Source organism: Deinococcus aestuarii, assembly GCF_018863415.1.
GTDB lineage: Bacteria > Deinococcota > Deinococci > Deinococcales > Deinococcaceae > Deinococcus > Deinococcus aestuarii.
Genome location: NZ_JAHKSN010000008.1, coordinates 1 through 111785 on the forward strand (window position 1 = coordinate 1; position 111785 = coordinate 111785).

General features: G+C 71.1%; 117 protein-coding genes and 1 riboswitch (1 of these 118 running past the window's edge). Of the genes, 49 read left to right on the top strand and 68 right to left on the bottom strand.

The window, feature by feature from the left end:
• Window positions 1-221 precede the first annotated feature (221 nt).
• A complete protein-coding gene (locus IC605_RS11330) occupies window positions 222-689 on the bottom strand; it encodes an S-ribosylhomocysteine lyase (protein ID WP_216323559.1) in 468 nt (155 codons plus the stop codon).
• Window positions 690-762: 73 nt separating this feature from the next.
• Between IC605_RS11330 and lspA the strand changes: the two genes are divergently transcribed.
• Window positions 763-1284 (top strand): signal peptidase II, encoded by a 522-nt coding sequence (gene lspA, locus IC605_RS11335; protein WP_216323562.1) that lies wholly within the window; start codon window positions 763-765, stop codon window positions 1282-1284.
• An 85-nt stretch (window positions 1285-1369) separates the two neighbouring features.
• On the opposite strand, the gene rpmB is transcribed toward lspA, so the two are convergent.
• Window positions 1370-1585 carry a 50S ribosomal protein L28 gene (rpmB, locus tag IC605_RS11340; RefSeq protein WP_216323566.1) on the bottom strand — a complete coding sequence of 72 codons (216 nt, stop codon included), beginning with the start codon at window positions 1583-1585 and terminating at the stop codon, window positions 1370-1372.
• 220 nt (window positions 1586-1805) lie between these two features.
• A complete protein-coding gene (locus IC605_RS11345; protein ID WP_216323569.1) occupies window positions 1806-2075 on the bottom strand; it encodes a GlsB/YeaQ/YmgE family stress response membrane protein in 270 nt (89 codons plus the stop codon).
• 306 nt (window positions 2076-2381) lie between these two features.
• Between IC605_RS11345 and thrC the strand changes: the two genes are divergently transcribed.
• Together thrC and thrB are read left to right on the top strand one after the other, a co-directional pair.
• The gene (thrC, locus tag IC605_RS11350) at window positions 2382-3419 is read left to right on the top strand and encodes a threonine synthase (protein WP_216323572.1); all 1038 of its coding nucleotides are present in this window, start codon (window positions 2382-2384) and stop codon (window positions 3417-3419) included.
• Window positions 3420-3459: 40 nt separating this feature from the next.
• Window positions 3460-4392, top strand: coding sequence for a homoserine kinase (gene thrB, locus IC605_RS11355; protein WP_216323576.1), 933 nt, complete (start codon window positions 3460-3462; stop codon window positions 4390-4392).
• Window positions 4393-4394: 2 nt separating this feature from the next.
• Here thrB and IC605_RS11360 read toward each other — a convergent pair whose 3' ends face one another.
• Together IC605_RS11360 and IC605_RS11365 are read right to left on the bottom strand one after the other, a co-directional pair.
• Window positions 4395-6707 (bottom strand): MMPL family transporter, encoded by a 2313-nt coding sequence (locus tag IC605_RS11360; RefSeq protein WP_216323578.1) that lies wholly within the window; start codon window positions 6705-6707, stop codon window positions 4395-4397.
• 78 nt (window positions 6708-6785) lie between these two features.
• Window positions 6786-7556 (bottom strand): APH(3') family aminoglycoside O-phosphotransferase, encoded by a 771-nt coding sequence (locus tag IC605_RS11365; RefSeq protein WP_216323582.1) that lies wholly within the window; start codon window positions 7554-7556, stop codon window positions 6786-6788.
• 67 nt (window positions 7557-7623) lie between these two features.
• On the opposite strand from IC605_RS11365, the gene IC605_RS11370 reads away from it, so the two are divergent.
• The 3 genes from IC605_RS11370 to IC605_RS11380 are packed head-to-tail and all read left to right on the top strand — an operon-like array spanning window position 7624 to window position 9744.
• A complete protein-coding gene (locus IC605_RS11370) occupies window positions 7624-8517 on the top strand; it encodes a hypothetical protein (protein WP_216323585.1) in 894 nt (297 codons plus the stop codon).
• The gene (locus IC605_RS11375) at window positions 8514-8879 is read left to right on the top strand and encodes a hypothetical protein (RefSeq protein WP_216323588.1); all 366 of its coding nucleotides are present in this window, start codon (window positions 8514-8516) and stop codon (window positions 8877-8879) included. Before IC605_RS11370 ends, IC605_RS11375 begins: the two co-directional genes overlap by 4 nt.
• Window positions 8880-8898: 19 nt before the next feature.
• A complete protein-coding gene (locus IC605_RS11380) occupies window positions 8899-9744 on the top strand; it encodes a CDP-alcohol phosphatidyltransferase family protein (RefSeq protein WP_216323591.1) in 846 nt (281 codons plus the stop codon).
• Here the strand turns inward: IC605_RS11380 and IC605_RS11385 are convergent.
• From IC605_RS11385 to IC605_RS11395, 3 genes are all read right to left on the bottom strand, one after another.
• Entirely contained in the window at window positions 9723-10397 is a 675-nt protein-coding gene (locus IC605_RS11385) for a DUF2270 domain-containing protein (protein WP_216323594.1), read from the bottom strand. The genes IC605_RS11380 and IC605_RS11385 overlap by 22 nt on opposite strands.
• A 117-nt stretch (window positions 10398-10514) precedes the next feature.
• Window positions 10515-11702, bottom strand: coding sequence for a low temperature requirement protein A (locus IC605_RS11390; RefSeq protein WP_216323597.1), 1188 nt, complete (start codon window positions 11700-11702; stop codon window positions 10515-10517).
• Between the two features lie 66 nt (window positions 11703-11768).
• Window positions 11769-12413: an MBL fold metallo-hydrolase gene (locus IC605_RS11395; RefSeq protein ID WP_216323599.1), complete on the bottom strand. Its 645-nt coding sequence runs from the start codon at window positions 12411-12413 to the stop codon at window positions 11769-11771.
• 161 nt (window positions 12414-12574) lie between these two features.
• On the opposite strand from IC605_RS11395, the gene IC605_RS24625 reads away from it, so the two are divergent.
• Window positions 12575-12994 (top strand): hypothetical protein, encoded by a 420-nt coding sequence (locus IC605_RS24625; RefSeq protein WP_343216600.1) that lies wholly within the window; start codon window positions 12575-12577, stop codon window positions 12992-12994.
• Between the two features lie 506 nt (window positions 12995-13500).
• On the opposite strand, the gene IC605_RS11405 is transcribed toward IC605_RS24625, so the two are convergent.
• The 8 genes from IC605_RS11405 to IC605_RS11435 form a co-directional block, all read right to left on the bottom strand.
• Window positions 13501-13938 (bottom strand): putative toxin-antitoxin system toxin component, PIN family, encoded by a 438-nt coding sequence (locus IC605_RS11405; RefSeq protein WP_216323602.1) that lies wholly within the window; start codon window positions 13936-13938, stop codon window positions 13501-13503.
• Window positions 13935-14369 (bottom strand): helix-turn-helix domain-containing protein, encoded by a 435-nt coding sequence (locus tag IC605_RS11410; RefSeq protein WP_216323605.1) that lies wholly within the window; start codon window positions 14367-14369, stop codon window positions 13935-13937. Before IC605_RS11410 ends, IC605_RS11405 begins: the two co-directional genes overlap by 4 nt.
• A gap of 133 nt (window positions 14370-14502) precedes the next feature.
• Window positions 14503-15438, bottom strand: coding sequence for a DNA polymerase III subunit delta' (locus IC605_RS11415; protein ID WP_216323608.1), 936 nt, complete (start codon window positions 15436-15438; stop codon window positions 14503-14505).
• Between the two features lie 61 nt (window positions 15439-15499).
• Window positions 15500-16252 carry a metallophosphoesterase family protein gene (locus tag IC605_RS11420; RefSeq protein WP_216323611.1) on the bottom strand — a complete coding sequence of 251 codons (753 nt, stop codon included), beginning with the start codon at window positions 16250-16252 and terminating at the stop codon, window positions 15500-15502.
• 56 nt (window positions 16253-16308) lie between these two features.
• Window positions 16309-16620: a S66 peptidase family protein gene (locus IC605_RS24630; protein WP_343216585.1), complete on the bottom strand. Its 312-nt coding sequence runs from the start codon at window positions 16618-16620 to the stop codon at window positions 16309-16311.
• Window positions 16621-16629: 9 nt separating this feature from the next.
• Complete coding sequence (locus tag IC605_RS24635; protein WP_343216586.1) at window positions 16630-17340, bottom strand: LD-carboxypeptidase; 711 nt, start codon at window positions 17338-17340, stop codon at window positions 16630-16632.
• 155 nt (window positions 17341-17495) lie between these two features.
• The gene (locus tag IC605_RS11430; protein ID WP_343216587.1) at window positions 17496-18020 is read right to left on the bottom strand and encodes a GNAT family N-acetyltransferase; all 525 of its coding nucleotides are present in this window, start codon (window positions 18018-18020) and stop codon (window positions 17496-17498) included.
• Window positions 18013-18933 carry a carbon-nitrogen hydrolase family protein gene (locus IC605_RS11435; RefSeq protein ID WP_216323614.1) on the bottom strand — a complete coding sequence of 307 codons (921 nt, stop codon included), beginning with the start codon at window positions 18931-18933 and terminating at the stop codon, window positions 18013-18015. Before IC605_RS11435 ends, IC605_RS11430 begins: the two co-directional genes overlap by 8 nt.
• A 105-nt stretch (window positions 18934-19038) precedes the next feature.
• Between IC605_RS11435 and IC605_RS11440 the strand changes: the two genes are divergently transcribed.
• Both IC605_RS11440 and IC605_RS11445 read left to right on the top strand, forming a co-directional pair.
• Window positions 19039-19317: a hypothetical protein gene (locus IC605_RS11440; RefSeq protein ID WP_216323617.1), complete on the top strand. Its 279-nt coding sequence runs from the start codon at window positions 19039-19041 to the stop codon at window positions 19315-19317.
• A gap of 23 nt (window positions 19318-19340) precedes the next feature.
• Window positions 19341-20219, top strand: a complete 879-nt coding sequence (locus IC605_RS11445; protein WP_216323621.1) for an alkaline phosphatase family protein — start codon at window positions 19341-19343, stop codon at window positions 20217-20219.
• Window positions 20220-20397: 178 nt separating this feature from the next.
• Here the strand turns inward: IC605_RS11445 and IC605_RS11450 are convergent, their stop codons facing one another.
• From IC605_RS11450 to IC605_RS11545, 20 genes are all read right to left on the bottom strand, one after another.
• Window positions 20398-21039 carry a phosphoribosylanthranilate isomerase gene (locus IC605_RS11450; RefSeq protein WP_216323624.1) on the bottom strand — a complete coding sequence of 214 codons (642 nt, stop codon included), beginning with the start codon at window positions 21037-21039 and terminating at the stop codon, window positions 20398-20400.
• Window positions 21036-21272 carry a hypothetical protein gene (locus tag IC605_RS11455; RefSeq protein ID WP_216323627.1) on the bottom strand — a complete coding sequence of 79 codons (237 nt, stop codon included), beginning with the start codon at window positions 21270-21272 and terminating at the stop codon, window positions 21036-21038. Before IC605_RS11455 ends, IC605_RS11450 begins: the two co-directional genes overlap by 4 nt.
• 46 nt (window positions 21273-21318) lie before the next feature.
• On the bottom strand, window positions 21319-22407 hold the full coding sequence (cobT, locus tag IC605_RS11460) for a nicotinate-nucleotide--dimethylbenzimidazole phosphoribosyltransferase (RefSeq protein ID WP_216323630.1): 1089 nt from the start codon (window positions 22405-22407) through the stop codon (window positions 21319-21321).
• A gap of 25 nt (window positions 22408-22432) precedes the next feature.
• Complete coding sequence (cobU, locus tag IC605_RS11465; RefSeq protein WP_216323632.1) at window positions 22433-22957, bottom strand: bifunctional adenosylcobinamide kinase/adenosylcobinamide-phosphate guanylyltransferase; 525 nt, start codon at window positions 22955-22957, stop codon at window positions 22433-22435.
• On the bottom strand, window positions 22954-24339 hold the full coding sequence (locus IC605_RS11470; protein WP_216324082.1) for a cobyric acid synthase: 1386 nt from the start codon (window positions 24337-24339) through the stop codon (window positions 22954-22956). The genes cobU and IC605_RS11470 overlap by 4 nt, the downstream gene beginning before the upstream one ends.
• Window positions 24340-24346: 7 nt before the next feature.
• The gene (locus IC605_RS11475; protein WP_216323635.1) at window positions 24347-25129 is read right to left on the bottom strand and encodes an SDR family oxidoreductase; all 783 of its coding nucleotides are present in this window, start codon (window positions 25127-25129) and stop codon (window positions 24347-24349) included.
• Window positions 25122-26147, bottom strand: coding sequence for a pyridoxal phosphate-dependent aminotransferase (locus IC605_RS11480; protein WP_216323637.1), 1026 nt, complete (start codon window positions 26145-26147; stop codon window positions 25122-25124). Before IC605_RS11480 ends, IC605_RS11475 begins: the two co-directional genes overlap by 8 nt.
• Window positions 26144-27076, bottom strand: coding sequence for an adenosylcobinamide-phosphate synthase CbiB (cbiB, locus tag IC605_RS11485; protein ID WP_216323652.1), 933 nt, complete (start codon window positions 27074-27076; stop codon window positions 26144-26146). The genes IC605_RS11480 and cbiB overlap by 4 nt, the downstream gene beginning before the upstream one ends.
• The gene (locus IC605_RS11490; protein ID WP_216323655.1) at window positions 27073-28413 is read right to left on the bottom strand and encodes a cobyrinic acid a,c-diamide synthase CobB; all 1341 of its coding nucleotides are present in this window, start codon (window positions 28411-28413) and stop codon (window positions 27073-27075) included. The genes cbiB and IC605_RS11490 overlap by 4 nt, the downstream gene beginning before the upstream one ends.
• 117 nt (window positions 28414-28530) lie before the next feature.
• Window positions 28531-29145, bottom strand: a complete 615-nt coding sequence (cobO, locus tag IC605_RS11495) for a cob(I)yrinic acid a,c-diamide adenosyltransferase (protein WP_216323660.1) — start codon at window positions 29143-29145, stop codon at window positions 28531-28533.
• The gene (locus IC605_RS11500; protein ID WP_216323663.1) at window positions 29142-30017 is read right to left on the bottom strand and encodes an ABC transporter substrate-binding protein; all 876 of its coding nucleotides are present in this window, start codon (window positions 30015-30017) and stop codon (window positions 29142-29144) included. Before IC605_RS11500 ends, cobO begins: the two co-directional genes overlap by 4 nt.
• A 194-nt stretch (window positions 30018-30211) precedes the next feature.
• A riboswitch (cobalamin riboswitch) is annotated at window positions 30212-30283 on the bottom strand.
• A 69-nt stretch (window positions 30284-30352) separates the two neighbouring features.
• Window positions 30353-30919 carry a histidine phosphatase family protein gene (locus tag IC605_RS11505; protein WP_216323667.1) on the bottom strand — a complete coding sequence of 189 codons (567 nt, stop codon included), beginning with the start codon at window positions 30917-30919 and terminating at the stop codon, window positions 30353-30355.
• A 4-nt stretch (window positions 30920-30923) separates the two neighbouring features.
• Window positions 30924-31664 carry an adenosylcobinamide-GDP ribazoletransferase gene (locus IC605_RS11510; RefSeq protein ID WP_216323670.1) on the bottom strand — a complete coding sequence of 247 codons (741 nt, stop codon included), beginning with the start codon at window positions 31662-31664 and terminating at the stop codon, window positions 30924-30926.
• Window positions 31665-31861: 197 nt separating this feature from the next.
• Window positions 31862-32746 carry a metal ABC transporter permease gene (locus tag IC605_RS11515; RefSeq protein ID WP_246580730.1) on the bottom strand — a complete coding sequence of 295 codons (885 nt, stop codon included), beginning with the start codon at window positions 32744-32746 and terminating at the stop codon, window positions 31862-31864.
• Window positions 32743-33669 carry a metal ABC transporter permease gene (locus IC605_RS11520; RefSeq protein WP_216323673.1) on the bottom strand — a complete coding sequence of 309 codons (927 nt, stop codon included), beginning with the start codon at window positions 33667-33669 and terminating at the stop codon, window positions 32743-32745. The genes IC605_RS11515 and IC605_RS11520 overlap by 4 nt, the downstream gene beginning before the upstream one ends.
• Window positions 33666-34484, bottom strand: a complete 819-nt coding sequence (locus IC605_RS11525; protein WP_216323676.1) for a metal ABC transporter ATP-binding protein — start codon at window positions 34482-34484, stop codon at window positions 33666-33668. The genes IC605_RS11520 and IC605_RS11525 overlap by 4 nt, the downstream gene beginning before the upstream one ends.
• Entirely contained in the window at window positions 34481-35389 is a 909-nt protein-coding gene (locus IC605_RS11530; protein ID WP_216323679.1) for a metal ABC transporter solute-binding protein, Zn/Mn family, read from the bottom strand. The genes IC605_RS11525 and IC605_RS11530 overlap by 4 nt, the downstream gene beginning before the upstream one ends.
• Window positions 35386-36063, bottom strand: coding sequence for a metal-dependent transcriptional regulator (locus IC605_RS11535; RefSeq protein WP_216323682.1), 678 nt, complete (start codon window positions 36061-36063; stop codon window positions 35386-35388). Before IC605_RS11535 ends, IC605_RS11530 begins: the two co-directional genes overlap by 4 nt.
• 198 nt (window positions 36064-36261) lie before the next feature.
• Window positions 36262-36462 carry a hypothetical protein gene (locus IC605_RS11540; protein ID WP_216323686.1) on the bottom strand — a complete coding sequence of 67 codons (201 nt, stop codon included), beginning with the start codon at window positions 36460-36462 and terminating at the stop codon, window positions 36262-36264.
• A 101-nt stretch (window positions 36463-36563) separates the two neighbouring features.
• Window positions 36564-37502 (bottom strand): GNAT family N-acetyltransferase, encoded by a 939-nt coding sequence (locus IC605_RS11545; RefSeq protein WP_216323690.1) that lies wholly within the window; start codon window positions 37500-37502, stop codon window positions 36564-36566.
• 385 nt (window positions 37503-37887) lie between these two features.
• Between IC605_RS11545 and tkt the strand changes: the two genes are divergently transcribed.
• Window positions 37888-39870, top strand: a complete 1983-nt coding sequence (gene tkt / locus IC605_RS11550) for a transketolase (protein ID WP_216323693.1) — start codon at window positions 37888-37890, stop codon at window positions 39868-39870.
• Between the two features lie 225 nt (window positions 39871-40095).
• Here tkt and ahbA read toward each other — a convergent pair whose 3' ends face one another.
• The gene (gene ahbA / locus IC605_RS11555; RefSeq protein WP_216323696.1) at window positions 40096-41151 is read right to left on the bottom strand and encodes a siroheme decarboxylase subunit alpha; all 1056 of its coding nucleotides are present in this window, start codon (window positions 41149-41151) and stop codon (window positions 40096-40098) included.
• A 120-nt stretch (window positions 41152-41271) separates the two neighbouring features.
• On the opposite strand from ahbA, the gene IC605_RS11560 reads away from it, so the two are divergent.
• The 3 genes from IC605_RS11560 (at window position 41272) to IC605_RS11565 (ending at window position 42362) form a co-directional block, all read left to right on the top strand.
• Window positions 41272-41571: an Lrp/AsnC family transcriptional regulator gene (locus tag IC605_RS11560; RefSeq protein ID WP_216323699.1), complete on the top strand. Its 300-nt coding sequence runs from the start codon at window positions 41272-41274 to the stop codon at window positions 41569-41571.
• A gap of 78 nt (window positions 41572-41649) precedes the next feature.
• The gene (locus IC605_RS25115; RefSeq protein WP_281416271.1) at window positions 41650-41778 is read left to right on the top strand and encodes a hypothetical protein; all 129 of its coding nucleotides are present in this window, start codon (window positions 41650-41652) and stop codon (window positions 41776-41778) included.
• Between the two features lie 71 nt (window positions 41779-41849).
• Window positions 41850-42362 carry a hypothetical protein gene (locus tag IC605_RS11565; RefSeq protein ID WP_216323702.1) on the top strand — a complete coding sequence of 171 codons (513 nt, stop codon included), beginning with the start codon at window positions 41850-41852 and terminating at the stop codon, window positions 42360-42362.
• A 7-nt stretch (window positions 42363-42369) separates the two neighbouring features.
• Here the strand turns inward: IC605_RS11565 and IC605_RS11570 are convergent, their stop codons facing one another.
• From IC605_RS11570 to ddrC, 3 genes are all read right to left on the bottom strand, one after another.
• Window positions 42370-43488: an LptF/LptG family permease gene (locus IC605_RS11570; RefSeq protein WP_343216588.1), complete on the bottom strand. Its 1119-nt coding sequence runs from the start codon at window positions 43486-43488 to the stop codon at window positions 42370-42372.
• Entirely contained in the window at window positions 43485-44540 is a 1056-nt protein-coding gene (locus IC605_RS11575) for an LptF/LptG family permease (RefSeq protein ID WP_216323708.1), read from the bottom strand. Before IC605_RS11575 ends, IC605_RS11570 begins: the two co-directional genes overlap by 4 nt.
• 104 nt (window positions 44541-44644) lie before the next feature.
• Complete coding sequence (ddrC, locus tag IC605_RS11580; RefSeq protein ID WP_216323711.1) at window positions 44645-45343, bottom strand: DNA damage response protein DdrC; 699 nt, start codon at window positions 45341-45343, stop codon at window positions 44645-44647.
• A 267-nt stretch (window positions 45344-45610) separates the two neighbouring features.
• Between ddrC and IC605_RS11585 the strand changes: the two genes are divergently transcribed.
• From IC605_RS11585 to IC605_RS11595, 3 genes are all read left to right on the top strand, one after another.
• Window positions 45611-47479: an acetate--CoA ligase gene (locus tag IC605_RS11585; protein ID WP_216323714.1), complete on the top strand. Its 1869-nt coding sequence runs from the start codon at window positions 45611-45613 to the stop codon at window positions 47477-47479.
• Window positions 47480-47619: 140 nt separating this feature from the next.
• On the top strand, window positions 47620-47826 hold the full coding sequence (locus IC605_RS11590; RefSeq protein WP_102127191.1) for a hypothetical protein: 207 nt from the start codon (window positions 47620-47622) through the stop codon (window positions 47824-47826).
• Window positions 47827-47937: 111 nt separating this feature from the next.
• Complete coding sequence (locus tag IC605_RS11595) at window positions 47938-48546, top strand: uracil-DNA glycosylase (RefSeq protein ID WP_216323717.1); 609 nt, start codon at window positions 47938-47940, stop codon at window positions 48544-48546.
• Window positions 48547-48750: 204 nt separating this feature from the next.
• Here the strand turns inward: IC605_RS11595 and fumC are convergent, their stop codons facing one another.
• Window positions 48751-50160: a class II fumarate hydratase gene (gene fumC, locus IC605_RS11600; RefSeq protein WP_216323720.1), complete on the bottom strand. Its 1410-nt coding sequence runs from the start codon at window positions 50158-50160 to the stop codon at window positions 48751-48753.
• A gap of 128 nt (window positions 50161-50288) precedes the next feature.
• Between fumC and IC605_RS11605 the strand changes: the two genes are divergently transcribed.
• Window positions 50289-51155 (top strand): AraC family transcriptional regulator, encoded by an 867-nt coding sequence (locus IC605_RS11605; RefSeq protein ID WP_216323723.1) that lies wholly within the window; start codon window positions 50289-50291, stop codon window positions 51153-51155.
• A 53-nt stretch (window positions 51156-51208) separates the two neighbouring features.
• Window positions 51209-52441: an MFS transporter gene (locus tag IC605_RS11610; protein ID WP_216323726.1), complete on the top strand. Its 1233-nt coding sequence runs from the start codon at window positions 51209-51211 to the stop codon at window positions 52439-52441.
• Between the two features lie 53 nt (window positions 52442-52494).
• Here the strand turns inward: IC605_RS11610 and IC605_RS11615 are convergent, their stop codons facing one another.
• A complete protein-coding gene (locus tag IC605_RS11615) occupies window positions 52495-53736 on the bottom strand; it encodes an MFS transporter (RefSeq protein WP_216323729.1) in 1242 nt (413 codons plus the stop codon).
• A gap of 73 nt (window positions 53737-53809) precedes the next feature.
• Here IC605_RS11615 and IC605_RS11620 point away from each other — a divergent pair, with 73 nt between their 5' ends.
• From IC605_RS11620 to IC605_RS11630, 3 genes are all read left to right on the top strand, one after another.
• Window positions 53810-54442 (top strand): winged helix-turn-helix domain-containing protein, encoded by a 633-nt coding sequence (locus tag IC605_RS11620; protein ID WP_216323732.1) that lies wholly within the window; start codon window positions 53810-53812, stop codon window positions 54440-54442.
• Between the two features lie 58 nt (window positions 54443-54500).
• Window positions 54501-55511 carry a YpdA family putative bacillithiol disulfide reductase gene (locus tag IC605_RS11625; protein ID WP_216323735.1) on the top strand — a complete coding sequence of 337 codons (1011 nt, stop codon included), beginning with the start codon at window positions 54501-54503 and terminating at the stop codon, window positions 55509-55511.
• Between the two features lie 74 nt (window positions 55512-55585).
• The gene (locus IC605_RS11630) at window positions 55586-56959 is read left to right on the top strand and encodes a VanW family protein (protein ID WP_216323738.1); all 1374 of its coding nucleotides are present in this window, start codon (window positions 55586-55588) and stop codon (window positions 56957-56959) included.
• A gap of 60 nt (window positions 56960-57019) precedes the next feature.
• Here the strand turns inward: IC605_RS11630 and IC605_RS11635 are convergent, their stop codons facing one another.
• The 4 genes from IC605_RS11635 to mnmG form a co-directional block, all read right to left on the bottom strand.
• Complete coding sequence (locus IC605_RS11635; RefSeq protein ID WP_216323741.1) at window positions 57020-57865, bottom strand: ParB/RepB/Spo0J family partition protein; 846 nt, start codon at window positions 57863-57865, stop codon at window positions 57020-57022.
• On the bottom strand, window positions 57849-58598 hold the full coding sequence (locus IC605_RS11640) for a ParA family protein (RefSeq protein WP_216323744.1): 750 nt from the start codon (window positions 58596-58598) through the stop codon (window positions 57849-57851). Before IC605_RS11640 ends, IC605_RS11635 begins: the two co-directional genes overlap by 17 nt.
• Entirely contained in the window at window positions 58595-59329 is a 735-nt protein-coding gene (rsmG, locus tag IC605_RS11645) for a 16S rRNA (guanine(527)-N(7))-methyltransferase RsmG (RefSeq protein WP_216323747.1), read from the bottom strand. The genes IC605_RS11640 and rsmG overlap by 4 nt, the downstream gene beginning before the upstream one ends.
• A 412-nt stretch (window positions 59330-59741) precedes the next feature.
• The gene (gene mnmG / locus IC605_RS11655) at window positions 59742-61547 is read right to left on the bottom strand and encodes a tRNA uridine-5-carboxymethylaminomethyl(34) synthesis enzyme MnmG (protein WP_216323751.1); all 1806 of its coding nucleotides are present in this window, start codon (window positions 61545-61547) and stop codon (window positions 59742-59744) included.
• A 193-nt stretch (window positions 61548-61740) separates the two neighbouring features.
• On the opposite strand from mnmG, the gene IC605_RS11660 reads away from it, so the two are divergent.
• From IC605_RS11660 to dprA, 9 genes are all read left to right on the top strand, one after another.
• Window positions 61741-62850: a thiamine pyrophosphate-dependent dehydrogenase E1 component subunit alpha gene (locus IC605_RS11660; protein WP_216323754.1), complete on the top strand. Its 1110-nt coding sequence runs from the start codon at window positions 61741-61743 to the stop codon at window positions 62848-62850.
• Complete coding sequence (locus tag IC605_RS11665) at window positions 62847-63872, top strand: alpha-ketoacid dehydrogenase subunit beta (protein WP_216323757.1); 1026 nt, start codon at window positions 62847-62849, stop codon at window positions 63870-63872. The genes IC605_RS11660 and IC605_RS11665 overlap by 4 nt, the downstream gene beginning before the upstream one ends.
• 15 nt (window positions 63873-63887) lie before the next feature.
• Window positions 63888-64121: a hypothetical protein gene (locus IC605_RS11670; protein WP_216323760.1), complete on the top strand. Its 234-nt coding sequence runs from the start codon at window positions 63888-63890 to the stop codon at window positions 64119-64121.
• A gap of 33 nt (window positions 64122-64154) precedes the next feature.
• Window positions 64155-65663, top strand: coding sequence for a dihydrolipoamide acetyltransferase family protein (locus IC605_RS11675; RefSeq protein WP_216323764.1), 1509 nt, complete (start codon window positions 64155-64157; stop codon window positions 65661-65663).
• 170 nt (window positions 65664-65833) lie between these two features.
• Window positions 65834-66301 (top strand): hypothetical protein, encoded by a 468-nt coding sequence (locus IC605_RS11680; RefSeq protein WP_216323767.1) that lies wholly within the window; start codon window positions 65834-65836, stop codon window positions 66299-66301.
• Window positions 66302-66961 carry a response regulator transcription factor gene (locus IC605_RS11685; protein WP_216323771.1) on the top strand — a complete coding sequence of 220 codons (660 nt, stop codon included), beginning with the start codon at window positions 66302-66304 and terminating at the stop codon, window positions 66959-66961. It begins immediately after the preceding gene.
• Between the two features lie 90 nt (window positions 66962-67051).
• Window positions 67052-68446: a sensor histidine kinase gene (locus IC605_RS11690; protein ID WP_216323774.1), complete on the top strand. Its 1395-nt coding sequence runs from the start codon at window positions 67052-67054 to the stop codon at window positions 68444-68446.
• Window positions 68447-68457: 11 nt separating this feature from the next.
• Complete coding sequence (locus tag IC605_RS11695; protein ID WP_216323777.1) at window positions 68458-68886, top strand: hypothetical protein; 429 nt, start codon at window positions 68458-68460, stop codon at window positions 68884-68886.
• Entirely contained in the window at window positions 68883-69968 is a 1086-nt protein-coding gene (gene dprA / locus IC605_RS11700; RefSeq protein WP_216323780.1) for a DNA-processing protein DprA, read from the top strand. The genes IC605_RS11695 and dprA overlap by 4 nt, the downstream gene beginning before the upstream one ends.
• Before the next feature lie 773 nt (window positions 69969-70741).
• On the opposite strand, the gene IC605_RS11705 is transcribed toward dprA, so the two are convergent.
• The 3 genes from IC605_RS11705 to IC605_RS11715 all read right to left on the bottom strand — a co-directional run bounded on the left by IC605_RS11705 (window position 70742) and on the right by IC605_RS11715 (window position 71959).
• A complete protein-coding gene (locus IC605_RS11705; protein WP_216323783.1) occupies window positions 70742-71029 on the bottom strand; it encodes a hypothetical protein in 288 nt (95 codons plus the stop codon).
• A gap of 97 nt (window positions 71030-71126) precedes the next feature.
• Complete coding sequence (locus tag IC605_RS11710; RefSeq protein WP_216323785.1) at window positions 71127-71621, bottom strand: peroxiredoxin; 495 nt, start codon at window positions 71619-71621, stop codon at window positions 71127-71129.
• A 50-nt stretch (window positions 71622-71671) separates the two neighbouring features.
• Window positions 71672-71959 carry a hypothetical protein gene (locus IC605_RS11715; protein ID WP_216323787.1) on the bottom strand — a complete coding sequence of 96 codons (288 nt, stop codon included), beginning with the start codon at window positions 71957-71959 and terminating at the stop codon, window positions 71672-71674.
• Window positions 71960-72020: 61 nt separating this feature from the next.
• On the opposite strand from IC605_RS11715, the gene IC605_RS11720 reads away from it, so the two are divergent.
• The 8 genes from IC605_RS11720 to pyk all read left to right on the top strand — a co-directional run bounded on the left by IC605_RS11720 (window position 72021) and on the right by pyk (window position 81943).
• Complete coding sequence (locus IC605_RS11720; RefSeq protein WP_246580731.1) at window positions 72021-73013, top strand: SDR family oxidoreductase; 993 nt, start codon at window positions 72021-72023, stop codon at window positions 73011-73013.
• Window positions 73014-73017: 4 nt separating this feature from the next.
• Window positions 73018-73959: a mechanosensitive ion channel family protein gene (locus IC605_RS11725; protein ID WP_216323790.1), complete on the top strand. Its 942-nt coding sequence runs from the start codon at window positions 73018-73020 to the stop codon at window positions 73957-73959.
• Complete coding sequence (locus tag IC605_RS11730) at window positions 73956-75311, top strand: DUF2254 domain-containing protein (RefSeq protein ID WP_216323793.1); 1356 nt, start codon at window positions 73956-73958, stop codon at window positions 75309-75311. Before IC605_RS11725 ends, IC605_RS11730 begins: the two co-directional genes overlap by 4 nt.
• Window positions 75312-75466: 155 nt before the next feature.
• Window positions 75467-75931 carry a hypothetical protein gene (locus IC605_RS11735; RefSeq protein WP_216323796.1) on the top strand — a complete coding sequence of 155 codons (465 nt, stop codon included), beginning with the start codon at window positions 75467-75469 and terminating at the stop codon, window positions 75929-75931.
• Window positions 75932-76024: 93 nt separating this feature from the next.
• Window positions 76025-77452 (top strand): chromosomal replication initiator protein DnaA, encoded by a 1428-nt coding sequence (gene dnaA, locus IC605_RS11740; RefSeq protein ID WP_216323799.1) that lies wholly within the window; start codon window positions 76025-76027, stop codon window positions 77450-77452.
• A 380-nt stretch (window positions 77453-77832) separates the two neighbouring features.
• Entirely contained in the window at window positions 77833-78915 is a 1083-nt protein-coding gene (gene dnaN, locus IC605_RS11745; RefSeq protein ID WP_216323802.1) for a DNA polymerase III subunit beta, read from the top strand.
• A gap of 201 nt (window positions 78916-79116) precedes the next feature.
• Window positions 79117-80385 (top strand): phosphopyruvate hydratase, encoded by a 1269-nt coding sequence (eno, locus tag IC605_RS11750; RefSeq protein ID WP_216323805.1) that lies wholly within the window; start codon window positions 79117-79119, stop codon window positions 80383-80385.
• Between the two features lie 109 nt (window positions 80386-80494).
• Window positions 80495-81943: a pyruvate kinase gene (gene pyk / locus IC605_RS11755; protein ID WP_216323808.1), complete on the top strand. Its 1449-nt coding sequence runs from the start codon at window positions 80495-80497 to the stop codon at window positions 81941-81943.
• Between the two features lie 285 nt (window positions 81944-82228).
• Here the strand turns inward: pyk and tyrS are convergent, their stop codons facing one another.
• Window positions 82229-83464, bottom strand: a complete 1236-nt coding sequence (tyrS, locus tag IC605_RS11760; RefSeq protein ID WP_216323811.1) for a tyrosine--tRNA ligase — start codon at window positions 83462-83464, stop codon at window positions 82229-82231.
• 193 nt (window positions 83465-83657) lie between these two features.
• Here tyrS and IC605_RS11765 point away from each other — a divergent pair, with 193 nt between their 5' ends.
• Genes IC605_RS11765 through IC605_RS11775 form a run of 3 tightly spaced genes read left to right on the top strand, consistent with a single transcriptional unit; the run spans window position 83658 to window position 85454 of the window.
• Entirely contained in the window at window positions 83658-84218 is a 561-nt protein-coding gene (locus IC605_RS11765; protein ID WP_216323814.1) for an MOSC domain-containing protein, read from the top strand.
• Window positions 84219-84235: 17 nt separating this feature from the next.
• On the top strand, window positions 84236-84796 hold the full coding sequence (locus IC605_RS11770; RefSeq protein WP_216323818.1) for a YqhA family protein: 561 nt from the start codon (window positions 84236-84238) through the stop codon (window positions 84794-84796).
• On the top strand, window positions 84777-85454 hold the full coding sequence (locus IC605_RS11775; protein ID WP_216323821.1) for a tRNA (adenine(22)-N(1))-methyltransferase TrmK: 678 nt from the start codon (window positions 84777-84779) through the stop codon (window positions 85452-85454). Before IC605_RS11770 ends, IC605_RS11775 begins: the two co-directional genes overlap by 20 nt.
• Window positions 85455-85567: 113 nt before the next feature.
• Here the strand turns inward: IC605_RS11775 and IC605_RS11780 are convergent, their stop codons facing one another.
• The 9 genes from IC605_RS11780 to IC605_RS11820 form a co-directional block, all read right to left on the bottom strand.
• Window positions 85568-86110: a macro domain-containing protein gene (locus IC605_RS11780; RefSeq protein WP_216323824.1), complete on the bottom strand. Its 543-nt coding sequence runs from the start codon at window positions 86108-86110 to the stop codon at window positions 85568-85570.
• Window positions 86111-86124: 14 nt separating this feature from the next.
• Window positions 86125-86850: a guanylate kinase gene (gmk, locus tag IC605_RS11785; protein WP_246580732.1), complete on the bottom strand. Its 726-nt coding sequence runs from the start codon at window positions 86848-86850 to the stop codon at window positions 86125-86127.
• An 84-nt stretch (window positions 86851-86934) separates the two neighbouring features.
• Window positions 86935-87396, bottom strand: a complete 462-nt coding sequence (locus IC605_RS11790; protein WP_216323830.1) for a hypothetical protein — start codon at window positions 87394-87396, stop codon at window positions 86935-86937.
• Between the two features lie 411 nt (window positions 87397-87807).
• Entirely contained in the window at window positions 87808-89919 is a 2112-nt protein-coding gene (gene pta / locus IC605_RS11795) for a phosphate acetyltransferase (RefSeq protein WP_216323833.1), read from the bottom strand.
• Window positions 89916-91106 (bottom strand): acetate kinase, encoded by a 1191-nt coding sequence (locus IC605_RS11800; protein WP_216323836.1) that lies wholly within the window; start codon window positions 91104-91106, stop codon window positions 89916-89918. Before IC605_RS11800 ends, pta begins: the two co-directional genes overlap by 4 nt.
• Window positions 91107-91195: 89 nt before the next feature.
• Window positions 91196-91642, bottom strand: a complete 447-nt coding sequence (gene tsaE / locus IC605_RS11805; RefSeq protein WP_343216589.1) for a tRNA (adenosine(37)-N6)-threonylcarbamoyltransferase complex ATPase subunit type 1 TsaE — start codon at window positions 91640-91642, stop codon at window positions 91196-91198.
• 34 nt (window positions 91643-91676) lie between these two features.
• Window positions 91677-93581, bottom strand: coding sequence for a coiled-coil domain-containing protein (locus IC605_RS11810; RefSeq protein WP_343216590.1), 1905 nt, complete (start codon window positions 93579-93581; stop codon window positions 91677-91679).
• 31 nt (window positions 93582-93612) lie between these two features.
• Window positions 93613-95205 carry a hypothetical protein gene (locus IC605_RS11815; protein WP_216323839.1) on the bottom strand — a complete coding sequence of 531 codons (1593 nt, stop codon included), beginning with the start codon at window positions 95203-95205 and terminating at the stop codon, window positions 93613-93615.
• Entirely contained in the window at window positions 95202-95900 is a 699-nt protein-coding gene (locus IC605_RS11820; RefSeq protein ID WP_343216591.1) for a roadblock/LC7 domain-containing protein, read from the bottom strand. The genes IC605_RS11815 and IC605_RS11820 overlap by 4 nt, the downstream gene beginning before the upstream one ends.
• 259 nt (window positions 95901-96159) lie before the next feature.
• On the opposite strand from IC605_RS11820, the gene IC605_RS11825 reads away from it, so the two are divergent.
• The 6 genes from IC605_RS11825 (at window position 96160) to IC605_RS11850 (ending at window position 100610) form a co-directional block, all read left to right on the top strand.
• A complete protein-coding gene (locus IC605_RS11825; RefSeq protein ID WP_216323847.1) occupies window positions 96160-96555 on the top strand; it encodes a GNAT family N-acetyltransferase in 396 nt (131 codons plus the stop codon).
• Between the two features lie 34 nt (window positions 96556-96589).
• Window positions 96590-97330: a bifunctional demethylmenaquinone methyltransferase/2-methoxy-6-polyprenyl-1,4-benzoquinol methylase UbiE gene (gene ubiE, locus IC605_RS11830; RefSeq protein ID WP_216323850.1), complete on the top strand. Its 741-nt coding sequence runs from the start codon at window positions 96590-96592 to the stop codon at window positions 97328-97330.
• 277 nt (window positions 97331-97607) lie between these two features.
• Entirely contained in the window at window positions 97608-98729 is a 1122-nt protein-coding gene (locus IC605_RS11835) for a serine hydrolase (RefSeq protein ID WP_216323852.1), read from the top strand.
• 10 nt (window positions 98730-98739) lie between these two features.
• A complete protein-coding gene (locus IC605_RS11840) occupies window positions 98740-99270 on the top strand; it encodes a helix-turn-helix domain-containing protein (RefSeq protein WP_216323854.1) in 531 nt (176 codons plus the stop codon).
• A 400-nt stretch (window positions 99271-99670) separates the two neighbouring features.
• Window positions 99671-99850, top strand: a complete 180-nt coding sequence (locus tag IC605_RS11845; RefSeq protein WP_216323857.1) for a hypothetical protein — start codon at window positions 99671-99673, stop codon at window positions 99848-99850.
• Window positions 99851-99932: 82 nt separating this feature from the next.
• Window positions 99933-100610, top strand: a complete 678-nt coding sequence (locus IC605_RS11850; RefSeq protein WP_216324108.1) for a monofunctional DNA glycosylase — start codon at window positions 99933-99935, stop codon at window positions 100608-100610.
• 258 nt (window positions 100611-100868) lie between these two features.
• On the opposite strand, the gene IC605_RS11855 is transcribed toward IC605_RS11850, so the two are convergent.
• The 4 genes from IC605_RS11855 to def are packed head-to-tail and all read right to left on the bottom strand — an operon-like array spanning window position 100869 to window position 103699.
• On the bottom strand, window positions 100869-101483 hold the full coding sequence (locus IC605_RS11855) for an LURP-one-related/scramblase family protein (RefSeq protein WP_216323861.1): 615 nt from the start codon (window positions 101481-101483) through the stop codon (window positions 100869-100871).
• Between the two features lie 16 nt (window positions 101484-101499).
• On the bottom strand, window positions 101500-102447 hold the full coding sequence (gene fmt, locus IC605_RS11860) for a methionyl-tRNA formyltransferase (protein ID WP_216323865.1): 948 nt from the start codon (window positions 102445-102447) through the stop codon (window positions 101500-101502).
• Window positions 102444-103061 (bottom strand): peptide deformylase, encoded by a 618-nt coding sequence (locus tag IC605_RS11865; protein ID WP_343216593.1) that lies wholly within the window; start codon window positions 103059-103061, stop codon window positions 102444-102446. The genes fmt and IC605_RS11865 overlap by 4 nt, the downstream gene beginning before the upstream one ends.
• Window positions 103058-103699 carry a peptide deformylase gene (def, locus tag IC605_RS11870; RefSeq protein WP_216323867.1) on the bottom strand — a complete coding sequence of 214 codons (642 nt, stop codon included), beginning with the start codon at window positions 103697-103699 and terminating at the stop codon, window positions 103058-103060. The genes IC605_RS11865 and def overlap by 4 nt, the downstream gene beginning before the upstream one ends.
• 192 nt (window positions 103700-103891) lie before the next feature.
• On the opposite strand from def, the gene IC605_RS11875 reads away from it, so the two are divergent.
• Window positions 103892-105055, top strand: a complete 1164-nt coding sequence (locus IC605_RS11875; protein WP_216323870.1) for a tetratricopeptide repeat protein — start codon at window positions 103892-103894, stop codon at window positions 105053-105055.
• 101 nt (window positions 105056-105156) lie between these two features.
• Window positions 105157-105699 (top strand): hypothetical protein, encoded by a 543-nt coding sequence (locus IC605_RS11880; protein ID WP_216323872.1) that lies wholly within the window; start codon window positions 105157-105159, stop codon window positions 105697-105699.
• Window positions 105700-105754: 55 nt separating this feature from the next.
• On the opposite strand, the gene IC605_RS11885 is transcribed toward IC605_RS11880, so the two are convergent.
• From IC605_RS11885 to IC605_RS11905, 5 genes are all read right to left on the bottom strand, one after another.
• The gene (locus IC605_RS11885; RefSeq protein ID WP_216323874.1) at window positions 105755-106801 is read right to left on the bottom strand and encodes an alpha/beta hydrolase family protein; all 1047 of its coding nucleotides are present in this window, start codon (window positions 106799-106801) and stop codon (window positions 105755-105757) included.
• Window positions 106802-106865: 64 nt separating this feature from the next.
• On the bottom strand, window positions 106866-107843 hold the full coding sequence (locus IC605_RS11890; RefSeq protein WP_216323877.1) for an alpha/beta hydrolase family protein: 978 nt from the start codon (window positions 107841-107843) through the stop codon (window positions 106866-106868).
• 99 nt (window positions 107844-107942) lie between these two features.
• On the bottom strand, window positions 107943-110450 hold the full coding sequence (locus tag IC605_RS11895; protein ID WP_216323880.1) for a polynucleotide kinase-phosphatase: 2508 nt from the start codon (window positions 110448-110450) through the stop codon (window positions 107943-107945).
• Window positions 110451-110525: 75 nt separating this feature from the next.
• Window positions 110526-111296, bottom strand: coding sequence for a nucleotidyltransferase domain-containing protein (locus IC605_RS11900; RefSeq protein ID WP_246580733.1), 771 nt, complete (start codon window positions 111294-111296; stop codon window positions 110526-110528).
• A protein-coding gene (locus tag IC605_RS11905; protein ID WP_216323883.1) for a nucleotidyltransferase domain-containing protein crosses the window boundary here: on the bottom strand, window positions 111293-111785 show its 3' portion. 395 nt of this gene lie beyond the right edge of the window; only the last 493 of its 888 coding nucleotides appear in the window; its start codon lies off the right edge, out of view — the gene reads right to left on this strand; its stop codon occupies window positions 111293-111295. The genes IC605_RS11900 and IC605_RS11905 overlap by 4 nt, the downstream gene beginning before the upstream one ends.

Genomic DNA, 111785 nt, shown 5'->3' on the forward strand with positions numbered 1-111785 from the left:
GTTCTCTTGACCGTCTCGTCTCTCAGCGCTGGCCTCTCGGCCCGCACCGGACGTTGCATTCTCGCTCACACCTTCGCTTGTCATGCGGCTCGCCTCAACCGAGGCTCAGAAAAGATACAGGCCATCTCCCCACCTGTCAACCCCCGGGCCTTGGTCTTCCCGGTAGACGGCCCGACCGCCGCTCCATGCAACCTTCCTGGCCTGGAGACCGAGAATGAGCCTCACCGTTGCAGCAACACCGTCTCCTGCACCTTCAGGCCACCGGCAAGCGCGTCGCGGGCGTGCTGGCGGGCGCCCGGAAGGTCGTGATCGCGGTAGTTGCCGCATTCGAGTTCGCTGACCCCCGGGATGGGGCGGTCGTGGGCCTCGGTGTCGCGCAGGGCCGCCTCGAAGGCGCGGAGCACGCCCTGCTCGTCGGGCTCGCCAATGACGGCCATATACATGCCTGTGCGGCAGCCCATCGGGGAAACGTCCACCACATGGTCGAGGTGGTCGCGCAGATACCCGGCGAGGAGGTGTTCGAGCGTGTGGATGGCCGCCGGCTCGATGGCTCCCCGGTTGGGTTGCAGCAGGCGCAGGTCGTACTTGCTGATGCTGTCGCCCCGGGGGGTTCTCTTCACCCCGGCCAGCCGGACGTAGGGGGCCTGAACTTTGCTGTGGTCGAGGTCGAAAGATTCCACGTTCGCCATGCCTCCATTGTCGGCAGACCGCTGCGGGACAATGTGAGGGTGACGGGGGGCGGCAGCTACCTATACTGCCCGGGTGCCGACCCTGCTCGACCGCACGCGCGCCCTGCCCGTCTGGGTGCCGCTGCTGATTGCCGCCCTCCTCGTCGCCGCCGACCAGGCCCTCAAGGCGTGGGCGCTTGCCAACCTGACTTACGGGGCGGCGCCGATTCCCTTCCTGCCGGGGGTGCTGGATTGGCAGCTCACCTTCAACACGGGGGCGGCGTGGAGCCTGTTTTCCGGCTCGGCCGTGCCGTTGGCCCTGGCTCGTCTGGCCGTGGGCGTGGGTCTGCTCGTGTATGTGATCGTGCGTCCACAAAGCCGCTTCCTGACGGTCGTGCTCAGCATGATCGCCGCCGGGGCCATCGGCAACACCATCGACGGGCTGCGGCAGGGCAAGGTCACCGACATGCTGCACGCGCCGCCGCTGAGCGCCGTCACCCGCGCCCTGGGCGCCGGGGACTTCCCGATTTTCAATATTGCGGACTCGTGCGTGGTGGTCGGCACGCTGCTCCTCCTGATCGTCAGCCTCGTGCAAGGCCGGGAGCAGAAGATCTGAGGGCGGATCGGTCAGACGCAGCCACAGAAAGGCGGCGCCCCCATCCACTCGGGACAGGGGCGCTTGAGCAGGTGGGACCCGGCTCTCAGATCAGGCTCTTGCGGCACTTCGTGCAGACGCGCATCCGCACGGAAACGCCCGCCCGGGTGACGGTGAGGGGTTGGAGATTGGGCTTTTGAAACCGCTTGGTCACGCCGGTCACCTTGCGGCCGACGCCGCCCGCCGCGCGGGCCTTACCACGGCGAATGACCGAGTTCACCACAATCGGCCCCTTACCGCACACTTCGCACACTCTGGACATCTTCGCACTCCTTCTTGAGCCTGGCCCAGTGTTCTGCCGGGGGCGGGTTCGTCCGGCACATTCGTTCGGCACGGAGGCCGGGAAGCGCCGCCGCGCCGGGCGGGGTCAGACAAGCCTTCCGATGGTAGCACACGCCCGCGACACCTGAACAGCCGTCCCGGGGCAGAACCACGAAAAAGACCGGACCCCACGTGGAGATCCGGCCGGAGACAACCTGAGGTTATCGCAGAACCTTGAGCGCCTTGAGAACGGCGATCAGGATCACGCTGCCGATCACGCCCCAGATGATGCTCCAGAAGGAGAAGCCGCCGCCGGCCGCCGCCGCGCCGCCGATGCCGAGGAGGTTGGCGAAAAGGAACTGCGCCAGAAACGCGCCCACGATGCCGATCAGAATGTTGGCGACCGCACCCTGCTGGGCGTCCGTCTTCATGATCAAGCTCGCGAGCCAGCCGCACAGCGCACCCACCAGAATAGTGATGATCCAACCCATGATTTGACCTCCAGGACGTTGAGTTTCAACGATCAACCACTCGTTGTGATGGCACAATGAGACTCGGCCCCGGCTGTTAGTGTGTGATCGGATACCTTCTCAAGGCTGACCCAAGGCGGGGTGGAGGTCCGGCGAATCTCGGCTAAGGAAGAGCTGGGAACACGTTCGCAGGCGCCTCATCTCTGACGGCGAGCTGACGCCACGGCGCCGCCGCCTCCCCTGTCTTGATCCCTGGAAGCTGACCCGGGCCGTCGCCGCTAGCATGGTCGGACTTGGCCGCCCGCGCGCGGCACGGAGGAACGCCCCATGCCCGGACTCATCGAACGTTACCGCGAGTACCTGCCCGTCACCGACCGGACGCCCGCCCTGACCCTACACGAGGGGGACACACCGCTGATCCCCGCGCCGAGGCTGAGCGCCCACCTGGGGGTGGACCTTTACCTGAAGTACGAGGGGTTGAATCCCACCGGGAGCTTCAAGGACCGCGGCATGGTGATGGCCGTCGCCAAGGCGGTCGAGGCCGGAGCCGACACCATCATCTGCGCGAGCACCGGGAATACCAGCGCCGCCGCCGCCGCGTATGCCGCCCGGTCGGGACTGAAGTGCATCGTGCTGATCCCGGACGGCAACATCGCGCTGGGCAAGCTCGCGCAGGCGATGGCCTACGGGGCGCGGATCGTGGCGATCAACGGCAACTTCGACGTGGCGCTGAAACTCGTGCGGCAGATCAGCGACGAGCACCCCATCGCGCTGGTGAACTCGGTGAACCCCTACCGCCTGCAAGGGCAGAAGACGGGCGCCTTCGAGGTCGTGGACGTGCTGGGCCGCGCGCCCGACATCCTCGCCATCCCGGTGGGGAACGCGGGCAACATCAGCGCGTACTGGATGGGCTTCCGGGAGTACCACGGGGCGGGCAGGAGTGACGCCCTGCCGAAGATGTGGGGCTTTCAGGCGGAGGGGGCGGCTCCCTTCGTGCGCAACGCCATCGTGGACGAGCCGCAGACCATCGCCACGGCGATCCGGATCGGGAACCCGGCGAGCGCCCACCTCGCGCGGGCGGCGGTGCGGGAGAGCGGCGGGCTCTTCGACATGGCGTCCGACGACGAGATCATGCACGCCTACAACCTCGTGGCGCAGGAGGGCGTGTTCTGCGAGCCCGCCAGCGCGACCCCGGTCGCTGGGCTGCTGAAGATGCACGCCGCCGGAAAGCTCACGCCCGGTCAGACGGTCGTCGCCGTGTTGACGGGCAACGGCCTGAAGGACCCCAACGCCGCGATGCGCGCGGTCGAGGCGCCGAAGGGCATCGAGGCGAACATGGAGCGGGTGCTGGAGAGCATTCTTTGAGGAGCTTCCAGCGGCCAGCGGCCAGCGACCGGCGGACGGCGTGACCCCCTTCATCGTCCGCGCCCCGGCGTCGAGCGCGAACCTCGGCCCCGGCTTCGACAGCCTAGGGCTGAGCGTGCCCCTCTTCACGACCGTGCGGGTCACAGGGCAGGACGTGACGGAAGTCGTGCCGCTGGGGCCCGAGTTGGAAGGCACACCCGCCGACGAGACGAATTACGTCTACCGAGCGATGCTCCTCGCGGCGAAGCGGGTGGGACGGAGCCTGCCGCCCGCCCGGGTGGAAATCGAGACCGAGGTGCCGCTGGCGCGCGGGCTGGGGAGCAGCGCGGCCGCCCTCGTCGCCGGGATCGTCGCTGGGAACGAGTTGCTGGGGCGGCCCCTGGACGACGAGGCGGTGCTCGACGTGGCGGCACGCGAGGAGGGGCACCCCGACAACGTGGCCCCGGCGCTCTTCGGCGGAATCGTGGTCGCCACGCTCGACAAATTGGGCACCCACTACGTTCGGCTGGAGCCACCCGCACACCTCGGCGTCACCGTCCTGATCCCCGAATTCGAGCTGTCCACGAGCAAGGCCCGCGCCGTGCTGCCCAAGGAGTACAGCCGGGCGGACGCGGTGCACGCCCTCTCGCACGCCGCGCTCCTCGCCGCCGCGCTCTCGCAGGGCCGCCTTGACCTGCTGCGGCACGCGATGCAGGATTACATCCACCAGATCTGGCGCGCGCCCCTGGTGCCCGGGCTGAGCGACATCCTGGAGGAGGCGCACCGTCACGGCGCTCTGGGAGCCGCCCTCAGCGGCGCGGGGCCCACGGTGCTGTGCTTCCACGACACGCGGGAGGAGACGGTGAGACTACACGCCTACCTGCACGGCGTCATGCGGAAGAACGGGCTGACGGGGCGGGTGGAGGACTTTCCCATCGACACCGCGGGCACGGTGGTCAGTCGGGAACCGGGCGCGGCGTCGGAGAGGCGTTGACCTCAGCCCCCCTTCGCCCGCCGCTCGCTGCTCCGCACAGGGAGGGGCGCGTCCGCCACAACTCCGGCAGGTTGCCCGTGGTGTTCGATCTGCACCCTCGGCAACAGCCTGTCCAGCCACCCCGGCAGCCACCAGTTCCACCTTCCCGCGATCTTGAGGAAGGCGGGCACGAGCACGAGGCGCACGAGCGTCGCGTCGAGGGCCACGGCGACCGCCAGCCCCAGCCCGATGCTCTTGTTGGCGACGACGCGCCCGGCGATGAAGGCGCAGAAGACGATGAACATGATCACCGCCGCCGAGGTGATGATCCGGGCGGTGCGGCCCACGGCGAGCACGACGGCCTCGTCGTTGGGATGGCCGCGTAACACCTCCTCCTGCACGCGGGAGAGCAGGAAAATCTCGTAGTCCATGCTCAGGCCGAAGAGGACCGCGAAGAGCAGCAGCGGCAGGCTGGAGTCGAGCACCCCCACGTCCTGCGGGATGCCCAGGGGCGCGGCGAGGAAGCCCCCCTGCACGACGAGGGTGACGACCCCGTAGGCCGCGCCGACTGTCAGCGCGTTCATCACGATGCTCTTGAGCGGCACGAGCAGGCTGCGGAAGGCGACCATCAGCAGCACGAAGGTCGCCGCGAAGACGGTCAGGACGGCGGCGGGAAAGGCGTCCGTGATGGCGTGGCTGAACTCCCGCTCCCCGATGGGCGCCCCGCCGAGCAGGAAGGGAAAGCCGCTTTCCCGCAGCGTCCCCCGCAGCCGGGTCTCGAAGGGGTCGATTCTACCGGCGCGCAGGTACGTCTCGGGGATCACCGTCACGCGCAAGAGGGAGCGGTCGGCGCTGAAGGAGCGGCGGGTGAGGAGACTCAGGGCGCCGAGGGAATCCGTCCCCACGCCCGTCACATTCCCTCCCGCGAGGTCGGCGGGCGTCAGGAAGGGGCTGATGACGGTCCGCACGCCGGGCAGGGCGCGGAGGTCTTCCACCACCTCCCGGAAACGGGCGCGTTCCTCCGGGCCGTACCGCCGCCCCTGAAGATCGAGGACGACCTCGAACTGGCTGAGGAGGCCGCCCGAGCCCAGGTCGCGCACGTCGGCGAGGGCGTCGCGGCTCTCCACACCGGAAGTCAGGCCCCACGCCCCCGCGTACCCCGTCCGCATGTCGCGTGCCGGGAGGGCGAGTACGAGCAGGAAGAGGGTGCTGAGAACGACGGCGAGCCAGGGCCGGGCCGTCACCCGCCGGGCGAAGGCGGTCCAGGCGCCCGAGGCCGCCGCGTTCTGGCTCCAGGTGAAGCGGAGAACACGGGGACTGTTCACCCGCTCCCCCAGCAGGGCGAGCAGGGCAGGCAAGACGGTCACGCTGGCGAGCACGGTGAGCAGGACGGCGAGCACCCCCCCCAGCCCCATCGAGCGCACGAAGGCGATGGGTGGAAGGATCAGCGCGGCCATCGCGATGGCGACGGTCAGGCCGCTGAAGAGGACGCTGCGCCCCGCCGTGAGGACCGTGCGGGAGGCGGCGGCCCGCGAGTCCCCGTCCCGGACCAGCTCTTCCCGGAAGCGGTTGACCATCAACAGGGCGTAGTCGATCCCCGCGCCGAGGCCGAGCAGGGTGACGACGCTCTGGGCGAAGGTGGAGACCTCCGTCACCCGCGTCAGGCCGTACACGCCCGCCATCGCCACGGTGATGCTCAGGACGCCGATCACGAGGGGCAGGCCCGTGGCGACGAGCGCGCCGAAGACGAGCAGGAGCACGAGCCCCGTCAGCGGCAGGGCGGCGAACTCGCTGCGTTTGGTGTCGCCCTCGGCGAACTCGGTGAAGTCGTCCGCGATGGCCTGCCCGCCCGTCACGCGCACGTCCAGACGGCCCGCGCCCGCCTCCCGCTCGGCCCGGTCGGCGTAGGCGCGCACGCGGGCCAGCGTCTCGGTCGCGCCCTCCAGCAGCGGAATCTGGGCGACGGTCAGGGCCAGGGCGCCGTCCGCGCTCACGGTGGGCACGGCCCCCTGCGCCCCTCCCGGCAGGACGCGCGTGACGCCGGGCACCTCCTCCAGCCCCCGGACGAAGCGGTCGTGGGTGGCGCGTCCCTCCGGCGTGGTCAGGGGCGGATCGAGGCGGGTCACGAGCAGCGCGGTGTTCGTGTCCGTCTCGCCGAACCGCTCGCGGAGCAGGGTGGTGACGCGGGTGCTCTCGGCGTCTTTCAGGGCGCCGGGGTTGGCGCTCAGGGCGCGGGGGGCAAGGGAGGCGGGGTAGGCGCTCAGCAGCGCGAGCAGCACCCAGCAGGCGACGACCGGCCAGGGGTGACGGGCCACGAACCGCGACAGGAGGCGCACGGGGGGCAGTAGAGCATGAGGGCGGAGAGCGGACAGGGCGGGAGGATGCAAGCCTGGCGCCCGCCCTGTCCCGACCTCTCAGAAGAACTCGTCCACCAGCCGGTAATACGCCAGCTTCCGCTCGTCCACCAGCGCGCGCCCGTACGTGTTGAGGAAACGTTCGGCGTGCTCGGGGCCGAGGTTGCGGGTCAGGCTGCGGTGGGCCAGGGCGAGGTCGGCGTGGCGGTCGGCGATTCCGGCGCGGCCCACGTCCACGAAGCCCTCGACGTACTCGCCGTTCACGATCAGGTTAGGAAGGCAGGCGTCCCCGTGCGTTACGACGAGGTCTTCGCTTTCCGGGCGGGTGCGGACGAGTTCGTTGAAGACCTCGGCGGCGCTCCTGCCCAGCCGCTCGTCGTCGAAATCTTCCTCGTCCACCTCACCCGCCGCCACCCGCTCGCGGGCGAGGCGCAGCATGACGGGCAGGGTCATGGTGAAGGGGCACTCGCGCACCGGGAGGGCGTGCAGCTCCCGCAGGGCGCGGGCGAGGAGGCTGACCACCCGCTCGGGGTGGAGCAGGGCGTCCGGGTCGCTCATGGGGAGGCCGGGCAGGCGGGTCATGGCGAGGTACTCGTGGGTCTCCGTCGTCTCGTAGCCCACGACCGCCGGAACGGGCACCCGGCCCGTGAGCCAGCGCAGGCGTTCGCGCTCCTGAAGGAGACTGCTCGACGAAAGGCCGCCCCGCGCCTGCACCTTCACCACGTACCGCTGGCCGCGCCACACGCCCGCGCCGCTCTCGCCGTGGGTGACGGGCTCCCAGCGGGCGGCGGGCAGCACGCGGCGCAGGGGGTCGGGGAGGGTGCGGGTCATGGAGGCAGGATAGGGGAAGGTCGCCCCGTTCCCCATCGTCCCGGCCCACCCCTGTAGACTGCCCCCAATGAAAGTCGGTCTGTTGAACTCGCTGGGCACGCGACATGCCCGCTACTGGACCGCGTTCCTCAAGGAACTCGGGGTGGAGACGGTGACGCCCGCCCTGCCCGCCGGGGAGGCCCTCGCCCTCGGTCGGGAGAGCCTGCCGGGCGAGCCGGTGCAGGTGCAGCTCGCGCTGGGGCGAATTCTGGAACTCGGGCGGGTGGACGCGGTGCTCGTGCCGCAGACGGCGCCCGTGGCGAACGACGCCTGGGGCGAGGCCCTCACCGAACTGCTGCCCCGGCGGATCAGCGGGCTGCCGCAGCTCATTTCCCTGCCCGAGGGCGGCGACGAGATGCCTGCGGCGGCGCTGGACCTCGGGCAACGCTTCACGCGCAATCCGGGGCGGGTGCGGCTGGCGCTGGAGCGCGTCAAACCGCTGGCCTCGGGGGGGCGCGAGGAGATGCCGCCCCTCAGCCGCGCCTCGCAGGCCACCGTCGCCGTGATCGGCCCGCGCGCCCTGCTCGGCGACCCGGACCTGGGCGGGGGGCTGCGCTCGGCGCTGGAGGCGCTGGGGCTGCACGCCGTCTTCTCCCCCGAGTTGCCCGCCTCGCAGGTCGCGGCGCGGGGCGAGCGGATGGAGCGGGCGACGGCCCCCGCCGGGGAGCGCGAACTCTTCGGGGCGCTGAAGTTGTTGGAGGGCAAGAGCGCGGTGCGGGGGGTCCTCTTCGCCTCCCCCGCGCGGGACGGCGCGCACCGGACGGCGCTGGACCGCCTCTCGGGGCAGACGCACAAGCCTGCCCTGGTGATCGACGTGGACGCCGCACAGACCGAGTGGCCTGAACTCGTGGGCTTCCGCGACCGGGTGACGCTGGGCGCCTCGGCGCGGGCGGCCACGGGGGCGGACGGGGGGGACGCGTGAACTTCTGGCGCTGGCTGACCACCCCCGACCCCCAGCCGGGCTTCACGCGGCGCAAGCTCGGCAGGCTCTTCCTGCGGGTGCTGCTCTTCACGGTGCTGGCGACGGTGCTCTCGGCGCTGCTGCGGGTGGTCGGGCTGGGGCCGTACCTCGACACGTGGTGGGGAACCCTGCTCTTCGTGCTGGCGCTGTACATTCCGCTCGCGCGCTTCCTGAACGTGGACACCTTCGCGCCGCGCCGGACGGTGGGGACGGCCACGCGGACGGGCACACAGGGCAAGACGACGAGCGCCGAGCGCCGCAAGGAGCGCAACCGCTACGCGGGCGTCCGCAAGGGACCGCCCCACAGTGGCCGCAGGCGCTGAGGAGCGCCCGCCTGCCGGGGTGGAGCCTTCCGGCCACCCGCCCGCCCCGCCGACCCACACCAAGGCCCGCCCCGCCCGCGAGTGGGTCTGCGAGGGCCTGTTCCGCCCCCTCGCCGCCCGGCTGGTGCCCCCGCTGGCGCGGCGCGGCGTGAATCCCCTCCACGTCGTGCTGACCCACACGGCGCTCGGAGTCGGCGCGGGTGTGCTCCTGCGGCGCGGCCACCGGGTCACGCCCGCCGTGCTCCTTCAGGTCAAGACCCTGCTCGACAACCTCGACGGGCAGCTCGCCCGCGCGACCGGGCAGACGACCGAGACGGGCCGTTACCTCGACACCGAGGGCGACCTCCTCGTCAACGCCGCCGTCCTCGTGGGCCTCACCGGGTGGTGGGGGCTGCCGCTCACGGTGCTCCAGAGCCTGATCCTGAGCGTGGACTACCTGTGGGAGCGCGACCACCGGGCGGCCCGGGGCGAGGTCTTCCGCGAGCCGCCCGCGCAGGCCGGAGACGACCCGCGCGTCCTCGCGGCCCTGAAACGCGGGTACGCCCTGTACTTCACCCCGCAGGAGCGCGTGCTCGGGGCCCTCTTCGAGAATCGGCTGCGCGCGGCGGCGGGCGGGCCTCCCACCCCCGACGACCGCCTGGCCTACACCCCGCGCGAGATCAACGTCGTCGCCGTCAACCTGGGCTTGAGCACCCAGCTCCTCGCCCTGGGGCTGTGCCTGTGGGCGCGGCGGCCCGGCGTGTACCTCTGGAGCCTGCCCGCCCAGACGCTGTTGCTCGCGGGGGTGCAGGGGTGGCGGGAGGGGCGGGTCCGGGGCGGGGCGGTGAGGAAGGCCGCGCGACCTCAGCCCTCCTCCAGCGGATAGGTCCGCGCCGCGCGCACCGCCAGCACGATCAGGTAGGCATAGAACACGGAAACCCCCGCGAACACCAGCCAGCCGGGGAAGTTGCCGATGTCGGCGAGCGCGAGCGCTTCCGGGAATTCGAGCACCCAGCCCTTGGGCTGCGACAGGTCGAGCTTGGCGAACCACGCGAAGAGCACCGCCGCGTAGATCCACAGGTAGTTGCGGTTGAGCCGCCAGCCCAGGGCGTCGGCGCGGCTCATCGGGCTGCGCGGCTTGCCGAGTTCGGCCAGCAGCAGTTGGTGCCAGTCGGGGTCCACCGCGTCGCCGAGCATCGCCGGGTAGAAAAAGCGCTCCATGATCCTGACCCGGTGGTGGGCGATCTCGAAGGTGCGAAAGCGCCGGGCCTCCAGCCGCAGGAAGTAGTAGTTCAGGAACATGGCGAAGAGGAAGGTGACGTGGCTGTTGCCCGCATTTCCGAGCGCGAAGGAGGCCAGACCGGCGGTGGTGACGACCGCCCAGTTCGTCGTCGTGTCGAGGCGCTGGCGGTAGGCGGTCATCTTGCCGACCTCGGCGCGGTAGAGGTGGATCAGGGCGTTGGCGGTGTTCGTGCTGTAGCTCAGCTCGGTGAGCGCGCGGCCGGGCACGGCGCCCTGACCACGCCCTACGCCGGGCACGGGCGGCACCTGGGGCACGTGGACAGGGGCGGGAGGCGGGGGGGCGTCACCCCTCCAGGGTAAGCTCCCCGTGGGGCGGGCAGCAGGGGCGCGCGTCCTTGTGCCCGGACGTCCCCGTCAGTGCAGGTCGGTGCGTCCGACATTCCCGCTGGCAAACCACACCCGGATTCCCAGCCCGGCGTGCAAGGCATGGAGCACGATCAGCCCCAGCACCAGCCCCGAGAGCGTGCTCAGGACGAGGGGAAGGGCCAGCGCGACCGCCGCCGTGAGCAGACGCAGCGGGGCGAGCTGACGGGGCGTGAGCAGGGTCTCCTGCTCGGGCTCCAGCGTGAATTCCAGCCCCGTGCAGGCGAGGTAAAACAGCGCGAAGCCCCCCGCCAGCAGCCAGCGCACACCTGCCGAGGCGGGCCCCTCGGTGGCGACGGCGTGCTCGACCATCGCGCCGATCACGGTGATCCCGACGACGAGGGGCAGGTGGAGGTAGGACCACGCCAGGAAGCGCCAGCGGTTGTGCGCGTCCGGCTCCCGGCGCCCGATGTAATCGAAGTAGACCCACCACAGCCCGAAGCCCAGCAGCAACCCCAGCACGAAGCGCAACAGGGTGACCGCCCCCAGGCGCTCCGTCTCGGCGAGGCCGTTCACCACGCCCACCAGACTCTCGCCGAGCACGATGATCACGAACAGGCCGAAGCGTTCGGGCAGCTTGCGCGCGGGTGCGGGAAAGACGCGCGGCTGGTCGCCGAGGGTCAGCAGCGGCGTCACGAGGTCGATCAGGAGTCCCACCCCCTTGAGGATCAGCGCCAGCGGGCCGGTCAGAAAGGCCGCCACGGTCCAGAGGACCACCGAGACGCTGAAGTTGCGCACGTAGCGGTCGGTGACCGGGCGCACCCCGGGGTTATGGCGCCCCGCCCGCCACCACATCAGCGTGATCAGCCCCCGCGCAAAGGCGTAGGCCAGAGCGAAGCCAGTGGCCGTCTTGCCCAGCCCGTACTCGGCGGTCGCGGCCATGCCCGCCACGGCGAGCATCTGGAAGAAGGTGGCGACGCGGAAGCTCAGGTCGTACGTCTCGAAGCGCTCGTTGTAGTACGCGACGCTCAGCCACACCCACCACACGGGGATGAACAGCAGCAAAAACTCGCCCAGGCTGCGCGCGTCGGGATGATCCGCGAGGTGGTGTGCCAGCCGTGAGATCACGACCACGAAGACGAGATCGTAGAAGAGTTCGAGCCAGGTGACCCGCCGGGCGTCCTCCCCGGGGGCGTGGAGTCGCGGGGCCTGCCACCAGAGCCGGGAGCTACGCCACATGCCCGACCTTACTCCTGCCGCCCACCGGGTGTCCCCTGGCCGAATGGGGAGGGGACCCGCGACGACTCAGCGCAGGAAGGGATTCGTGCGCCGCTCGGCCCCGAGGGTCGTGGCCGGTCCGTGCCCGGGGTACACGACGGTCTCGTCGGGCAGCGACAGCAGCTCGCGCGCGATCCCCGCGATCAGTTGGGGATGATTCCCGCCCGGCAGGTCGGTGCGCCCGATCCCGCCCTGAAAGAGCGTGTCGCCCGCCACCACGAACCCGTCTCCCAAGAAGACGACGTGCCCCGGCGCGTGCCCCGGCAACTCCCGCGCGGTGAGGGTCAGGGCGCCCGCCTGGAAGGTCTGCCCCTGGGTGATCTCGTGATCCGGCGCCTGGGGCTGGACGAAGGGCAGGTTCCAGCGGGCCGCCGACGCCGCCCCCAGACGGTAGAGCGGCAGGTCGGCGGGGTGGAGGGAGACGGGTACCCCCAGCGCCTCCCGGACGGGCTGCACCGCGCCGATATGGTCGAAGTGCGCGTGGGTGAGGAGGATGCCGCGCACCGTCACGCCCGCGTCCCGCACGAGGGCCAGCACCCGCTCGGCCTCGTCGCCGGGGTCGAAGAGGAAGCCTTCGCCGCCCTCGCCCGCCACCAGCACCACGTTCTCCTGAAGCGGGCCGGTGGGAAGGGTCCACACCCGCGCCGTACCGTGTTGCCTCGCTCTCGTCATGGGGAGGAGTGTAGGGTGAGAGGAAGTGGTGGGGTGGCTTAGGCTCAACACTCCTACTCCGTCAAGGAGTGGTCTGACGGCGGGGAAAGGCCCAAGCCCCAGGGCACGAAGACCTGGGCAAGAACTGGGTCGGTGCTGGGCACCTCAAGATTGGGGATAAGATCAAGCAGGCAGACGGCACCACGGGGGTCGTCGCCAACGTCCTCACCCTCCAGCAGACGCGGGAGATGTTCAATCTCACCGTTGACGAGGCCCACACCTTCTACGTCGGTACTCAGGGTTGGTTGGTCCATAACTGCACACCCTACACAGTTGGCAAGTATGAGGGTATTAAGGGTACACTCCCAGGCTACAATGCCCATCACGTTGGGCAGAAAGCTGCTATGAAACAGTTGGTGCCTGGATACGATCCTAAGACAGGTCCATCCATACTAGTGCCTAAGGTTGGGCACACAACCGCTGCTCCCAGTGGTATGGGTGTGGTAAGCCGAAGCACAAGTGACCTGACGACACCGCGTGATTTGGTGGCACGCGATGTCGCAGAATTGCGGAGAGCATGTTCAAATATTCCCACCAATTAATTGATCCGAATGAGTATATGTACCCTGGAGCCTTTAGGAAATAGTATGAACGATAGAGAGTTTGTGAGGGTCATCAGGCGAGACGTCATCGAGGAAAATCTAAAATACTACACTGGACTGATGGAATCCAATAGGTCCACCAGTGGAGGATTGGACGACCTAACAATTCTTTATAGAGTCCTTCCATTAGAAATGAGAGAGATTCTTGTACGAGTGGTGAAAAGGATTGAGGTCGATACAGTATCGAACGTGTTGGGAATTCTAGATGGCTCAAGCGCCCGGCCCGATTACAGAGGTGACTTCAGTCTTCGCTACGAAGACGGACAGAACATGACCGGAGACTTACAGGACACCTTTCTATCTAGTGAGTAATCTTTATGAAACTGACTATGCTGCAACTGCTGTCCAACTACCCCGCTGACCTTCACTAACGCTACCTGACGGAGAAGCCGCCCTACTCTCCTTGGGAACTTGGGGCGGCTTTGGTCTGGCAGTTAGCACTGCCCTCAAATCACCCCCAGCCGCACCAGCTCTTTTGGCTCAAACACGGGAATGTTCAACCTGTCCCGCAGGCGCAACAGGTGTTTATCTTTCGTCACGATGCCATTTGCCCCAGAAGCCACCATCAGGTCCAGCAAATACCAGTCCTTCGGGTCCGGACACGACGGCCAGTCCAACCGCTCCACCTGCTCGTAATACTCCCCGATTCGGTGCAATTCCGCCGCTGTGCGAAACGCGAACGACGGTGTGATGACACCTTCACCCATCCCCAACACGGCGGGATACGTCAGCACCTCGGCCAGCTCGGTGAAATGCGTCTCGCTCAGCACGAATACCACCTCGAAGCGCCGTGCCGCCTGATAGAGGTCCACCGCCGGGCCACGCAGGCTGGTCAATCCACTCAGCAGGACGTTCACATCGGGAACAAGGCGAAGCGTGTTCAATGCTCGTCCTGCCCGTCTTTCCGCAAGGCTTCCAGAAGAGAGTTCCCCGCGAACCGCTCGCGCAACACCTCCTCCGACAGGGCGGGTGCACGCTTGACCTGTTCGACTGGTCGGCGTTCCCTGGCCCACTGCACAGCCTGGTCGATCAAGTCCTCGCGCTCCTCGTCCGAGAGATGTGCGAAGGCTTGGCGAAGCGGCTCGAAGGGGTCGGCCTCTTCCTGAAGTTGCAAGGCAGTGTTGCCGAGGACCCGGTCGATGGCCGCGGTGGGGATGCGGTACTGCGCCCGCCCAGTGGGCGTGGTCCGCACCCGGACGGCTTCCAGAGCGCCTTCCTTGATCTGACGGCGCACGGTGTCGTCGCTGACATGGAGAAGCTTGGCAGCTTCTTGCACGGTCAACAGGCGGCGCGGCTCGTGTTTGCGTCCAGTCATCCTCTCACCCGGTCCCACTTTACCGCATCAAGCGCAGGAGGCGCAGGAGCCGCAAACCGTACGATGCTCATCCTGCCGCTTGGGCGAAGGAACTGACTGAGGCTCCCCTTCTACGTCAAGGACTGGTTATCCCCTACCCCAGCGCCTCCCGCAGCGCCAGCGCGAAGACCTGGAAGCTCAACCCCGGGTTGGCGTAGGCCTCCAGCGCCGACTGCAAGGCCTCCAGGGCGGTGTCGGCGCGGGCGCGGGCGTGGGGCGACTGGGTGCGCCAGACGAAGCGCAGGGCCTCGGGGTGCCACGCCGGGTCCCAGCGTTTTTCCAGGGCCGCGGCGCCCTCCAGGGCCTGCCACATGCCCTCGCCGACCGCCCGGGTGAACTCGGCGGCGCCCTCCAGCGCCGCGCGCACGGCCTCCCGCTCGGTCAGCACCCCGGCCCGCCCGGCGGCAAAGGCCACGAGGTCGGGGTCGGGCGCCTCTCCACCCAGCGCGAGCCCGCGTTCGACGGCCCGGTCGGAGACAGGTGTGACGCCCAGGCGGGCGCTGCGGCTCACGATGGTGGGGATCACCGCGCGCACGTCCTCGGCGAGGAAGACGAAGAGGGCGCCGTGCGGCGGCTCCTCCACGAGCTTGAGGAGCGCGTTCGCCGCCTCCTGCCCGAGGTGTTCGGCCCCGTCCACGACGACCACCCGGCGGCGGAAGGTAGGCCGGACCTCCAGAAATTCGAAGACGTGTGTCTCGTACTCGCGGCCCGCGTCCCGCCCCTCCAGAATGGCACCGATGGGGATGAGCTTGCGCCGCGCCGTCTTCCCCGTCGCCGTGGTGGTGCGCGGCTCGACGACGAGGAGGTCGGGGTGTGCCCTCGCCGCGAAGGCGAGGCACGAGGGACAGGCCCCGCAACCTTCCCCGTACATGCCGCGCGTGCCCGTGCAGTTGTGCTGGGCGGCGACCGCCAGGGCCACGTCCCGCTTGCCCACCCGCGCGGGCCCGGTGAGCAGCAGGGCATTGCCCCCGAACACGCCCGTCTGTTCGAGAAGTGGGCCGTGGAGGAGGGCGGCGGAGGGGAGGGTCATGGGTGGGACGCGGGGGGACGAAGCCTGTCCCGCCCACCGCGCACCGCGTCCCGCCCCCCCATCACTTGCCTATCGCCAGCCGCGCCGCGAGGACCTGGGGCAGCCCGGCCTCCAGCGCCGCCTCCTGGGTGCGAGCCACGTCGTAGGGGACGCGGAAGACCTCGAAATACGCCCGCTCGGTGTCGAAGACGGCGTAGCTCGCGCGGGGGTTGCCGTCACGCGGCTGCCCGACGCTGCCGGGATTGAGGATCACGCGGGCGCCGGGCGGGACGAGGTAGCCGCCGCCCTCCGGGAAGCCCTGGAACTTGACCCACTCGCCGACCGGGGCGTTGAGGGTGGCATACACCCCGGGGATATGGGTGTGGCCCACGAAGCCGAGGCGCCCGGGCCACCCCGCAAAGGCCTCGCGGGCGGCGGTCACGGAGTCGACGTACTCGTCGCGGCTCAGGGGCGAGCCGTGGCGGTAGCGGGCGCCGACCTCCGGGTCGTCGATGCCGTCGCGCCAGGTGCGGATCATGTTGAGGTCGCGCCCCGAGAGGCGTTCGAGCTGCCAGCGCAGGGCGACCGAGACGACGCTCTCGCGGGGCAGGCGGCGCCCGTCCGCGTAGTCGAGGAGCATCCCGTCGTGGTTGCCGAGCACGCACACGGCCCCCAGGTCGCGCAGGGTCTGGAGCACCTCTGCCGGGTGCGGTCCGTAGCCCACCGCGTCGCCGAGGTGGACGACCCGCTCGAAGCGCCGGGGGGCGGCGTCGCGCAAGACCGCCTCCAGCGCGGCGTGGTTGGCGTGGGTGTCGGAGAGCAGCAGGAGCCGCACCGCGCCATCATAGCGGCTCGGCACGCGCCCAGACGGTCGGGAGGGGCGCAAAGTTCTCAGGGCGCGACCGTCACCCGCCCCGCCAGGGGGTCGAGCCGGGCGAGGCCACCCAGGGGCAGGGTGAGCTGCGGGCTGGTGTGCCCGAAATCCACGTTCGCCACGACGGGAAGGTCGGATCGGCCCGCCTCGGCGAGCACGCGGCGCACCCAGCGGGAAAGGTCCTCCACCCTCTCCGGCGTGTAGCCGCGCGGGCGGGCGAGCATCAGCCCGGCGGCCCCGGCGAGGATGCCCTGCGCCGCGTAGTTCCGCAGCCAGTAACCGACCTGCGCGGGCGGGGGCACGTCCTCGCTCGTCTCCAGCGCGAGCACTGCGCCGTTCTAGAGGTCGGAGGAGGGCCAGCCGGAAGTGCCGTTGAGCATGTCCAGCACCTCCAGGCATCCACCCATCAGGTGTCCCTCGGCGGGCATCTCCCCCTGAAGCCACACCCAACCGTCGCCGGGCTGGAAGGGGCGGCGGACCTCCTGCAAGGTCTCGTCCTCCCACTCCACCCGGAACTCCGTCCACTCGGGCGCGGGCGCGAGGTCGAAGGGGCGCGGTTCCTCCACCAGCGCCCGCCGCAGGCCGTCCAGGGCGAAGGGGTGCATCCCGCCGTTCTCCGCGAGGTCGGTGAGGAGGGACGGGCCGTAGTACGCCCTCACGCCCGCGCGCAGGAACTGGGTCAGGGTGATCGTCGTGTCGCTGTAGCCGAGCAATGCCTTGGGGTGGGCGCGGATCAGCTCCGGGTCGAGGAAGGGGAGCAGCCGCACGGAGTCGTCCCCGCCGATGAGGCTGACCATGCCGTGAATGTCGGGGTTTTGCAGCGCCCAGTGCAGGTCGTCGGTGCGGGCCCGGGGATTCTCGTACAGAAATTCCGGGCCGCGCAGGGCGTTCGGGGCGGGCACGACCTCCCAGCCGAGAGCGTCGGCGACCTGCCGCACGCCCGCGTGGTAGCGGCCCATCACCTCCGTGACGAAGCCGCTGCTCAGGCTGAGCGCCGCGACGCGGGAACCGGGGGGCAGGCGCGGGGGGCGGACGAAGTGGGGCCTCACGCGGTCAGGGTACGCAAGGAGCCGGGGGCCGGGATGCGCCGGGTGGCGTATGCCTCCGGGTGGGACATAAAAAAAGCCGCCTCTCGGGCGGTGATGACATGAAAGATAGCGTCCTATGCATCCGGCGTCAACCTATGCACGCGACTTTCTTGCCGTCACTCGTTCAGGCTGAGCCACAGGTGATGCTGAGCGTACACCCGCCCCCCGTGGCGCACCGCATCGGGCTCGGTACCCCACAGCCGGAAGCCGTGGCGCCCGTACAGGCGGCGGGCGGCGCCCTGCGTCTCGGTCACGGCGAGGTGCAGGGAGGTCACATCCGGCCACGCGCGGGCCTGGGCGATGCCCGCCGCCACCAGCGCCGCGCCCACTCCCCGGCCCCGCGCCTCGGTGAGAACGGACACGCCCACGATCTCCGCCCGGTGTGCGAGGGCCGGGCGCGTCTCCCGCAGGACGGTCAGGATGCCGACGAGCGAACCCTCCAGAAAGGCGCCGAAGTTCACGACCCCGGACGTGGAATCGAGCCGCGCGGCGACCTCGGCGAGGGGTCGGGCCCCGTACTCCCCGGCGGTCGTGATGAAGGCAAGGGGATCGTTCCGCAGACCGGCGAGCCGGACATCCCGGTAGGCGGGGGCGTCGGCGGCGGTCAGGACCCGGACGGTCAGGCCTGAAGCCTCAAGCACGGGTGGGGACGGCGAGGCGGACGACCTCTGCTTCGCCTGCGCGTTCCCCGGCGGCGTGGCGGTCGCGCCAGTTCAGGACGTGGCCGGACTCGCGCACCCGGCGGGTGAGCCCCAGGTCGAGGTCGGCGACGAGCCAGCCGGGACGGTTCCACTCCCCCTCGGCGACGAGGCCGTCTTCGGGGAGATCGAGGTCGGCGGGGGCGTAGAGGGCGGCCCGGCCGCTGGCCTGCTCGACGGCGTAGGTCCAGTCGGCGTCGGCGATCAGCGGGGCGTGGAGGGCGTACATCTGGTTTTCGAGGGCGCGGGCCATGCCCCCCACCCGGACGCGGGTGTAGCCGGACCGTGCCGCCGTGAAGGAGGGCACGACGAGGAGTTCGGCACCCCCCTCGGCGAGACGGCGGGCGAGCGCCGGGAACTCGCTGTCGTAGCAGATGGCGACGCCGAAGCACGTCACTGTCCCGTCCCCCAGCCCCAGCTCGAAGACGCGCACGCCCGCGCCAGGGCTGATGAACCATTCCTCCGCCTCGAAGCGGGTCATCAGCAGCTTGTCCTGATGGGCGTGCGAGCCGTCCGGCCCGAAGACGAAGGCGCGGTTGACGAAGCCCTCACCCTGGGCGACCGGGTAGCTCCCGGCCACGATGGTGACCCCATGCGCCCGCGCCAGGCCGGAGTGCAGCGCCAGGAAGTCGGACAGCAGGGTCCCCAGCGCGGGCCGCATCCCCAGGATGTCGTGGTGCAGTTCGGGCGGCAGCAGGCTGACGAGTTCGAGGGCGGCGTACTCGGGGAAGACGAGGAGCCGCGCCCCCTGCCCCGCCGCGTCCTCCACCCAGGCCGTCACCTTCGCGGCGTAGGCCTCCCAGCCGGGGTGGAAGTCCACCGGGTACGCCGCCGCCGCCACTCGCAGGACACTCATGGGGAGGAGTCTACGCGCCGGGCGAGGTGGTGAAGGGGGGCGGGCGCCGTCCTTCGGCAAGGACAGATGAAGCGCGGCCCCGGGAGCGGCGGGATACCTTTGGGCATGGCGACGGGCGGCGGATTCGAGGACCTGACCGACGGCGAGGTCGAGCGGCAGGCTGACATGGAACGGCACTGGGCCGAGCGGTTGGAGGACGAGGGGCGGGCCACCGCCGAGCGCCTTCAGGCCTCCGGACTCACGGGCACCCTCCAGATCGGCGACGGCTTCAAATTCCGCTGGCTGCGCGGCGACGACGTGCTTGCCGAGTCGGACTTCCACCCGCGCTTCCCTGAGGCGTTCGAGGAGGCCGTGGCTCGGCTCCCGGCCTCCGAACAGTCCTGACCCCTCCCTCTAGACTGCCCCGCATGGGCGGACTCGTGTGGCTGGCCCTCGACGGTGTGGGGCACCCAGGTGACGCGCCGCCGGGCTCGGTGTGGGAACAGGACCTCTCCACGCTGCGCCCGTTCGTGGAGGCCGGGCGCGCGCTCGACGCCACGCTCGGCGTGCCGGGGCTGCCGCAGTCGGGCACCGGGCAGACCTGCTGGCTCACGGGCCGGGACGCGGTGCGGCACATGGGCGAGCATTTCGGGCCGCACCCGGGGCCGACCCTGCAACGCCTGTTGTGCGCCCATGCCCTCCCCGTGCGGCTTGTCCAGGCGGGCGCGCGGGTGGCGCTGGCGAACCACTACCCACCCGGCTACTTCGCGGCGCAGGCCCGCAGGCCCCGGCAGGGCTGCTTCCCCTTCGCCTTCGGGGCGGCGGGGGCGGGGCTCAACCCCCCCGGCGTGCCCCCCGTCCCCGCGACTCTGGGCTTGGGCTACGCCGAGCCCTGGCCGGAGATGACGCCCCCGGACGACCTGACCCGGCTGGGCGAGCGGCTGGCGCGCACCTCGGCGGAGCATGACCTGCTCGCCTGTGACCTGTGGTTCGGCGACTTCCTGGGGCACCGGGGCCGCGCGCCGACGCCGCCGGACGTGGAACGGGCCGGGCGGGCCTACCTCGCGCGGGTGGAAGCCCTCCTCGCCGGGCTGCTGGGATCGGGTGCCCGGGTGCTCCTCACGAGCGACCACGGCAACCTGGAGGACCTGACGGTCAAGGCCCACACCCTCGCGCGGGTGCCCTTCGCGGCCTCGGGCGGGCTGCCGGACGGGCCGGAGTCCCCCCTCGACATCGTGGACGGGGGGCAGATTCTCGCCGGGTGGTTCGGCCTGAAAGACGACCTCTCCGGCGACGGGGGACTTTAACCGCGCCACATCGGCATCCAAAAGTTATCCACAGACTTATCCACAGGCCCTGTGGACAACCTGGAACTGCCTGAAGCCGTCATCCCCTGGAAAGAGACTGGAAAGCCCGACTGGGACGGTGTTCTCAGGACCCTGGGACCCCGTGGAAAAGTTCCACGGAGTTATCCACAGGCGGGCGTCAACCTGTGGATAACTCGGGGGGCCACGCGCCTTTCGCCGCCCGGACGAAGGCGCGGACGCGCTCCGGGTCCTTGACACCCGGACCCGCCTCCAGGCGGCTCACGGCGTCCACTCCGGCGGGGCGCAGGGTGTGGATGGCCTCGGCGACGTTCTCCGGCCCCAGCCCTCCCGCGAGCCACGCGCCGGGGGGAAACACGTCCCGCAGGGCCGCCCAGTCGAGGGGCACCCCACCGCCGGGCTCCGGGGCGTCGAGCATGGGGGTGACGCCGGGGAAGGTCTGCCCGCCCGCGCCCGCCAGCAGGTCGGCGGGGCGCAGGACGCGCAGCACGGGATAATACCGGGCGACCTCGCCCACGTAAAGGTCGGGGAGGTCACCGTGGAGCTGCACCGCGCTCAGCCGCGCCCCGTCCGCCGTCCGCAGCACCTCGTCGAGGCCCCAGCCCAGGAAGACGCCAACGCGGGCGACCACCGGCCCCACGGCGAGCCCCGCCCCCCGTGCCACCTGCGCCGTCACCCGGCGCCTGCTGCCGGGCGCGAAGATGAACCCCAGGGCGTCGGCCCCGGCCTCGGCGGCGAGCAGGGCGTCCCCCACGCTGGTGGTGCCGCAGACCTTGACGCGGACGGGTGCGGGGAGGGTCACGCGCGCTCCTCCAGCGCCGCCACGCGGGCCTCCAGCTCGCGGGTGCGGCGGACGAGGGCGACCAGGAGCAGGGCGTAGTGGTCGTAGAGCTTGGGGCGCTCCAGCCGCGCCTCGCCGGACATCCAGTCGGTCAGGAGCCGCTCGGCCTCGCGCAGCACCTCCTCGTCGGGCACGTCGCGGAAGGGGCGCTCGCCGAGGATGCTGCGGGCGAAGTTGAGTTCGCGGTCGGTCATGCCGCCCATTCTGGCGCGCGGGTCGGCACCCGGCCAGCCTCGGCCCTCACCCCCCGCCCGGCACCCCCGCCTCCGCGAAGGTCCGCATCTCCCGGAGCGTGGCGGCGGCGGCGAGCAGCAGCGGCGCGGCCAGCACCCCGCCCGTCCCCTCACCCAGCCGCAGGCCGAGGTTGAACATCGGCTTCAGGCCCAGGTGCGCGAGCTGGGGAACGTGCCCGACCTCCGCGCACTCGCCCGCCGGGAAGAGGAAGTCGCGCAGGTGGGGGGCGAGCGCCACCCCGACGAGGGCGGCCGAGCCCTCCACGAAGCCGTCGAGAATGACCGCCCGCCTCAGCGCCGCCGCCTGAAGCATCGCCCCCAGCATCGCCGCGATCTCGAACCCGCCGAGGTCGGCCAGCACCCCCAGGGGGTCGGCGGGGTCGCTGCCGCCCCGGGCCAGCGCCCCCCGCACCGCCTCCACCTTGCGGACCAGGGTGGCGTCGTCCACCCCCGTGCCCCGGCCCGTCACGAGCGCGGGGTCAAGGCTGAGCAGCCGGGCCGTCATCGCGGCGGCGGGGGTGGTGTTCCCGATGCCCATCTCGCCGGGAACGATCAGGTCGGCGCCCTCCTCCACCGCCCGGCGGGTGAGGGCCGCGCCCACCAGGATCAGGGCGGTCGCCTCCTCGCGGGTCATGGCGGGTTCCACGCGCAGGTCGCCGGTGCCCCGCCGCACCGCCGCGCGCACGAGGGCCGGGTGCCCCGGCAACTCGGCGTTCACCCCCGCGTCCATCACGTACACGCGCGCGCCCACCGTCCGGGCTATGGCGTTCACGGCGGCGCCGCCCGGCCCGGCGGGCGTGTCGGCCAGGAAGTTCGCCACCATCGCGGGCGTGACCTCGGGGGGGTAGGCGCTCACCCCGCCCGCCGCGACCCCGTGGTCCCCCGCCGCGACGATCACCGCCACGCCGCGCGGCCACGGCCGGTCCGTCCCAAAGACTCCGGCGAGGCGCACCCCCAGCTCCTCCAGGTCGCCGAGCGCCCCGGCGGGCTTGGTGAGCTGCGCCTGCCGGGCGCGGGCCGCCTCCATCGCGGCAGGGTCAGCGGGTTGAACGGCCTGGACGAGGGCGGCGAGTGCGGGGGGGAGGGGAGTGGGCATGGGGCTCCTTGGGAGGGGTCAGGAATCAGGGGTGAGTGGGAAGTGGTTTGAGCCGCACGGGCAGGCCGCTCACGAGGAGCCAGGCCTCGTCGCTCTCCGCTGCCGACCGCTGGTTGACCCAGCCCAGCACGTCCCGGAAGCGGCGGGCGAGGGCGTTGTCGGGGACGATGCCGAGCCCGACCTCGTTCGTCACGAGGACGGTGAGGCCGGGCCGGGCGCGGGCGGCGGCGAGCAGCAGGTCGGCGCGGGCGAGGATCACGTCGTCGGATTCGCCCGCGAGGAGCAGGTTGCTCACCCACAGGCTCAGGCAGTCGAGGAGGACGGTCGGGGTGGAGGCGGCCCGGAGGGCACCGGGAACGCCCAGCGGTTCTTCCACCGTCACCCAGCCGCCGGGACGGTCCGCGCGGTGGCGGGCGATGCGGCCCTGCATCTCGGCGTCGAAGGCCTGGGCGGTGGCGAGGTAAGTGACGGCCTCCCCCGTGGCGGCGGCGCGGCGCTCGGCAAAGGTGCTCTTGCCGCTGCGCGCCCCCCCGGTGACGAGGACAATCACAGCAGCCCCCTCACGAAGTCCCAGTCCAAACTCGCCTTCACCCGGGCCGCGATGGCGTCCAACCGGGCGTCGAGGCTGTCGAGGGCGGCAGGAGGCGTCAGGCCAGCCCAGCCCAGGAACCGTTCGAGGTAGGCGGGGTGTTCGAGCAGGCCGTGGAGGTAGGTGCCGCGCACGTTGCCCTGCCGCCACAGCAGGCCCGGCGCGAGGTTCTGCACGCCCGGCCCCGGGGCCGTCCGCCCGTGGTGAATCTCGTAGCCCTCCAGCCTCAGCCCCGTCTCCGCGTCGGTGAAGGTGGTCAGCCGGGTGGTCTTCTCGGGGGCGAACTCGGTTTCAAGGTCGAGCAGGCCCAGGCCGGGCACCTCCCCCCCGCCCTCCACCCCGTGCGGATCGCCGACCGTGCGCCCGAGCATCTGGAGCCCGCCGCAGACGCCGAGAACCGGAACACCGGACAGAGCGGCGCGGGTGACGGCCCCGGCGAGCCCCACCCCACGCAGCCACGCGAGGTCGTCGGCGGTGCTCTTGCTGCCCGGCAGGATGACCGCCCGGGCGCCCTCCAGTTCGGCGGGCGTGGACACCCAGCGGGCGAGCGGGCCGAGCGGGGCGAACTCGTCGAGGTTCGACACACGCGGCAGCCGGGCAATGGCGACGAAGCCGCCCTCCTCCCACGCCTGCGGGCCCTCCAGCGCCACCCCGTCCTCCTCGGGCAGGGGGAGGTCGAGCATGGGCACGACGCCGACGGTGGGCACGCCGGTCTGTTCCCGCAGCCACTCGGGGGCGGGAGCGAGCAGGCGGGGATCACCCCGAAAGCGGTTGAGGATGAAGCCGCGCAGCAGGGCGCGTTCCCCCGGCGTCAGGCAGTGCCAGGTGCCGAGGAGGTGGGCGAACGCGCCGCCCCGGTCGATGTCGCAGGCGAGGAGCACCGCCGCCTGAGCCTCCAACGCCACCCGCATATTCACGATGTCGCTGGCGCGGAGGTTGACCTCGGCGGGGCTGCCCGCGCCCTCGATCACCACCACGTCGTACTCGGCGAGGAGGCTGTGGAGGGCCCCTTGCACGTGCGGCCACAGGTGCGCCTTGCGCTCGCGCCAGCCCAGGGCGGTGAGGTCGGGATTCGCGCGGCCCAGCAGGACGACCTGCGAGCGGGTGTTGGCCTCGGGCTTGAGGAGGACCGGATTCATCCGCACGTCGGGCACGACCCGCGCCGCCCGCGCCTGGACGATCTGGGCGCGGCCCATCTCCAGCCCGGCGGGGGTGACGCCCGCGTTGTTGCTCATGTTCTGGGCCTTGAAGGGGGCGACCCGGTACCCCTCACCCACGAGGGCGCGGCAGAGCGCGGCGGCGAGGTAACTCTTGCCCGCATTGCTCGTGCAGCCCTGAATCATGATCGCGCTACCCACGCGCGGCCTTCTTGCTCAGGAAGTCCGCCCAGGTCACCGTGCCGCGCGGCGCCTCCGGCTCCACGAGGTCGCCCCGCTGCATGGCGCGCAGAACCGGGTGCGGGAGCGGCAGGCGGAGGGGGAGCACCCGCCCCGCCCGCCCGCGCGCCGCAAGCCAGGCCCGCGCCATGTCCGGAATTCGCAGCACCTCCGGCCCGGCAAAGTCGAGGGTGCCCCGCTCTCCAGCGAGCACCCGCCGCGCGAGTTCGCGGGCCACGTCCTCCACCGCGACGGATTGGAGCACACCGTCCGGGACGAGGAGCCGGGGCAGGCGGCTCGCCTGGGTCAGCAGCCCGTCGGCGAAGTGGTGAAACTGCGTTGCCCGGAGGATCAGGTGGGGCAGACCGCTCGCCTCCACCAGCTCCTCGCCGCGCACCTTGCCCGCGTAGGAGCCGAAGCCCCGGACCCGCCGCGCGCCGACGATGGAGACGTAGGCGAAGTGGGGACGCCCGGCGGCGCGAGCCACTTCGAGCAGGTTCAGCGTGCCCTGCACGTCGCGCAGAGGATCACTCAGGTCGTGGGCGACGTGGACGACTCCGCTCACCCCCACCAGGGCCCGCGCGAGTCCAGACCCGGCGATGTAATTCGCGACGGCGTACTCGGCCCCCTCCACACGTCGCCCGGGTAGTTGCCGGGTCAGCACCCGGACCCGCGCTCCACCTTCCAGGAGCGACCGGACGAGCGGGCGTCCCAGGGGACCCGTGCCGCCCGTCACCAGGATCAGACGGTCAGCCATCTTCGCCTCCTTTCAGAATTTCGGCGAGGGTCCGCACCAGCACCCCGTTTTCCTCCGGCAGGCGGGTGGACACGCGCAGACGGTCGGGCAAACCGTAGCTCGCACAGTCGCGGACCCTCACGCCCCGCTCCAGCAAGGCCGCCGCCACGCGGGAAGCGTCCCCCACCTCCAGGGTGAGGTAGGGGGTGCCGTGGTGCTCGACCGGGCCGAAGGTCGAGAGGGCCGCCGCGAGGTCACGCGCCCCCCCGGCAACCTGTGGCAACGTCTGCGCGAGGAAGCTCCCCCCCTCCGGCAGCGCGGCGAGGACGGCGGCGGTCGAGGCGGGGAGGTGCCACGCGGGGGCGAGGTTGTCGAGGCGGGCCGTCACCTCCGGGGAGGCGAGCGCATAGGCGGGCCGCGCGCCGACCAGCCCGTGCGCCTTGCCGGGCGAGAGCACCCGGACGACGGCAGGGTGGGCAGGGGGAATGGGCGCGGCGGTGAAGGGCGCGTACGCCTCGTCCACGATCAGCAGCGCCCCGGCGGCGAGACAGGCGTCGGCGAGGGTCAGCAGCTCCTGCGCCGTGTGGGCGTGTCCGGTGGGATTGTGGGGGTGCCCGACGTACACGAGCACGACTCCGGGCGTGATCTTCGAAACGACCCGCCCAGGCGTCGTCACCTCCACCCCCGCCCGGACGAGGGCGGCGGCGCGGGCGAGTTCGCCGAAGGGGGCGTGGACGCTCAGCAGCGTCCTGCCGGGGGGCAGGCAGGCGCGGGCGAGGCGGTGGAGCAGGTCCGAGGCCCCGACCGAAAGGGTCACCCCGTCCGCATCCCAGCCGTGCCACGCGGCGAGGCGGGCGCGCACGTCCGCGTAGCCCGGGTCGGGGTAGTGGGCGTGGTCGGCATCCCGGAGAGCTTCCACCAGCCTCGGATTCGGGCCGTACGGGTTGGCGTTCACGCTGAAGTCGAGCCCGGCGAAGGTCCGGGAGGTCGGGCCTCCGTGTGGGGCGCGGGGCAAAAGGGGCGGGAGAAGGTCGGTCACGCGGCCCCCCGGCGGGGAGTGGGAAGCAGCAGCGCCACGGTCGCGAGCGCCACCGTCCAGCGGGCGAGGCGCAGGGCGCGGGGCACGTCCGCCGCCCCCGGCGCCCGCCCCCCCGCGTTCAACACGTACACCCCCCGCTTGTCGAGCCGCACCCCGAGGGCCCCCGCGAAGGCGCTCATGGGGTGCCCGGCGTTCGGGCTGGGGGTGGCCGGGGCGTCCCGGCGCCACATCCGCCACGCGCCGGGGGCGTCGAGCCCCGCCGGGGGGGCCGCGAGCACCGCGCACAGGGCCGTCAGCCGGGCGGGCGCGAGATTGAGAAGGTCGTCGGCGCGGGCGGCCAGCTTCCCCGAGTGTTCGAGGTCGGGCGTACGGTACCCCCACATCGCGTCGGCGGTGTTCGCGTAGCGGTAGAGGGCGGCGAGGGGCAGCCCGCCCGCGCGGAACATCAGCAGCGGCGCGACCACGCTGTCCGAGAGGTTTTCCGCGAGGCTTTCGATACACACGCCCGCGACTTCCGCCGCGCTCAGTTCCCCCGTCTCCCGGCTGACGAGGTGCCACGCCAGGAGCCGCCGCGCCCCCGGCAGGTCCCCGGCGGCGAGGGCGGCGTGGACCTCCCCCACCGCCCCGAACAGCGCCCGGCGGGCGAGGAGCGGCTTGAGGAAGGCGCCGCGCGTGATCCAGCCCCCCGGAAGGTGGCCCGCGAGGAGCCCGGCTCCGGTCGAGAGGGCCGCCCCGAGCCCCCACCACGCCCCCCCCTCGGCGAACCGTCCCGCCGGGGTGGTCGCCCGCCAGCGGCCCCGCGCCCCGTTCAGGAAGCTTCCCATCCAGACCACCGGATGCACGCCCGCGGGCGGCTCCCCCAGCGCGTCCAGCGCCAGGGCGAGGAGGAGCGACGACCGCGCACCGCGTCCCGCGTCCCGCCCCCTCATGAGCACGCTTCCACCAGCCGCCGGGCCAGCGCCTCGTCCGCCCCGTGGTGGAGGTGCAGGTAGCTGGCGAGGACGTTGCCGTGCGCGTAGCCTTCCTCCACCCGCCCCCCGGCGCCGTCCGTCCAGGCGTAGGCGGGCCGGGTGGGCGGGTGGGTCAGGACGCTGTGGTGAAACTCGTGCCCGCGCAGCGCCTGGCCCGCCGGGGCGAGCGGCGAGGGGGCCAGCGTGGTGGCGTCCCGGTAGCCCAGGGTGAGCCGGGGCGCCATCCGGGTGCGGTAGGGGATCACCCCGCACATCTCGAAGACCCGCCCCCCCGCGTCCTCCAGCGTCTCACCGAGGTACATCAACCCGCCGCACTCGCCGATCACCGGGCGCCCGTCCGCCGCGAAGTCGCGCAGGGCCGCCCGCAGGGAGACGTTCGCCGCCAGCTCCGCCGCGTGGGCCTCCGGGTAACCGCCGCCGAGCAGCACGCCGCCCGCACCGGGGGGCAGCCCCGCGTCCCGCAGCGGGCTGAAGGGCACCAGCCGGGCCCCCGCCTCGCGCAGGGCGTCGAGCGCGTCCGGGTAGTAGAAGTGAAACGCCTCGTCGTGGGCGTAGGCGATCACGGCGCGGTGTGCCGGGACGGGCGCGGGCGCCCCCTGAGCGGGCAGGGCGGGAGCCTCGGCCGCCTCCAGCAGGGCGTCCAGCCGGAGGTTCGCGGCGGCGCGCAGGGCGCTTTCCTCCTCCCAGCTCGCCTGCTCGGCGCTCAGCAGGCCGAGGTGCCGGGCGGGGAGATGCAGGGCCTCGTCGCGCGGGACGAACCCCAGCACGGGCAGGCCGATCTGGGTCAGGGCCACCTCGCACAGCCGCGCGTGCCGCTCCCCCGCCACCCGGTTGAGGATCACGCCGACGACCCTGAGGCCAGGGCCGCCCTGTTCCCCTCCAAACGTCCGCAGGCCGTGGGCCACCGCCGCGACCGTCCTCGCGCTGCCGCCCGCGTCGATCACGAGCACGACCGGGGCTTCAAGCAACCGGGCGAGGTCGGCGGTCGAGTGCGCGTCGCTCGCCGGGTCGCGCCCGTCGTACAGACCCATCACCCCCTCCAGCACGCAGATGTCCGCCCCCGACGCCGCCCGGGTGAACAGGGTCCGCAGCCGCTCCGGGGCGAGCAGGAAGGAGTCGAGGTTGCGCGCGGGCACCCCCGCCGCCCGCGTCAGGTGGGTGGGGTCGAGGTAGTCCGGCCCCAGCTTGAAGGGCCGCACCCGCAGGCCCCGGTGCCGCAGGGCCAGGCACAGGAGCGAGGCGACCGTCGTCTTCCCGCTGCCCGAGTGCGGCGCGGCGAGAACGAGCCGCCTCAAGACGGGCCCCTGGCGAGCGGCGCGGCCCGGCGCAGGAGGCCGAAGGTTCCCGTGACCGGCCTCCTGCCTTCTGCTCTCAGCCTTCGGCCTGTCCCCACGCCCACCCTCGCCGGAGGTCTAATGTTCGATCCCCGCCTGGGCGCCGATGCCCGCCTCGTAGGCGTGCTTGACGGGCTGCATCTCGGTCACGGTGTCGGCCAGCTCGATCAGCTCCGGCAGCGCGTCGCGCCCGGTGATCACGACGTGGAGCCCCGCGCCCCGCGCTCTCAGGGTCGCCTCCACGTCGGGCCAGGCGACCCAGCCGTACTTGAGGGGGTAGGTGAACTCGTCGAGGACCACGAGGTCGTGCTCGCCGGAGAGGATCGCCTCTTTCGCCAGCTCCCAGCCGTGCGCCGCGAGGGCCGCCGAAGTTTCCAGGTCGCGCGAGCGCCAGGTGAACCCGTCGCCCAGCCCCTCGTAGGGCAACCCCAGCGCGTCGAGGGTGCGGTGCTCGCCGAATTTCGCGTTCTCGTGCTTGAGAAACTGGAAGAGCCGCACCCGCAGCCCGCGCCCGTGCGCCCGCAGCATCAGCCCGAGCGCGGCGGTCGTCTTGCCCTTGCCCTTGCCGGTGTTGACGATCAGCAGGCCCCGGCGCCCCTTCGAGAGGTCCTCACGCTTGCGGTAGGTGTCCCGCGCCTCTTGCAGCTCGCGCATGGCGGCCTCGCGGCGGGCGGCGGTGTCGGGGTCGGTCATTTCAATGCCTCCGGGTGCAGCCAGCGGATCAGGGCGCGCAGGGCCACGGGCAGGCGGGGGCCGGGGCGAGAGAGGGCGTCCCGTTCCTCGGGGCTGGGGGTGTACACGCGCCCACTCCTCACGGCCTGGAGATTCGACCAGCCGGGTCGCGTCCGGGCCTCCGTCAGGGGCACGCCGATCATCACCTGCGGGTTGGCCTGCACGATGAGTTCGGGGTCGATCTTCGGGAAGTCGCCCAGCCGCGCGGGCACGATGGTCCGCCCGCCCGCCTTGTCGATCAAGGTGCCGATGAAGGAATTGGGGCCGACCGAGTACGGGGTCGGGTCCACCTCGTAGTAGGTGCTCACCTTGGGCAAGCGGGCCACGCTCGCCTGGAGCGTATTCAGCTCGCGCCGCATCCGCGTGATGAGGTTCAGCGCCCCCGTCTCCCGGTTCGTCAGCCGGCCCAGCACCCCGATCTTCTCGAAGACGTCGTTGTACGTCTGGGCGCTGCCGCCGTACACGGTCAGGCCCGCCTGCGCCAGCTTCTCGGTCAGCCTGGAGCCGCTCGACTCGTCCGCGAGCACGAGGTCGGGCTTCAGGGCCAGGATCGCCTCGATGTCGGGCTGGAAGGCGCTGCCGACCTTGGGCAGCCGGTCCGTCACCGCCTTGGGGAAGTTGCTGAAGCGGTCCACCGCCACGAGCTTGCCCCCCGCGCCGATGGCGGCGAGCGTCTCGGTGTGGCTGGGCAGCATGGAGACGATGCGCCGGGGCTCGCCCCTCAGGGTCACGGTGCGGCCCAGGTCGTCCCGGACGGTCAGGGGGTAGGAGGTGGCGAGCGCGGCGCCGGTGAGCAGCGCGGCGAGGGGGAGCAGGCGGGCAGGGTGACGCATGGGGGCAGGAGACTCCGGCGTGCGGGGCGGGGAGCGGAAGCGGTCGCACGGCAAAAGCCCGCTCCAGCCGGGGCCGGAGCGGGCATCACGGCCCGGGAAGCCGGGGGGGATGCGCGGTCTCGAAACGGGCCCTCTGACGGCGAGAGGTGCCCCGTGTTCACCCTGTTCATAGGGGGCACGGGGCGTCCCTGGGCGGCATTCGGGCTGACAGGACGGGACGCCTGCTTACCGCTGCGCGACAGCGCCGGACTCTCACCGGACTTCCCCGACACCAGGTGCGGGCAGGGTAACAGAGGCGGGGGGGTGGAAGGCAACCCGGCGGACAATCCGGGCCCTTATTCCGGCGGGCGCAGGGCCGTCAACCACCAGTGCCCGTCCGAGCGCCGCAGCGTGGCGGCCGTGCCGGGCGGTGTGGCGACGGCCCGCAGCCCGACCGTGAGGCGCAACGCCGCCTGCATGGGTCCGGCGTGCGTGAAGGCGACGACCTCGCCGGATTCGGGGAGGCCAGCGAGCCAGTCCCGAACGCGGGCATGAAAGCCCCGGCCCGTCTCCCCTCCCGGCGGCCCGCCGTCCGAGTCGGGATCGGCCAGGGCGTCGATCCAGGCCCGCGGCGCCTCCCCGAATGCTGCCTCCAGCTCCGCCCAGGTCCGCCCCGCCATCACCCCGAAGCGGGCCTCCAGCAGGGCCGGGGTGGGCACGGGCTGATGGAAGCCGGCGAGCGCAGCGGTCTCGCGGGCCCGGCGGCTGGGGGAGGTGAAGGCCGCCGCGTCCGTCGGCAGCCGTAGCGTGCGGGCGAGGGCACGTCCTTCGGGGGAGAGGGGCGCGTCTTCATCCTCTCCCGGATAACGGCGCTGGGCGTTCGGCACGGTGGGCGCGTGGCGGACGAGGTGGAGCGTCAACACCCGCTCACCCCCGGCCCCATGCGAAAGCGCACAGGGCCGCGAGTTCCGCCGTCACGACGACGAGCCCGTAGGTGTCGCCGTTGAGCCCCCCGCCCAGCCGGGAGGCGGCGAACCGGGCGACGAGCAGCGCGGCGGCGAGCGCGGCGAGCGCAGCCCCCCACGCGCCGGGGAGGATCAGGGCGGGCAGGGCGAGGAGCAGCGCGGCCCCCCAGCGACCTTCCCGCGAGCGCGCACCCAGCGACTCCTGCCGCGCCGCCGGGTAGAGGTTCATGGGGAAGAGCAAGACCGTCCGTGCCACGACCGCCGCGACGACCGGGGCGAAGGCCGGAATCGGCGCCGAGAGCAGGCTCCACAGGGTCAGCAAGGCAAGGACGCCCACGGCGAGGCCGAACGCCCCCACGTGCACGTCGCGCAGGATTTCCAGCCGCCGCTCGGGGCTCTTCAGGGCGAACAGGGCGTCGGCGCTGTCCACCAGCCCGTCGAAGTGCAGCATCCCCGTCACCGCCAGCCACGCCCCCACCGCGAGGGCCGCCCGCACCCCGTCCGGCAGGGGCAGGGGGAGCCACAGCAGCAGGGCCACCACACCGCCCACCGCGTACCCGGCGAGCGGATAGTAGGCGCTCGCCCGCGCGAAGTCCCCCTCCCTCACCTCGCGGACATGCGGAAGGGGCAGCGTGGTCAGGAAGGTCAGCGCCAGGTGGGCCGCGTCGAGCTGTCGCCGCCAGGAGGAGCGGGAATCGGTCATGGACGAATCACGAGGGGGATGGTGGCACAGGTGAACGGCGAGCAGACTGGTTGTTCTTGCTCCTCCCCCTTGAGGGGAGAGGCCCGGACTCGCAGAGCTGCGGAGCAGGGGGTGAACGGGCAGGGCATCCGAGAAAAAGTGTCGTTGATCCCCTCGATCAGCCGCCGACCTTGGCTCCGCTAGGCGCGCTTCCCCCTCTACCCCCCCAACGTCGCCCGCCCCCGCACCCGCTTCGCCCTGACCGCCTGCCCCGCGAGCGCCACCGTGAACTGCACCCCCAGCACCCCCGCGATCACCCCCGTGATGCTCGCGTCGAGGGCCAGGGCGACGGCGTACCCGACCACGCTGGCCGTCAGCCCCGCCAGCAGGGTCAGCCCCAGGGCCTGCCGCAGACGGCGGGTGAGCAGCAGGGCGGTCGCGGGCGGCACGATCATGAAGGCGACGACGAGCACCGCCCCCACCGCGTCGAAGGCGGCGACGGTCGTCAGCGCGACGAGGGTCAGCAGCGCCCCGCCGATCAACGCGGGCGAGAAGCCCAGGGTGCGGCTCAGGCCCGGGTCGAAGGTGCTCAGCCGCAGTTCCTTGAACAGCAGCCCGACGAAGAGGGCGTTGACAAGGAGCATCCCGCCCATCAGCAGCCACGCGACCGGCAGGCCGAGCCAACCGGTCCGAAAGGGCGTGTACGCGATCTCCCCGTACAGCACGGCATCGAGGTCGAGGTGGACGTTGCTGTAGTTCAGGCTCACCGCAATGACCCCGGCGGCGAAGAGGGCCGGAAAGACCAGCCCCAGCGCCGCGTCCGCCTTCACCCGACCGCTGCGCGTGAGGAGGGCGGTGAGCGCCACGGTCACGAGCCCGAAGAGCGCCGCCCCCACAAGCGCGGGCAGGGTGGCGAGGCTCCCGCCCGTCACCCAGTACCCCGCCACGATCCCGGGCAGCGCCGAGTGGCTGATCGCGTCGCTCAGCAGCGCCTCGCGCCGCAGCACCAGGAACAGGCCCAACAGCCCGCACGCCCACGCCACGAACACGGCGGTCACCACGATCACGAGGTCGAAGTCCAGGGGCAGCGGCGCCGGGGTCATGCCTGTCCCCCCGAGTTCAGCTCCCGCAGGAGCCGGGCACGCACCCGCCGCTGCCGCACGAGTTCGGCCAGGACTCCCCGGCGCGGCGCGACGAGGAGGGACAGCACCGCGAGGGCGGTCGCGGCGAGCACCGTCACGGCCCCGGTCGGCAGGCTGCCCGCGCCGGAGGAGACGCCCAGGCTCAACCCCGCTCCCAGCGCCCCGCTCAGCGCCCCGAAGGCCCCGGCGAGCCCCAGCATCCCCGAGAGGCTGCGCATCCACTGCCGCGCGGCGACGGCGGGCGCGATCAACATGGCGGCCATCAGCACCACCCCGACCGTCTGGAGGCCGATCATCACCGCGAGGACGGTGAGGGCCGTGGAGAGCGCGGTGAGCCCCGGCACGGGCCAGCCCTGCACCCGCGCGAAGTCGGGGTCGAAGAGGCTGATCTTCAGCTCCTTGTGGAGCAGGGCGGCGGTCCCCAGCGCCAGCGCCCCGAGGAGGGCGAAGCGGATCACGTCCCCCTGCGTCAGCGCGGCGGCCTGCCCGAAGAGGAACTTGTCGAGCCCCGCCTGCGCGGCGTTCCCGCTCTGGCCGATGGCGGTCAGCATGGCGATCCCGATGCCGAAAAAGGCGCTGAAGGTGACCCCCAGGGCGGCATCCTCCTTCAGGCGGCTGTACCGGAGGATGGCGAGCGCGAGGAGGGAGGCGGCGAGCCCGCTGACCCCCCCGCCCAGGAGCAGGCCCAGCGTGTCGCGCGTGCCTGTGAGCAGGAAGGCCGCGCAGATGCCCGGCAGCGCGGCGTGCGCCACGGTGTCCCCGATCAGGCTCTGGCGTCGCAAGACGGAGAAGGTGCCCAGCGTGCCCGCCACGAGGCCCAGCAATGCCGAGCCGAGCAGGATGCTGCGCAGGGTGTAGTCGGTCAGGAGGTCGAGGGGATTCACGGCCTCGCCCCCCCGGTCCCTGGCGACAGGTCCCCGGCGAGGGCGGCGGCCAGAGCCCCGTGCCGTTCCCCGTAGGCGGTCCGCAGGTTCGCCGGGGTGAAGGCCACCTCCGTCGGCCCGCTGGCGACGAGTTCGACGTTCAGGAGCGCCACGTGGTCGAAGTAGTCCCGCACCGTGTCGAGGTCGTGGTGGACGGCGACGACGGTCCGCCCCTCGCGTCGCAGCTCGCGCAGCACGTCCACGATGGCCCGCTCGGTCACCGCGTCCACCCCCGCGAAGGGCTCGTCCATGAAGGTGAGGTCGGCCCCCTGCGCCAGCGAACGGGCCAGGAACACCCGCTGCTGCTGCCCGCCCGACAGCTCGCTGATCTGCCGCCCGGCGAGGTCGGCCATCCCGACCCGTTCCAGGCAGCCCAGGGCCGCCTCCCGCTCGCGGCGACCGGCGCGGCGCAGCCACCCGAGCCGCCCGTACAGGCCCATCGTCACCACGTCGAGGGCGCTCGCCGGGAAGTCCCAGTCCACGCTCGTCCGCTGGGGCACGTAGGCCACCCGGGACCGCACCCGCGCGAGGGGCTGCCCGAAGAAGAGGGCCTCCCCCGAGAGGCGGGGCACCAGCCCGAGCGCCGCCTTGAGCAGGGTGCTCTTCCCCGCCCCGTTCGGCCCGATGATCGCGGTGAGGGACGCGGCGGGCACATCAAAGGAGACGTTCCACACGGCGGGCCGCTCGCGGTAGGCGACGCTCAGGCCGCGCAGGGCGAGGGGGGGAGCAGGGTGGGTCGCGGTCAGGGGCGCGGCGGCCCCGAGGGTGACGGTCATTTCAAGGCCTCCACGATGCTTGCGATGTTGTGGCGCACCATGCCGACGTAGGTGCCCTCGGGCGTGCCGTGCTCCCCGGCGGCGTCGGCGTACAGCTCGCCGCCGATCTCCACCGCGTGCCCGCGTGCCCGCGCCGCCTCGCGCACGGCCTGCACCGCGCGGGGCGAGACGGTGGACTCCACGAAGACGGCCTTCACGTTCCGCTCGGCGAGGAAGGCCGCCAGGGAGCGGACGTTCTGCCCGCCCGCCTCCGCCACGGTGCTGATGCCCTGGAGGCCGCGCACCTCCACCCCGTAGCGGCGCGAGAGGTAGCCGAAGGCGTCGTGCGCGGTCACGAGGACCCGCTGCCGTTCGGGCACGGTGCGGAACTGCGCGGCGGTCCAGGCGTCCAGATCGCGCAGCTCGCCCAGGTAGCGGCCCAGATTGGCCTCGTACACGGCTTTCCCCTCGGGGTCCACCCGGCTCAGCGCCTCCCCCGTCGCGCGGGCGGCGTAGGCCCACAGGGTCGGGTCGAACCAGACGTGGGGGTCGTGCGCGCCGCTCAGGGTGAGCAGGCGGTCCTCCGGAATCGCCTCCGAGACGGCCACGCTGGGCACGCGGGCATTGAGCGCGTGGAGGATGTCCACCATCTTGCCCTCCAAGTGCAGCCCGCCGTACAGCACGAGGTCGGCGCCCGCCAGCCGCCGCACGTCCCCGGCGGACGCCTTGTAGAGGTGGGGATCGACCCCCGGCCCCATCAGCCCGGTCACCCGCACCCGGTCCCCCCCGATCTGCGAGGCGAGGTCGGTGATCATGTTGACGGTGGTGACGACGTGGACGCGCCCGTCGGCCGCCTCGCCCTCCCCCGGCGTAGTCGCGCAGGCGGTGAGGGCGACGGCCAGCAGCGCGGCGGGAAGAGCTTTCAACGCTCCGCCTCCCCCGCGTGGACCTGGACCTGCGCGGCCACGCCGAGGGCGAGGGGGAGGGCCACCCCGCCCGGCAGGACGAGGGTCAGGGTGCCGAGCGCGGCGTCCACCCGGTCCACCCGCACGGCAACGCCCGGCGTCAGGCCCGCCGTGACGAGTGCCCGGAGCTGCGACGGGTCCGCGTCGGGCACGCGGGCGACAGTGCCCGCCTCTCCCGGCGCCAGTTGGGTCAGGCGGCGCTCCTCGCGCTCGGGCAGCTCCCCCGTCAGGGTGGGGATGGGGTCGCCGTGCGGGTCGTGGGTGGGGTCGCCCAGCCAAGCCGCGATGCGCGCCTCCAGCCGCTCGGAGAGGACGTGTTCCAGCCGCTCGGCCTCCTCGTGCACCTCGTCGAGCGGCACGCCCAGCGCGCGGTGGAGGAAGAGTTCGAGCAGGCGGTGGTGGCGCAGCACCTCCAGCGCCACCCGCTGCCCCTCGCCCGTGAGCTGCGCCCCCTGGTACAGCGTGTGCGCCACCAGCCCCTGCTCGCCGAGCTTGCGCAGCATCCCGGTCGCGCTGGCGGGCGCCACCCCCAGCGCCTCCGCCAGGGCCTGCGTGTTCACCTTGCCGTGCTGCCCGAGGAGATACAGGTGCTTGAGGTAATCCTCGGCGGAGGGCGAGAGGATGAGGGCCGTCATGACTCTATTTTAGGCGTGCCTAAAATCATGTCAAGAGTCGGGCACGGGGCGGTGGGACTTTTGACCGCCTTCCCGCTGCTCCTCTGTGAGGTGACTTTGACCCACTCCACCCCCGACGCCCTGGGCGATGAAAAACCCCGCCGGAGCGGGGCGCTGAACTGGGGTTCGGGTCGCGCAGGGGGTCCGGGAAAGCCGCGCTCAGGCGGCGAGTTCGGCCTGGATCACCTGGAGGCGGCGACCGCCCGCGAGCTGGGCGACGATCTCGTGCCGAAGGGCGTTGGCGCTCTCCAGGCCCAGTTCATCGATCAGCCGCACGAAGTCGATCTCACGGTACGCCCGGTCATCGGCTTGGGCGTGGGCGAAGTAGGCCACCAGCTCTTCGAGGGTCAGGGGAGACACACCTTCAGCTTGCACCCCGGGGATTAAGCTTTCCTTATAAAACCTCTCAAACTGCTGAGGTTGAGCGTCGAAGGAACGGAAGAGGGCCGGGGCAACGCCCCTCAGTGGGGGCCCGTCATCCCTCCCTCCCAGGTCACCCACATCGGCTCGGCCACGTAGCCCAGGCGGACGTTGACCCGCAGCATGGGGAGGTTGAGGACCGTTCCACCCGTTCCGGCCCGTACGTACCCTTCCGCCCGCGCCCACGCAAGGGCCGAGGACTTGACCAGGGTGGCGAGGCCGCGCGAGCGGTGGTCGGGGTGGGTCACGGTCTGCTCGCTCTCCACGGCCCGGCCCCCCGGGGTCAGGCGGGTGACGGCGACGACCGCGCCCCGGAAGCGGACGACGAAGGCAGCTTCTTCCCGCAGGACGGTCGCGCGCAGTTCCTCCCGGGTCAGCAGCTCGGGGGTCGTCGTGGGGTTGCGCGGCGCGTCCCGGATGCCCAGCTCGTGCAGGGTGTGCAGGGCCGCCCAGTCCGTCTCCGACGTATCCGGACCCAGCCGCCCGACCTCGTAGCCCCGCAGGAACAGCCGCTCCTCCAGCGGGCGGAGGCGCCCGGGGTCGAACCCTCCCAGCTCCAGGTGCGCCCCCCACGACTGCCACGCGTTGCGGAAGCCCGCCGCGTGGAAAAAGCCCATCGTCTCGGGCCAGTCCTCGCGCGTCACGCCGAGCAGGCGGGTGAAACCGTCCGGCAGCCCGGCGAGGGCCGTCAGGTACAGCGCCGTGAAGGCCGACCCGTCCCCCGCGAGGTCGAGCCGCAGCGCATCCGGTGTGCCCGGGCCGAAGGGGCCGAGCCGCAGGGTCGCCACCACCTCACCGCCACGCTCCGCCACCAGGCGCAGCTCGTCCGGGTCGTCGCTCTCGCGGAACTGCTCCGGCGCAGACGTCCAGTGTCCCCGCACGCCCCCCGTGACAAGCCGGGCGACGGCGGGAGCGTCGGCGTTCTGGAAGGGGCGTACCGTGGGAGGCGTCTCCATCGCGGTCGGGGCAGGAACGTTCATACGCTTAGGGTGTGGCCGCGAGGTCCCACGGCGCGAATCCGGGGCATAGGCGAAATGGCGGAGGCGTGCATATGCGCCCCTCCCTTTAGGGGACATACCTGTGACAGCCGCTGCCTCCACCCATACAGGTCAACTCATACTCAGGTTACATTCACGTATTGACTTGACAGGATTACGCCACCGCCGTATTCTGCTCTCACCGGAATGGAAGCGCCGTCGGTGTGCTTGTTCCCCGGACCGGAGGGAGCCGAGCGCCCCCAACCTTTCTTCAGACCGTGCCCCTGCCTGTCTCCGGCGGGGGCATGTGCTTCCCGCGAGATTTCTCTGGTCTCCGGGTGAAGACAGACCGAGCCGGCCCCTCTTACAGGCCGATTACACTGGCCGCATGACTGTCACCCAGCAGCAGAGTGTGGACCAGCTCAGCGTGAACACCATCCGCACGCTGTCCATCGATGCCGTCCAGCAGGCCAACAGTGGGCACCCGGGAGCGCCGCTCGGGGCGGCCCCGATAGGGTACGTGGTGTGGCAGCGCTTCCTGCGCCACAACCCCAAAAACCCCGAGTGGGCCGGGCGCGACCGCTTCGTGCTGTCGGCGGGGCACGCCTCCATGCTGATCTACTCGCTGCTGCACCTCACCGGGTACGACATGCCCCTGGAGGACCTCAAGAACTTCCGCCAGTGGGGCAGCAAGACGCCGGGGCACCCCGAGTTCTTCCACACCAAGGGCCTCGACGCGACCACCGGCCCGCTCGGCCAGGGCGCGGCGATGACGGTCGGCATGGCGATGGCGGAAGCCCACCTCGCCGCCCGCTACAACCGCGAGGGTTTCCCGGTCTTCGACAACTACGTGTACTCCATCCTGGGCGACGGCGACCTTCAGGAGGGCGTGAACCACGAGTCGGCGGCGCTGGCCGGGCACCTCAGACTCGGCAAGCTGATCTGGCTGCACGACGACAACTCGGTGCAGCTCGACACCGCGACCGACAAGGCCGAATCCGAGGACACCGCCGAGCGGTACCGCGCCTACGGCTGGGAGGTGCTGCGCGTCGAGGACGGCAACAACCTGGGCGAGATCGAGTCGGCGATCCGGCAGGCGCAGGGGAACAAGGACCAGCCCACCCTGATCCAGGTCCGCACCATCATCGGCTTCGGCAGCCCCCGCGCGGGCACGAGCAAGGCGCACGGCGAGCCCCTGGGCGCGGAGGGTGTGGCGGAGACGAAGGCCGCCCTGGGCTGGAGCTACCCGCCCTTCACGGTGCCGGGCGAGGTGCGCGCCCACATGGACGCCACCGAGCGCGGGGCGCGGCTGGAGGCCGAGTGGCAGGCGATGTTCGACCGCTACCGGGAGGCGCACCCCGACCTCGCCGCCGAGGTGATGGCCCTCCTCAAGCGCGAGCTGCCCGAGAACCTGGAGGGCGCCCTGCCGAACTTCGAGGTCGGGGGCAAGGGCGTCGCCACCCGCAACGCGAGCGGGGAGGTCATCAACGCATTGGCGAAGGTCGTGCCCGGCCTGATGGGCGGCAGCGCGGACCTCAGCGGCAGCACGAAGACGACGATCAAGGACGGCGGCGAACTCCTGCCCGGCCACTACGGGGGCCGCAACGTCTACTTCGGCGTGCGCGAGTTCGGCATGGCCGCCGCCGCGAACGGGCTGGCGCTGTACGGCGGCCCGCGTCCCCTCGTGGGCACCTTCCTTGTGTTCGCGGACTACCTCAAGCCCGCCTTCCGCCTCTCGGCGATCCAGATGCAGCCCGTCACCTACGTCCTGACGCACGACTCCATCGGCCTGGGCGAGGACGGGCCCACCCACCAGCCCATCGAGCAGCTCGCCATGCTGCGCGCCGTGCCGAACGCCCGGGTGATCCGCCCCGCCGACGCGAACGAGACCGCCGCCGCGTGGCTGATGGCGCTGGAGCACGGCACCGGCCCCACGGCGCTGGCGCTGTCCCGCCAGGACCTCCCCGTCCTGCCGCGCAACCACGCGGGCGTGAGAAAGGGCGCCTACGTGGTGCGCGACGCCGAGGGGGCGCAGGTCATCCTGGTCGCCTCGGGGTCGGAGGTCAGCCTGGCGCTGGACGCCGCCGAGGCCCTGAGCGGGGAAGGCATTCCCGCCCGCGTCGTCTCGATGCCCTGCATGGAGGTCTTCCGCGAGCAGGACGCCAGCTACCGTGACTCGGTGCTCACCCCCGGCGTGAAGCGCGTCGCCATCGAGGCCGCCGCCAAGCAGCCCTGGTACGAGTGGGTGGGCTCTGACGGTGCCGTGGTCGGTATGGAGGGCTTCGGCGCCTCCGCCCCCGCCAAGGTGCTGTTCGAGAAGTTCGGCTTCAGCGTGCCGAACGTGGTGAAGGTGGTGAAGGGGATTTTGTAGGCGGTCAGCTTTCAGCCGTCAGCGGTCAGCCGAAGAGGGGCGTTCATCTCCCGGTGCGGGGATGAACGCTTCCTCTTTAGTTGAGTGCCCGAGTTTTTTACTCCTCCCCCCTTGTGGGGGAGGTTGGGAGGGGGGAAAACGCCAACGCCCTCCCTGCGCCCTCCACCTTCAAAGAAAAAGGCGCCAAAGCCTCCGCCCCAGCGCCCTCCTTCCTCTTCTCGGCCTTTACGACTCGGTCCCCAGATTATCCTTCGCCCACTGATAGAACTCCGGCTTATAGAACTCCAGCCGAATCTTCTTGTACTCCTTCGTCGAGTACAGGATGGCGTGGTCGAGGCCGGGAGCGACCTCGCGCTCGATGGCGGCGATCTTGCCGAACGCCTCCTCCTTGCTGCGCCCGTGGACCATCGTGAAGATCGTGTAGGGCCACTCGGGGTAGGTCGGGCGCAGGTAGCAGTGGCTCACCGCCTTGAACTCGGCCATGCGGCGCCCCGTCTCGGCGACCTGCTCCTGCGGCACGGCCCAGACGCCCATCGCGTTGAAGGTGAAGCCCGCCTTCTGGTGCCGGAAGACGGCGGACACCCGGCGCAGGGCTCCGGCCTCCTTCATCTTCTGAGCGTGCACGGCCACCTCGTCGATGCTCAACCCCAGGGCGGCGCAGGCGTCGGCGTAGGGCTCCTCGGTGACCGACAGGTCCTTCTGGAACTCCAGCACAAAGGCGCGGTCGAGGTCCGTCACCCCATAGCCGATGTTGCGGTCGGCGTTCGTGTACTGCGGGGCGGCCTTGGCGTTCCAGTCCTCCTTGCCGCTCATGTCGAACTCGACCCCGATCTTGAAGAGGTGCAGGGTGGGCATGAGGCGGGTGACGCGGGCGCCGCTCAGCTCGTGGAGCTTCTGGACGTGCGCCTCCAGGTCGCTCTCGGGCGGCACGGCGATGGTGTACCAGAGGTTGAAGGCGTGGTTGCGTTTGTAGTTGTGGCTGACCCCGGGGTGCCCGTTCACGATCTCCGCCCCCGCGTCCAGATGATCCTCGTCGTACACGGCGGCGACCAGGCTCGACTTGTAGCCCAGGGTGCGGGTGTCGAAGATGGCGCTGACCTGCCGCAGCACCCCCTCGGCCTTCACCTCGCGCAGGATGCCCAGGGCCTCCGCCTCCGTCAACCCCACCTCCTCGGCAATGACGCGGTAGGGGCGCTGCACGATGGGGATGTCGCGCTGGATGCGGTTCAGCAGTTGCTCGCGCGGGGTCACCTGCGCGGGCGTGGGGGCGGGGGCCGTCATGAGCCCAGGATACGTCTCCCCCACGCGGCAGAACGTCCCCGAACGAACGGTCAGCAGAAGCCGCGTCCCTGAGAGCTGACCGCTGAAAGCTGACGGCTCCCGATGGTCCACAATGCGCTTATGGTCACCGCAATCGTGATGGTCCAGGCCGAGCGCCAGCGTATTCAGGAAACCGCCGAGGCTCTGGCGGGCGTGCCCAGCGTGCGCGAGGTCTACTCGGTGACGGGCGAGTGGGACATCGTGGCCCTGTTGCGCCTCGACCGCTACGAGGACCTCGACGACGTGGTGACGGGGCACCTCCGGAAGGTGGACGGCATCACCCGCACCCAGACGATGCTCGCCTTCCGCACCTACAGCGAGGCGCTGCTCGACCAGGGCTTCGGCGTGGGGCTGGACGAGGGGGAGGGCGGGGGGGCGTAAGGGCGGCACAGAAAGCCGTCCGAGTGGGCGGACACGTTCAGGACAGGACCGGCGAGACCGCCAGGCATGGGAGGCAGGGTGACGGCAGCATGGCAGATGGCGGGAACGGAAGACGAGGTTGTGACCCTCGATCTGGTGAGTCCGGTGGGGGCCATTCAGCGGGCACTGGTCCTGGAGAGTGAGGCCCTCCGGCTGTCCTCGCGGTGAAGGAGGCGGCACCCGCCCTTCGGGAGCTTGGTCTTCGGCACCTCACGATCTCCGTCGGGCCGGGTGGCGGCTTGATTCTGACCTGCCGGATCGATCCGAGCATGGAGGACGAGTATCTCCCCAAGCGTGATTTGGGGGCGGCCCTGATGGACGCCGCCCGCACCGCCGGGGGCTGGGTGGACGAACTCATCTCCAGACGGCAGATGCCCAGTAAGGCCAGGCACGAAGCGCAGGCCCAGCACAACAGGGGCATCCTCGACGGTCTTCCCGAGAATGCGCTCGACTGGCGAGCCACCCTGATGATGTACCCCGCCCTGCACGTGATCCGGGCGTCCATCAGCGACGTTCGACCCGGTGACCAGAACACCGGCTTCAACGACGAGAGTATTCCTCGCATCCTCCAACGCGAAGTCCCCACGCCGCTTGTTGAGGTTGCCAGCGCCTTTGTGATCCTGAAAAGGCTCAGCCAAGCCGCCCGCTACGAGTGCAGGGACGAGCGGTGGCCGGAGCGGAAATTGCCAGAGGCACAGGCTGCCTACGACGACATTCTGGAAAGGTTACGCGGCCTGGGCATCTCCATCTGACTGTCCCTCACCGACGCCCCGCCCGCCACAACAGCAGCAGGCCCGCCAGCACCGCGATCAGGTCGGGCGCGTAGGCGGCCACGGGCGGCGGCAAGGCCCCGTTCTCACCCATCACCCGGAAGACGCTCCAGGTGGCGTAGTAGGCGAAGCTCAGGAGCAGCGCCCACACCAGCCCCAGGTTGAGCCCGCTGCGGAAGGTGTACACGGCGAGGCTGACCGCGAAAAAGGCCAGCGCCAGCGCGGCGAGCGGTTCGGCGAAACGGCGGTGCAGGGCGGTGAAGTCCTTGGGCGCGCGGACGTTTTGCTCGCGGTAGGTGTTCGTGCGCTGGACGAGTTGTGAGATCGGCAGGTAGACGGGGTCGAGCGCCGCGCTCCCGCCCTCGAAGCTCGCCTGCACGTCCTGCACGGGGAGGGTGCCCCGCGCGAAGGTCATGACCGTGACGGGTCGCGCGTCCTGGAAGGTCTCCCGCCGCCCGTCCTCCAGCTCCAGGACATTGCTGCCGGGCCTCAGGCGCCCACGCCGCGCCGTGATGACCTCGCGGGGGGGGAGGCCGGTCTGCATGGTCACGATCCGCAGGTCGCGCAGCTCACCACCCGGGAGCGCCTGCCCCACGCTGATCGCCCGGCCCAGCGCGTCACGCAGCACCAGGCCACTCCCGCCCGGCCCCGTCTCGCCCAGCCCGATCACCCGGGGGTTGTCGAGCACGATCTCGCGCTGGACCCCCTGTACGCGCACCTTGGCGCGGGTGACGAAGACCTCGCTGAGGGCGAAGGACAGCACCGTCACCCCCGCCGCGAGGAGCAGCACGGGGCGGAAGAGCCGTGAGGCCGGGACCCCGCCCGCCAGCGCGGCCTTGATCTCCGAGTCTGCGGCGAGGCGTGACAGGGCGAGCAGGGCGGCGAACATCAGGGCGATGGGCAGGGCGGTAGCGAGGGCCTCAGGAATGTTCAGAGCGACGAGCCGCGCGACGAGGACGGGATTGGCCCCCTTGGCGAGCAGGGGCGCGATGGCGTCTTCGAGCAGGCTCAGCAGCACGAGCACGATCACGGCGGCCAGCGCCCCGACGAGCGTGGGCCCGATCTCCGTGAGGACGTAGCGCTCGAACCGCTTGGGAGCGAGCGTCACCGCAGCCTCCAGGCAAGGGAGCTCGCGAACAGCAGGAACAGCAGGTTGGGCAGCCATGCCCCAAGCGTTGGGGCCAGCGCCCCCGCCCGCGCGAGTTGCGGCACGGTCGTCCACACGACGTAGAACACCACGATAAACACGAGCACCGCCGCGAAGGCCGCCGCCCGGTTGCGGATCAGCAGCCCCAGCGCCCCCGCCGCGAGCGCGAACACCACGGGTGTCAGGGGATCGGCCACCCGGGCGGCGAGCTGGAAGGTGTAATCGCGTCGTTCTCCCAAGGTGAGCCGTGCCGCGCCCAGCCTCTTGCGCAGTTCCGGCGTGCTCACCTTGTTCGCGGGGGGCTGCGGCGGGCTGAGGGTATCCCCCTGCGGGAAGACGAGCGGCCCCTTCACCTGCCGGGGGTCTTGCCTGGGACGGGTGACCCAGGCGTCCGTCACCGTCCAGATGCGCTTGCCCGTGTCCCAGGTGCCCGACTGGGCGGTGACCGTCTCCTCGCCGCGCTGCACCAGCACGCCGTCGAGCCTGGCGACCGTGCCGCCGGAGTCGTTGCGGACCCGGCCCGCGTAGAAGAGCGCCCCGGGCGGCGCGTAGGTGTAGTTGTCCTGGGTGGGGGGCGGCGGCACCTGCCCGAAGATGCGGTACCACGCCTTGTCCCAACGGGCTTGCCCGGCAGGCACCACGTACCCAGCGTTCACGAACGCGACCGCGCTGACAAGGACGAAGGGCAGCGCGAGGGGCCACACCAGACCCAGGGGCCGCACGCCCGCCGCGAACATCGCCTTGAGTTCGCTGTCGCCCTGGAGCCGCCCGAAAGCGAGCAGCACCGCGAAGGGTACCGCCAGCACCAGCGAGCGGTTGAGGATGTTCGGCGCGAGGGCCCCTACTGCAGCCATGGCCTCCCCGAGGGCCGCGTCATAAGACAGCAGCAGGCCCGCCACCGTGCTTAGGAGGTCCGCCAATTGCAGGATTAGAAACAGCGCCAGACCTGCCGCGTACCACCGCAGCACCTCGCGCAGTACGGAGCGAATCAGGATGGCGGGCACGGGCGGCATTCTAGGGGAAGTTCCCCAAAGGCAACTGAGGAGTTGACCACGGGGCGGGGCGACGAAAAAGAGGCCCCACCATGAGGACGGTGGGGCCTCTTCTTAGCGGAACCTCAGCCCGCCTTGGGAGTCAGGGGGTGGTCCCACAGGTGCCGCTCGCGGCGGGCGACTTCCTCGTGCAGGCGGAGGATCGCCTCGTTGCCCTGGGCGCCGCGCCCCGCGATGGCGCGGGCGGTGGCGGTGTCGAGGTAGGCGAGCCGCAACAGTTCCTCGCTGCGCAGGCCGTCGCGGGTCTGCTTGACGCCCCGCTCCCGGCGGATGGTGGCGGAGTCGGTACCCAGGACGCTGCGGTTGCTGATCGAGCCGAGCTGGCCGTACACGCGCCCCTCGCCGCCGTGACGCGCGACCGTGCTCATCAGGGTGCGGCGGGCTTCCGTGCTCTCCAGCCGGGCGGTGAGCCAGCGCCGCGCCTCGGGGTTGGCGTTGCGCTCGGCGATCTCGGCGGCCAGCCGCACGTCGCCCGTCAGCGCGCGCGCGAGCAGGACCTGGGCCCGCCTGCGCCAGCGCCGCGCCTCGGGGGTACTCAGGGCGAAGGAGAGTCCGGCGAACTCGGCGGCGCTGAGGGTCGCCTCGGGCCCCACCCCGAAGTCGCGCTCGGGGCTCGTGAGGTCGTGCTCTTCCGAGAAGGCCGTCCAGTCGGCGGGCATGGGCACGCCCAGGGTCGAGAGGGCCGACGCGGCGTGCAGCAGCCCGTCCGCGCTGGCGGGCAGGCGCTGCGTGCCGAATTCCAGGGTGATGGGAGCTGACTTCATGCGTATATCTTAGCACAGATTATGTTTTTGACGTAACAAACTTGGCCTTGACCGGGATGAGGTCGAAAGCTTTGAGTCGTGTGGGACAGAGTTTTTAAGACCGTCTCGTCATTTGGGACACCGCATTTTGCAGGCGAATTCTGTGTGGAGCCTCCTGCAGAGAGACCGTTTCTCCGTTGGGAACACGGCTGCCGGGAGGGCCGGGCCCGCCTTACACTGCGCCTCAAGCCACAACCCACGCCCCGGCTCCCACAGGAGGACGCGCCCATGACCGACCGCATCCCCACCCCGCCCAGCGTCCTTTCCCGCCTGCGCTCCGACCCCCAGGCGGACATCGACCGCGCCCGCCTCGACCCCGACGGCTTCTGGCTGATTGAAGCGCGGGGCTACGAGTGGACGCGCGAGCCCACCACGGGCCTGACCTGGGACCGCCCCGAGCACGGGTGGTTCGCGGACGGCGAGACGAACATCACCCTCAGCGCCCTCGACCGCCACGCGCGGGGGGAGGAGCGGACGCGGGCGGCTTTCATCTGGCTCTCCGAGTCCGAGGAGGCGCAGGTCCTCACCTACGGGATGCTCCACGAGCGGGTCGAGCGGGCGGCGGCGGGGCTGCGTTCGCTCGGCGTCGGGGTGGGCGATAGGGTCGTCATCTATATGCCGCTCACGCCCGAGGGGTGCGTCGCCATGCTCGCCTGCGCGCGGATCGGGGCCGTCCACAGCGTCGTGTACGCGGGGCTGGGCGTGAGTGCGCTGCGGGACCGCATCACGGACGCCGGGGCGCGGGTCGTCATCACCGCCGACGTGGGCCACCGCCGGGGCAAGCTGGTGGACCTCTATGCCATCGCCGCCGAGGCGGTCGCCGAGCTGGCGGAGGTCGAGCACCTCGTCCTGTGGGAGCGCATCAAGACCTTCTCGCGGGAACACGACGTGCGGACGGTGGCGTGGGAATCGCTCTTCACCCACGGTCGCGCACCCGCCGTTCCCGTGCCCGCCGAGCATCCCCTCTTCGTGTTGTACACGAGCGGCAGCACCGGCAAGCCCAAGGGCGTCGTCCACGCGCACGGCGGGTACATGGTGGGGACGGCGTACCACCTGCGGGCCCTCTTCGACGTGCATCCCGGCGACGTGTTCATGTGCACGAGCGACATCGGCTGGGTGGTCGGGCACAGCTACATCGTCTACGGGCCGCTCGTGGCGGGGGCGACGGTCCTCTTCCGCGAGGGGGCGCCCGACTTCCCCGACCCCGGCGTGCTGTGGCGCACGGTCGAGCGCTACGGGGTGGACGTGCTCTTCACCGCGCCGACCGCCCTGCGTCTGTTCATGAAGCTTGGAGAGGGAGTCTTGAAGCCCTGCGACCTCTCCTCCCTGCGGGTGATCGCCTGCGCGGGCGAGCCGCTGAACCCGGAGGCGTGGCGCTGGGCGCAGGAGCACATCGGCGGCGGGCTGGGAGAGGGCGCGCACGGGGTCGTCATCGACAACTGGTGGCAGACCGAACTCGGCGCCCCGACGCTCGGCACCCACCCGCGCTGGCCCGCCCGCCCCGGTTACGCGGGAAGGCCCCTGGCGGGCGTGGAGGCCGACGTGGTGGACGAGGACGGGCAGCCCGTACCGGACGGCACGCAGGGCCATCTGGTGATTCGCCGACCCTTTCCCTCCATGCTGCGCGGGCTGCACGGCAACCCGGAGAAGTACGCCTCGCTGTGGAACGCCAACCCCGCCGGGTACCTCAGCGGCGACCTCGCCCTGCGGGACGAGCACGGGTACATCAGCATCCTGGGGCGGGCCGACGACGTGCTCAGCGTGGCGGGGCACCGCATCGGCTCGGCGGACGTGGAGGACGCGCTGGTGTCCCACCCCGCCGTGGCGGAGGCGGCGGTGATCGGCGTTCCCGACGACCTCAAGGGCGAGAGCATCGTCGCGCACGTCATCCTGCGGGCGGGTCACGAGGACAGCCCGGGGCTGTGCGCGAGCATCACCGAGCATGTGCGGCGCGAACTCGGACCCATCGCCGCGCCGGGGGCGGTGTATGTCGTTCCCAGCCTCCCCAAGACCCGCAGCGGCAAGATCATGCGCCGCCTGCTGCGGGCCCAGGCCCTCGGGCAAGACCCCGGCGACCTGACGACGCTGGAGGGCTAGGGCCGCACTGGCGCGAGGGGCCCCGGTCACCCGGGCAAGGTGCCTCCCTCTGCCCAGGCCGACCCCATCGCCCCGTCTCGCAGGAAGACCGCAAGCCAGGGCTCACCGCCGGGCGCGGGGCGGCCCCTACACTCGCCCCTATGCCCGCCGAACCCCACAGGCAGCGAGAGAAAGCGTGTGCTCGCTGCGGCCAGCCCTCGCCCGTCATGTACCGCGTGGTGCGCCGCGAGGAGGAGGGCTGGGTCTTCCTGTGCCCGCCCTGCCGCCGCACCGAGGCCGAGGACAATCCCGAGTACCGCTACGGTGGCACCTGGAAGGCCGCCAAGGGGCGCGGCGGGTCGGCATGACCTTGGGCGACGAGGGCAATAAAAAAGCCGCCTCTCGGGCGGTGATGGGGAGAAGATAGCGCGGTATGCAGGCGGTGTCAAATCTTGCAGCCCGGTGGTAGAAGGAAACCCGTGCAGACCCGCAGCCTTGGCCTTCCCGACGTATTGCAGGCCCGCAAGGCCCAGCGCCTTGCCCCCCACGTCGCGCCGCTGAACGCCTGGGTAGACGTCCTCAGCGCCGGGCGGTGGACCCCCTCCTTCGACCCGGCGGACGGGGGCGTGGGGGCGCGGGTCCTCCTGCTCCTCGAATCGCCCGGCCCCACGGCGAGCCTCACGGGCTTCGTCTCGCTCGACAACCCCAACGCGACCGCCGAGAACCTGACGTGTCTCCTCCATCTGGCGGGCTTACCCCGTCGGCAGGTTGCCGTCTGGAACGCCGTGCCCTGGCAGATGAGCGCGGGTGGGGTCGTCGCCCCGGTGCGCGCCCAGTACGCCGAGGCCGCGCCGCTGACCCGGCACCTGCTCTCCCTGCTGCCGGAGCTGCGGGCCGTGGTGCTCGTCGGACGGCACGCACAGGCGGCGTGGGGGCACGTGGGCTCTGGCCTGCCCACCTTCGCCTGCCCGCACCCCAGCCCGCAGAACTTCCACACCCGGCGGGAAGAGGCGGGGACCGCCCTGCTCGCGCTGCTGGACGCCCGACGCGTCACTCGGAGCAACGGAGGCAGACCAGATGGACAATAAAAAATCCGCCTCTTTGGCGGTGATAGAAAGAAGATAGCGTCATATTCGCCGGAAGTCAAATCTATGCATCTCAATCCAAGGTGAGCAGCCGTAGAGTCCGGCTGGAACGCTGTTTTTCGCCCTCTTCCCTCAGCCCCTCATTCACTCGAACGAGAGAGGAGCCGCCTCCACTACAACTCGGCAGGCAGCTCGCCTCTCGTTCCTTTAGCTGTGCGTCATCTCCAGCGGCACGACCCACTCGTCGAACTGCTCCTCCGTCACGTGCCCCAGCGCGAGCGCCGCCGCCTTCAGGCTGGTGCCCTCCTTGTGGGCCTTCTTGGCGATGGCGGCGGCCTTGTCATAGCCGATGTGCTTGTTCAGGGCCGTCACCTGCATCAGGTTGATGGAGAGGTTGTGCCCGATCTTCTCATAGGCAGGCTCGATGCCCAACGCGCAGTTGTCGTTGAAGGCGAGGCAGGCGTCCGAGATCAGGCGGATGCTCTCCAGCACGGCGTGGACCATCACCGGCTTGAACACGTTGAGCTGGAAGTTGCCCTGCGAGCCCGCGAAGGCGACCGTCGCGTCGTTGCCGAAGACGCGGGTGGTCACCATCGTCATCGCCTCGGACTGGGTGGGGTTGACCTTGCCGGGCATGATGCTGGAGCCGGGCTCGTTCTCGGGAATGACGATCTCGCCGATCCCGTTGCGGGGCCCCGACGCCAGCCAGCGCACGTCGTTCGCCATCTTCATCAGGGCGCCCGCGAGGGTTCGCAGCGCCGCCGAGGTCTGCACCAGGGCGTCGTGGGCCGAGAGGGCGGCGAACTTGTTCTCGGCGGAGCGGAAGGGAAAGCCCGTCTCGGCCTCGTACTTCTTCGCGGCGAGGTCGCCGAAGCTGGGGTGCGCGTTCAGCCCCGTCCCGACCGCCGTCCCCCCGATGGCGAGGTCGTAGAGCCCCCCCTCGGCGTGCCGAACCTCGGCCAGCGCGTAGTCGAGCTGCGCCACCCAGCCGCCGATCTCCTGACCCAGGGTGATGGGCGTGGCGTCCTGAAGGTGCGTGCGCCCGACCTTGACCAGATCCCGGTACTCCTCGGCCTTCCGCGCCAGCGTGTCGCGCAGCCTGCCCACGCTGCCGTAGAGCCGCTCGTTCAGCTCCAGCACGACGGCGATGTGCATGGCGGTCGGGAAGGTGTCGTTGCTGCTCTGGCCCCGGTTCACATGGTCGTTGGGGTGGACGGGCCTCTTGCTCCCCAGTTCGCCGCCCGCGAGTTCGATGGCGCGATTTGAAATGACCTCGTTCGCGTTCATGTTGCTCTGGGTGCCCGAGCCGGTCTGGAAGACGACGAGGGGGAAGTGGTCGTCGAGCTTGCCCGCGATCACCTCGTCGGCGGCGCGGACGATCAGGTCGGCCACGTCCCCCGGCAGCTCGCCCAGTTCGGCGTTGGCCTGCGCGGCACCCTTTTTCAGGATGCCGAGGGCGCGGACGACCGGGCGGCCCCAGACGAAGGTGTCGCGTCCGATGGGGAAGTTGTGGATGGAGCGCTCGGTCTGCGCGCCCCAGAGGCGGCTGGCGTCCACGTCCAGCGTGCCCATCGTGTCGGATTCCTGGCGGGTCTGGGGTCGGGTCGGGGAGGACATGACTCAAGTTTACGGGCGTCTGGAACGGATGGGGAAGTCTGGCGCGGCCCTGTCTTGAACAAAGGCGACACGTTCCATCTGCCCCAACGGCGGATGCGCCCCCGGGCCACTTCTGCCACAGTGAGGCGGTGGCCTACCAGGAGTTCTTGCCCGACGCCCGCCTGAGACATCTGGTGCGGGACTACTGGCAGGTGGACGAGGACCACGGCGCCGGGCAGAAGGAACACCGCTTCATGCCGGAGCGGCTGGTGCGCCTGACCTTTTACGCCGGGTCGACCTGGCGCGGGTCGCTCACGGGCGGCGAGCTGGAGCGGATGCCCGCCGCCTCGCTGGAAGGGCTGACGTTGACTCCTCTGCGGGCGGTGTCTATCGGTTCCACCAAGGCGCTGGGCGTGGAGATGTACCCCTGGGCGGCCCGGCAACTGTTCGGCTGGGAGTTCGGCCTGTCCACGCTGGACCTGAGCCGCGCCCATCCGCTCATGACCTGCGCGGTGGGCGCCCTGCTGCGGCTGGACGCCTGGGACGAGGCGCGACACCTCCTGGAAGACTGGCTGCTGGGCCTGCTCTCGGAGCGGGGCAGCGAACCGGGGGTCGGCGTCCGGGCGGCGGGCAAGCTTTACAACAGTCTGGGACAGGCACGGATCGGGACGCTGGCCGAGGAGTTGAATCTCAGTCAGCGGCAACTGGAGCGGCACTTCGTGGCGGAAGTCGGCGTGAACGCCAAAACGCTCTCGCGCCTGATCCGCTTCGAGGAGCTTCACAACCGCCTGTGGCTCGACCCGAACGTCTCGCTGGCCCAACTCGCCTACGAACTCGGGTTTGCCGATCAGGCGCACCTGACCCGGGAATTCAAGGCCCTGTCGCAGATGACGCCGCGCACCTTCGGACGATTCGTGCAGCTCGACCCCAACCGCTGGACCACCCATCTGTTGACGCCGGAGCAGCTCGCCGAGCTGGGCGTGTTCCGTGGCAAAGGGGCCGACGCGCCCAAGTGAGCGTGTCGCGTTTCTTCAAGATGGCGCCCCACCCGCGTCTCTAGCCTGGGTGCATGACGGCATCTTCCCCCGACAAGGCGCCCATCCTCTTCCTGCTGATCACCGCTTTTCTCTTCGCCACCGGGATCAGCCTGGTGTTTCCGGTGCTGCCGTACATCGTCGCCCGGTACGTGCCGCAAGTCTCCCAGCAAGCGGCCATGGTCGGGCTGCTGGGCGCGGCCTACGCCTTCGTTTCCTTCTTCTCGGCCCCGGTGCTGGGTGCGCTCAGCGACGCTTACGGGCGGCGTCCGGTGCTGATCCTGAGCCTCGTGGGTTCGGCCATCGGCTACGTCATCTTCGGCATCGGCGGCAGCCTGGGGATGCTGTTCGTGGGCCGCGTCATCGACGGGCTGTGCGCGGGCGGCCTGGGGGCGCTGTTCGGCTCCGTGGCCGATACCACCCCCGGGGAGGAGCGCGGCAGGGTTTTCGGGCAGATCGGCGCGACGGTGGGGGCGGGGTTCATCATCGGTCCGGCGATGGGCGGTCTGGCCTCGCAGCTCAGCCTCAGCGCGCCGATGTTCCTGGCGGCGGGCGTGTCGCTCCTGAACGTCCTGTGGGGCCTGTTCGTGCTGCCGGAAAGCCTGCCCGCCCACCGGCGCAGCAGGCACTTCGGCGCCCCGCACCTCAACCCCCTGAGGCAACTCTCCGGCGCCCTGGCCTACCCGGTGGTGCGGCGGCTGGTCACGGTCAGCGTGCTGTTCGCCCTGCCGCTGTCCATCATGCAGGTGACGGTGGCGCTGCTGGGCCGCGACACGCTCGGTTGGGGGCCGTCCCAGGCCAGCACGCTGTTTATCCTGGTGGGCCTCAGCGACATCGTGGCGCAGGGGTTCTTGTTGCCGCATCTGATTCGGCTGCTCGGGGAACGCGGCGTGGCCGTGCTGGGCCTCTCGCTGGGCTGCGCCGGGATGATCGGCCTGGCGCTGCTGCCCGCCCTCCCACACGCCGCCCTGATGTACGGCAGCACCCTGGCCTTTGCCGTGGGCGAGGGGATTTTCACGGCCTCGCAAAACGCCCTGATCTCCATCGCCACCCCCGCCGACGCCCAGGGCCAGGTGCAGGGCGGGGCCGAGGCGTTCGGGTCACTGGCCCAGGTGGTGGGGCCGCTGGGCGGCGGGCAGCTCTACTCGCGCCTCGGCCCCGGCGCGACCTACGGCACGGTGGCCGCGTTGGGGCTGGCGGCGCTGGGGCTGCTGATTGGGCAAAGGCCGCTGGCCGGGCGCCCTTCCTCGGAGATTCCCGGCGTCTAGCAGCCTGCCCTGACCTCCGGCCTCTGCTTCTCTCCCGAATCGCAAGCCGGAGGTCAGGAGGGGACGGAGGTCACTTCCGGGGACACGTCCGGGCCCGCCGTCCCCCGCTCGGCACGGACCACCGCCACCCAGGCCAGCGTTCCCAGGGCCATCATCCCGGCACAGAGGGCGAACCACAGGGTCACGGGCAGCCGGTCCACCAGCGGCGACACGGCGGCCAGCGCCAGCGGCATTCCCAGCGACGACGCGGCCCCCAGCACCGCGAACACCCGGCCCAGGTAGGCGGCGGGGACCAGTTGCTGCATCAGCGTGGTCAGCGGCGTGTTGAGCAGGCTGATCCCGAAGCCCAGGACCAGGGCGCAGGCGAGCAAGGCGGGAAAGACGGGCGCCCACCACATCCCCGCGTAGGCCACGGTCACGACGACGAATCCGGCGGCGGTGCCCGTGCGTGGGGGCAACCTCCGCCCCAGCACGGCGATCAGGGCCCCGGCCAGCAGCATCCCCGCACTTTCCAGGGCGAGGTAGACGCCGTAGCCCCGCGCGCCCGTCCCCAGCGTCTCCATCAGCTTGGGCAGGATCACCGTCACCGGGGCCAGCGCCGCGTTCAGCACGAAGCCGATGACGGGCACGAAGCTCAGCACCTTCGAGCGCCGCATCAGCCGCAGGCCCGCCCGCACCTCGGCCAGCACGCCCGCACCCGGCCCGGCGGCGGGACGCGGCGGCAGGCGCACCCCGGTCAGCAGCGCCGCGAAGGCCAGAAAGCCCACGCCGTCCAGCAGGATCGCCAGCGCCGGGGACCAGCGCGAGACGACCCAGCCGCCCGCCAGCGTGCCCAGCAACCACAGGCCCTGATTCACGCTGCCCAGCAGGCCGTTCGCCCGCGCCAGTTCGCCCCCCGGCACCAGGCCCGGCACCGCCGCGCTGCTGGCAGGCTGGGCAAAGACGGTCGCCAGCCCGGCGAGGAGCGCCGCCCCGTTCACCACCCACAACGGCACCTCGCCCCAGGCCAGACTCAACCCGCCGACCGTGAGTTGCAGCAGACCGCGCACGACGTTGGCGGCGATCAGGGGCACCTTCAGGTTCACCCGGTCCACCAGCGCCCCCGCGAAGGGCATCAACACGAAGGGCGCGAGGCTCAGGGCCAGCGTCTGCGCCATGCGGCCCGCCGAGCCGGTCTGGTGCAACACCAGAAAACTCAGCGCGATGGACGCCAGCGCCGCGCCGAGCTGCGACCCCGCCGAGCCGAGCAGCCACAGGATGAAGTTGCGGTTCCAGAGCGTCTGCGGCGGGTGCATGGGACCGAGTATGGGGAGGCGCTACTCGAAGGGATATAAGCCCTTTGGAGTAGGAAGCTCCTAAGCTGAAACCATGACGGGGGAGTCCGTGAGGGTGGCGAACGGGGTGCAGGCCGCCCTCCTGCTCGATGTGGGGTTGCGCCCGCTGCTGGACCTGCTGATCCGGAGCCCGCGCTCGGTGGGCGAGGTGGCGTCGGAGTTGAGGTTGAAGGTGCAGCGCGCCCACTACCTCGTCGGCAAGCTGGAAAGGGCGGGTGTGGCGGAAGTGGTCGAAGTTTGCCCCCGGACCGGGCGGCCAGTCAAACGGTATGCCGTCCCACCGCGCTGGTTCATCCCCTACGAGGCGACGGGCGCGGAAACGCTGGAAGCTTTTCTCGACGGACAGATTCTGCCCCGGGTGGAGCGGTTCACCCACCTGGGCGTGGGGCTGCTGCGCGAGCTGGACGACTGCTGGGGCTTCTGGCTGGAACAGGGGGAGGAGGGAAGCAACCTCAGCATGGGCACGCCCACCCGGAAGGGCTACGAACTGTTCGGCGGGGACGAGCCCTTCCTCCTGAACATCGGGGGCCTGCGCCTCACCCGCGAGCAGGCGGGCGAATTCAAGCGCAGGCTCCTGGCCGTGATGGAGGAATTCCAGACCCAGGATGACCCGGACGCGCCCACCCACACCGTCGCCCTGATGCTCGTGCGCGGCGACGTGGGATGAAGTGGCGTCACGAATAGGCTCACCGTCTTATTTGCGTCCCTCTGACACAATATCCGGCATGAGTGAACTCCTCGACGTTGCCATCGTGGGGGCCGGGCCGGTGGGCCTCGCCGCCGCCATCGCCTGCAAGCGGGCAGGTTTGAGCTATGTGGTCCTCGAAAAGGGCTGCGTGGTGAACGCCATCTTCGAGTACCCGACCTACATGACCTTTTTCACCACGGCGCCGGAACTGGAGATCGGCAATCACCCGATGGTGACGGGCCACGACAAGCCCGACCGCCGCGACGCCCTGATGTACTACCGCCTCGTCACCCAGCGCGAGGAGTTGAACGTCCGGCAGTACACGGAGGTGGGGCGGGTCCACGCGGCCCCGGCGGGCTTCACCCTGGAGATCGAGGCGCAGGACGGCACGCCGGGGGTGGTGGAGGCGCGGCGGGTGGTCGTGGCGACTGGCTACTACGACAACCCCGTCCACCTCGGCATCCCCGGCGAGGACAGCGAGAACGTCAGCCACTACTACACGGAGGCGCACCCCTTCATGGGCCTGAACGTCACCGTGATCGGGGCGGGCAACTCCGCCGCCGACGCGGCCCTCGACCTGTGGCGCGGGGGGGCGAACGTGACGATGGTGGTGCGGGCGCCCGAACTCAAGAGCACGATCAAGTATTGGGTGCGCCCCGACCTCGAAAACCGCATCAAGGAAGGCAGCATCGCCGCGCACTTCAACTCGCGGGTCGTCGAGATTCACCCCGATCACGTCCTCGTGCAGTGGCAGGACGGCACGACCTTCCGGCTGCCCACCCACTTCACCTTCGCGCTGACGGGCTACCGCCCCGACCTCTCCTTCCTGGCGGGCCTGAACCTCGCCACCCAGCCCGACGAGTGCCTGGTGCTCAGCGAGCACTACGAGAGCAGCGTCCCCGGCCTCTTCGTGGTCGGCTCGGCGGGCTTCGCGGGGAAGACGAATCAGGTCTTCATCGAGAACGGGCGGCATCACGCGGTGGCGGCGGTCGCTGAGATCGTCCGACAGCTCGGGGACGTGCGCGAGCCCGCCGCGCTGGCCCGCTGAGGGCCACCTCTCCCCTCCCCCGTCCTCAGCCGGTGGTCACGTTTGGCGGCGAGGGCCGTGAGATACTTCGCGTCATGGCCCTGTTTTCTAGGAGCGCCGCCGTCCTCGTGAGCGTGCTGCTGGCCGGAGCGTCGGCCCAGACGAGCCTCGACATCCCGGCGCTGCCTCTCCCGTCTGCCCCGCCCTCCGCGCCGACGACGGTTCCGGCACCCCTGCCCGCCCCCACCCCGGCCCCGGTGCCCACCCCGCCGACGCCCGCGCCCGTGGCCCCGGTCCAGCCCCCGGCGCCCGTCCCGGCTCCGCAACCCGCCCCCGTTCCGGCCCCCGCGCCGACGGTGACGCCGCCCGCCGCCCCGGCCCTGTCGGCGCCGCTGCTGATCACGGTGCAGGCGCAGTGGCCTGCGCTCGTGGACGGCAAGAAGACGACGGTGCCCTTCAGCCGCACGCTCACGCTGCCTGGGCCCCGTGTGGCGGAGTTGCGGGCGCGCGGCAAGATCACGGCGAGCCTGGAGGCCGACCTGCGCCGCTTCCTGGCCGAGTTGCCCCGCCAGCCGCAGGACGCGCGCTTCGAGAACGAGTGGGACGGCTGGGCGGTCGTTCAGCGCAACGGCCTGACGGTGGACGAGGCCAGGACGCGCGAGAACGTCCTCGCCGCCCTCAAGGACCCGCGTGGGGTAAAGGCGAACGTCGTGGTGACGGGACAGACCGCGCCCAAGCGGACGCTCGACTACTTCCTGTCACGCGGGATCACCGCCCACCTCGGCACGGGCGAGACGAACTACTACGGCAGCAGCCCCGAGCGGGTGACCAACATCCACGTCGGCGCCGTGCGTTTCCGTGACCGCCTGATCGAGAACAGGGTCGTCTCCTTCAACCAGATCGTCGGGCCGGTTAGCGCGAAAGGGGGCTTCGTGCCCGGGCTCGTCATCGCCGGGGAGCGCACCGCGAGCGGGCTGGGCGGCGGCATCTGCCAGGTCAGCACGACCGTGTTCCGCACCCTCTACAACGCGGGCCTGCCCGTGCTGGAGCGCCAGAACCACTCCTATCAGGTCCACTACTACGAGCCGCAGGGTCTCGACGCCACGATCTACCAGCCCTTCCTCGACCTCAAGTTCGCCAACGACACGGGCGGCGCGCTGTGGTTCCAGAGCGAGTGGAACGACGAGGAGGCCCGCCTCGCGGTTCACGTCTTCGGCAAGGCGCGCGATTTCACGGTGGAGGTCGGCACCCCGCGCGTCCTGAAGAGCACGCCCGCCCCCGCCGACCGGGTGATCCGCGACGCCAGCCTGGCCGCCGGGCAACGCAAGCAGGTCGACTGGGCCGCCCCCGGCGCCGTGATGGAGGTCACCCGCAAGTTCATTCGGGGCGGGCAGACCGTCCGGCAGGACACCTTGAAGAGTACCTACCGGCCCTGGCCGAACATCTTCCTCGTCGGCACGCGGGGCTGAGCGGACAGGACAGGAAGGCGGGGGAGAGTCGGGCGGCTCTCCCCCGCCTCCTTTTTCGGCCTACTCCGAGGCGTACCCGAGCAGGTCGAGGATGCGGTCGAGTTCCTCGCGTGAGGCGTAATTGAGCTCCACCTTCCCTCGGTCCTCGCCCGTGATGCGGACCTTGGTGCCCGTGCGGCGGCTGAGGTCGAGTTCGACCTGACGGTAGGGGCGGGGCGGGTTGACTTGAATGGGGGAGGCGGTTTTCGGCTCCCTCTTCAGCGCCTCCGCCTCGCGCACGCTCAGGCGGCGGGTGCGAATCTGGTCGAGGGCCCAGGCGCGGTCGGCCTCTGGCTGGGCGAGGACGGCGCGGGCGTGCCCGGCGGTGATCTCCCCGGTGTCGAGGGCGCGCAGGGCCGCCTCCGGCAGGGTGAGCAGCCGCAGGGCGTTCGAGATGGTGGAGCGGCCCTTGCCGACCGCCTGCGCCACCCCCTCCTGGTTGAGCCCCTGGTCGAGCAGGGCCTGATAAGCCCGCGCCTCCTCCAGCGGGCCGAGGTCCTCGCGCTGAAGGTTCTCGACCACGGCGATCTCCAGCGCCTCGCGGTCCCCGAGGTCGCGGACGATGACCGGAACCTCACTCAGCCCGGCAAGTTGCGAGGCCCGCCAGCGCCGCTCGCCCGCCACGATCTCGAAGCCGTCGCCGCGCGGGCGCACGAGGAGGGGTTGCAGCACGCCCTTTTCCCGAATGCTGCCCGCGAGTTCCGCCAGCGCCTCGGGCCCGAAGACCTGCCGGGGCTGGTAGGCCGCCTGCACGATCTTCTCGACCCGGACGGTCTGCACCGCCGGTCCCGGCTCGCCAGCGGCAGGCTGCGGCTTGCCGAGCAGGGCATCGAGGCCGCGTCCCAGACCGCTAGATTTTTTCGACACGCTGCATCACCTCCTCGGCGAGCCGCTTGTACGCCGCCGCCCCGCTCGACAGGGGCGCGAAGGCGTTGATGGGCTTGGCGAAGCTCGGCGCCTCGGAGAGCCGCACGTTGCGGGGCACGACCGACCAGAAGACGAGTTCGCCGAAATGCTGGCGCACCATCGTCTCGACCTCCTGCCCGAGGTTCGTGCGCCCGTCGAACATCGTGATCGCCACCCCGAGGACCCTCAGCCTCGGGTTCAGGCCGCCGCGCACCCGCTCCACCGTCTCCATCAGGCCCGCCAGCCCCTCCAGCGCGAAATACTCGGCCTGGAGGGGGATCAGCAGGGCGTCGGCGGCGGCAAGGACGTTGACCGTGAGCGGCCCCAGGCTGGGCGGCGCGTCGATCAGCACGAGGTCGTAGCCCTCCACCCGGGCGAGCAGCCGGGTCAGGGCCTCCGGGTCGCCCGCGAGTTCGACCCCCGCACCCGCGAGGTCCGGGGTGGCGGGCAGCACGTCGAGGCCCGGCTGACCGGAGGGCTGGATCAGCTCCGGGACGCGTCCGGGTTCGTCCAGGGCCTCGTACAGGCCGCGCTCCTGCCCGCGCAGGCCGAGGCCGCTGGAGGCGTTGCCCTGGGGGTCCATGTCGAGGAGCAGCACCCGGCGTCCTCCCGCCGCCAGATACGCGGCGAGATTGATGGCGGTGGTGGTCTTCCCCACCCCGCCCTTCTGGTTCACGACTCCGAGGATCTTCACGTCGCCTTCCAGAATAACGGCTGCTTGTTCGGTACGCCCTCACGGCGCGGGTAGCGTTCGGGCGTGGGCGCCACCTTCTCGACCACCACCAGCGTCCGCGCGTCCCCCAGCACGGGCAGCGCGAAGGGCTCCACCGCCCTCACCTCACCCCCGACCTCCGCCGCCGCCCGGGTGCCCGCCTCCAGCTCCTCGGGACCGAGCGCCCCCTTCTGGGCAACGAGCAGGCCGCCGACCGGGAGGAAGGGCAAGGCCAACTCGGCGAGGATGGGCAACGCCGCCACCGCCCGCGTGACCACCCGGTCGTACCCCTCGCGCCGTCCCGGTTGGCGGCCCAGGGTCTCCGCCCGGCCCGTCAGAGGCTCCACGTTCGCCAGCCCGAGGTCCCGCGCCGTGCGGCCCACGAACTCGACTTTCTTGCGGGTCGCGTCCATCGCCGTGACCCTCAGCTCCGGGCGCACGATGGCGAGGGGCAGGGCCGGAAACCCGGCGCCCGTTCCCAGGTCGAGAACGCTCCACTCGCCGTCGAGCCACCCGCCCCGCAGGCAGGTCAGCGAGTCCACGAAATGTTTGAGGATGATGTCGCGCTCGTTTCTCAGCGAGGTGAGGTTGACCTGATCCGCCCCCGCGACGAGCAGGTCAAGCAGGCGCCCGAACAACTCAGCCTGTGGGGAAAGGTCGAGGTCCAGTTCTGCCGCCGCGTTCAGCAAAAATCGTCTTCCTTCAGGAGTCATAGACCGTACTTTTCTTTCATCGCCTGATACCGCTCGAACACGTGTCCGTCGATCTCCTCCAACGGCAGGCGGTCGAGCAGGGGCACCAGCCGTCCCCGCAAAACCTCCCCCGCGCCATCCACTGAAAGTAGCTGCGCCCGCCATGCGCGTACGGCCCGTAGAGGCGCGAGCCCGGGCACCACTCCAGCAGTCGCCCGAACAGCCGCTCATGGCGGGTATGCATCCTCACCGTGACGTGTGGCTGCTTCCCGTCACCGCCGAAGTGCCCCTCACCGATCAGCACGCCCAGCAACACGCCTTCCTCAAACCCGGACAGCTTCAACCCTCCCTTCTTGTTTCACCGTCAAGTTTCCCGTGAAACGGAAGGGGCGTCAACCACCCGCACACGGAACGGTGCCAGGTTGTTTCACCGTCAGGTTTCCCGTGAAACGCCGCCCCGCTTCACGTGGACGAGCAGGGCGCTCACGTCGGCGTGGCGCACACCGGGAACACGTGCCGCCTGATCCACCGTCGAGGGGCGAGCACGCGTGAGCTTCTCGCGCGCCTCGTTCGACAGGGCGGGGACCCGGGAGAAATCAACGCCGCTCAGGCTGACCTCCCGCGCCCGGGACTCGGCGGCGAGTTGGCGCCCGGCACGCTCGATATAGCCCGCGTACTTGACCCTGATTTCTAAGGCCTCACGTTCCTCCGGGGTCAGGGCAGGCAACGCCGCGCCCAGCGCCTCGATATCGCTGAGCGTGAACTCGGGGCGGCGCAGCCAGGCATCGGCGGTCTGGCCCTGGAGACGCTGGCTCTGGAGGGCACGGATGCCTTCGGCCACTCGGGAATACTTTTCACGCACGGCGGCACGCCTCGCCTCCTCCACCAGACCGAGGTCGAAGCCCAGATCGGTCAGGCGCTCGTCGGCATTGTCCTGGCGCACGATCAGGCGGTGTTCGACCCGGCTCGTCATCATCCGGTAGGGCTCGTCGCTGCCCTTGAACACGAGGTCGTCAAGGAGGACGCCGAGATACCCCGTTTCACGTGAAATCTGACACCCCTCCAGCCCCAGCGCCCGGCGGGCCGCCGCCGTCCCCGCCACCAGACCCTGCGCCGCCGCCTCCTCGTAGCCGCTCGTGCCGTTGATCTGGCCCGCGGTGAAGATGCCGGGGAGGCGGCGAGATTCGAGGTTGAGGGTCAGCTCGGTGGAGTCCACCACGTCGTACTCGACCGCGTAAGCGTAGCGCTGGATGACGGCCGCCTCGAAGCCCGGCAACGTGCGGACGAGCTCGTCCTGAAGGCGTGGCGGCAGGCTGGAGCTGAAGCCTTGAAGGTACACCTCACTCGTCTGCACCCCGTCGGGCTCCACGAAGAGAAGGTGACGGTCGTGGTGGGCGAAACGCACCACCTTGTCCTCGATGCTCGGGCAGTAGCGCGGACCCAGGCCCTCGATGTCCCCAGCGTACATGGGGGACTCGTGGAGGTTCTCACCGATCAGGCGGTGCGTCTGGGCGGTGGTGTGGGTCTGCCAGGTGGGAGACTCGGCGGCGCGGGGGCCGGGTCGCCCGGTGAAGCCGCGCGGCTGGGGATCGGCGGGAATCTCCAGCAGTTCGGCGAAGCGCACCGAGTCGGCGCGGACGCGGGGCGGGGTGCCGGTCTTGTACCGCTTGAGGACGTGCCCCGCGCGGGCGAGCGGCCCACTCAGGAAACGGGAGGGCGGTTCGCCCTGGCGGCCCTCGGGGCGGGAGTGGCGGCCGTACCAGGTGACCGCTCGCATGAAGGTGCCCGCCGCGACCACCACGCTGCGGGCGGCAAGACGGCGGCCATCGGTCGTGACGACAAACCAGCCGCCGCGTCCGTCCGGCTCCAGGTCGGCGGCCTCACCGCGCACCACGTCAAGTTCGGGGTGGCCCAGGATCACGTCCTGTGCCCGTTCGGCGTAGGCGTCGCGCTCGTTCTGCACCCGCAGGGATTGCACGGCGGGCCCCTTGCTCGCGTTCAAGACGCGGGTGTGGATGGCCGTCTCGTCGGCGAGGCGGCCCATCAACCCGCCGAGCGCCTGAACCTCGAAGACGAGCTGGCTCTTGCCGGGGCCGCCCACCGCCGGGTTGCAGGGCATCCGCCCGACCGTCGCCGGGTTGCCGACGAGCAGCGCCGTGCGGGCGAACTTCGCGGCGGCCCAGGCGGCCTCCAGGCCCGCGTGTCCCCCACCGATGACGATTACGTTCCAGCCGCTCATGTCAGCGCGAGTGTAGCAACGGGGGAGGGGCGGGCACTCCGGCCGGGGTCACGGTAGACAAAAGCCCGGTTCCCGGGGGGAGACCTGCGCCTCATGACCGGAGCCGCTAGAATGCCTAACGAGCGTTTGCTAGACAGATAGGTGGGGACCTCACGGTGTGGGGCCCTCTGCCGCACCGCTCAGGAGGCCCGCCATGATTCAGCCGTTCACCCCCGACCCGCTGCGCTGGGTCGCCGACGACGGCCAGCCAATCCGTGAACTGCCCGCCCGCTTCACCCCCGGGGTGTTGCGGGACCTGCACCGCGATATGGTGCGGGCACGGGAGTTCGACCGCAAACTCGTCACCCTGCTGCGGCAGGGGCGCACCACCTTCTACGCCCAATCGCGCGGCATGGAGGCCACCCAGGTCGGCCTCGCCCGCTCGATCCGGGTCGGGCACGACTGGGTGTGGCCGTACTACCGCGACCACGCCCTCGGCCTGACCCTGGGGGTGCCGCTGCTCGATCTCGTGAGCCAGTGCCTCGGCACCAACTCCGACCCCTCCCGGGGCCGCCAGATGCCGCATCATTTCGCGGCCAAGCGGCAGAACTTCGTCTCCATCAGCTCCTCCATCGCCTCGCAGGTGCCGCCCGCCGCCGGGAACGCGCTCGCGCAGAAGTACCTCGGCGTGGACGAGATCACCGTCTGCACCTTCGGGGACGGGGCGACGAGCGAGGGGGACTGGCACGCCGGGGTGAACATGGCCGCCGTGAACGCGGCGCCCTGCCTCTTCGTCTGCGAGAACAACCAGTGGGCGATCAGCACGCCGCTGAGGGGCCAGATGGCGAGCGAGACCGTCCACGTCAAGGCCCGCGCGTACGGGATGCCCGGCTACCTCGTGGACGGCAACGACATCATCGCGGTGATGGAGGTCATGTCGCACGTGGCCCAGGAAATCCGGCAAGGAAGCGGCCCCGCCCTCGTCGAGTGCCTGACCTACCGGGTAGGTTCGCACTCGAACGCGGACGCCGACGCCGAGAAGAACTACCGCACCCGCGAGGAGGTGGCGCTCTGGACCGGACGTGACCCCATCACCCGGGTCGAGGGGCTGCTGGAGCACCTCGGCCACCCGGTGAGCGCCGAGGAACGCGCGGGGCTGATCGCCGCCACCCACCGCGAGGTGGACGAGGCCGTGCGGCAGGCCGAGGCGAGCGGGCAGCCCGACTGGCGGATCATGTTCGAGGACGTGTACGCCGACCTGCCCGTCCACCTGCGCGAGCAGGCCGCCTCCTTGCGCGCCGAACAGACGGGAGGGCAGGCATGACGGCCACCGAATCCAGGCCCACGGCCCAGGGGGGCGGCACGCAGGGACCGCGCACCCTCACCCTGATCCAGGCCGTGACCGAGGCCCTGCGGGAAGAACTCTCCCGTGACGAGCGCGTCGTCGTCTTCGGGCAGGACGTGGCGGCGCGGGGCGGCGTCTTCCTGGCGACGGCGGGCTTACAAGCCGAGTTCGGCGAGCGCCGGGTCTTCGACACCCCCCTCAGCGAGGCGAGCATCGTGGGCGCGGCGGTCGGGATGGCCGTGCGTGGGATGCGGCCCGTCGCCGAGATCCAGTTCGCGGACTACATGGGGCCGGGCTTCGACCAGATCGTCAGCCAGGCGGCGAAGATCCGTTACCGCTCGGGCGGACAGTTCACCGCGCCCCTGGTCATCCGCACCCCCTCGGGCGGCGGCGTGAAGGGCGGGCACCACCACAGCCAGAGCCCGGAGGCGTACTACACGCACACGCCGGGCCTGAAGGTGGTGATGCCGAGCACCCCTTACGACGCGAAGGGCCTCCTGAAGGCGGCGATCCGGGGCCATGACCCGGTGATCCTCTTCGAGCCCAAGCGGCTGTACCGGGCGGCGAAGGGGGAGGTGCCGGCGGCTGACTACACGGTCGAGCTGGGCCGGGGGGCCGTCCGCCGGGAAGGTCGGGACCTCACCCTGATCGGCTACGGCGGCGTGATGCCCGACGTGGAGAAGGCCGCACAGGCCCTGTCCAAAGAGGGGGTAGAGGCGGAGGTGATCGACCTGCGCTCGCTGGTGCCCTGGGACCGCGACCTCGTGCTCACCAGCGTGGAGAAGACCGGGCGGGCGGTTCTCGTCAGCGAGGCGCCGCGCACCGCGAACTTCATGGGGGAGGTCGCGTACGTGATTCAGGAGGCGCTGTTCGACCGGCTCCTCGCGCCCGTGTCGCAGGTCGCGGGGTTCGACACGCCCTACCCGTACGTCCAAGACCGCATCTACCTTCCCGGCGCCAACCGCATCGCGGCGGCGTGCGTGAAGACCCTCAACTTCTAGCCGTAGGGTCAAGGGATGAAACCGGACCTCCTGCGCCCCCTACTCGGCCTCCTCGGGCTCGCCATCGGCTTCGGCGTGTACCCGCTCGTCCACCGGGCACCCGAGCCCTGGCCGCACCTCCTCGTCGGGGCGATGTTCGTGGCCCTGGGGGTGAGTGCCTGGGTCTACGCCCGGGGGGAGCGCTGGATTCAGGTCCTGGGGGCGGGGCTGATGCTCTACGGCGTGGCCCGCATGTTCTTCCTGCGCTGACACCGACCCACCACACCCAAACCGAGGTTCCTAGTGAAAGAAGTGCTGCTGCCCGAACTCGCCGAGAGCGTGGTCGAGGGCGAAATCCTGAAGTGGCTGGTGGGCGAGGGCGAGAGCGTGGCCCTCGAACAACCCCTGTGCGAGGTCATGACCGACAAGGTGACCGTCGAACTCCCCAGCCCCGTCGCGGGCGTGCTCAGCAAGAGGCTGGCGAAGGAGGGCGATGTGGTCGCCGTCCACGCCGCCATCGCCCTGATCGACGAGGCGGCGGAGAGGGGAGGGGAGCGCGCGCCCTCCCCGTCGGTCCCGGAGGCCAGGGCCGACCTGCCCCTCCAGGCCGAGGAAGAGCGGACCCAGATGGCGGGGGACGCCGCCGTGGAAAGCGGTGGGGGCAGCATCGTCGAGACGGGGCAGATCGCCGCCAGCGCGGACGACGACGCGAGCCTCTTCAAGGCCTTTGCCTCGAACGAGACGGTCACGGTTCAGGGCTTGGGGACGCGGGGCGGGGGCACGGCCACCCTCAGCCCCCCCGCCCAGGCTCTGGCCCCCGCTCAGACCGTGGGCCGGGTTCCCGCCGTCCCCGCCGCGCGTCGGCTCGCCCGCGAACTCGGGGTGGACCTCGCGCAGGTGCGCGGCAGCGGGCCGAACGGGCGGGTCCGGATGGAGGACGTGAGCGCCCACGCGCAGGCCGCCCCGGTGGAGGAGGCCCCGGCGGCCACCCCTCCCGCCGCCCCCTCTCCCGCGCCTGCCTCACCAGCCCCCGCTCCCGCCGCCAAGGGTGGAGGTGGCCTGCCCGTGCCGCCGCCCCTATACCGCACGCCCAAGGGATACGAGCACCTCGAAGAGCGGGTGCCGCTGCGGGGAATGCGCCGGGCCATCTCCAACCAGATGCAGGCGAGCCACCTCTATACCGTCCGCACCCTCACGGTGGACGAGGTGAACCTGAGCAAACTGGTCGAACTCCGCTCGCGCGTGAAGGATGAGGCGCAGGCGGCGGGCGTGAAGCTCAGCTACCTGCCCTTCATCTTCAAGGCGGTGGCGGCGGCGCTGCGCAAGTACCCCAGCCTGAATTGCTCGTACGACGAGGCGACGGGCGAGATCGTCCTGAAGCGGTACTACAACCTCGGCATGGCGGTCGCCACCGAGGCGGGTCTGACCGTGCCCGTGCTGCGCGACGTGACCACGAAAAGCGTCTTCGAGCTGGCCGGGCAGGTCGCGGACCTCGCCGCGCGGGCACAGGCGGGGAAGCTCACACCCGACGACATGGCGGGGAGCACCTTCAGCGTGACGAACATCGGCTCCATCGGGGCGCTGTTCTCCTTCCCGATCATCAACATGCCCGACGCGGCGATCCTGGGCGTCCACTCCATCCAGAAGCGGCCCATCGTGAACGAGCAGGGCGAGATTGTCGTGGCCCACATGATGTACCTCTCGCTGAGCTTCGACCACCGGCTGGTGGACGGGGCCGAGGCGGCGCGCTTTTGCAAGGAGGTCATCCGGCTGCTCGAAAACCCGGATCGGCTGCTGCTGGAGGCGATTTAGGGGCGATCAGCCGCCAGCTCTCAGCGGTCAGCCTGCCTGGGTTGGCCGCTTTTCGACTGCTTAAATTCCCCATCAAGGGGCGGTCAAAGGGGCGTCAGCTTGGAGGTCTAGGATGGCTGGTCACGGGTGCAACTTAAGTTGTGTGCCCCGGATTGGATACAGTGAACCCGATGACCCTGACCCGTACCCTCGCGCTCCTGACCCTGATGGCCCTCGCCTCTCCGGCGCAGGCGCTCAAGCTCATCATCTGGGACCGCGAACTCCAGACCAAGCTGGGGTACGGCGAGACGAACGGGAAGGGCGGCATGACCGTGCAGCTCGTCAAGGACTACTCTGGCCCGGTGGTGGCCCTGTTCTCCCGTGAGGACGACGAAAAGGCCGCCGGGCTCTACCCGAATGTGCAAAGCCGCTACGACGGCGTTCTGAAAGCCGGTCAGCTTACCCTGGAGACGCCGGGCGGGCCCCTGACCCTCCGGCGATTTCTGGAGGGCCTGAAACTCAACCTGCTGCCCCAGCCGACCGGCCAGACGCTGCTCCTGCCGGGCCTGCGCACCGCGGCGGACAAGAGCAGGCTCCTCCCAGACAAGCCCAAGACGGCCCCCGACCCGACCCTCCCGGCCCCCCAAGGAGACCGCTGAATGCTCGCCCAGATTCTCGTGGTGGAGGACGACCCGCATCTCGGGCCGCTCCTCAAGGAATACCTCTCGGCCGACTACCTCGTCCACCACGCCTCCACCCTCAAGGACGCCCAGGCGTGGCTCGGGACCCACTCCGCCCAGCTCATCTTGCTCGATCTGAACCTCCCCGACGGCGACGGTCTCGACCTCGTGCAGGCGCTGCGGCAGTATTCGAGCACGCCCGTGCTGGTGCTCTCGGCCAGAAGCGGGGTGCAGGAGCGGGTGGCGGGGCTGAACGCGGGGGCGGACGACTACCTCACCAAGCCCTTCGCCATGCCCGAACTCGACGCGCGGATCACGGCCCTGCTCAGGCGCACCGCCGCCGGGACGGGCGTGAACCTCGGCAACACCAGCCTCTCGACGAGCAGCCTGCTGCTCACCGTCAACGACAAGAACGTGAACCTCACCGAGCACGAGGCCCGCATCCTGGAGCTGATGATGCGCACGCCCGAGCGGGTGTTCTCGCGCGCCGACATCGAGTCGCACCTCTACGGCTGGGAGACGCCCAACAGCAACTCCGTGGAGGTCCGCATCTCGCAGCTTCGCAAGAAGCTGGAGCAGGCGGCTTCCGACCTGCGGATTCGCACGATCCGCAACGTCGGCTATGTCCTGCAAGCCTGAGGGCAATCCCTCTAGACTCTTCGCCATGACCCCCACCCCGATCCGCCCCGCGCCTGGCCGCCGGGGCGGGTCTGTCTCGGGGGAGGGCACGTGACCCGCGCGCCCCTGCGGACGGCCCGGGTGGCGTGGCGCCACAGCCTGCGCTTTCGGCTGGCGCTCGTGTACACGCTCGTGGCGTTCGCGCTGATCGGCCTGATCGGGCTGGGCGTGATGACCCTGCTGCTGCGGCAGATGGACGCGCAGTTCCAGACGCGGCTCAACGAGCGGGCCGACAGCCTGGCCGAGGCGTTCCTGGGCCGGGGGCAGAGCCTCGGCAAGTCGCCGGGGGGCACGGGCGTCTACACCATGATCGTGGACGAGGACGGGCGGGTTCTCGCCGCCACGCCCGCCTTGCGCCAGTACGAGGGGACCCCTTTCCCCTTCGGGGGCCTGGGCACCGTGCAGATCGCGGACCTCCCCGCCCGGACGACGACCCGCCGCCTGGGCGACTTCGGGACCCTCTGGGTGGCGCTGCCGGAAGACGCCCTGATCGACGCGCGGCGGATCGCCGTGAACGCGCTGCTTCTCGCGCTGCTCGTCACGCCCCTCTTGATGTTCGTGGTGGGCTGGCTGGTCGGGCGCCGGGCGCTCGCCGGGCTGGGGGAGGCCGCCGACCTCGCCGACCGCATCGACCCCACCCGCAGCCTCGCCACCCTGCCCCTCCCGGCGCGCGAGGACGAGGTTCACCGGCTCCTCGCGGCGCTCAACCGCCTGCTCGTGCGGATCGAGGCGGGGCAGGCGCGCGAAAAGCAGCTTCTCGGGCAGATCGTCCACGAACTCGGGGCGCCGCTGACGGTGCTCAAGGCGAGCCTGGCGCGGGCCGCCGAGCGCGGGGGAGACCCGGAGGTGATGCGCGCCGCCCTCGTCGCCGACGAGCTGACCTTCACCACCCAGGACCTGATGCAGCTCGCGCGCGGGCAACTGGAGATGCGGCTGGTGTGGCACTTCATCCCGGCGAGCACCCTGCGTGGGCGGCTCGACCGGCTGGTTCCGGGGCTCACCTTCACGGGCGATTGGGACGGCATGATCCTGTGCGACCCCGACCGCCTGACCCAGGCGCTGCGCAACCTCCTCGCCAATGCGCGCCGCGCCGCCGGGCCGGACGGGCAGGTGTCGGTGACCCTGCGCGAAACTCCCGAGCACGTCACCTTCACGGTGCGCGACTCCGGCCCCGGCCTGCCCGCCGACCTCGGCGAGCGCATTTTCGACCCCTTCGTGAGCGGCAGCGGCTCCAGCGGCCTGGGCCTGAGCGTGGCCCGCCAGATCGCCGTGCTGCACGGCGGCACCCTGACGGCGGGGAGCGCGCGGCCCGGGGACGCCCGGCCCGGCGAGGCGGTGGGCGGCGCCCTGTTCACCCTGACCCTGCCCGGCGCGGCCCTCGGCGACGACGAGGAAGAGGAGTTCGGGGACGAGGCGGAGGAGAAAGAAGCCCTGCCGCTCCCGTGAGGAGATTGGGGATGGATGTCCATGCGCTCCTCCAGACCGTCCGTGCGGCGGGCGGGGCCACATTCGACCACGGCGGGCGGCCCGTCGACCCGGGAGCGCGGTGGCTCTATCCCCGGCACCCCGGCCAGACCGTGATTCTCGCCGCTTCCGCCGACTGGGCCGCACATTTGAGGAGCTTCATGGAGGCACATCGACCGCTTCTGGAGCAGGAGCCCCCGGAGTGGCTGGCCTTCGGGGCGTGGATTCATCCGGGAGGTGACCTGTACCTGGATATCGTGACGGGACGGTTCGACGAGGAGGAGGTCCGGCGGGAGGCGCTGAGGGCGGGGGAGAGGGAGGGGCGCCGGGTGGTGGCCCTCTTCCAGTCCTCCTCGGGACGGACGATGCCGCTGGCGGAGAAGGAATTTTGTGCGGACGCGCCCCCTATCCTGCCCGGGTGACCCCCGCCGTCTCTCCTCCCGCGCTCGCCGAGCTGCGCGCCCTGCTCACCCTGCGCTTCACGCCCCACCTCGGGCCGCGCCGCATCGAGAACCTGCGGCGGCACCTCGGGAGCGCGCGGGCCGTCCTGGGAGCGCCCCTGACGGCCCTGCGCGGGGTGCCGGGCCTCGACGCGAAGTCGCTCGCGGCACTCGGGACCCCCAGGGCGGCCGAGCAGGCGGAGGCCGAACTGGACCGGGCCCGGGCGGGGGGCGTCACCCTGCTCGGGCGCGGGCTGGAGGGTTATCCGCCCGCCCTCGACGCCCTCGGCGACCCGCCCCCGGTGCTGTGGGTGAGGGGCGAGTTGCCGGACCTCCCGGTCGTGCCGCGGGCGGTGGGGATCGTGGGCACGCGGGGGGCGAGCCCGCACGCGCTGGGGCTCACGCGGGCCCTCGCCGCCGACCTCGCGCGGGCGGACGTGACGGTCGTGAGCGGGCTCGCCCGGGGGGTGGACACCGCCGCCCACACGGCGAGCGTGGAGGCCGGGGGCGTGAGCGTGGGGGTCCTCGGGAGCGCGGTCGACCGCGTCTACCCCGCCGAGAACACGCGGCTCGCGGAGCGGCTGACCCTGATCAGCGAGTACCCGCTCGGCACCGGCCCGGCGCAGCACCACTTTCCCACCCGGAATCGGCTGATCGCCGCGCTGTCGTCGGGCACTGTCGTTGTGGAGGGAGAACTCAAGAGCGGGAGCCTGATCACCGCCACCCACGCTCTCGAATGCGGGCGCACCGTCTTCGCTGTGCCGGGCCGCGCCGGAGACCCCCGCGCCGCCGGGCCCCACCGCCTGCTGCGCGAGGGGGCTGTCCTCACCGAGACGGCGAATGACATCCTTTCCGAACTCGGCTGGGACGCGGCCCCCGCCGCCCCCACCCCCGACCTGCCCCCCGAGCAGGCCCGCGCCCACGCCGCCCTCGTGACCCCCGCCACCCTCGACGACCTGCACGCCTCGACCGGCCTGCCCCTGCCCGAGTTGCAGACCGCCCTCGTCATGCTGCAACTCATGGGGCTCGCCGAAGAGGTCGGCGGGCGCTGGGCGCGGCGGTAGGGGAGGGGAGAGGCCGGTTCGAATCCGGACTCAACGTCCGCAGAGTTGTGCCCTTCGATCTCTGTCCAGCATGAGGGTATAGAACGGCGCCCGTTGATTGAACATCTGATTGAAAGACTTGTAATCGTCTGTAGTCTTCCGCGTTCCACCCAAGGGAATCTGTTTTCCCGAGCAGGTTTCAAGAGATTGTGGGAAGGAAGAAGCATTCACCTGCTGGCCCCGTAGCGACGCCCATCTCACCCCGAATTCCACTTCAGACGCTTGGGAATCCCCCATCGGGCCTCTGTCTGAGATGCAGTACAGCACTTGCCGGGGTGAAGCGATGGGCATACATCGGATGGGCTGCACACCATCTTGAGCGTGGGAAGGGGCGCTCTGGGTGAGAGCGAGCGCGGCGCCGAGAACGGCCGTCAACATGACCGAGACTAAGCTTTCTGTCGCGCGAAGGCAAGAGAACGGGGCGGCGTGCGAGGGAAGGGCGCATGACGTTGACTGAGGTTCAGCCGGGATTCTGAGCCCTGCCCAACGGCGCCGACCTCTTCAGGCACACCCGGCAGACGGGGCGCGCCCCGTCCTTCACACCCGCGAGCAGGCGCCTGGGTCCCGGACCCTCCAGTTCCTTGAGGGTCACAGGCCCGTCGCCCGGGGGTGAGCGCGGGCCGACGCGGGCCAGCTCTACCCTTGCACCAGCCGGGGAAGCCGCGCTGGCGGAGTGGGAGGCGTCCCAGTCCTGGGCCTCCCGATCAGGCCGACGACTCCCCGAGGACGGTGAGTCAGAGGTCGTCGGGACCCGTCACTCCGCCGTCCGGGCCGGTCACGAGGCCCTTCGCACGCTCGGTGCTCGCCGTCCAGGCGTCCAGGTCGGCCGTGACCGCCTCCGGGTTTTGGGGGGGGTCGCCCGCGTGAGCCCGGGCCGCCCCGCTCTCCCCGGTCTCCGGCTCGCCCCCGAAGGCGGAGACGCCGTCCACGCTGCCCGCCTCCCCCGGAGCCCCCGCGTGTTCCGGCGTGTCGTCCGTGATGCCCCGCATCCCGCCCGTGGCCGCCCCTCCGTCATCCGTCATGTGCCGCTCCTTTCCGCGCTCCCAGCTTAGCTGGCAGGGGGGGAGGCGAGGTGAGGGGCCGTTGTGGCGCTCCACAGAGAGGGGGACGGGGGCGCCCTCAGGCCGGGGGGGCCTGGAGGGACCGCAGTCTCTGGAAGACCTCGGCGGCGTGGACGTTGGGCACGACCTCCCGCCAGCGGTGCGCGACCCGGCCCTCCGGGGAGATCAGGAACGTCTCGCGGCGGGCAAGAGGCACCTCCTCGCCGGGCTCGGGGTCGTCCAGCACCCCGTACAGGCGGCTGATCTGCCCGTTGCGGTCGGAGATCAGCGGAAAACTCAGGTCGCACAGGCCCCGGAATTCGGTCTGGCGTTGCCGGGTGTCGCTGCTGACCCCCACGATCTGGGCGCCCGCCGCCCGGAACTCGGGAAAGAGGGCCTGGAAGCGCCGCGCCTGCATCTGGCAGTGGGTGGCCGCCGCGCGCGGAAAGAAAAAGAGGATCACCCACCGTCCCCGCCACGGCGAGAGGCCCACGGGACGCCCGCCCTCGTCCGTGGCCGTGAAGTCGGGGGCAAGGTCGCCGGTTTGAAGCGGTCTCACACCTGGAATCGTCATAGCAGGGGTCTATTGTGCGGCTCCCACCGCCCCCGGTGAGCCGGAAAAATTCACGTGTGCTGCGGCCCGTAGTCCTTTTCCACGCTCACGCGCGGCGGGCCGGGCAGCTCGACGCCCTGCTCGCCGCCGTCCACGAGGTCGGGGAGACGGCCGTGCAGGCCCACCGTCAGCGTACCGCTCTCGCCGGACACGCCCGTCATCGCCGGGTCGAGGACGACCGTCCAGCCGCCGCCCGGCCACTCGACCCTCACCGTCACGGTGTCGCCCAGGGCCAGGGCCGCGACCTCCAGGTCGTCGAGGCGAACACGGATCCGGCCCGCGACGAAACGCACCTTCACGGGACCACCTGCTGGCACAGCGGGCTCATGGGCCCATGCTAGCGGCGTGGGATGCTGGGGCATGGCGAAGATGAGCGTTCTGGTCCTGGGCGGCACACAATTCGTGGGACGGCACATCGTGGAGGCCCTGCTCGCGGGCGGGCACCGGGTGAGCGTCCTGACGCGCGGGCGCACCCCCGACGAGCTGCCGGGCGAGGTCGAGCGCCTGCGCGGCGACCGCAACGAGGGGGAGGCGGGCCTCGGCGCCCTGGCGGGCCGGGCGTGGGACGCCTGCGTGGACGTGAGCGGCTACACGCCCCGGCAGGTGCGCGCGAGCGCCCAGACACTGCAAGACCGGGTGGGCCGGTACGTCTTCGTGAGCACCGTCAGCGTGTACGCCGAGCAGGACCGCCACCCCATCCGCGAGGACGACCCCCTGCTGCCGGAAGCCGGGGAGGACGTGACGCAGGTGACGGGCGAGACGTACGGCCCCCTCAAGGTGACCTGCGAGCGCCTCGTGGCCGAGGTGCTCGGGGAGCGCGCGACCATCCTGCGCCCGCAGATCGTGGCCGGACCCCACGACCCCACCGGGCGCTACACCTCCTGGATCGACCGGGTGGCCGCCGGGGGCGACTTCCTCGCGCCGGGGGACGGCTCGGACTTCGTGCAGGTGATCGACGCCCGCGACCTCGCCCGTTTCGCGGTGACCGTGCTGGAGGAGGGCGTGCCGGGTGTCTTCAACCTCGCGGGACCGCGCCTCGGCTGGCGGGAGTTTCTGGACACGGTGCGGGAGGCGACGGGTTCGGACGCCACGCCCGTCTGGGTGGACGCGGCCACGCTGGAGGCACACGGCCTCGGCTGGAACGAGTTGCCCGTCTACGTCCCGGCGCAGGGCGAGCAGGGCGGGGTCATGGACGTTTCGAACGAGCGGGCGCGGGCGGCGGGACTGACCCTCGAAGGTCCCCTCACGACGGCGCGGGACACCCGGGCCTGGAGCGCGGGCACAGCGCAAAAAGCCTTCCTGACCCCGGAGCGCGAGGCGGAGGTGCTGCGGGCGGTGGGGAGGGGGCGGTGACGCCGTGAACACGAGCCTGACCCTGGTGTGGGACCGCACGGTGGGCATCGCGCGGACCCTCGTCGCGGCGCTGCCGAACGTGCTGCTGGCGCTGGTGGTCTTCGGGCTGTTCTGGCTGCTGTCGCGGGTGCTGGTGAAGCTCCTGGAACGGGTGTTGCGGCGGGCCGGGCAGCCGCTCGCGGTGGGGCAGGCGCTGGGGCAGGTGCTGAGGGTCGTCGTGCTGACGGTGGGCGTGCTGGTGGCCCTCACGGTCATCTTCCCGACCCTCAACGCCGCCACCTTGTTCGGCACGCTGGGCTTCAGCAGCGTCGCCATCGGATTCGCCTTCAAGGACATCTTCCAGAACCTGCTGGCGGGCCTTTTGATCCTGATCACGCGGCCGTTTCGCATCGGGGACCAGATCATCAGCGGCACGACCGAGGGCACGGTGGAGGATATCCAGGTGCGCGCCACCGTCGTCCGCACCTACGACAACCGCAAGGTGGTGATTCCCAACAGCGACCTCTACACGGGCCGCGTGACCGTGAACACCGCCTTCGAGAGGCGGCAGGTGAGCCTGCCCCTGACGCTGCCCTACGGGACGGACCTGGAGAAGGCCCGGAACTTGATGGTCGAGGCCGCGCGTGGGGTGGCGGACCTGGCCGAGGACCCGCCCCCCAGCGTGGTCCTGACGGACCTGAACTCCGGCGGCCTGACGGTCAGCCTGCGCTACTGGGTGAGGCCGCCCCTGCGCCGGGACGTGACCGTCACCACCGACGAGGTGCTGAGCACCGTCGAGGCCCGGCTGAGGGAGGGGGGCGTGAAGCTCAGCACCCCGCAGGGGGTGGCCCTCGACCCGGTGCAGCTCCGGCCCCTGCGCGTGCAACTGGCGGGGGCGGCAGACGAGGGGGCAGAGGGCGCCCTCCGGCCCCTCGCCACCCGGCCAGACGGGCCGCCCCCCCGATGAACCGCACCTGGCTGCACCTGCGCGAGGTCACCCGGCGCTTCTGGTTCCTCCCCGCCCTGATGGTGGCCGCCGCCCTGCTGCTGGCCGAGGGCGGCATCACGCTGGAGGAACGTCACGGGGTGCCGCAAAGTCTCGCCTTCATCTACGGCGGCGGGGAAGCGGGGGCGCGCAGCATGTTGTCGGCGGTGGCGAGCAGCAGCGTCGCGGTCGCCGGGACGGTCTTTTCCATCACCATCGCGGCGCTCTCCTTCGCGGCGGGCAGCATGGGGCCGCGGCTGCTGGACAACTTCACCCGCGACCGCGGCAACCAGGTCACGCTGGGCACCTTCATCGCCACCTTCGCCTTTTGCGTGTACAGCCTGCGGGTGGTGCAGGGCGGCGAGGAGGTGCCCTTCGTCCCGCACTACAACGTCACGCTGGCCGTCGTGCTGGCGCTGGGATGTATCGCGGTGCTGGTGTACTTCATCTTTCACGTGACCGCCAGCATCAACATGACCCACGTCCTGAACCTGCTGCGCGACGACCTGAACAAGACCCTGAAGCAGGCCACCCGTGAGGGAGGCGAGCCGCCGGACGGCCCGGTTGCGCCGCCCGAGCGCTTCTGGGAGGGCGCAGAGACGTTGCGCGCCCCGGAGGGCGGGTACCTGCAACTGGTGGACACCGGGCGGCTGCTGGACCGCGCCGAACGGGAGGACGTGGCCGTGCGCCTGCTGGTGCGCCCCGGCGACTACGTCTTTCCGGAGACCGTCGTCGCGCTGGGCGTGCCGAGGCTGCCGGAAGGCGTGCTGGACGCCCTCAGCCTGGGAAACCAACGCCTCGCCGACCAGGACGCGGAACACACGCTGCGCCAGATGGCGGAGGTGGCGGCCCGCGCCCTCAGTTCCGGCGTGAACGATCCCTACACGGCGGTGGACGTGCTGGACCGCTTCGGGGACGCGCTGTGCCGCCTGCGGGGCCGGACGTGGCCCACCGGGGTGTATGGGCGGGGGGGACGGCCGCGCCTGGTTCACCCGGTCACCGATTTCGCGGGCCTGACCGACGCGATGTTCCGGATGGTCCGGCAGTACGGCAAGGCCAACCCCGCCGTCATGATCCGCCTGCTGGAGGTGCTGACCGCCGCCGCGACCTGCCTCACGGGAGAGGCCGAACGCGCCGCGCTGAGGCGGCAGGCCGACCTCACGCTGGCCGACGCGCTGCCCGTCACCGGGAATCCCGCCGACCGTGCCGACCTGGAGCGCCGCTTCCGGAAGTTCGGGGAGGTGCTGAGCGGTTACGCCTCCCCCTCCCGTCTCTCTCCCGAGCGGGAGGAGGGAAGGGGGGAGGGCGGGGAGCTGCGACCCGCGCAAGGTTGAGCAGCCCGCAGGAGGGTGCCCGCCGTCACGCGGGCGAGCGCCCTGGTCAGGGACGGAGCCTGCCGGACCTTTAGCGGACCCGTGCGAAAGGAAAACCGAACGGCTCTACCCTGGGGGCAGAGGCAACTCACCCGTCTCCCCGGAGGATTTCACCCATGCCCGATTCCCGTGCCCTTCGCCCCGCCCTCGCCCTGCTGGCCCTCGGCGTCCTGGCCGCGGGCGCCCTGAGCGGGTGCGCGCCCGCCCAGTCAGCCCAGCCTGCCCCGGCGGTCTCCGCGCAGCCGATCTCCCCCTACGCCACCCGGGCGGACGCCGCCGTCGTGGTGTTCCAGTCGCGGACGGCCCGGGCGGGCGCGGTAGACCTGTTGCTGGACGGCACGCCGGTTCTGCGCCGGCTCCGCTCGACCGACTCGTACCGGGTCTTCGTCCTGCCGCCCGGACTCCGCACCCTCAGCGTGCAGAACTCGCTGAGCGGCACGCCGCTGGAGGCCCAGACGCTCGACCTCCGGGCAGGGGGGTCCTACGCGCTGGTCCTCGACGTGGACCCGGTGACCCGCGAGTACATCCTGCTCTCCGGTCAGGGCAGCAGCGCTATCTCCAACCTGATCGGCCCCGGCTGAGCGGGACGCGGTTCCTGCTGCCGGAGCGGGGCTCCTTTGCCGTAGGGGCCGGAAGGTAGGCCGGGCGGGAGAGGGTCAAAAAGGCCGGGTGGTATGCTGGCTCCCGCTCGTTTCGAGGGGGAGGTGCGGCTTATCTCGCAGGAAATCTGGGCCGACGTGCTCGGGTACGTCCGCAAAAACATCACGGAAGTCGAGTACCACACCTGGTTCGCGCCCATGAAGAATCTGGGCGTGCAGGAGGGGTCGCTGGTGCTGGGCGTGCGCAACTCCTTCGCCCAGGACTTCGTGCGAAGGCAGTACCAGGGCCTGCTCGAAGACGCCCTCAGATCGCTCGGCGCCGAGCACCCGCAGGTGAGTTTCCAGGTGCTCCCCGCCGTGCAGGAGGCGATGATCCTCCCGCAGGATCCGCCGCCTCCCCCGCCGTCCGGGCCGCGCAAGCCCCCGCCGGGCGCCCCACCCGCGCCGCCCCCGGGCGAGAACCGCAAGACGCTCAACCCGAAGTACACCTTCGAGAATTTCGTGGTGGGCCCGAACAACAACCTCGCGCACGCGGCGGCGCTCGCGGTCGCGGAGTCGCCCGGCAAGGCGTACAACCCCCTGTTCATCTACGGGGACGTGGGCCTCGGCAAGACGCACCTGATGCACGCGGTGGGGCACTACATGGCCGAGCGTTTTCCCGAAAAACGCATCGAATACGTCTCCACCGAGTCCTTTACCAACGACCTGATCAACGCGATCCGCGACGACCGGATGACCCAGTTCCGCAACCGCTACCGCTCGGTGGACCTGCTGCTCGTGGACGACATCCAGTTCCTGGGGGGCAAGGAGCGCACCCAGGAGGAATTCTTCCACACCTTCAACGCGCTGTACGAGAGCCACAAGCAGATCATCCTGAGTTCGGACCGACCGCCCAAGGACATCGAGACGCTCGCCGGGAGACTGCGCAGCCGCTTCGAGTGGGGCCTGATCACCGACATCCAGACCCCCGAGTTCGAGACGCGCGTGGCGATCTTGAAGATGAACGCCGAGCACAACCGCATCGACATCCCGCAGGAGGTGCTCGAACTCATCGCGCGGCAGGTGACGAGCAACATCCGCGAGCTGGAGGGGGCGCTGATGCGGGTGGTGGCCTTCGCCAGCCTCAACAACGTCCCCTTCTCCCGCCCGGTGGCCGCCCGGGCGCTGAGCAACGTCTTCACGCCGCACGAGGTCAAGATCGAGATGACGGACGTGCTCCGGCAGGTCGCTGTCCACTTCAACCTGCCCCCCGAGGTCATCCGGGGCTCGGGCCGCGTCCGCGAGGTCGTCGTCCCGCGCCAGGTCGCCATGTACCTCACCCGCGAGCTGACCAGCCACTCCCTCCCCGAGATCGGTCAGTTCTTCGGGCGCGACCATTCCACGGTCATGCACGCCGTCTCCAAGGTGACCGAACAGGTCGGCCGGGACGAGGAATTGACTGCCGCCCTCGACACTCTCCGGCGCCAGATCAAAGGTGTGGAAGATGAGGATAAAGATGCGTAATCTCACCTCACCTTCTTCCACAGACAGAAAAAGTTCCAAAATCCGTTCCAAACACCTGTGCCAAGTTTCACGACCTGTGGATAAGGTTGTGGATAACCTGTGGATAAGTGCCATTTTCCTGTGGATAACCCTGTGGAAAAGTCGGCCAGTTATCCACAGGCTCCCGCCCCTGTGGATAAGTCGGGAGTTATCCACAGCTTATCCACAGGTTTCCACAGGCGGCCTGTGGATAACTTTCGCGCGCCCAGCGCGGCCCGAATAGGGTTTTCCACAGTTTCCACAGGCCCTATTACTACTACTACTATCTTTTTCTCTTTTACAGAACAGGTAAAAGAAAAAGAAGACCGACCCAGGACCGGGAAGGGGCAGAGACCAGAAAGATGAGAGCGCACGTCACCAAGAAGACCCTGAGCGAGGGACTCGGCCTGCTGGAACGGGTCGTTCCCAGCCGCAGCAGCAATCCTCTCCTGACCGCCCTGAAGGTGGAGGCCTCCGAGGCGGGGCTGACCCTGAGCGGCACCAACCTCGAAATCGACCTCTCGTGCTTCGTGCCTGCGGAAGTGCAAGACCCGCAGAGCTTCGTGGTCCCCGCGCACCTGTTCGCGCAGATCGTCCGCAATCTGGGGGGCGAACTCGTCGAACTCGAACTGAGCGGCGCCGAACTCGCCGTGCGGGCGGGCGGGTCGGATTTCAAGCTTCAGACCGGGGACCTGGGCGCCTACCCGCCGCTGAGCTTCCCCGCCCACGCGGACGTGAGCCTCGACGCCGCCGAACTCGCCCGGTCGCTCGGCAGCGTGCGCTACGCGGCGAGCAACGAGGCGTTTCAGGCGGTCTTCCGGGGCATCAAGCTGGAGCACCGCGCCTCGGGCGCCCGCGTCGTCGCTTCCGACGGCTACCGGGTCGCCATCCGTGACTTTCCGGCGAGCGGCGACGGGAAGAGCCTGATCGTGCCCGCCCGCAGCGCCGACGAGCTGATCCGCGTGCTCAAGGACGGCGAGGCCCGTTTCACGTACGGCGAGGGGATGCTCAGCGTCACCACCGACCGCGTGCGGATGAACCTCAAGCTCCTCGACGGCGACTTCCCCGACTACGAGCGGGTGATCCCCAAGGACATCAAGCTCCAGGTCACCCTGCCCGCCACCGCCCTGAAGGAGGCCGTGGGCCGCGTGGCGGTGCTGGCCGACAAGAACGCGAACAACCGGGTCGAGTTCCTCGTCACCGAGGGCAAGCTGCGGCTGGCCGCCGAGGGTGACTACGGCCGCGCGCAGGACACCGTGGACGTGGTGCAGGGGGGCCCCGAGCCCGCCATGAGCCTCGCCTTCAACGCCCGGCACGTCCTCGACGCGCTGGGGCCCATCGAGGGGGAGGCCGAACTTCTCTTCTCGGGCTCCACGAGCCCCGCCATCTTCCGCGCGAGCGGGGGGGGCGGGTACATGGCGGTCATCGTCACGCTGCGCGTCTGAGGGGCCAGCCAGGGGCAAGGAGAGGCCTATTTCGCCAGGGGTTCCCCTCCCGCCTGGGCCGCCGGGCGGCGGACGCGCCTTAGACGGATGAAGACACGTCCATCGTGAGCCCGCTTATAGTGTGCCGGGTACACCTAGCGTCCCCGATCCGGTCGGGGGCCCGGGGCTAAGGCGCAGGTCCGACTCTGGGGAGGGAAAGCCATGAACATCGAGAAAGTCATCGCCCGTGAAGTGCTCGACTCGCGCGGGAACCCGACCGTCGAGGCGGAGGTCCACCTCGACAGCGGTTTTTCGGGCCGCGCCATCGTGCCCTCGGGGGCGAGCACGGGGTCGCACGAGGCGCTCGAACTGCGTGACGGCGGCCCGCGCTACGGCGGCAAGGGCGTCCAGAAGGCCGTCCAGAACGTGAACGAGGTCCTGGGGCCCGCCGTGGTCGGCCTCGACGCCTCCGACCAGGGCGCGGTGGACGCCGCGATGCTGGAGCTGGACGGCAGCCCGAACAAGGGCCGCCTCGGCGGCAACGCGATCCTCGCCGTCAGCCTCGCCACCGCCCGAGCCGCCGCGAACGAGCTGGACATCCCCCTCTACCGCTACCTGGGCGGCAGCAACGCCAAGACGCTCCCCGTCCCGATGATGAACGTCATCAACGGCGGCGCCCACGCGGACAACTCGGTGGATTTTCAGGAGTTCATGGTGATGCCCGTCGGCGCGACCTCCTTCCGCGAGGGGTTGCGCTACGGGGCGGAGACCTTCCACGCGCTGAAGAAAGTTCTCAGCGGGCGCGGCTACAACACCAACGTGGGCGACGAGGGCGGCTTCGCGCCCGACCTCAAGAGCAACGAGGAGGCCCTCGAAGTCCTGCTCGAAGCGATCCAGAAAGCCGGGTACGAGCCCGGCAAGGACATCTGCATCGCGCTCGATCCCGCCGTCACGGAACTCTACAAGGACGGCCAGTACCACCTGGAGAGCGAGGGGCGCACCCTCTCGACCGAGGAGATGGTGGACTTCTGGGCCGACTGGGCCGGGCGCTACCCCATCGTCAGCATCGAGGACGGCCTGGCGGAGGACGACTGGGACGGCTGGCGGCTGCTGACCCAGCGCATCGGCGACCGGGTGCAGCTCGTCGGCGACGACCTCTTCGTGACGAATCCCGAGCGGCTGGGGCGCGGCATCGAGACGGGGGTGGGCAACGCCATCTTGGTGAAGGTCAACCAGATCGGCAGCCTCACCGAGTCGATGGACGCCATCGAACTCGCCAAGCGGAGCCGCTACGGCACGATCATCAGCCACCGCTCGGGCGAGTCGGAGGACGCCTTTATCGCCGACCTCGCCGTCGCCACGAACGCCGGGCAGATCAAGACGGGTTCGGCCTCTCGGTCCGACCGCATCGCCAAGTACAACCAACTGCTGCGTATCGAGGACCAGCTCGGCAGCTCGGCGGTGTATCTGGGGCGCCGGGCGCTGAGGTAGAAGCCGTCAGCCGTCAGCGATCAGCGCTCAGGAACGGCTGACGGCTGATCGCTGATTGCTGACCCCCCTTTGGAACCGTTCCCAATACAGAAAGACAGGACTTCTGAGCATGAAACACTTCGACAGGGCAACCAAGATCGTCGCCACCATCGGCCCGGCGAGCCGCAATCCCGAGACGCTGGGGCGGATGATGGACGCGGGGCTGAACGTGGTGCGGATGAACTTCAGCCACGGCGACCCGGAGGACCACCGCCAGACGTACGCGATGGTGCGCGAACTCGCGGCGCAAAAGGGCCTGAGCATCGGCATCCTGCAAGACCTTCAGGGCCCGAAGATCCGGGTGGGCCGCTTCCGGGAGGGGGCCGTGACCCTGGAGCCCGGGCAGACCTTCACGATCACGATGGATGAGGTGGAGGGCGACGCGCAGCGGGTAGGTTCAACCTACAAGGGGCTGGCGCTCGACGTTCACCCCGGCATGGCCCTGCTGCTCGACGACGGAAACCTCGCGCTGCGGGTGACCCAGGTGCGGGGCAACGACATCCAGACGAGCGTCGTGGTCGGGGGCGTCCTGAAAAACAACAAGGGCATCAACGTGCCGCAGGCCGAGCTCGCCGTGCCCGCGCTTTCCGACAAGGACGTGCAGGACATGGAGTTCGGGGCGGGGCTGGGGGTGGACTGGGTGGCGCTGAGCTTCGTGCGCTCGCGCGACGACCTGCTGCTGGCCCGGCATTACCTTGCCCGCTTCGGCTCGCGGGCCAAGCTGATGGCGAAGATCGAGAAGCCGCAGGCGGTGGACCGCTTCGAGGACATCCTGCGCGAGGTGGACGGGATCATGGTGGCGCGCGGCGACCTCGGCGTGGAGATGCGCCCCGAGCAGGTGCCGACGATCCAGAAGCGCCTGATTCGCCTGTGCCGCGAGGCCGGGAAGCCCGTGATCACCGCGACCCAGATGCTGGAGAGCATGATCCAGCTCCCGCGTCCCACCCGCGCCGAGGCGTCGGACGTGGCGAACGCGATCTACGACGGCACCGACGCGGTGATGCTCTCGGCGGAGTCGGCGGCGGGGCAGTACCCGGTCGAGGCGGTCGCCATGATGGACCGGATCGCCCGCGAGGCCGAAGGAAGCGAGCACTACGCCATGCTTCAGCGGCAGGTGGTCGTCGACACCGAACTCGCGCAGGACTCCATCGCCTTCGCGGCGTGTTCCATCGGCGAGAAGCTCGACTCGCCCGTCATCGTGACCTTTACCAGCACGGGCGGCGCCGCGACCCGCATCGCCAAGAACCGCCCGCACCTCGCCATCCTGGCCCTGACCCCCAACGAGCAGACCCGCAACCAGCTCGCCCTCTCGTGGGGCGTGGTGCCCATGCTCAGCGAGGACCCCCACGACACCGACGACATGGTGCGCATCGCCAACGACGAGCTGAAAAAGAGTGGCCTCGCCGATGTCGGCGACCGCTACGTGATCACGGCGGGCGTGCCCTTCGGCGTGCGCGGCACGACCAACATGCTGCGCGTCGAGCGGCTGCGCGAGGAAGACCTCAGCGACCGGGTTTGACCCCGGCCTCGCGGCGACCCCCTGACGAGGAGCTGACCCACCCCCGGCCCACCCCCCCCGTGTGATGGGCCGGTCAGGTTTTTATCCACAGGGCGCGGGCTTTTCCACACTCGGGCTGTGGATAACTTTCGGGCCGGGCCGGGCTGCACGCCGTCCCAGACGTTCTCCACAAGGCCGGGGGTTATCCACAGCGTCCTGTGCATAACTTTCCGGGTTTCGGGAGTTCGTGACCCCTCCGGCGACCGCACAGGAGGGCCGTGAAGGGCCTTCGAACGCGGGGAAGGCTCAGGAACCCGGGACGACCCGCGCGAAGCGGTCCTTGCCCTTCTGGATGACCGCGCCGCCCCCTTCCAGGGTCAGGGTCCCCTGCGGTTCGAGGTACGTCTCGCCGTTGAGCCTCAGCCCCCGGTTCTGGATGAGCTTGCGGGCCGCCCCCAGGCTGGGCTCGAAGCCCGCGAGGACCGCGAGCCGCGCCATGCTGACCTTGCCCTCGGGGTTGAGCTCGGAGGCGGGGACGGTCACGGTGGGGATGTTCTCGGGGATGCCGCCCTTCGCCACCGCCCGGAAGCGGGCCTCGGCGGCGTCGAGGTCTGAGCCCGGGTGCAGCCAGGCCACGACCTCGCGGGCGAGTTCGCGGTGGGCGGCGACCGGGTGTCCGGCGAGGAGTTCGGCGACGCGCTCCTGCGGCAGGTCGGTCAGCAGCGTGAGGTAGTTCTCCAGCAGGGCGTCGGGCACCTTCATCAGCCCGGCGAACATCGCGTGGGGTTCGTCCGTCAGGCCGATGTAGTTGCCCAGGCTCTTGGACATCTTCTCCACGCCGTCGAGGCCCACGAGGAGGGGCAGCGTCATCACGACCTGCGGCTCCTGACCATAGTCGCGTTGCAGGGCGCGGCCCACGAGGTTGTTGAAGAGCTGGTCGGTGCCGCCGAGTTCCACGTCCGCGTGCAGCGCCACCGAGTCATAGCCCTGGGTGAGCGGGTAGAGGAGTTCGTGCATGGAGATGGGCGTGCCCGCGTTCAGGCGCCGTGAGAAGTCGTCGCGCTCCAGAATGCGGGCGACGGTGTAGCGGCTGGCGAGGCGGATCACGTCGGCGTAGCCCATCGGCTCCAGCCACTCGCCGTTGTAGCGAATCTCCAGCACCTCGGGGTCACCCCGCAAGACCAGCCTGCACTGGTCGAGGTAACTCTGGGCGTTGGCGCGGGTCTCCTCCAGCGTCAGCGGCGGGCGCGTCTTGGACTTGCCGCTGGGGTCGCCAATCATCGCGGTGAAGTCGCCGATCAGCATGATCACCCGGTGCCCGAGGTCCTGAAACTGCCGCATCTTGCGCAGGATGACCGCGTGCCCGAGGTGCAGGTCGGGCCGCGTGGGGTCGGCGCCGAGCTTGACGCGCAGCGGCTCGCCCGTCTCCAGGCTGCGCTCCAGCTTGCGGCGCAGGTCGTCCTCCGTCACGAGGTCATGGGCGCCGCGCCTGAGAATCTGAAGTTGCTCGTCTACGGGGAGGGTTCGGCGAATTTCACTCATGGTCACTCCACAACAGGGAGGCGGCGCACCGGACTCTTTGCCGTGCGCCGCCTCTGGCTCGGATTTCGGGCTGTGCCTGACCCTCACCCCACCGTGCGGCGGGGCGGATAGGAACGTCGGGTCAGGCGCCTCATGCCCGGCAGTCTAGCAACGAATTCCCATTCCCGGGGGCCGGGTCCTCTACCCTGCCCGTGTGAAGACGATCCACGAGCTGCGCGCCACCTTCCCCCGCCCGGGCCGGGTGGAGTGGGTCGGACTGCGCGAGGCGCGGCGGGCTCCCGTGCGAAGTGTGCCGGAGGCCGAGGCGCACCCCCTCGTCGGCCTCCTTGGCGACCACGGGAAGACGCTGCCCGCCCGCGTCCCGGCGCTCGTCGGAGAACCGGGGGAGGTCACGCGGGCCGCGACGCCCGCCCAGCCCATCCCCGGCGGCCCCGGACGGCGGCAGGTCACCCTCCTCCAGGCCGAGCACCTGCCCGTGATCGCGGCGCTCGCGGGGCTGGAGGAAGCCACCCCCGAGATGTTGCGCCGGAACCTGCTCGTCTCGGGCATTCCCCTCCTCGCGCTCAAGGAGGCTCGCCTCCAGATCGGGGAGGTCGTGCTGGAGACGACGGGGGAGTGCCACCCCTGCTCGCGGATGGAGGAGACGCTGGGACCGGGCGGGTACAACGCGGTGCGCGGGCACGGGGGCCTGACGGCGCGGGTGCTGCGGGGCGGCGTGATCCGGGTGGGCGACGGGGTGCGGCCCCTCCCGTGAGCCCCTATCCTGGGCGGGTGACCTCGCCCTCCTCCCGCCCGCCCCGTTCGCGGACGCTCGCCCGCGCCTTCGGGTTCACGCGGTTGATCGTGGAGCTGGGGGTGTTCAGCTCCTTCGCCTTCAGCCTGGCTCTCTTCGTCGCGGCCATCGTGCAGGCCTACCACACCATCGGGGACGCCTTCCGGCACCTGGGGGAGGAGGGGACGACCAAGCATCTCCTGATCGCCGCCGTCGAGCAGACCGACACGCTGCTGGTGGGGATGGCCCTCCTGATCATCAGCCTGGGCCTCCAGGCCCTCTTCATCGGAGAGGTGCGCAACGTGCCCGCGTGGCTGCACGTCCAGACCTTCGACGACCTGAAGCAGAAGCTCATCGGCATCGTGATCACGGCGCTGGGAGTCAACTTCTTCTCGGTGGCGCTGGAGTGGCACAGCGGCCCGGACATCCTGAGCTACGGGGCCGCCATCGCCGCCGTCATCCTCGCGGTGGGGACGTACAGCCTCGTGCTCGCGCGCCAGGGCGCGGGGCAAGACAGCCTGCCCGCGCACGGGGAGGCGGATGCCGGCCCCCACCCTTGACCCCCGGCTGGAGGCGGTGCTCGCGCTCATCGGGGCACAGACGCACGCGGACATCGGCTCGGATCACGCCCACCTCCCCATCCGCCTGATCCGGGAGGGACGGGCCCGGCGCTGCGTGGTCGTCGAACTCAACCCCGGCCCCCTCGCCCTCGCGCGGCGCAACGTGGCCCGCGCCCGGCTGGAAGACCGGATTGAGGTCCGGCACGGCGACGGTTTTGCCCCCCTCCTCCCCGGCGAGGTCGTCAGCGCCAGCGTGAGCGGGATGGGTGCGGGCACGGCCCTCGGCATCCTGCGCCGGGCGGGGAAGCACGTACCGCCCACGCTCGTGCTGCAACCGAACGACTCCGCCCGCCCCCTGCGCGTGTGGGCGCGGGAGCAGGGCTACCACCTCGCCGCCGAGCGCCTGATTCCCGGCTACTGGCCCTACCCGGTGCTGCGGCTGGAACGCCGGGACGGCCCCGACCCGGCCTATGCGGGCCTGCCAGAGCCAGCCGCCCTCCGTTACGGCCCCCACCTCCTGCACGAGAGGCCGGAGGTGCTCCTGCGTCTGGTGCGCGCCGACGTGGCCCGGTTGACACCCCTCGCCGCACCGGGCCGCACGGCCCAGGTCGAGCTGGAGGAAGCCCGTGCAGCCCTGGCCGTGCTGGAGGGGCAATAAAAAAGCCGCCTCTCGGGCGGTGATGGAAAGAAGATAGCGTCGTATGCACGGCGTGTCAACTCTATGCGCCGGGTGTGGCGGCCATCCCCCCACCCCTCCCGGCAGTTGCGCCCTCAGCGTTCCCGATGCTCCCCGGTGCCTTCCTCCAGCCCCGCCAGCGCCCGGCGAAACACGTTGAGAGTGCCCTCCCCGTGCAGGACGAGGCGCGCGGTCAGCTCGGGGTGGCGGGCGAGTTCGTCGCGCAGGGTGCGCAGGGTCACCCGCGCGGCCTCCTCCAGGGGGTAGCCGTAGACGCCCGTGCTGATGGCGGGGAAGGCGACCGACGTGCAGCCCTGCTCCACCGCCAGGCGCACGCTCTGGCGGTAGGCGCCCGCCAGCAGCTCGGCCTCACCCTGTCCGCCGCCGCGCCAGATCGGGCCGACCGCGTGGATCACGAAGCGCACGCCCTGCCGCTCCAGACCGAAGGCGGGTGTGATCACCGCCGTGCCTGTGGGCGTGCCCCCGATCCGCCGGATGGCCCGCAGCAGTTCGGGCCCGGCGGCCCGGTGGATCACGCCGTCCACGCCCCCGCCGCCCGCGAGTTCCTTGTTGGCGGCGGTCACGACCACGCACGTCCGCTCCCGCCCGATATCCCCCTGCACGAGTTCCAGACCCATACGGGCAGGATAGGTCAGGTGTTCACCACACGGCTGAGGTCCCCGTCCGTGAGGGCCGTGCTGCGCACCGTCTCGGCGAGGCGCGCGGCGGCGTGGTCTTCCGGCGTCCATTCCCCCTCGGGAAGCTGGCGGGCGCGCTCGGCCCGCTGGACGGCGTGGAGTTCGGCGACGGCGCGGCCCAGGTCGTCGTTCACGATGACGTAGCGAAAGGCGTGGGCGTGGGTGATCTCGTCACGGGCACGGGCAAGGCGTTTCTCGATTCGCTCGGGCGTTTCGGTCGCGCGGCCCACCAGACGGCGGCGCAGCTCGGTGAGGCTGGGCGGCATGATGAAGACGAGGATTGCCCCGTCACCCATGCGCTCCCTGACCTGCATCGCGCCCTCGACCTCGATCTCCAGCACCACGTCCTGACCGCGTGAGAGCGCCGCCTCGATGGGCTCTATGGGGGTGCCGTAGTGGTTGCCGACGAACTGCGCGTGCTCCAGAAAGCCGCCGTGACGCACCTTGTCGAGAAAGACCTCGGGGGTCACGAACACGTAGTCCACCCCGTCGCGCTCGCCGGGCCGGGCCTCGCGGGTGGTCCAGGAGGTCGAGTAGAACACGTCCTGCCCGGCGAGCCAGCGCTCTCTGAGGGTGCCCTTGCCCACCCCCGAAGCGCCCGTGATCACGAGGAGCAGCCCGCGCCGGAGCGCGGGGGAGGGGGCGTCGGGTTGGGGGGCGGTCCCTTGCGGAGCGGACATCATCGCCCCCCAGCATACGGGGCGGCGGCGAGGCGGCAAAAGGGGGCCGGGGTGAACGCGGCTCCCGGCCCACCCGTGCTGGCCCTAGGCCGACTTCTTGCGTCTGCTGGTGCTTCCGCTGGGGCGCGTGCCCGCCACGGCTTTCGCGCGGCTCTTGCCCAGGGTCTGCCCCTTTTCGAAGCTGGCCTGCATCCGCTTGCGGGTGTCGGCGGCAAGCTCCTTGAAGTCGAGCTGACCCGACTCGATGGCCTCCAGGCTGGGCTTCACGGTGCCCGCGCGGCGGGTGGCACCGAGGTCTTTGTTCGTCTGCTCGAACCACTTCTCGAAGTCGGGCGTGACCTCGAACAGCATCTCCTTGGTCTCGCGCTGGTAGGTGCCCTCGCCGCCCCGGCGGCTGAACTGCTTGGGGAGCGTGAAGCGCTCGGGCAGATAGGTCGCCTCGAATTGTCCCTCGCGCACCGCCTCCCGGAACAGCTTGAGAAAGGCGTCGCTGCGTTGAACATTGTCGAGTTCGTGCATCTGCTCGCTGAGTTTCTTGTAGGCCACGTTCTTACCCCCTTGTCGGATTATGAGGGGAAGAGGCCGGGTTGTAAAGGCAAAGAGCGCCGACTCTCTTAAAGACAACCTCAAGTTCGACCAAACACCAAAGGATGCCGGGCGAGGGGCGGTTCACAGCGAGACGGTCAGAAAGTCGCTGTCCGGCCCGTAAGGAAAGGGAACGTTCCAGACGCTCCCTTGTTTCTGTGGCTTGCGGCCGGTCAAGAGAAATCTCTCCTCGCACGCCAGGCAGGAGCGGAGGTTTTGTGCGGCCCTCTCCCCCTAGACGGCCTCCTCCAGGCCCAGGTCGGGCCGTCGGCTTTTGCTTCGACCCGCAAGAGGAAAGACCCTTTGCGAAGACGCAGAGGGCATTTTCCGTGGGGGCGTTGGCAGATCGCCTGCTCGGTCATAGGCCCGAATTCAGGCCGTGTTCTGCTGGGTCGCCTGTATCGCCGTGAGGGCAATCGTGTACACGATGTCGTCCACCAGCGCCCCGCGCGAGAGGTCGTTGACGGGCTTGCGCAGGCCCTGAAGCATCGGCCCGACGGCGACGACGCCCGCCGAGCGCTGCACGGCCTTGTACGTGGTGTTGCCGGTGTTGAGGTCGGGGAAGATGAACACGGTCGCCCGGCCCGCGACGGGGCTGTTCGGGGCCTTCTGGCGGCCCACGCTGAGGACCGAGGCGGCGTCGTACTGGAGGGGACCGTCTACCGGAAGGTCGGGGCGCCGTTCGCGCACGAGCCCGGTCGCGGTCTTAACCTTCTCCACGTCCTCGCCCGCGCCGCTCTCGCCCGTCGAGTAGCTCAGCATGGCGATCCGCGGCGTGATCCCGAAGGCCTTTGCACTGTCTGCCGACTGGATGGCGATGTCGGCGAGTTCCTCCGCGTTCGGGTTGGGGTTGATCGCCGCGTCGCCGTACACGAGGACCTGCTCGGGCATCAGCATGAAAAAGATCGAGGAGACGAGCGCCGCGCCCGGTGCCGTCTTGATGAGCTGGAGGGCGGGCCGCACCGTGTTCGCGGTCGTGTGGACCGCCCCCGACACCAGCCCGTCCACCTCGCCGAGCGCGAGCATCATCGTGCCCAGGACCACCGTGTCCTCCAGTTGCGCCTCCGCCTGGGGGGCGGTCAGGCCCTTGCTCCTCCGGAGTTCGACCATCGGCTCGACGTAGCGCGAGCGGATGGCGTCGGGGTCGAGGAGTTCCAGGCCGTCGGGCAGGGTGAGGCCCTGGCCCTCCGCGACCTGCCGCACCCGGTCGGGCTTGGCGAGCAGAACCGGGCGCGCGATGCCCTTCTCCACGCAGCGGACGGCGGCGCGGACGGTGCGCGGCTCGTCGCCTTCGGGGAGGACGATGCGTTTGTTCGCCGCGCGGGCCTTCTGGATCAGCTCGTAGCGGAAGGCGCTGGGGGGCAATCGGCGCTCGCCCTGCGCGTCGGGCGCGCGCAGGCGGGTGCCCAGCGGCACGGTGTCGAGGCGGTCGGCGATGAAGTCGAGGATGCGCTCCATGCGCTCCAGGTCGTCGTGCGGGACGCGCGGGTCCATCCGCGAGAGGCGCGAGGCCGTCTCGTAGGAGTTCGTCGCGGTCCGCAGCACGGGCAGGGTGCTCGTCAGGGCGGCGCGGGAGAGCCGCTCGATGGACTCCTCGGGGCTGCTGCCCGACGTGAAGAGCAGCCCGGCCAGCGGGACCCCGCTGAGGTGGGCGAGCGCCGCCGCCATCACCACGTCCTCACGGTCGCCGGGCGTGACGACGAGGGCGCCGGGCCCGAACAGGTGCGCCATGCGCGGCACCGTGCGCGCGGTGACGACGGTGCTCGTGACGCGGCGCAGGGTGGCCTCACCCTCGTTGACGACCTCGGCCCCCAGGTGCCGGGCCACGTCGAGGGTGCGCGGGGCACTGAGGGACGGCGACTGGGCCACCACGCCGAGGAGGGGCAGCTCGCCCCCGGCCAGGACCCGGCTCCTCGTCCGCAGCTCCGCGAGCAGGCCGCCGAAGTCGAGCTCTCTCGGCGCGAAGTTCAGCACGTACCCGGCGAGGCCCGAGCCGTCCGAGCGGCGGTAGGCCTGGGCGGAGATCTCCAGCTCGTCGGCGAGCGCGGCGGGCTCCACCCCGGCGAGGCTGGAGACGAGCACCACGTCGGCCTCCAGGTTGCGCGCGAGGCTGGCGTTCAGCGCCCCCGCGTACACGTTGCGCTCGTTCAGCGCCAGCCCCTCGGCCACGAGCACGTCCGCCCCGCCCGTCACCCCCGCCGCCGCCTGCCGGGAGAGGGCGATCACGCTCTCCATCAGGTCCTCCTCGCCGCCCTGGCTGAGCTGCTCCTCCGCGTCCCCGAGGGGGATGGGGTCGGGGGCCGCCGCGTGGGCGAGGGTGCGGGCGAAATGAACCGAGTCGTCCGTCGTGGTCTCGTGCGTCTGCGCGATGGGCTTGAGGAAGGCGACCTTGAGGCCTTGCCGTTCCAGGGCGCGGACGAGGCCGAGCGCGGTGCTCGTCAGGCCGACGCCGTTGCGGGTGGGGGCGACGAAGAGGGTTTTCATAGGGTGGCTCCTTGCAGAATCCGGGCCGTCTCGCGGGCGATCATGAGTTCCTCGTTCGTGTTCACGACGAGGGCGGGCACGCTTTCCGGCGTGGTAATGGGGCCCGACTGTCCGCGCACCGCCCCGGCATTCGCCGCCCCGTCCACCTCGAAGCCGAGCAGACCCAGCTGGGCGAGGGTCGCCGCCCGCACGGTCGCGCTGTTCTCGCCGATCCCGCCCGTGAACACCAGGCCGTCCAGCCGCCCCAGCGCCACCGCCATCCCCGCGACCGTCTTCGCCAGCCGGTAGACGAACACGTCCACGGCGAGCCTCGCGCCCGCGTGCCCGCGCGAGGCGGCCTCCTCCAGCTCGCGCATGTCGTTCGTGAGGGTGGAGAGGCCCAGCAGCCCGCTCTCCTTGTTCAGCGCCGAGGTGATCTCGCCCAGGCTCAGGCCCGCCTGCCGGGCGAGGAAGTCGTGGAGGCCGGGGTCCACGTCGCCGCTGCGGGTGCCCATGATGACGCCCTCCAGCGGGGTGAGGCCCATGCTGGTGTCCACGCTGCGCCCGCCCCGCACGGCGGCCACGCTGCACCCGTTCCCGAGGTGGGCGGTGACGAGGTTCACGTCCGCGAGGTCGCGGCCCAGCATCCGCGCCGCCTCGCCCGCGACGTAGGCGTGGCTCGTGCCGTGGAAGCCGTAACGGCGGACGCCGTGCTGGGTGTACCAGACCTCCGGCACGGCGTAGCGGTAGGCGACCTCGGGCATGGTCTGGTGGAAGGCCGTGTCGAATACCGCGACGTGGGGCAGGTCCGGGAAGGCCGCCCGCGCCGCCTCGATGCCCGCCAGGTTCGCCGGGTTGTGCAGCGGCGCGAGGGGCACGCAGGCCCGGATCGCCTCGATGACCTCGGGCGTGATGAGGGCCGGGGCGCTGAAGCGCTCGCCGCCGTGGACGACCCGGTGCCCGACCGCACCCACGTCGCCGCGCATCCCGAGTGCGTCCAGTTCACCCAGCAGCACGCCGAACGCCTCCGGGTAGGAGCCGCCGGGCAGGGGGTGGGTCACCCGCTCGCCGCCCCGGTCCACCCGCACCGACGCCGAGCCCGAGCCCAGCCGCTCGGCGAGGCCGGAGAGCCGCACCTCGCCGGGGGCGGGGTCGAGGAGGGCGAACTTGACGCTGCTCGACCCACAGTTGAGTACCAAGGTCCACATGGGGGCATTCTCACCCACCGGGGCGGGGCTTCAGGGGGAGGCACCCGGAGACGGGGGTTGAGGGAAGGTTAGGACTTGCCGAAGTCTCCTCAGCGGACCCGCGTCGCCCGCCTCACCCCCGGCTCGCCCGCCACATGCTCCAGGCGCAGGACCGGGGCGTCCGGGTAGTCGGCGTACAGCCCCTCACCCCACTCGATCACGCTCAGTCGGCTCCCCGCGATCAGGTCTTCGAGGTCCATCTCGTACAGCTCTCCGGGGTCGCGTACCCGGTAGGCGTCCACATGAAGCACCCGGCCCGCCGGGGTGGGGTAGGGGTGCATCAGGGCGTAGGTGGGGCTGGTCACCGGGTCCGCGAAGCCCAGCGCCGCCACCAGCCCGCCCGTCAGGGTGGTCTTGCCCGCCCCGAGTTCGCCCTCCAGAAAGAGCACTGCGCCGGGGGGCAGGGCGCGGGCGAGCGCGGCGCCGAGGGCGCGTTGTTCATCCGCGCCGCGCAGCAGCCGCACCTCGCCGGGCCGGAGGGGAAGGGGAGGGGTCACGCCCCCGAGTAAAGCAGACGGGAGGGCAGGAAGGTCAGCCGCGTGTGCCCGTGAGCCAGGACCCGGCCTGGGGACCCAGGGCCGCCGCGTCCGCGCCCCGCGCGATGCGCCACGAGCCGTCGGGCAGGCGGGCGCACGCCCACACGCCCCGGTCGTCCTCGAACTGCGCCTGCCGGATGCCGAGAAAGGCCGCCTGGGCGAGCAGGGCCGCGATGCCCTGGGCGGCGGGTTCGTGCGGTCCCTCCGTGAGCAGGCCGTCCTGGGCGGTCCAGGTTTCCCCGGCGGCTTCCCGGCTGACGGCTGACGGCTGAAAGCTCGGCGCATCCGGGGCTGTCTCACCCCCCAGCGCCCCGAGGTCGAAGACCCCCAGAAGGTCACTCAGCGCGTCCGCGCCGAAGGTCGCCGTGACCTCCTGGGCGGCGCGGTATTCGGCGTGGGCCTCGTGGAGCAGGGCCTCGGCCTCCTCCAGGGTCTGGGCGTAGCGGCCCCGGGCGTCTTGCGACATCGGCCCCAGGCGGCGCTGGGCGCGCAGGGTGTCGGCGAGGCGCCCGAGGCGCTGGGTAGTCTCGCCCGCCAGCCCGCGCACGGTGTCGTACTCGCGGATCACGAAGTCGGCGCGGGCATCGAAGTCCTCGCGCTGCCGGGCGGCCTCGCCCATGCGGCGCTCCAGAATAGCCCACAGCGGCGCGGCGTCCACCCGCTCGCCCCGCGCCAGCGCCTCGCGGGCGGCGGCGAGCCCCGGGGCGAGGTCGGCGGCGGCGCCCGGCACGTCGCGGGCGGCGCGCTCGACCTCGGCGAGTTCGCGCCCGGCGGCGAGCAGGTGCTCGGCGTCCCCGGGCGTGGCCTCCAGCGCCCCCAGGGCGGCGCGCAGGTCGCGCAGCTCGTCGCCCGCGAGGCCGCCCCCGTCCAGCGTGAGCCGGGCCACGTCGAGGGCCACCCGCGCCTCGCGCAGGGCGGGGCTCCCGGGCAGGGCTTCGAGGCGTTGTTCGATCCCGGCGAGTTCGGCGCTCTGGGCGGCGCGGGCCTCGTCGCGGGCGGCTTCCAGGCTCGCGCGCCAGGCGAGGGCGGCCTCCGCACCCAGCGACCCGGCCCCGTGTGCCCCCCGCAGGGCGCCCCCGTGTTCCTCCAGGTCCGGGCGGGCGCGCAGCAGCGCCGCGAACTCGCGGGTCAGGTCGGCGAGGAGCCTCCCGGCGTGCTCCTGTTCCAGGGCGAGCATCCGGGCGTGCGCCTCGGGATCGGGGGTGCCCGGCCCGGCCACCGGCTGCACCAGGGATGATTCGAGCAGCTTGCGCAGGTTGAAGGTGATCGTGCGCGCCCGCTCGACCTCGGCGGGGAGGAGGGTGCCCTGCCCCTGGGCCTCGCCAATCTGGGTGATCAGGTTCTCCAGGCGCCGCACGTCCTTGCCGCCCATGCCCTGCACCCGCGCGAAGGCGGCGCGCAGCTCCGCGAGGTCTTGCGCCTGGGTGACGAGCCCTTCTTCCAGGCGGCGCTCCATCAGGGCGATCAGGTCCTGGCCCTCACGCGCGAGGGCGGCCGCGTCCCGACCGGCGTCCTCCTCCTGGCGGGCGACGCCCAGGACGCCCCGCAGCCGCTGGGTCTCGGGCCAGTCGAAGTACAGCGAGAATCGGCGCACGCCCTCCTCCAGCGCTGTGAGATCGCTGCCGGGGAGGGGTGGGGGAGCGCCCTCGCTCGCCGCCCGGTGCAGCTCGGCGATCACCTCCGACACCCGCCGCTTGGCGAGGGGCGCGGGCACGCTGAGCTGGAGGCGTTTGAACACCTCGCGCTTGAGGATGTCCTCCAGGGCGGCGGCGTCGAGCCCCGCCGGGCTCAGCCCGCGGGCCTGCGCCGCGTCCCCCACGATGCGTTCGAGTGCCCGGGGTGAGACGAGGTCGCCGAGCAGCCGCGCGGGCAACCGGGCGAGGGCCGTATCCACGGTCACACGCGGCTCCGGGCGTCACGGGGACCGGGGCTCACGTGGGTTCCTCGTCCCAGTCGAGGCCCTGGGAGAGGGCGGGGCGGGGCGCCGCCGGGCGGCCGATCAACCCGAACTGCACGCACAGCCCCCGGAAGCCGAAGGCCACCAGCCCGATGCCGAGCGCCGCCGTCAGGGCCCAGAGGGGCACCCCATACGCCCCCTGCGTCAGGGTGAGGGTGCCCGCCCCCGCGAGCAGGGGGACCCCCAGGCGGTCGCCGAGCCAGCCCAGGAACCCGAAGACCCCCTCCAGAAAGACCGGCAGCAGCAGCAGCACGAGCCCCGCCGTGATCGCCCGCCACGAGGCGTTGCGCCCCCCGAAGGCGAGGTTGAGGAGATACAGCGGCACGAGGGCGAGGAGCGCCAGCCCCAGGAACACGGCGGCCCGCAGCCCCCCCCCGAAGGAATGCGAGGCGCCCGCCGAGGCCGCGTCGAGGCGGCTGGGGCGTTCTCCGGCGGCCTCGCGCTCCACGGCGCCCAGCCCGGCGATGAGGGCCTGCACGTCGGCCGGGCGTGGGGCACGCCGATCCTGCGCGGCGGTGAGGGTCTCCAGAAAGCCGTCGTATCCGCCCGCCGCGGACAGGTCGCCCGGCGCGGCGGAGAGGGCCGCCCGCGCGCGGCCCAGCGCCGCCCTGACCCCCTCGCCGTCCCCGTGCCCGGCGGCGGTGAGCGCCCGGCCGAGGGCCGCGTAGGCCCCGTCCACGCCGCCCGCCCGGTCGGGGCTGGTCTGGGGTGGGGGGCGGACGGCCTGCCGGGCGGGCGTGGGCGCGGGAGAGGTCGCCTGGGGAGGTGTCTGGTTCTCGGCGGTGGACTGCACCACCGGCGCGACCACCCGGGGAGCGGTGGCGAGCGCCGCGTTCAGGGCCGCCGCGCCCTGCCGCAGGGTGCGCAGCGTGGCCGTGAGCCCCGCCGTGTCGCCCGCCGTGAGTTGCCGCAGGGCCTCGTCGAACCCCGCGACCTGCAAGCCGCCCGCGCCGCCCGCGTCCTGCACCACCGTGAACCAGCTTGCCGCCCGGGCGAGGTTGAGATAGGCCGCCGGGGTGCGCTCGGCGCGGGCGGCCCCCAGCGCCAGGCCCACCTTGCTGGCCGCCGCCCGCTGAAGCCGCCACGCGACCCGCTCGGGCCGCGCCGCCCCGGCGTCCCCCGCGAGGGCGGCCCCCGCGGCGGCGCCCAGCCCGAACTCGCGCCCGAGCAGGCGCACCTCCTCGGCGCCCTTCCCAGGGCTGTCCGCGAGGAGGGTCAGGGTCTGGTCGTACAGGGCCCGGCGCATCAGGCCCCGGGCGAGGAGCACCTGGGCCTGCACCTCGGCGGGGGTGCGGGCCAGGGCACCCCGGGCGCGGCCCAGGGCATCGCTCAGCCCGCCCGCGATCTGCGGGTTGCGCAGGCTGGGGGCGAGCCCCGCGAGGGCGGTCTCGGCGCGGTCGAGCTGGGCCAGGGCCCGTTCGGCGCTGGCGGGCCGGGCCTGCGAGGCGGCCTCCAGGCTCGCCGCGAGGGCGCGGTAGGCCGCGAGGTCCTGCGCGCCCGCCGTTCCCGCCGCGAGGGCGGCGGCCAGGGCCAGGGGGGCGGCGAAACGACGTGGGAAAGGATTCATGGGGCCTCCCGCAGGAGCTGCAACTCGGTCAGCAGCCGCCCGACATTGACCTGCGGCCCGGCCACGACCGCCACGCAACACGCGCCGAGGGGCCGCATACAGACCGTCCGCCCGCCCAGGTCGGCCGACATCAGCCGCAGGGCGCGTTTCTGGAACAGCAGGGCGGTCGCGGCGATCACGCTTCCCAGGTTCGCCGCGCCGGAGAGGGAGCGCTCGCGCAGCACCTCTCCCGTCGCCCGGCACACCAGCACCCCCTGCACGCCCGTCATCCGGCCCAGGTGCGCGATCAGGGCGTCCTGGTCGGCGGGATCTTCCAGGTCGTAGGTCCGCTCGCCGGGAGGGGTCATGTGGTCGGGATCGTCGAACTCGAAGTCGTCGGCGCCCAGGAGGGGGCCGTCCTCCCAACTGCCGGTCTCCGCGCCCGGGGTCTCGTCCCAGGCGGCCACGGGGGCCGCCGCGCCGGGGACGGCCTCCCCGCCCGGCGGCCCGGCGAGTTGACGGGCGAGCGCCCCCAGCTCGGCGCGGGCCTGGGCGGCGGGCAGCACCCCCGAGAGCCGCCCCAGCAGCGGGCCTTCGAGCACGCGCCCCATGTCGCGGGCGCTCACGCCCTCGGGGGCGAGCCCCTGCTCGCGCAGCGCCGCCCGCAGCATCGTCTCGGCGGCCCGCTCGGACACGATGCCGGACAGGGTACGCACAGTCAGGTTGTACACGGCATTTGTCATGGCAGACCTGAACGGAGTGTAGGCCGCGCCCGCTTACACTTTTCTCTCAGCCCCGCCGCCGTAGGAGCCGGAGTATTCCCGGAGCGTGTTGAAAAAGCCGCTGCATCGGGACGGCGCCGGTCTCCCCACGGGAGGGATGTTCAGAGCCGCTTGCAGGGGGTGACAGGGCCGTCGCCGTCCTGTCGCCGGGAAACGCGGCCGCGCCGTTCGGACGTGCTCCTACACTGCCCCCATGCCGCACACCGAGTACCGCGTCCGGGCCGAGGTGGACCCGGCCGTCCTGGGCCACCTGCGCGGGGCCGCGTGGGGCGAGCCGGACGACGGGAGCGACTGGCCCGCCGTCCTCGCCCGCAGCCTGACCTGGGTGACGGCCCACGAGGGGAAGCGGCTCGTCGGCTTCGTCAACGTCGCCTGGGACGGGGGCGTCCACGCCTTCCTGCTCGACACGACCGTTCACCCGGACGCGAGGCGGCGCGGGGTGGGCACCCGGCTCGTGAGGACGGCGGCGGACGCGGCGCGGGCGGGCGGCGCCCACTGGCTGCACGTGGACTTCGGGCCCCACCTGACGGCCTTCTACGCGGGCTGCGGCTTTCAGCCCACGGCGGCGGGGCTGCTGCGGCTGCGGTGACGCGTCCCGGCCCCGCCCGCCTATCATCGGGGCCATGACCTCTTCCCCCTCCACCCCGCCCGTGGGCGACCGCCAGGGCGGGCCGCGCGACAAGGGCCGCGAGGTGCAGGCGATGTTCGCCGCCATCGCCCCCCGCTACGACCTGCTCAACCGCGTGCTCAGCCTCGGCGTGGACCGGGGCTGGCGGCGTGAGGCGGCCCGTGAGGCGCTCGGCCTGGGTCCGTCCCGCATCCTCGACGTGGCGACGGGCACGGCGGACTTCGCGCTCGAACTGGCGGCCCGTGCTCCGGGGGCCGAGGTCGTCGGCAGCGACTTCGTGCCGCAGATGCTGGAGATCGGGCGCGCGAAGGCGCGGGCGCGGGGGCTCACGGTCCGGCTGGAGGAGGGCGACGCCCTGAAGCTCCCCTACCCCGACGGCAGCTTCGACGCGGTGACCTGCGCCTTCGGCTTCCGCAACTTCGCCGACTACTCGCGCGGCCTCACCGAGATGTGGCGGGTCCTCTCCCCGGGGGGCCGCCTCGTCATTCTGGAATTTCCGCCGCCCCGCCCCGGCCTCTTCGGGTCCGTTTTCCGCCTCTACTTCCGCCACGTCCTGCCGCGCGTCGGCGCCATGGTCAGCGGCAACGCGGGCGCCTACACCTACCTCCCCGAGAGTGTCCTCGCCTTCCCCGAGCCCGAGCGGCTGGCCGGGCTGATGCACGCCACCGGCTTTCGCACCCGTTACCGCCTGCTGACCTTCGGCATCGCCGCCATCCACGTCGGCGACAAGGGCTGACCCAGCAACAAGGGGACTTCTTCTCCATCACCGGGGCTGGCGCACAATCCGGGTTGTGGACGCTCGCGCCCCTGCGACGCCTCCTCAGTAAGCTCTGCTGACAGCCCCCCTTGAAGGGGAGCCAGAGAGTTCGTGTGGCGTGAAGGGTCCCATCCTTGCCTCCCCCCTGAGGGGAGGTGCCCCGCAGAGGGGTGGACCGGCGCTGTGCGAGCCTTGCGCCTCCGCGACAGCTTCGCCACCCTCTTGTGTTTTACAGAACTACGAAATATTGTAGAACATGCGCAAGTTTCTGTTGGCCCTGGTCCTCCTTCCCGGATGTGCCCGCGCGCAGGGGGGTGATCCCCTGGCGCCGCTGCTGGACTTCGCACGCAGGCAGCCGGGGGACGTGGCGGTGGTGACCCACGCCGTTCGCCCGGACGGCACGCCCGACCCGGCGCGGCACCGGCTCACGTGGAATGCGGCCCGGCCCATGCCGCTCGCCAGCACGCGCAAGATCGTGCTGCTGGCCGCCTACGCGCGGGCGGTGGAGGCCGGGCGGCTGGACCCGCACACACCCGTGCGGCTCTCGGAGTGGGAGGCGTCCTACGTCCCCGGCATCGACGGCGGCGCCCACCCGGCGAGCTTGAGGGCGCTGGACATCCCCGCCGACGCGCAGGGGCGGGCGCGGGACGGCTCGCGGACGGTGCCCCTCGACACCCTCGCCCAGTTCATGATCGAGACGAGCGACAACGCCGCCGCCGACCTGATCCTCTCGCGGCTGGGACCGGGGGCCATCCCCGGGACGGTCCGCGCCCTGGGGCTGACCGGGCAGGAGGACTTCGGCCCGGTCCTCGGCATGGTCGGCAACTGGGCCGCGCCGGACGCCCTGAACGTCTACGCGGGGCAACCCCTGGCGACCCGGGTCGCGCGGGACTGGGCGAAGGCGGATGACCTGAGCCGGGACGCGGAGGCACGCAGGAACCTGACCCGGCTGCCGTCCTGGCCCGCTGCCGCCGAGCAGGCGAGGCTGGCCGACGCCACCGACCCGCGCGGCACCGCGAACGACTTCGCGGGGCTGATGGCGCGCGTGCTGACCGGGGCGGGCCTGGGCAAGACCGAGTTGGAGGTCATGCGGCGCCACCTGGGCTGGCCGCTGCGCGTGAATCCCGACAACGCGCAGGCGTTCACGGCCCTGTACGCCAAGGGCGGGAGCCTGACGGGCGTGCTCACGAACACCTTCGCCCTCGCGCCCAGGGTGGGCCCGCGTGCCGGGGAGCGGCTCGTCGTCAGCGTGTTCCTGCGCCGCATTCCGCCGGACGAATATGCCCGGCTGACGCAGAACCTCGAAGGGGCCATGCTCTCGGTCGCCCTCCTCCCGGGCGAGGCCCAGCGCCTGCTCGGGGCCCTGCAAAGCCGGTAGACTCGGCCCGGTGAACGGCTCTCCGGACCTCGAAGCCCGCCTGCGCGCCCTGGAGGAGCGGGTGCGGGCGCTGGAGGCCGGGCGAGCAGGGGCCGCGCCGCCGACCGGGAGTGAGGACTTCTGGGCGCTCGACACCCTGACGGGCCGTTACCCGCAGGGGGCGGTGCTCTTTTCCGGCCACGTCGAGTTGCCCACGGGCGAGCGGTACGGCTGGCAGGAGACGGCGCTTGCCCCCGACCTCCTCGCCGCCGACTGGGCGGAGGCCGCCCCCGCCCTCGCCGCCCTGGGCCACCCCCTGCGGCTCGCGCTGCTGCGTGCCGTCCTGCACGGGCAGCGCACTACGGCGGACCTCCAGGCCCAGCCGGACCTCGCCGGGGCCGGGAAGCTCTACCATCACCTGCGCGAGTTGCAGGCCGCCGGGTGGCTGACCCCGCAGGGCCGGGGCCGCTACGGGGTGCCCGGCGCGCGCGTCGTGCCCCTGCTGGCGATCCTGCGCGCCACCGGGCCGCTGCCTGCCGAATCGGGCGGGGAGCGGGGTTGACCGGAACCCTGGGAAAAGGACGGGCCTGGGCGTACCGGATGGGCCGACCCCAGGCGGACAGAGGCGGACCGCCCCTCGATGTGTCGGGTGGCGCCGACGCGGTGGAGTCCTCCGAACCTCACCCCTTCGCCTGGAGGCCACCACCGCCGCGTCGGCAAGGGCGGGCCGTCGGCCGACTCCACGAGCGGCGGTCCGGACGACCCGGCGACAAGCCTGATTCCTCGCGCCCCGACATCCCCGACTCGCACAGCTTTGACGCCCCTTCCATTCAGCGCCGTCTTTTGGTCATCACCACCGACGAGGCGCCTTGCTCTTCCCGTCTCCTTTCGAGGTGCGGCCATAAACGCCCCTTCACCCGAGTCTCGCCCGCCCGCCGACTCCGGGGGGGCAGGCTGACCTCATGACCGACGACCAGAAGCAGGGGTACGATCCCGCCAACACGTCGCCCGCCGAGGGGCAGAGCCACGCCATTCCCGACGCGGCGCGCGGCCAGGACCCGGACATCGACCCCGCCGACAAGGATTCGGCGGAAGGGGACCGCGACGAGGTGGAGGGCAGCGCCACCCCGGGCCGTGACTGAGCCTCTGCTGGGCCCGCCCGAGGGTGAGCGGCCCCTGAACGCGGCCCGCCCTGAACCGGAGCGGGCCGAACTGCTGGGCTGGATGTTCGACCGCGTGCACGAGGCGTACGGCGACCGCGCCCACGAGCCCCGGCGCGAGCCCATGCACGAGCTGATCAGCACCATCCTCTCCCAGCGCACGACCCATCAGGACGAGGAAGCCGCCTATCAGGAACTGCGGCAACTCGGCGACTGGAACACGATCATCGACACGCCGACCGAGGTCGTCGCGCACGCAATCCGGCGCAGCAACTACCCCGAGAGCAAGGCGCCGCGCATCCAGGCCACCCTGCGGGCCATCCGCGAGCAGCGGGGCGGGTACAGCCTCGACTTCCTCGCCGAGTTGCCGGTGAAGGACGCGATGAAGTGGCTCACCGACCTGCCGGGGGTGGGTCTCAAGACCGCCTCGCTCGTCTTGCTGTTCAACTACGCGCGGCCCGTCTTCCCGGTGGACACCCACGTCCACCGCGTCAGCACGCGGGTCGGCGCGATTCCCCGCATGGGCGAGCAGGCGGCGCACCGGGCGCTTCTCAAGCTCCTGCCGCCCGACCCGCCCTTCCTGTACGAGCTGCACCTCAACCTGCTGAGGCACGGCCAGCGGGTGTGCACGTGGACCAGTCCCCGGTGCCCGGCTTGTGTCCTGCGCGAACGCTGCGACGCCCACGCGATCTACGGGAACAACGTGCCGAGCTTCGGGGAGAAGCCGGGGAAATCTTCGTAAGACAGGGAGAGATTCTCCTCAATCGTTCGTTTTCCTCACGTCACGATAATCAGAGACCATGACACCAACCCAAATCGGTCCGTCGCGCTCAAGCACAACGTCCACCTCTATTTCGTCGTCGTAGGCAGTGATGACTATGCCTGTTGTGACTTGAAAGAGTCTGGTCAGTTCTTAAGTGAGCCGTTGGCATTCAGACGCACGCGGTTTTGTTCGTCCCTATTGTTGAAGTCGGCCCAAACCCTCGCGGTCATCGAAAACTCAGCCCCGCTCACGCTCCCGCAGCACGAGCTGGATCAGCCCCAGGGTCACGAGTTCCGCCTCCTCGGGCCGGATGGGGCGCAATTCCTCCACCACGAAGCGGCGCGAGAAGACGCTGCGGCGTTTGCGGACCCGGAAGGCGGGCTGTCCGGCGGCGTCGGTGACCGTGTAGGTCGGATTGACGAGGTAGTCGAAGCCCAGCGCGATCACGTCGCCGATAAGGGGGATGGCGTCGAAGACCCCCTCCACCACGCTCATCCAGGGCTGGTCGTCGAGGATGGTGAATTCCACGCGCTCGTCCGGGCCCAGAAGTTCGTAGCTCGCCGCCCAGAGGGTGCGCAGGCCCCGGGCCTGGAGCGAGCCGACCAGGGGGCCGTCCAGGCGCCGAATCTCGCGCCGGGCCCGCCAGTCGAGCGCCCCCGCCATCAGTCCCCGGGCGCGGATGCCGTGCGTCTGCTGGCGCCTGGCCTCATCGGCGTAGACCCTCACCTCGTCGCGGACGCTGAAGAACTTCTCCTTGACGACGGCGACGAGGCGGCCCTCGGCGTCCGTGACGCGCAGCTCGGTCAGGAGGCTGAACTTGAATTCGAGCGTGAGGGGAAAGGTGGGGTTCACACCCCGGGGTACGGACTCAGGCGGGGTCCGGTTCCCACCCGCCCAGGTGGGTGCCGGGAGCAACGCCCGCCCCCTGCGCCCACACCTGAGCGGGCTGGGCCCTGCGCGCCTCGGGCTGGACGGTCTGGATTCGCACCGCGCCCACGCCGCACGCGACGGTCAACCCGCCCTCGTCCACCCCCAGCACCTCGCCGGGCTGGCCCGACCCCTGCGTGACGCTCAGGCCACTCAGCTTGAGGCGGGCACCGTTCAGGAAGGCGGTCGTCTGAGGCCACGCGGCCACCCCCCGGTAACGGTTCACCACCGCCCGCGCGCCCTCCCCCCAGCGCACGAAGCCGTCCTCCTTCACGAGCATGGGGGCGTGGGTGGCCTGGGCGTCGTCCTGCGGGGTGGGGGAGAGGTCGGGGAGACGGGCGAGCGCGTCCACGATCAGCCGCGACGCCTGCGCGCTCAGCGCGTCCGCGAGTTCGATGCTCGTCCACCCGGGCGCGATGGGCAGGGCCTCTTGCAGCAGGACCGGGCCCGTGTCCATCCCCTCGTCGGTCTGCATGATCGTCGTGCCCGTGACCGTCTCGCCCCGGATCAGGGCCCACTGGATCGGCGCCGCGCCCCGGTAGGCGGGGAGGAGGCTGGTGTGCGTGTTCAGGAAGCCGAAGCGGGGAACGGCGAGCAGGGAGCCGGGCAGAATCTTCCCGTACGCGCAGGTGACGGCCACGTCCGCCCCGCTCTCGCGCAACCGCTCCTCGAAGGTCAGGTTCCCCCGCAGTTTCTTCGGCTGCGCCAGCGGCAGGCCCAGTTCAACGGCCCGGGCGGCAACGGGCGGTGGCGTGAGTTTGAGTCCCCGCCCCACCGGCTTATCGGGCTGCGCGACCACGAGGACGACCTCGAAGCGTTCGCGGATTGCCTCCAGCACCGGCAGGGCGAAGGCGGGCGAACCGAAAAAAGCGACGCGCGGGGGGGTCAACCCTGGGCCTCCAGCGTTTGCAGGTAAGCGCGGGCCCGGCCCTTCAACTCGGCCAGATACTCGACGTACTCCTCGGTCACGTATCCGGGCAGGCGGTCGAGGTAATACAGGCCGTGCAGGTGGTCGGTCTCGTGCTGGAAGATGCGCGCGAGGAAGGCGTCGGCTTCTATGCTGCGCCGCTCGCCGCCCAGATCGGTGTAGGTCACGCGGATTTCACTGTGGCGGGGCACGTCCGTCCGCTTGAGGCCGGGAATGCTCAGACAGCCCTCGCCGAAGTCGGTGTCCACGCGGTCGGAGAGGGGCTCGACGACCGGGTTGAGCATCACGAACTCGCGCAGCGCACGGGCCCTCAGCGGCTTGCCCTCCTCCGTGTCGTCGTCGTACTCGACCGCCACGAAAATCTGGTGGGGGAGGCCGACCTGGGGCCCGGCCAGTCCCGCCCCGCGTGCCTCGTACATCGTCTCCAGCATCGCGCGGGCGACCTCCTGCAAGGACTGGGGGGCAAAGCCGGGCACCTGCACGGGAGCGCTCAGGTCCTCAATGGCCTGTGCCTGTCCCCTCAATACCGGGTCGCCGTAGAGCCGGATGGGATAGACGCTTCCCGTCTGGGTCACTTCGCCCGTTCCTTGCCCGCGTCGGCGAGGGAATTCAGGTACGCCTTCGCCTGACGCTGCATGGACGCGAGGGCCTTGCGGTGGTCTTCCGTCACCTCGGGGGGCAGGCGGTCGAGGAAGAACACGCCGTCGAGGTGGTCGGTCTCGTGCTGGAAGACGCGGGCGAGGTAGTCGTCGGCCTCGATGACCCGCTCCTGCCCGTCGAGGTCGGTGTAGCGGACCTGCACGGCGCGGGCACGGGGCACGCCCTCCTCGTAGATGCCGGGGATGCTCAGGCAGCCTTCCTGGTAGGAGCGGTCCTTTTTCTTGTCGACGACGGTCAGCACCGGGTTGAGCATCACGAACTCGCGCAGGACGCGGGACTTGAGGGGCGCGTCGCCGCCCTCGTGTTCCTCCTCGTCGTCCTCGTACTCGGCGGCCACGAACAGCCGCACGGGCAGGCCCACCTGGGGGGCGGCCAGCCCGACGCCGCGCGCCTCGAACATGGTCTCCAGCATGGTGTTCGCCACCTCGCGCACGGTCTGGGGTCCGGCGCCGGGCACGGTGAGGGTGTCTCCGGGGCTCAGGGGCCGCGCCTTGCGGCGCAGCACGGGATCACCGTACAGGCGGATGGGGTAGACGCGGGGGGCCTGGGCCATAGCACCCCTTTTTACCAGAGCCTCACCGCGCCGCGTCGCCGTGCCTGCACTTTTGCCGCGAAGGTGCCCCCGGCCCCCTCCGAAGGTGTGGCCCGGCCCCAGGGTCCTCTCACGCCCTCCCCACCCCGCCCCCCTAGCGTCAGGGGGACCGACGCCCCACCCGCCGAAGCCCGACCAGGAGGTTTTCCACCCATGCCCACCCGACCTGTCCTCGTCCTGACCGCCGCGCTGCTCGCCTCCCTGGCCGCCGCGCAGACGGCGCAGCCCGCAACCACGCCCACCACGACGGCCACCCCCGCCCCTACCGGGGACGCAGCCGGGGCCGCCGCCGAGGCCCGGCAGCTCGCCGAGCGGGCCCGCGCCACCTATCCGCAGGGCAGCGCGAACATCGACCAGACCCTCTGGAAACAGGCCGCCGCCGCCGCCGACCGGGCCGCGCAGCTTGAACCCCAGAACCCGGAATACCTGCGCCTGCGCGCCCAGATCTACACCGAGGTCGGCTTCTGGCGTCAGGCGGAGCTCGCCTGGGCCGCGTACTTCCGGGTCACGCCCGCCGCCCCCGGGAGTGCGGAGGCGAAGCAGGCCGCGTCCGTCCAGTACAACCTCGGTTACGCCGCCTACACGCGCAACCAGCCGACCGAGGCCGCGCGCTTTTTCTCCGCCTGCCTGGAGTTCGACCCGGCGAGCGTGCCCTGCGCGACCTGGGCCGCCCGCACCGCGCTGGAGGCCGGGGACTACGCCCGCGCCCAGACCCTCTACAGCCGGGCGCTGAGCCTCGCCCCCGGGGACAAGACGCTCACGTACTTCCAGGGGGTGGCGCAGCGGGCCAGCCGCTACGGCCCCGCCGCCACCCGCGCCTTCAGCCGGGCGTACGCGGACCTCGACGCCGGGCGCAAACCGCAGGCGCTCGCCGGATTCCAGGAGGCCGCCCGGAGTGCGCCCAACTTCATCGAGGCGTGGCGGGAGGCCGGGAAGCTCGCCCTCGACCTCGGAAACGCCCAGGCCGCCCGCGCCGCCTATCAGGCCGCCGCCGCCCTGCCCGAGGCGAACGCGGCGGACCGCTACAACCTCACGGTCGCGCAGGAGGGCGAGCGGTACGGGCTCGCCGCCACGCGCGCTTTCCGCGACGCCTACGCGAGGTACGCGGCGGGCGACAAGGCTGGGGCCGAGGCCGGATTCCTGGCCGCCACCCAGCAGAACCCGCAGTACGCCAAGGCCTGGTCGTGGCTGGGCCGCACCCGCTACGAGGGGCAGAACTTCACCGGGGCCGCCGACGCCTACGCCCAGGCGGTGCGCCTCGACCCGGCCGACCGGGCGAGCGCGTACTACCTGCGGCTCGCGCAGCAGGGGAAGTAGGGCATCCACCTCTCCCTTGAACGGGGTCTGGTGTCTGGCCGGGCCCCTCCCTTCTCACCTTTGTTCACGCCCCCATCAGATTCAGCCCATACGCTGGGGCTATGCGCTCCCCTGCTCTGCTTCTGCTCCCCCTCACCCTGACGCTCGCGGCGTGCGGCTCGCGCGGCGTGCAGGCCCCGGACGCCTACGACCTCAGCGGCACCATCGGCGGCAACTGGGGCACCGACGCCCGGCTGCGCCTCGCGCTGGTGGGCACGGGCTTTCCCGACGTGCTGACCAACGACGGCAACCAGGCCCAGAACGTCGTCTCGACCGGGGTGAACGCGTGGAACTTCGGCTTCGACCTTCCCGACCGGCCCAGCCTGACCAGCCTGTTCGGGGCGTATCAGGTCGTCGCGTACAACGACGCCAACAACACGGGCACGTACGAGGTCGGCGAGACCTTCGCCCGCAACAAGCAGTGGCTGATCTACAGCACCATCAGCGGCAATGTCCCCGCCATCACCCTGCCCGGGGGCGGCGAGGAGATCACGCCCGCCATGACGGTGAGCGCGGGCTGGAACCTCTATGACCGCAACTTCCCCCTCAGCGACACCAACCCCCGCCCAGCGGGCAAGGTGACGGGCTACGACATCAGCCGCTGACCCTCAGAAGGACCGCTCTGGACGCTGCCACCCCGGCGGCGTTCTTTTTTGGCCCCTACAGATTCTCCCTGAAAAATGCCACGCTCCGGTCGAGCGCCAACCGCAGGTTCCGGCTGAGGTTGTGGTTGTCGCCCTCGTAGCGGTAGGCCTCCACGCCCTGCCCGGCGGCGCGTAGGTCGTCCGCGAGGTTCTTCTGGAAGGTGTAGGGCACGTCCTCGTCGGCGGTGCCGTGGTGAAGCTGGAGGGGCCGCCCGTTGAGGTCTTCGAGGGAGGCGTTGGGGCTGAGCAGCCGCAGGTAACGCCGCTGGAGGGGTTCGAGGGTGGGCCGCTGGGTCTCCGGCGCCCGGTTCCAGTCGGTCGCCAGCACGTCGTAGCTCGCCACCACGCCCGCCCAGAGGGAGGCGGCCCGGAGGTCTCGGTCCACCAGCATCGCGCGGAGGGAGAGCTGGCCGCCCATCGAGTGACCCCACAGGCCCAACCGCTTTTCGTTCACCCGCGAGTCACGTTTGAGGCTCGCGGCGGCGTTGAGCACGTCCACCGTATAGCCGGGATCGTCGTACCCGCCGAGCGCCACCCCCTCCGACTCGCCGTGCCCCCGGTAGTCGCTCTTGAGGGTCACGAAGCCCGAGCGCGCGAAGGCGTCCTGATACGCCACGTACCGCTCGGTCGTCCGGTACTCGTCCGGCGGAATGTACCCGTGGTTGAACACGATGGCGGGCCACCCTCCGGCGGGGGGCGTGCCGCGCGGCACCGTGAGGAGCGCGTAGATGGTCAGCCCGTCCGACTCGTAGCTCACAACCTGCCGGGAGTAGTTCGCGCCCGGGTTCAGGTTCCGCACGACGGTCAGCGCACTGCCCGGGTACTCGCGCGCCCGCAGCGCCTGGATGCTGTTGGGCTGCCGGGCGACGAGGGCCTCCAGCGCCGCGTCCGTCACCCCACCGAGGGGCGGGGCGGGGGTGGGCGCCGGGGTCTGTGACGGATTCGTCTGCGTCTCCCGCTCCACCCACGGCACCTCGAAGGGCAACCGCTCCGGCTGGGTGACGGCGACGTACCCGGCCCCCGCGACGAGGGCGAGCAGGGCGAGGCTGAGGAGGCGCCTCATGGGGAGCGGCCAGCCCCCAACAGCCAGTCTCTAGCGGAGGCACTCGGACCGCTGGCCGCTCCCCTCACAGCCGCTCCTTGAAGAAGGCCACCGACCGCGCCAGCGCCGTGTACAGGTTGCGCGTCAGATCGTGGTTGTCCCCCGGGTAGACGTAGCTCTGCACCGGCTTGCCGATGCTCCGGAGCTGGGTCACGAGCGACGTGTGGAAGGCCACGGGCACGTCCTCGTCCGCCGTGCCGATGTGGAGCTGGAGGGGGCCGCCGAGGTCACGCAGGTAGGAGTTCGCGCTGAGGGTATTCCAGAACTTCGGGTTGGCCTTCGGCGTGCCGTACTTCGCCACCGCCTTCTTCCGCAGTTCGAGGACCCGGCGCGGGATGGAGGCGGGGACGGGACTGTTCCACTCGTTCATGATCTGGTCGTAGTCGCCGACCACCCCGGCCCAGATCACGCCCGCCTTGATGCTGGGGTCGATGACCATCGCCCGCAGGGTGACGAAACCGCCCATCGAGTGCCCCCACATGCCGATGCGGTTCGCGTTCACCCGAGGGTCCTTTTTCAGGCTGGCGAGCGCGTTCATCACGTCGGTGGTGTAGCCGGGCGAGTAGTAGCCGCCCAGCGCCTCCCCCTGGCTGCTCCCGTGGCCGCGGTAGTCGCTCTTGAGGGTCACGAAGCTCGCGCGGGCGAAGGCGTCCTGATAGGCGACGTACCGCTCGGTCGTCCGGTAGACGTTCGGCGGGATGTAACCGTGGTTGAACACGACGGCGGGCCACCCTCCGGCGGGCGGCGTGCCGTTGGGAACGGTGAGGAGCGCGTTGATCCGCAGCCCGTCCGAGAGGTAGCTCACCACGTAGCGTTTGTAGTTGCTCCCGGCGCGGAGGGTCTGCCGCACGGTGAGGGCGCTGCCCGGGTATGCCTTCTGCCGGGCGGCGGGAATGCTCATCTGGGCGGCGTCCACTTTCGCCAGCGCCGCCGCCGACTGGGCGTGCACGGTGGGGGCACCGAGGGCAAGCAGGGACGGCAGCAGGAAACGGGCTCGCTTCATGCGGGCAGGCTAAAGGCCACAGGTGAGCGCGACGGGATGACGTGCCACCAAAGCGGGCAGAGCGAACGTTCAGCGCCCCCTCAAGCCCCTGTCATGGGCTCACAGCCGAGCGTCCAGCGGCTCGCTCTCCAGCGCCAGCACGCCGAGGACGCACTCGTGGACCCGCCCCACGCCCGCCTCCTCGACGAGACGGTGCAGCCCCTCCAGCCCGAGGTGAAACTCGCGCAGGGCCCGGCTCCGCTTGGCCGCCAGCGAGCGGGAACGCAGGCGCGTCAGGTTCTCCGGTCGCGTGTACTCCGGCCCGTAGATGATCCGCAGATATTCCCGGCCCCGCACCTTCACGGCGGGTTGCAGGCCGCGCTTGTCCGGGTTGAGGAAGGCGAGCGGCTTGACGACCATGCCCTCGCCGCCCTGTTCGGTGAGGGAGAGCCACCAGTCGGTCGCCTCCCGCTCGCTCGCCTCCTCCCCCAGGGTGACGACGCGGTGGGCGGTGCAACCGAAGAGCGTGGGGTCCGCCTCCGCCAACCGCCCCAGCGTGCCCAGGTGCCAGAGGTGGTCCCTGTCCGTGTGAACGGCCCCCTCCGAGGCGAGGAGGTGGAAGGGCCGAATCTGCACGTCCCCCGGCCCCTCGACCCGGCGGACGTAGGCGCGGTAGGCGTCCCGGTAGGCGAGGAGATTGCCTCTACGCTCGCGGGTCCGTTCGAGCAGTTCACCGACTTCGAGACCACGCGCCCGCGCCGCCTCCAACGCCGTCACGGCGGCAGGCAGGGCCGCGTTCCCCGCCGCGCCGACCGCCGCGTACTGATTCCGAATCAGCTCCTCCGCCTTCAGGCTCCACGGCAGGATTTCGGCGTCCAGGACGAGCCAGCCCGTGTTCAGTGTCTCCCACAGCCCGGCGCGGGTGACGGCGGCTTGAGCGCGGGTCAGCACGTCCGCCTCCCAGTCCTCCTTGAAGAAGGGGCGCCCGGTGCGGGTATAAATGCGGCCTGTTCCCGCTCCGAAATGCTGCCGGGCCGTTTCCTCATCCCGGCTCAACACGAGGACGGCGCGGCTGCCCATGTGCTTCTCCTCGCACACGACCTGAAAGACGCCCTGCGAGCGGAAGTACGCGAAGGCTTCCTGCGGATGTTCCAGGTAGCCCTCCCGCGCGCTCGTCTCGACCGGGCTCATCGTGGGCGGGAGGTAGGGGCACCACGCCGGATCCACCCCGAAGCGCCCGAAGGTCTCGACCGCCGCCGCCCGCTCGCCCTCGCGCAGGGCGATGCCGCCGAAGGTCCGCGTCTCGATCCGCGCCTTGACGGTCAGGGCGGCGAGGTTGGGCATCCCGTCCGTTCCCGGCGTCTCTGGTGCGGTTATAGGACGCGCGGGCACGGCGTACTGGGCGTGGGCGGGCACGCTCACGGTCTCCATCTCCGGGTAACGCAGCGCGGTCAGCGAGCCGCCGAACGCGCAGCCCGTGTCGATGTTGAGGGTCCGGTTGACCCACCTCGGCTGGGCGACGGGGGTATGTCCGTAGACCACGTAGGCCGGGCCCCGGTACTCCTGCGCCCAGTCGCGCCGCACGGGGAGGCCGAGTTCGTCCGTGCTCCCGTCCACGTCGCCGTAGAGGGCAAAGCTCCGCACCCGCCCCGACGCTCGCCCCTGGTATCTCTCCGGCAACCCCGCGTGTGCGACGACCACCCGCCCGCCGTCGAGGACGAGGTGGCTCACCAAGCCGTCGAGGAAGGTCCGCACCCGCGCCCGGAACTCCGGCCCCGCCTCCTCCAACTGAGCCAGCGTCACATCTAGCCCATGCTGCGCCTTGACCGCCTTGCCGTCCAGGGCCCGCTTGAGCTTGTCGTCGTGGTTGCCGGGGACGCACAGGGCCGCACCTGCCTGGACCATCCCCATGACCAGCCGCAGCACGCCCGCGCTGTCCGGTCCCCGGTCCACGAGGTCGCCCACGAAGACGGCGGTGCGCCCCGTGGGAGGGGTGACGGTCTCGCTCTCCAGCCGGTAGCCCAGCCGCTCCAGCAACTCCCGCAACTCGGGCAGGCAGCCGTGAACGTCGCCGATAAAGTCGAAGGGGCCCGTCAACTCCTTGCGGTTGGTGTAGAGGGGGACGCGGGTGACCGTCGCCGCTCCCACCTCCTCTTCCGAGTGCAGCACCCAGACGTGCCGGAAACCCTCCTTCTGGAGACCGCGCAGGGTCCGCCGCAACTCCGAGACCTGCCGCCCAATCACGGAGGCCGGGAAGTTCCGGTCCGTCCGGGCCGCGTGCCGGGCTTCCAGCACGGAGCGCGGTAGGTCGAGGACGATGGCGACGGGCAGCACGTCATGTGCCCGCGCGAGGTCCACCAGACGCCGCCGGTCCTCCGGGCGCACGCTCGTCGCGTCCACCACGGTCAGCCGACCTCGCGCCAGCCGCTTCCCTCCGACGAAGAACAGGCTGTCGAAGGCGTCCCCCGTCGCCTCCAGGCTGTTCTCGTCGTCGCTGACGAGGACGCGGAAGAAGTCGCTGCTCAGCACCTCGCTGGGGAGGAAGTGCCGCGCGGCGAAGGACGACTTGCCGGAGGAGGACGCACCGACGAGGGCGACGAGGGAGAGTTCGGGGAGGGGGATGTGCATGGAAGGGGCCTCAAGCGCCGATGCTCGCACACGGGAGGGAACCGGGCATGGGCAGATTGGCGGAGGAAGGGGCGATCAGTGTAAATCTTGCTCCAGCCGCACCCGGACCACCCAGTCGCTCACGGCGCGGGTCAGGTCCTCCGGCACACTGTCCGGAAGGTGCGTGGTCTGCCGCGCCTCCTCCAACTCCCGCACGAGGCGCAGGTGTTCGGCCTGATACGCGGCGGGCAGCTCGGGAAGCGGCTCTCCCTCCCGCCCCTCGCGCTTCAAGGTCATCAGCTCGGCCAGGAAGGGAAGGCGGGCCTGCGCGTTCAGCACTTCGAGATTTGCCTCCACCTCCCCGGTTCTCAGCAGATGCAGCCCGGTGAGCACAGTGCGGAAGGCGTACAGGAGCGGCTTGACGCGGGGTACGTCCTCCCTTTCCAGCATCTCCCATTGGTTGCGGGTGAAGCCGAGGTAGTGGTGCGCGTGGTGCCGGGTCACGCACCGCCGGGCCAGGGCGGCGAGTTCCCCGTGCGCGGGTGTCGTGTGGACGACGAGCGGCGAGAGCAGTTGCTCCAGCACGTAGCCATTGCGGGTGAGAAGAAGCCGGGCGAACTTCCGCGCGTCGTGGGTCACGAGGTCGAGTTCCACCGCGCCGTCGTCCCGCTCCAGGCTGTGCGTCTCCCCGGGCGTCTCCAGCCCCAGCACCGCGTGCAGCGGCAGGACGTGGACGCCCCGCAGGTCCCAGTCGCTGTCGGGACTCGGGAAACCGTACAGGTGCGCGCCGCTCACCGTGGCGAACACGAGGGGGTGGGGGTGGGCGTGGACCGCTTCGGTCAGTTGCGGGGGGAAGGTCAGGGTCATCGTTCCCAGTCCAGCGCCGCCCGCCGGGCCCGCAGGAGCCACGCCTCCACCTGGGCGTAGTCGGGGCGTTCGGGCAGGGTCGTCCGCGCATAGGCCCGGTCGAAGTCGGCGTGGAGCGACAGCCGCCAGCGTTCGACCTCGGTCCAGGGCACGTCGCCTCGTTTGACGGCGAGCAGGGTATCCCGGTGTTCCCCCACGTGGACCCGCACCTCGCCCCGTTCCAGAACCGCGATGCCGCTCAGCAGCAGTCTCAAGAGGTGCATCGCGTGTTTCCAGCGCACCTCGCCGTGCTGCCGCAGGTCGGCCTCCAGCCGCTTGAACTGCCCCATCACGTAGCCGTTGTAGGTCTGGTAGACGAGGCGGCTCAGGAACGCCTCCCGCATGTCCAGCAACTCGGCGGCGAGCGGCGTCACCGTCTGGATGAGTGGTGAGTGCAGCACCTCCAGCACGTTCGGGTTGGCCTTGAGGGCGAGGAGGACGAACTTGCCC

Coding starts and splice junctions, on each gene's coding strand:
- IC605_RS11475 (WP_216323635.1), bottom strand. CDS start 25,129: ATGGCTGACCGTCTGATCCTGGTGACGGGCGGCACGGGTCCCCTGGGA.
- IC605_RS11515 (WP_246580730.1), bottom strand. CDS start 32,746: ATGACCCCGGCGCCGCTGCCCCTGGACTTCGACCTCGTGATCGTGGTG.
- IC605_RS11625 (WP_216323735.1), top strand. CDS start 54,501: ATGAGTGAACTCCTCGACGTTGCCATCGTGGGGGCCGGGCCGGTGGGC.
- IC605_RS11445 (WP_216323621.1), top strand. CDS start 19,341: ATGGGCGGACTCGTGTGGCTGGCCCTCGACGGTGTGGGGCACCCAGGT.
- IC605_RS11705 (WP_216323783.1), bottom strand. CDS start 71,029: ATGACGGATGACGGAGGGGCGGCCACGGGCGGGATGCGGGGCATCACG.
- cobO (WP_216323660.1), bottom strand. CDS start 29,145: ATGACCGACCCCGACACCGCCGCCCGCCGCGAGGCCGCCATGCGCGAG.
- tyrS (WP_216323811.1), bottom strand. CDS start 83,464: ATGAGTGAAATTCGCCGAACCCTCCCCGTAGACGAGCAACTTCAGATT.
- IC605_RS11825 (WP_216323847.1), top strand. CDS start 96,160: ATGCCGCACACCGAGTACCGCGTCCGGGCCGAGGTGGACCCGGCCGTC.
- pyk (WP_216323808.1), top strand. CDS start 80,495: ATGAAACACTTCGACAGGGCAACCAAGATCGTCGCCACCATCGGCCCG.
- IC605_RS11525 (WP_216323676.1), bottom strand. CDS start 34,484: ATGACCGTCACCCTCGGGGCCGCCGCGCCCCTGACCGCGACCCACCCT.
- IC605_RS11435 (WP_216323614.1), bottom strand. CDS start 18,933: ATGAGTGTCCTGCGAGTGGCGGCGGCGGCGTACCCGGTGGACTTCCAC.
- rsmG (WP_216323747.1), bottom strand. CDS start 59,329: ATGACTCCTGAAGGAAGACGATTTTTGCTGAACGCGGCGGCAGAACTG.
- IC605_RS11470 (WP_216324082.1), bottom strand. CDS start 24,339: ATGATTCAGGGCTGCACGAGCAATGCGGGCAAGAGTTACCTCGCCGCC.
- IC605_RS11415 (WP_216323608.1), bottom strand. CDS start 15,438: ATGACCCTCCCCTCCGCCGCCCTCCTCCACGGCCCACTTCTCGAACAG.
- IC605_RS11410 (WP_216323605.1), bottom strand. CDS start 14,369: ATGACTGGACGCAAACACGAGCCGCGCCGCCTGTTGACCGTGCAAGAA.
- IC605_RS11500 (WP_216323663.1), bottom strand. CDS start 30,017: ATGCGTCACCCTGCCCGCCTGCTCCCCCTCGCCGCGCTGCTCACCGGC.
- cbiB (WP_216323652.1), bottom strand. CDS start 27,076: ATGAGGGGGCGGGACGCGGGACGCGGTGCGCGGTCGTCGCTCCTCCTC.
- IC605_RS11710 (WP_216323785.1), bottom strand. CDS start 71,621: ATGACGATTCCAGGTGTGAGACCGCTTCAAACCGGCGACCTTGCCCCC.
- fumC (WP_216323720.1), bottom strand. CDS start 50,160: ATGTCCTCCCCGACCCGACCCCAGACCCGCCAGGAATCCGACACGATG.
- IC605_RS11730 (WP_216323793.1), top strand. CDS start 73,956: ATGAACCGCACCTGGCTGCACCTGCGCGAGGTCACCCGGCGCTTCTGG.
- IC605_RS11895 (WP_216323880.1), bottom strand. CDS start 110,450: ATGCACATCCCCCTCCCCGAACTCTCCCTCGTCGCCCTCGTCGGTGCG.
- IC605_RS11440 (WP_216323617.1), top strand. CDS start 19,039: ATGGCGACGGGCGGCGGATTCGAGGACCTGACCGACGGCGAGGTCGAG.
- IC605_RS11875 (WP_216323870.1), top strand. CDS start 103,892: ATGCCCACCCGACCTGTCCTCGTCCTGACCGCCGCGCTGCTCGCCTCC.
- IC605_RS11680 (WP_216323767.1), top strand. CDS start 65,834: ATGACCCTGACCCGTACCCTCGCGCTCCTGACCCTGATGGCCCTCGCC.
- IC605_RS11660 (WP_216323754.1), top strand. CDS start 61,741: ATGATTCAGCCGTTCACCCCCGACCCGCTGCGCTGGGTCGCCGACGAC.
- tkt (WP_216323693.1), top strand. CDS start 37,888: ATGACTGTCACCCAGCAGCAGAGTGTGGACCAGCTCAGCGTGAACACC.
- IC605_RS11510 (WP_216323670.1), bottom strand. CDS start 31,664: ATGACCGATTCCCGCTCCTCCTGGCGGCGACAGCTCGACGCGGCCCAC.
- IC605_RS11880 (WP_216323872.1), top strand. CDS start 105,157: ATGCGCTCCCCTGCTCTGCTTCTGCTCCCCCTCACCCTGACGCTCGCG.
- pta (WP_216323833.1), bottom strand. CDS start 89,919: ATGAAAACCCTCTTCGTCGCCCCCACCCGCAACGGCGTCGGCCTGACG.
- thrC (WP_216323572.1), top strand. CDS start 2,382: ATGCCCGGACTCATCGAACGTTACCGCGAGTACCTGCCCGTCACCGAC.
- ubiE (WP_216323850.1), top strand. CDS start 96,590: ATGACCTCTTCCCCCTCCACCCCGCCCGTGGGCGACCGCCAGGGCGGG.
- cobT (WP_216323630.1), bottom strand. CDS start 22,407: ATGCCCACTCCCCTCCCCCCCGCACTCGCCGCCCTCGTCCAGGCCGTT.
- IC605_RS11735 (WP_216323796.1), top strand. CDS start 75,467: ATGCCCGATTCCCGTGCCCTTCGCCCCGCCCTCGCCCTGCTGGCCCTC.
- IC605_RS11720 (WP_246580731.1), top strand. CDS start 72,021: ATGGCGAAGATGAGCGTTCTGGTCCTGGGCGGCACACAATTCGTGGGA.
- IC605_RS11590 (WP_102127191.1), top strand. CDS start 47,620: ATGCCCGCCGAACCCCACAGGCAGCGAGAGAAAGCGTGTGCTCGCTGC.
- IC605_RS11885 (WP_216323874.1), bottom strand. CDS start 106,801: ATGAGGCGCCTCCTCAGCCTCGCCCTGCTCGCCCTCGTCGCGGGGGCC.
- IC605_RS11615 (WP_216323729.1), bottom strand. CDS start 53,736: ATGCACCCGCCGCAGACGCTCTGGAACCGCAACTTCATCCTGTGGCTG.
- IC605_RS11390 (WP_216323597.1), bottom strand. CDS start 11,702: ATGTGGCGTAGCTCCCGGCTCTGGTGGCAGGCCCCGCGACTCCACGCC.
- IC605_RS11535 (WP_216323682.1), bottom strand. CDS start 36,063: ATGACGGCCCTCATCCTCTCGCCCTCCGCCGAGGATTACCTCAAGCAC.
- ahbA (WP_216323696.1), bottom strand. CDS start 41,151: ATGACGGCCCCCGCCCCCACGCCCGCGCAGGTGACCCCGCGCGAGCAA.
- IC605_RS11695 (WP_216323777.1), top strand. CDS start 68,458: ATGGATGTCCATGCGCTCCTCCAGACCGTCCGTGCGGCGGGCGGGGCC.
- IC605_RS11630 (WP_216323738.1), top strand. CDS start 55,586: ATGGCCCTGTTTTCTAGGAGCGCCGCCGTCCTCGTGAGCGTGCTGCTG.
- IC605_RS11685 (WP_216323771.1), top strand. CDS start 66,302: ATGCTCGCCCAGATTCTCGTGGTGGAGGACGACCCGCATCTCGGGCCG.
- IC605_RS11560 (WP_216323699.1), top strand. CDS start 41,272: ATGGTCACCGCAATCGTGATGGTCCAGGCCGAGCGCCAGCGTATTCAG.
- IC605_RS11370 (WP_216323585.1), top strand. CDS start 7,624: ATGAAAGTCGGTCTGTTGAACTCGCTGGGCACGCGACATGCCCGCTAC.
- IC605_RS11815 (WP_216323839.1), bottom strand. CDS start 95,205: ATGAATCCTTTCCCACGTCGTTTCGCCGCCCCCCTGGCCCTGGCCGCC.
- IC605_RS11890 (WP_216323877.1), bottom strand. CDS start 107,843: ATGAAGCGAGCCCGTTTCCTGCTGCCGTCCCTGCTTGCCCTCGGTGCC.
- IC605_RS11845 (WP_216323857.1), top strand. CDS start 99,671: ATGACCGACGACCAGAAGCAGGGGTACGATCCCGCCAACACGTCGCCC.
- IC605_RS11835 (WP_216323852.1), top strand. CDS start 97,608: ATGCGCAAGTTTCTGTTGGCCCTGGTCCTCCTTCCCGGATGTGCCCGC.
- IC605_RS11575 (WP_216323708.1), bottom strand. CDS start 44,540: ATGCCGCCCGTGCCCGCCATCCTGATTCGCTCCGTACTGCGCGAGGTG.
- IC605_RS11365 (WP_216323582.1), bottom strand. CDS start 7,556: ATGACCCGCACCCTCCCCGACCCCCTGCGCCGCGTGCTGCCCGCCGCC.
- mnmG (WP_216323751.1), bottom strand. CDS start 61,547: ATGAGCGGCTGGAACGTAATCGTCATCGGTGGGGGACACGCGGGCCTG.
- IC605_RS11620 (WP_216323732.1), top strand. CDS start 53,810: ATGACGGGGGAGTCCGTGAGGGTGGCGAACGGGGTGCAGGCCGCCCTC.
- IC605_RS11610 (WP_216323726.1), top strand. CDS start 51,209: ATGACGGCATCTTCCCCCGACAAGGCGCCCATCCTCTTCCTGCTGATC.
- ddrC (WP_216323711.1), bottom strand. CDS start 45,343: ATGAAGTCAGCTCCCATCACCCTGGAATTCGGCACGCAGCGCCTGCCC.
- eno (WP_216323805.1), top strand. CDS start 79,117: ATGAACATCGAGAAAGTCATCGCCCGTGAAGTGCTCGACTCGCGCGGG.
- IC605_RS11330 (WP_216323559.1), bottom strand. CDS start 689: ATGGCGAACGTGGAATCTTTCGACCTCGACCACAGCAAAGTTCAGGCC.
- IC605_RS11850 (WP_216324108.1), top strand. CDS start 99,933: ATGTTCGACCGCGTGCACGAGGCGTACGGCGACCGCGCCCACGAGCCC.
- IC605_RS11545 (WP_216323690.1), bottom strand. CDS start 37,502: ATGAACGTTCCTGCCCCGACCGCGATGGAGACGCCTCCCACGGTACGC.
- dnaN (WP_216323802.1), top strand. CDS start 77,833: ATGAGAGCGCACGTCACCAAGAAGACCCTGAGCGAGGGACTCGGCCTG.
- IC605_RS11665 (WP_216323757.1), top strand. CDS start 62,847: ATGACGGCCACCGAATCCAGGCCCACGGCCCAGGGGGGCGGCACGCAG.
- def (WP_216323867.1), bottom strand. CDS start 103,699: ATGGCCCAGGCCCCCCGCGTCTACCCCATCCGCCTGTACGGTGATCCC.
- IC605_RS11780 (WP_216323824.1), bottom strand. CDS start 86,110: ATGGGTCTGGAACTCGTGCAGGGGGATATCGGGCGGGAGCGGACGTGC.
- IC605_RS11395 (WP_216323599.1), bottom strand. CDS start 12,413: ATGACGAGAGCGAGGCAACACGGTACGGCGCGGGTGTGGACCCTTCCC.
- IC605_RS11670 (WP_216323760.1), top strand. CDS start 63,888: ATGAAACCGGACCTCCTGCGCCCCCTACTCGGCCTCCTCGGGCTCGCC.
- IC605_RS11800 (WP_216323836.1), bottom strand. CDS start 91,106: ATGTGGACCTTGGTACTCAACTGTGGGTCGAGCAGCGTCAAGTTCGCC.
- IC605_RS11775 (WP_216323821.1), top strand. CDS start 84,777: ATGCCGGCCCCCACCCTTGACCCCCGGCTGGAGGCGGTGCTCGCGCTC.
- gmk (WP_246580732.1), bottom strand. CDS start 86,850: ATGTCCGCTCCGCAAGGGACCGCCCCCCAACCCGACGCCCCCTCCCCC.
- IC605_RS11455 (WP_216323627.1), bottom strand. CDS start 21,272: ATGACCGACCGCGAACTCAACTTCGCCCGCAGCATCCTCGGCGAGCGC.
- IC605_RS11345 (WP_216323569.1), bottom strand. CDS start 2,075: ATGGGTTGGATCATCACTATTCTGGTGGGTGCGCTGTGCGGCTGGCTC.
- IC605_RS11585 (WP_216323714.1), top strand. CDS start 45,611: ATGACCGACCGCATCCCCACCCCGCCCAGCGTCCTTTCCCGCCTGCGC.
- dnaA (WP_216323799.1), top strand. CDS start 76,025: ATGCTGGCTCCCGCTCGTTTCGAGGGGGAGGTGCGGCTTATCTCGCAG.
- IC605_RS11900 (WP_246580733.1), bottom strand. CDS start 111,296: ATGACCCTGACCTTCCCCCCGCAACTGACCGAAGCGGTCCACGCCCAC.
- rpmB (WP_216323566.1), bottom strand. CDS start 1,585: ATGTCCAGAGTGTGCGAAGTGTGCGGTAAGGGGCCGATTGTGGTGAAC.